88 protein-coding genes, 3 tRNA genes and 2 pseudogenes (1 of these 93 only partly in view) are annotated in these 115,343 nt (G+C 70.3%); 56 read left to right on the forward strand and 37 right to left on the reverse strand.

Annotated features, from left to right (window positions below):
• Positions 1–277: 277 nt before the first annotated feature.
• Positions 278–397 (forward strand): annotated as a pseudogene (locus AB0I10_RS05515) (hypothetical protein); the annotation flags it as partial.
• A gap of 429 nt (positions 398–826) precedes the next feature.
• On the forward strand, positions 827–1,105 hold the full coding sequence (locus AB0I10_RS05520; protein WP_363150999.1) for a hypothetical protein: 279 nt from the start codon (positions 827–829) through the stop codon (positions 1,103–1,105).
• A gap of 753 nt (positions 1,106–1,858) precedes the next feature.
• Here AB0I10_RS05520 and AB0I10_RS05525 read toward each other — a convergent pair.
• The 3 genes from AB0I10_RS05525 to AB0I10_RS05535 all read right to left on the reverse strand — a co-directional run bounded on the left by AB0I10_RS05525 (position 1,859) and on the right by AB0I10_RS05535 (position 3,221).
• Entirely contained in the window at positions 1,859–2,203 is a 345-nt protein-coding gene (locus AB0I10_RS05525) for a hypothetical protein (RefSeq protein WP_363151000.1), read from the reverse strand.
• Positions 2,204–2,333: 130 nt separating this feature from the next.
• Positions 2,334–2,633, reverse strand: coding sequence for a hypothetical protein (locus AB0I10_RS05530; RefSeq protein ID WP_363151001.1), 300 nt, complete (start codon positions 2,631–2,633; stop codon positions 2,334–2,336).
• A 348-nt stretch (positions 2,634–2,981) separates the two neighbouring features.
• Positions 2,982–3,221: a hypothetical protein gene (locus AB0I10_RS05535; RefSeq protein ID WP_363151002.1), complete on the reverse strand. Its 240-nt coding sequence runs from the start codon at positions 3,219–3,221 to the stop codon at positions 2,982–2,984.
• A gap of 1,172 nt (positions 3,222–4,393) precedes the next feature.
• On the opposite strand from AB0I10_RS05535, the pseudogene AB0I10_RS05540 reads away from it, so the two are divergent.
• From AB0I10_RS05540 to AB0I10_RS05550, 3 genes and pseudogenes are all read left to right on the forward strand, one after another.
• Positions 4,394–4,603, forward strand: a pseudogene (locus AB0I10_RS05540) (AraC family transcriptional regulator); the annotation flags it as partial.
• Positions 4,604–4,804: 201 nt separating this feature from the next.
• Positions 4,805–5,185 carry a hypothetical protein gene (locus AB0I10_RS05545; protein WP_363151003.1) on the forward strand — a complete coding sequence of 127 codons (381 nt, stop codon included), beginning with the start codon at positions 4,805–4,807 and terminating at the stop codon, positions 5,183–5,185.
• A gap of 262 nt (positions 5,186–5,447) precedes the next feature.
• Positions 5,448–5,897, forward strand: a complete 450-nt coding sequence (locus AB0I10_RS05550) for a hypothetical protein (RefSeq protein ID WP_363151004.1) — start codon at positions 5,448–5,450, stop codon at positions 5,895–5,897.
• A gap of 299 nt (positions 5,898–6,196) precedes the next feature.
• Here AB0I10_RS05550 and AB0I10_RS05555 read toward each other — a convergent pair.
• Positions 6,197–6,272, reverse strand: a tRNA-Arg gene (locus AB0I10_RS05555).
• Positions 6,273–6,584: 312 nt separating this feature from the next.
• Here AB0I10_RS05555 and AB0I10_RS05560 point away from each other — a divergent pair.
• From AB0I10_RS05560 to AB0I10_RS05590, 7 genes are all read left to right on the forward strand, one after another.
• The gene (locus tag AB0I10_RS05560) at positions 6,585–8,285 is read left to right on the forward strand and encodes a GTPase domain-containing protein (protein WP_363151005.1); all 1,701 of its coding nucleotides are present in this window, start codon (positions 6,585–6,587) and stop codon (positions 8,283–8,285) included.
• Positions 8,286–8,653: 368 nt separating this feature from the next.
• Complete coding sequence (locus AB0I10_RS05565) at positions 8,654–10,351, forward strand: GTPase (protein ID WP_363151091.1); 1,698 nt, start codon at positions 8,654–8,656, stop codon at positions 10,349–10,351.
• A 155-nt stretch (positions 10,352–10,506) separates the two neighbouring features.
• A complete protein-coding gene (locus AB0I10_RS05570; protein ID WP_363151006.1) occupies positions 10,507–11,067 on the forward strand; it encodes a single-stranded DNA-binding protein in 561 nt (186 codons plus the stop codon).
• A 264-nt stretch (positions 11,068–11,331) separates the two neighbouring features.
• Positions 11,332–12,726, forward strand: a complete 1,395-nt coding sequence (locus AB0I10_RS05575; protein WP_363151007.1) for an LAETG motif-containing sortase-dependent surface protein — start codon at positions 11,332–11,334, stop codon at positions 12,724–12,726.
• A 291-nt stretch (positions 12,727–13,017) separates the two neighbouring features.
• The gene (ettA, locus tag AB0I10_RS05580) at positions 13,018–14,682 is read left to right on the forward strand and encodes an energy-dependent translational throttle protein EttA (protein WP_363151008.1); all 1,665 of its coding nucleotides are present in this window, start codon (positions 13,018–13,020) and stop codon (positions 14,680–14,682) included.
• 5 nt (positions 14,683–14,687) lie between these two features.
• On the forward strand, positions 14,688–15,122 hold the full coding sequence (locus tag AB0I10_RS05585) for a thioesterase family protein (RefSeq protein WP_363151009.1): 435 nt from the start codon (positions 14,688–14,690) through the stop codon (positions 15,120–15,122).
• The gene (locus AB0I10_RS05590; RefSeq protein WP_363151010.1) at positions 15,119–15,841 is read left to right on the forward strand and encodes a hypothetical protein; all 723 of its coding nucleotides are present in this window, start codon (positions 15,119–15,121) and stop codon (positions 15,839–15,841) included. The genes AB0I10_RS05585 and AB0I10_RS05590 overlap by 4 nt, the downstream gene beginning before the upstream one ends.
• Before the next feature lie 194 nt (positions 15,842–16,035).
• On the opposite strand, the gene AB0I10_RS05595 is transcribed toward AB0I10_RS05590, so the two are convergent.
• The 8 genes from AB0I10_RS05595 to AB0I10_RS05630 all read right to left on the reverse strand — a co-directional run bounded on the left by AB0I10_RS05595 (position 16,036) and on the right by AB0I10_RS05630 (position 28,158).
• Positions 16,036–16,440 (reverse strand): globin, encoded by a 405-nt coding sequence (locus AB0I10_RS05595; RefSeq protein WP_363151011.1) that lies wholly within the window; start codon positions 16,438–16,440, stop codon positions 16,036–16,038.
• 166 nt (positions 16,441–16,606) lie between these two features.
• A complete protein-coding gene (locus AB0I10_RS05600) occupies positions 16,607–18,205 on the reverse strand; it encodes an FHA domain-containing protein (RefSeq protein WP_363151012.1) in 1,599 nt (532 codons plus the stop codon).
• 58 nt (positions 18,206–18,263) lie between these two features.
• On the reverse strand, positions 18,264–19,601 hold the full coding sequence (locus AB0I10_RS05605) for a VWA domain-containing protein (RefSeq protein ID WP_363151013.1): 1,338 nt from the start codon (positions 19,599–19,601) through the stop codon (positions 18,264–18,266).
• A gap of 219 nt (positions 19,602–19,820) precedes the next feature.
• Positions 19,821–21,392 (reverse strand): protein phosphatase 2C domain-containing protein, encoded by a 1,572-nt coding sequence (locus tag AB0I10_RS05610; RefSeq protein WP_363151014.1) that lies wholly within the window; start codon positions 21,390–21,392, stop codon positions 19,821–19,823.
• 1 nt (position 21,393) lies between these two features.
• Positions 21,394–24,069 (reverse strand): tetratricopeptide repeat protein, encoded by a 2,676-nt coding sequence (locus AB0I10_RS05615; RefSeq protein WP_363151015.1) that lies wholly within the window; start codon positions 24,067–24,069, stop codon positions 21,394–21,396.
• Entirely contained in the window at positions 24,066–25,391 is a 1,326-nt protein-coding gene (locus AB0I10_RS05620) for a hypothetical protein (protein WP_363151016.1), read from the reverse strand. Before AB0I10_RS05620 ends, AB0I10_RS05615 begins: the two co-directional genes overlap by 4 nt.
• Before the next feature lie 356 nt (positions 25,392–25,747).
• Positions 25,748–26,758 carry a glutamate ABC transporter substrate-binding protein gene (locus AB0I10_RS05625; RefSeq protein ID WP_363151092.1) on the reverse strand — a complete coding sequence of 337 codons (1,011 nt, stop codon included), beginning with the start codon at positions 26,756–26,758 and terminating at the stop codon, positions 25,748–25,750.
• A gap of 26 nt (positions 26,759–26,784) precedes the next feature.
• Entirely contained in the window at positions 26,785–28,158 is a 1,374-nt protein-coding gene (locus AB0I10_RS05630) for a hypothetical protein (protein ID WP_363151017.1), read from the reverse strand.
• A gap of 543 nt (positions 28,159–28,701) precedes the next feature.
• On the opposite strand from AB0I10_RS05630, the gene AB0I10_RS05635 reads away from it, so the two are divergent.
• Complete coding sequence (locus AB0I10_RS05635) at positions 28,702–29,115, forward strand: hypothetical protein (protein ID WP_363151018.1); 414 nt, start codon at positions 28,702–28,704, stop codon at positions 29,113–29,115.
• A gap of 132 nt (positions 29,116–29,247) precedes the next feature.
• Here AB0I10_RS05635 and AB0I10_RS05640 read toward each other — a convergent pair whose 3' ends face one another.
• The 9 genes from AB0I10_RS05640 to AB0I10_RS05680 all read right to left on the reverse strand — a co-directional run bounded on the left by AB0I10_RS05640 (position 29,248) and on the right by AB0I10_RS05680 (position 39,202).
• Positions 29,248–29,997 carry an SDR family oxidoreductase gene (locus AB0I10_RS05640; RefSeq protein WP_363151019.1) on the reverse strand — a complete coding sequence of 250 codons (750 nt, stop codon included), beginning with the start codon at positions 29,995–29,997 and terminating at the stop codon, positions 29,248–29,250.
• 320 nt (positions 29,998–30,317) lie between these two features.
• Entirely contained in the window at positions 30,318–31,313 is a 996-nt protein-coding gene (locus AB0I10_RS05645) for a BadF/BadG/BcrA/BcrD ATPase family protein (RefSeq protein ID WP_363151021.1), read from the reverse strand.
• A complete protein-coding gene (locus AB0I10_RS05650; protein ID WP_363151022.1) occupies positions 31,304–32,692 on the reverse strand; it encodes a 6-phospho-beta-glucosidase in 1,389 nt (462 codons plus the stop codon). Before AB0I10_RS05650 ends, AB0I10_RS05645 begins: the two co-directional genes overlap by 10 nt.
• A gap of 6 nt (positions 32,693–32,698) precedes the next feature.
• Complete coding sequence (locus AB0I10_RS05655; RefSeq protein WP_363151093.1) at positions 32,699–33,604, reverse strand: carbohydrate ABC transporter permease; 906 nt, start codon at positions 33,602–33,604, stop codon at positions 32,699–32,701.
• 29 nt (positions 33,605–33,633) lie between these two features.
• A complete protein-coding gene (locus AB0I10_RS05660) occupies positions 33,634–34,593 on the reverse strand; it encodes a sugar ABC transporter permease (protein WP_363151023.1) in 960 nt (319 codons plus the stop codon).
• A gap of 12 nt (positions 34,594–34,605) precedes the next feature.
• Positions 34,606–35,946, reverse strand: a complete 1,341-nt coding sequence (locus tag AB0I10_RS05665; protein ID WP_363151024.1) for an ABC transporter substrate-binding protein — start codon at positions 35,944–35,946, stop codon at positions 34,606–34,608.
• A gap of 60 nt (positions 35,947–36,006) precedes the next feature.
• A complete protein-coding gene (locus AB0I10_RS05670) occupies positions 36,007–37,143 on the reverse strand; it encodes an ROK family transcriptional regulator (RefSeq protein ID WP_363151025.1) in 1,137 nt (378 codons plus the stop codon).
• Positions 37,144–37,584: 441 nt separating this feature from the next.
• On the reverse strand, positions 37,585–37,956 hold the full coding sequence (locus AB0I10_RS05675) for a hypothetical protein (protein WP_363151026.1): 372 nt from the start codon (positions 37,954–37,956) through the stop codon (positions 37,585–37,587).
• A gap of 196 nt (positions 37,957–38,152) precedes the next feature.
• The gene (locus AB0I10_RS05680) at positions 38,153–39,202 is read right to left on the reverse strand and encodes a mechanosensitive ion channel family protein (RefSeq protein WP_363151094.1); all 1,050 of its coding nucleotides are present in this window, start codon (positions 39,200–39,202) and stop codon (positions 38,153–38,155) included.
• A gap of 365 nt (positions 39,203–39,567) precedes the next feature.
• Between AB0I10_RS05680 and AB0I10_RS05685 the strand changes: the two genes are divergently transcribed.
• Entirely contained in the window at positions 39,568–40,104 is a 537-nt protein-coding gene (locus AB0I10_RS05685) for an HNH endonuclease (protein WP_018088296.1), read from the forward strand.
• A 79-nt stretch (positions 40,105–40,183) separates the two neighbouring features.
• Here AB0I10_RS05685 and AB0I10_RS05690 read toward each other — a convergent pair whose 3' ends face one another.
• Positions 40,184–43,270 (reverse strand): beta-N-acetylglucosaminidase domain-containing protein, encoded by a 3,087-nt coding sequence (locus AB0I10_RS05690; RefSeq protein ID WP_363151027.1) that lies wholly within the window; start codon positions 43,268–43,270, stop codon positions 40,184–40,186.
• A gap of 627 nt (positions 43,271–43,897) precedes the next feature.
• On the opposite strand from AB0I10_RS05690, the gene AB0I10_RS05695 reads away from it, so the two are divergent.
• The 7 genes from AB0I10_RS05695 (at position 43,898) to alc (ending at position 52,798) form a co-directional block, all read left to right on the forward strand.
• Positions 43,898–44,167 carry a hypothetical protein gene (locus AB0I10_RS05695; protein ID WP_363151028.1) on the forward strand — a complete coding sequence of 90 codons (270 nt, stop codon included), beginning with the start codon at positions 43,898–43,900 and terminating at the stop codon, positions 44,165–44,167.
• A 6-nt stretch (positions 44,168–44,173) separates the two neighbouring features.
• Complete coding sequence (gene malQ, locus AB0I10_RS05700) at positions 44,174–46,378, forward strand: 4-alpha-glucanotransferase (protein WP_363151029.1); 2,205 nt, start codon at positions 44,174–44,176, stop codon at positions 46,376–46,378.
• A 153-nt stretch (positions 46,379–46,531) separates the two neighbouring features.
• Positions 46,532–48,244 (forward strand): alpha-L-fucosidase, encoded by a 1,713-nt coding sequence (locus AB0I10_RS05705; protein ID WP_363151030.1) that lies wholly within the window; start codon positions 46,532–46,534, stop codon positions 48,242–48,244.
• Positions 48,245–48,292: 48 nt separating this feature from the next.
• The gene (locus AB0I10_RS05710; RefSeq protein WP_363151031.1) at positions 48,293–48,541 is read left to right on the forward strand and encodes a hypothetical protein; all 249 of its coding nucleotides are present in this window, start codon (positions 48,293–48,295) and stop codon (positions 48,539–48,541) included.
• Positions 48,542–48,796: 255 nt separating this feature from the next.
• Positions 48,797–49,774, forward strand: coding sequence for an acyl-ACP desaturase (locus AB0I10_RS05715; protein WP_363151032.1), 978 nt, complete (start codon positions 48,797–48,799; stop codon positions 49,772–49,774).
• An 802-nt stretch (positions 49,775–50,576) separates the two neighbouring features.
• The gene (locus tag AB0I10_RS05720) at positions 50,577–51,527 is read left to right on the forward strand and encodes a LysR family transcriptional regulator (RefSeq protein ID WP_363151033.1); all 951 of its coding nucleotides are present in this window, start codon (positions 50,577–50,579) and stop codon (positions 51,525–51,527) included.
• A 125-nt stretch (positions 51,528–51,652) separates the two neighbouring features.
• Positions 51,653–52,798, forward strand: a complete 1,146-nt coding sequence (gene alc / locus AB0I10_RS05725; protein WP_363151034.1) for an allantoicase — start codon at positions 51,653–51,655, stop codon at positions 52,796–52,798.
• A 238-nt stretch (positions 52,799–53,036) separates the two neighbouring features.
• Here the strand turns inward: alc and pepN (AB0I10_RS05730) are convergent, their stop codons facing one another.
• Entirely contained in the window at positions 53,037–55,625 is a 2,589-nt protein-coding gene (gene pepN, locus AB0I10_RS05730) for an aminopeptidase N (protein WP_363151035.1), read from the reverse strand.
• A 123-nt stretch (positions 55,626–55,748) separates the two neighbouring features.
• Between pepN (AB0I10_RS05730) and AB0I10_RS05735 the strand changes: the two genes are divergently transcribed.
• Together AB0I10_RS05735 and AB0I10_RS05740 are read left to right on the forward strand one after the other, a co-directional pair.
• Positions 55,749–55,979, forward strand: a complete 231-nt coding sequence (locus AB0I10_RS05735) for a ribbon-helix-helix domain-containing protein (protein ID WP_363151036.1) — start codon at positions 55,749–55,751, stop codon at positions 55,977–55,979.
• Entirely contained in the window at positions 55,966–56,313 is a 348-nt protein-coding gene (locus tag AB0I10_RS05740) for a type II toxin-antitoxin system PemK/MazF family toxin (RefSeq protein WP_363151037.1), read from the forward strand. Before AB0I10_RS05735 ends, AB0I10_RS05740 begins: the two co-directional genes overlap by 14 nt.
• A 101-nt stretch (positions 56,314–56,414) precedes the next feature.
• On the opposite strand, the gene AB0I10_RS05745 is transcribed toward AB0I10_RS05740, so the two are convergent.
• Positions 56,415–57,446 (reverse strand): aspartate-semialdehyde dehydrogenase, encoded by a 1,032-nt coding sequence (locus AB0I10_RS05745; RefSeq protein ID WP_363151038.1) that lies wholly within the window; start codon positions 57,444–57,446, stop codon positions 56,415–56,417.
• A gap of 481 nt (positions 57,447–57,927) precedes the next feature.
• Here AB0I10_RS05745 and AB0I10_RS05750 point away from each other — a divergent pair, with 481 nt between their 5' ends.
• Positions 57,928–59,676, forward strand: a complete 1,749-nt coding sequence (locus AB0I10_RS05750) for a TIGR03767 family metallophosphoesterase (RefSeq protein ID WP_363151039.1) — start codon at positions 57,928–57,930, stop codon at positions 59,674–59,676.
• Positions 59,677–59,689: 13 nt separating this feature from the next.
• Here AB0I10_RS05750 and AB0I10_RS05755 read toward each other — a convergent pair whose 3' ends face one another.
• The gene (locus AB0I10_RS05755; protein WP_363151040.1) at positions 59,690–60,712 is read right to left on the reverse strand and encodes a hypothetical protein; all 1,023 of its coding nucleotides are present in this window, start codon (positions 60,710–60,712) and stop codon (positions 59,690–59,692) included.
• Positions 60,713–60,835: 123 nt separating this feature from the next.
• A complete protein-coding gene (pepN, locus tag AB0I10_RS05760) occupies positions 60,836–63,448 on the reverse strand; it encodes an aminopeptidase N (RefSeq protein WP_363151041.1) in 2,613 nt (870 codons plus the stop codon).
• A gap of 102 nt (positions 63,449–63,550) precedes the next feature.
• Between pepN (AB0I10_RS05760) and AB0I10_RS05765 the strand changes: the two genes are divergently transcribed.
• A complete protein-coding gene (locus AB0I10_RS05765; protein ID WP_363151042.1) occupies positions 63,551–64,195 on the forward strand; it encodes a DsbA family protein in 645 nt (214 codons plus the stop codon).
• A 200-nt stretch (positions 64,196–64,395) separates the two neighbouring features.
• Here the strand turns inward: AB0I10_RS05765 and AB0I10_RS05770 are convergent, their stop codons facing one another.
• The 3 genes from AB0I10_RS05770 to AB0I10_RS05780 form a co-directional block, all read right to left on the reverse strand.
• Positions 64,396–65,037, reverse strand: a complete 642-nt coding sequence (locus AB0I10_RS05770; RefSeq protein ID WP_363151043.1) for a superoxide dismutase — start codon at positions 65,035–65,037, stop codon at positions 64,396–64,398.
• Positions 65,038–65,224: 187 nt separating this feature from the next.
• Complete coding sequence (locus AB0I10_RS05775) at positions 65,225–66,667, reverse strand: amino acid permease (protein ID WP_363151044.1); 1,443 nt, start codon at positions 66,665–66,667, stop codon at positions 65,225–65,227.
• A gap of 315 nt (positions 66,668–66,982) precedes the next feature.
• Positions 66,983–68,413 carry an amino acid permease gene (locus AB0I10_RS05780; RefSeq protein ID WP_363151045.1) on the reverse strand — a complete coding sequence of 477 codons (1,431 nt, stop codon included), beginning with the start codon at positions 68,411–68,413 and terminating at the stop codon, positions 66,983–66,985.
• A 310-nt stretch (positions 68,414–68,723) separates the two neighbouring features.
• Between AB0I10_RS05780 and AB0I10_RS05785 the strand changes: the two genes are divergently transcribed.
• Positions 68,724–69,320 carry a biotin transporter BioY gene (locus AB0I10_RS05785; RefSeq protein ID WP_363151046.1) on the forward strand — a complete coding sequence of 199 codons (597 nt, stop codon included), beginning with the start codon at positions 68,724–68,726 and terminating at the stop codon, positions 69,318–69,320.
• Between the two features lie 127 nt (positions 69,321–69,447).
• On the opposite strand, the gene AB0I10_RS05790 is transcribed toward AB0I10_RS05785, so the two are convergent.
• The gene (locus AB0I10_RS05790) at positions 69,448–70,875 is read right to left on the reverse strand and encodes an amino acid permease (protein WP_363151047.1); all 1,428 of its coding nucleotides are present in this window, start codon (positions 70,873–70,875) and stop codon (positions 69,448–69,450) included.
• Positions 70,876–71,088: 213 nt separating this feature from the next.
• On the opposite strand from AB0I10_RS05790, the gene AB0I10_RS05795 reads away from it, so the two are divergent.
• From AB0I10_RS05795 to AB0I10_RS05810, 4 genes are all read left to right on the forward strand, one after another.
• Positions 71,089–71,574 carry a ribose-5-phosphate isomerase gene (locus AB0I10_RS05795; RefSeq protein ID WP_363151048.1) on the forward strand — a complete coding sequence of 162 codons (486 nt, stop codon included), beginning with the start codon at positions 71,089–71,091 and terminating at the stop codon, positions 71,572–71,574.
• A gap of 98 nt (positions 71,575–71,672) precedes the next feature.
• Positions 71,673–72,578, forward strand: coding sequence for a DNA-formamidopyrimidine glycosylase family protein (locus AB0I10_RS05800; protein ID WP_363151049.1), 906 nt, complete (start codon positions 71,673–71,675; stop codon positions 72,576–72,578).
• 305 nt (positions 72,579–72,883) lie between these two features.
• Entirely contained in the window at positions 72,884–73,990 is a 1,107-nt protein-coding gene (locus AB0I10_RS05805) for a PP2C family protein-serine/threonine phosphatase (RefSeq protein ID WP_363151050.1), read from the forward strand.
• Positions 73,991–74,157: 167 nt separating this feature from the next.
• A complete protein-coding gene (locus AB0I10_RS05810) occupies positions 74,158–74,970 on the forward strand; it encodes an ABC transporter ATP-binding protein (protein WP_363151051.1) in 813 nt (270 codons plus the stop codon).
• A 73-nt stretch (positions 74,971–75,043) separates the two neighbouring features.
• On the opposite strand, the gene AB0I10_RS05815 is transcribed toward AB0I10_RS05810, so the two are convergent.
• Positions 75,044–76,210, reverse strand: coding sequence for an acyltransferase family protein (locus AB0I10_RS05815; protein WP_363151052.1), 1,167 nt, complete (start codon positions 76,208–76,210; stop codon positions 75,044–75,046).
• A gap of 696 nt (positions 76,211–76,906) precedes the next feature.
• Here AB0I10_RS05815 and AB0I10_RS05820 point away from each other — a divergent pair.
• Positions 76,907–77,101 carry a hypothetical protein gene (locus AB0I10_RS05820; protein WP_136739628.1) on the forward strand — a complete coding sequence of 65 codons (195 nt, stop codon included), beginning with the start codon at positions 76,907–76,909 and terminating at the stop codon, positions 77,099–77,101.
• Here the strand turns inward: AB0I10_RS05820 and AB0I10_RS05825 are convergent.
• Positions 77,098–77,502: an arsenate reductase family protein gene (locus AB0I10_RS05825; protein ID WP_363151053.1), complete on the reverse strand. Its 405-nt coding sequence runs from the start codon at positions 77,500–77,502 to the stop codon at positions 77,098–77,100. The two genes, AB0I10_RS05820 and AB0I10_RS05825, sit on opposite strands and share 4 nt — an antisense overlap.
• Before the next feature lie 149 nt (positions 77,503–77,651).
• Between AB0I10_RS05825 and AB0I10_RS05830 the strand changes: the two genes are divergently transcribed.
• Entirely contained in the window at positions 77,652–78,017 is a 366-nt protein-coding gene (locus tag AB0I10_RS05830; protein ID WP_363151054.1) for a hypothetical protein, read from the forward strand.
• An 85-nt stretch (positions 78,018–78,102) separates the two neighbouring features.
• Here AB0I10_RS05830 and AB0I10_RS05835 read toward each other — a convergent pair.
• Positions 78,103–78,173: transfer RNA gene (locus AB0I10_RS05835), tRNA-Gly, on the reverse strand.
• Between the two features lie 150 nt (positions 78,174–78,323).
• Between AB0I10_RS05835 and AB0I10_RS05840 the strand changes: the two genes are divergently transcribed.
• From AB0I10_RS05840 to clpX, 5 genes are all read left to right on the forward strand, one after another.
• Positions 78,324–78,400, forward strand: a tRNA-Pro gene (locus tag AB0I10_RS05840).
• A gap of 217 nt (positions 78,401–78,617) precedes the next feature.
• On the forward strand, positions 78,618–80,036 hold the full coding sequence (tig, locus tag AB0I10_RS05845; RefSeq protein WP_363151055.1) for a trigger factor: 1,419 nt from the start codon (positions 78,618–78,620) through the stop codon (positions 80,034–80,036).
• 286 nt (positions 80,037–80,322) lie between these two features.
• The gene (locus AB0I10_RS05850) at positions 80,323–80,925 is read left to right on the forward strand and encodes an ATP-dependent Clp protease proteolytic subunit (RefSeq protein WP_363151095.1); all 603 of its coding nucleotides are present in this window, start codon (positions 80,323–80,325) and stop codon (positions 80,923–80,925) included.
• A gap of 66 nt (positions 80,926–80,991) precedes the next feature.
• Complete coding sequence (locus AB0I10_RS05855; RefSeq protein ID WP_363151096.1) at positions 80,992–81,669, forward strand: ATP-dependent Clp protease proteolytic subunit; 678 nt, start codon at positions 80,992–80,994, stop codon at positions 81,667–81,669.
• A gap of 185 nt (positions 81,670–81,854) precedes the next feature.
• Complete coding sequence (clpX, locus tag AB0I10_RS05860) at positions 81,855–83,138, forward strand: ATP-dependent Clp protease ATP-binding subunit ClpX (protein WP_363151056.1); 1,284 nt, start codon at positions 81,855–81,857, stop codon at positions 83,136–83,138.
• 227 nt (positions 83,139–83,365) lie between these two features.
• On the opposite strand, the gene AB0I10_RS05865 is transcribed toward clpX, so the two are convergent.
• Positions 83,366–84,313, reverse strand: coding sequence for a hypothetical protein (locus AB0I10_RS05865; RefSeq protein ID WP_363151057.1), 948 nt, complete (start codon positions 84,311–84,313; stop codon positions 83,366–83,368).
• A gap of 139 nt (positions 84,314–84,452) precedes the next feature.
• On the opposite strand from AB0I10_RS05865, the gene AB0I10_RS05870 reads away from it, so the two are divergent.
• On the forward strand, positions 84,453–87,101 hold the full coding sequence (locus AB0I10_RS05870; protein WP_363151058.1) for a valine--tRNA ligase: 2,649 nt from the start codon (positions 84,453–84,455) through the stop codon (positions 87,099–87,101).
• On the opposite strand, the gene AB0I10_RS05875 is transcribed toward AB0I10_RS05870, so the two are convergent.
• On the reverse strand, positions 87,067–88,266 hold the full coding sequence (locus tag AB0I10_RS05875; RefSeq protein WP_363151097.1) for a hypothetical protein: 1,200 nt from the start codon (positions 88,264–88,266) through the stop codon (positions 87,067–87,069). The genes AB0I10_RS05870 and AB0I10_RS05875 overlap by 35 nt on opposite strands.
• Before the next feature lie 255 nt (positions 88,267–88,521).
• Here AB0I10_RS05875 and AB0I10_RS05880 point away from each other — a divergent pair, with 255 nt between their 5' ends.
• The 9 genes from AB0I10_RS05880 to rodA all read left to right on the forward strand — a co-directional run bounded on the left by AB0I10_RS05880 (position 88,522) and on the right by rodA (position 99,412).
• A complete protein-coding gene (locus AB0I10_RS05880; protein ID WP_363151059.1) occupies positions 88,522–89,970 on the forward strand; it encodes a penicillin-binding transpeptidase domain-containing protein in 1,449 nt (482 codons plus the stop codon).
• Between the two features lie 89 nt (positions 89,971–90,059).
• On the forward strand, positions 90,060–91,604 hold the full coding sequence (locus AB0I10_RS05885) for a folylpolyglutamate synthase/dihydrofolate synthase family protein (RefSeq protein ID WP_363151060.1): 1,545 nt from the start codon (positions 90,060–90,062) through the stop codon (positions 91,602–91,604).
• A 2-nt stretch (positions 91,605–91,606) separates the two neighbouring features.
• Entirely contained in the window at positions 91,607–91,945 is a 339-nt protein-coding gene (locus tag AB0I10_RS05890; RefSeq protein WP_363151061.1) for a DUF4233 domain-containing protein, read from the forward strand.
• 137 nt (positions 91,946–92,082) lie between these two features.
• The gene (ndk, locus tag AB0I10_RS05895; RefSeq protein WP_363151062.1) at positions 92,083–92,496 is read left to right on the forward strand and encodes a nucleoside-diphosphate kinase; all 414 of its coding nucleotides are present in this window, start codon (positions 92,083–92,085) and stop codon (positions 92,494–92,496) included.
• 295 nt (positions 92,497–92,791) lie between these two features.
• Positions 92,792–93,811 (forward strand): rod shape-determining protein, encoded by a 1,020-nt coding sequence (locus AB0I10_RS05900; protein WP_030249658.1) that lies wholly within the window; start codon positions 92,792–92,794, stop codon positions 93,809–93,811.
• Positions 93,812–94,058: 247 nt separating this feature from the next.
• Entirely contained in the window at positions 94,059–94,991 is a 933-nt protein-coding gene (gene mreC, locus AB0I10_RS05905) for a rod shape-determining protein MreC (protein WP_363151063.1), read from the forward strand.
• A 3-nt stretch (positions 94,992–94,994) separates the two neighbouring features.
• The gene (gene mreD / locus AB0I10_RS05910; protein WP_363151064.1) at positions 94,995–95,723 is read left to right on the forward strand and encodes a rod shape-determining protein MreD; all 729 of its coding nucleotides are present in this window, start codon (positions 94,995–94,997) and stop codon (positions 95,721–95,723) included.
• A gap of 321 nt (positions 95,724–96,044) precedes the next feature.
• Positions 96,045–98,198, forward strand: coding sequence for a penicillin-binding protein 2 (mrdA, locus tag AB0I10_RS05915; RefSeq protein WP_363151065.1), 2,154 nt, complete (start codon positions 96,045–96,047; stop codon positions 98,196–98,198).
• Entirely contained in the window at positions 98,195–99,412 is a 1,218-nt protein-coding gene (gene rodA / locus AB0I10_RS05920) for a rod shape-determining protein RodA (RefSeq protein ID WP_363151066.1), read from the forward strand. The genes mrdA and rodA overlap by 4 nt, the downstream gene beginning before the upstream one ends.
• 27 nt (positions 99,413–99,439) lie before the next feature.
• On the opposite strand, the gene AB0I10_RS05925 is transcribed toward rodA, so the two are convergent.
• Positions 99,440–99,883, reverse strand: coding sequence for an ATP-binding protein (locus AB0I10_RS05925; RefSeq protein WP_363151067.1), 444 nt, complete (start codon positions 99,881–99,883; stop codon positions 99,440–99,442).
• A gap of 208 nt (positions 99,884–100,091) precedes the next feature.
• On the opposite strand from AB0I10_RS05925, the gene AB0I10_RS05930 reads away from it, so the two are divergent.
• From AB0I10_RS05930 to obgE, 9 genes are all read left to right on the forward strand, one after another.
• On the forward strand, positions 100,092–101,702 hold the full coding sequence (locus tag AB0I10_RS05930) for a CYTH and CHAD domain-containing protein (protein ID WP_363151068.1): 1,611 nt from the start codon (positions 100,092–100,094) through the stop codon (positions 101,700–101,702).
• A gap of 197 nt (positions 101,703–101,899) precedes the next feature.
• Positions 101,900–103,822 carry a TIGR03960 family B12-binding radical SAM protein gene (locus AB0I10_RS05935; protein ID WP_363151069.1) on the forward strand — a complete coding sequence of 641 codons (1,923 nt, stop codon included), beginning with the start codon at positions 101,900–101,902 and terminating at the stop codon, positions 103,820–103,822.
• 78 nt (positions 103,823–103,900) lie between these two features.
• Positions 103,901–104,458, forward strand: a complete 558-nt coding sequence (locus AB0I10_RS05940; RefSeq protein WP_363151070.1) for a GNAT family N-acetyltransferase — start codon at positions 103,901–103,903, stop codon at positions 104,456–104,458.
• Positions 104,459–104,485: 27 nt separating this feature from the next.
• Positions 104,486–105,844 (forward strand): hypothetical protein, encoded by a 1,359-nt coding sequence (locus tag AB0I10_RS05945; RefSeq protein ID WP_363151071.1) that lies wholly within the window; start codon positions 104,486–104,488, stop codon positions 105,842–105,844.
• Positions 105,845–105,892: 48 nt separating this feature from the next.
• On the forward strand, positions 105,893–106,696 hold the full coding sequence (locus tag AB0I10_RS05950) for a TIGR03936 family radical SAM-associated protein (RefSeq protein ID WP_363151072.1): 804 nt from the start codon (positions 105,893–105,895) through the stop codon (positions 106,694–106,696).
• Between the two features lie 219 nt (positions 106,697–106,915).
• Entirely contained in the window at positions 106,916–110,758 is a 3,843-nt protein-coding gene (locus AB0I10_RS05955; protein ID WP_363151073.1) for an Rne/Rng family ribonuclease, read from the forward strand.
• Between the two features lie 251 nt (positions 110,759–111,009).
• Positions 111,010–111,330 (forward strand): 50S ribosomal protein L21, encoded by a 321-nt coding sequence (rplU, locus tag AB0I10_RS05960; protein ID WP_363151074.1) that lies wholly within the window; start codon positions 111,010–111,012, stop codon positions 111,328–111,330.
• A gap of 14 nt (positions 111,331–111,344) precedes the next feature.
• Entirely contained in the window at positions 111,345–111,602 is a 258-nt protein-coding gene (gene rpmA / locus AB0I10_RS05965) for a 50S ribosomal protein L27 (RefSeq protein WP_363151075.1), read from the forward strand.
• 152 nt (positions 111,603–111,754) lie between these two features.
• Positions 111,755–113,191 (forward strand): GTPase ObgE, encoded by a 1,437-nt coding sequence (gene obgE, locus AB0I10_RS05970; RefSeq protein ID WP_363151076.1) that lies wholly within the window; start codon positions 111,755–111,757, stop codon positions 113,189–113,191.
• Positions 113,192–113,326: 135 nt separating this feature from the next.
• Here the strand turns inward: obgE and AB0I10_RS05975 are convergent, their stop codons facing one another.
• Positions 113,327–115,343, reverse strand: partial view of a hypothetical protein gene (locus AB0I10_RS05975; protein ID WP_363151077.1) — the 3' portion only. Its footprint extends 74 nt past the window's final position; 2,017 of the gene's 2,091 nt are visible here — the last part of the coding sequence; the start codon falls outside the window, past its right edge; it ends in the stop codon at positions 113,327–113,329.

The raw sequence follows: 115,343 nt of genomic DNA on the forward strand, positions 1-115,343 counted from the left end.
CGGCTCCCGTTCAGCAGCATGCCGCCCCCCACCACGCCACTGCGGTGGCCACTTCGCACGGCGCTGCGCACGCTTCCGCCTCGCCGGCTGATCACCAGCAGGCCGCTCCGCAGGCCGCTGCTCCGGCTCCCGCCCCGCAGCAGGCGGCCCCCGCAGCCGCCCCGCAGGTGGCCCCGCAGGCCGCCCCGACGGTCACCCCGCGCGTCGCCCCGGAGGTCGTCGTCCCGCAGATGGTCGCCCCGCAGTCCATCCCGCAGGCCGCCCCCCAGGTCAACCCGCAGGTCAACCCGCAGGTCAACCCGCTGATCAACCCGCTGATCAACCCCGGGGCCGGGGTCCCGCAGGTCTCCTCGCTTGGTGTCGGGCGGCTCGCGGCGTCTCCGGTGGGAGAGCTTGATCTGCCCCGACTCGCCTGACCGTTCAACGACGGTCTGGCATGGCCCCGCCCCTGGAGTGCGGCAACGGCGGAGGTGGGGCCACCTCTTGCCACCTCTGGCCGCCATCGAACGCCTGGCGGAGCCGGCGAGCTTCTCCAGCGGGCTCGCTGTAACCGCCCGGCCCCCGCAGGTCTTCCCGCGGGACCAGCACAACCTCTTCGGCCCGTACCAGGAGCGCAGTCCACAGACGGTGGTCGAGGCCACCGTCCCGATCGGATTGCTCGCCACCCCGAGACCCAGGGCGTCACCTGCACCCAGCCGCGGGGCGAACCGCCCGTTCCGGCCTGTCGATGCCGTGTCGAGCGGTGCGGGGCAATTCATTTTTCGCTCTCGTAACTGTAAGAAATCGATCTGTTGCAGATCGCTTCCGCTCAATCAACGGAGAAGAAATGCGCAAGCTTCAGAAGGCTGCCGTCGTGGGCGCCGCTCTCGGCAGCTTCGGCTCCCTCTGCGCCGGCACCGCCTACGCCCACGGGGAGTCGGGCGCCCACGACTTCGACGTCACGCAGGGCACCCACTGCCGGTCGCATGACATGAACATCGATGTCCTCGGGGGAGTTGGGCTTGTCAACGGCCTGGGGGGCAACCTGCTCAACGGCGAAGGCTCCCCCGGTGCGCAGCCCACCAACCTGGGCTCGAAGATGAGCTGTGACAACAACGCTGTCTGAGCGCAGGGCAGTTGCGTAGGTGATCGAAAGGGGTCCCGGCGCCGAGCCACAGGCCCGGCGCCGGGACCCCTTTTTGGCCTCCTTCAGGCCCGGTCCAGGAGCGGTGCACGTGCGGCGAGCTCGACGACCGCCTGCCTGCCCGTTCGTAGGGCGGCACCGATCCATCAACGAACGCTGCATGGTCGGCAGTTGGGTTGGTGCGCGAGGGCGGTCGCGTCGGGCCTTTGCGGCCGCGTCGCCACCAACAGCCCGAAGTCCGCACGGCGGCAACGGATGACCGCACATCGGCTTCCGTGCCCCCGGCCAGGGGACATCTCCATGCCCCTGGGAGAGAACAGCGAATTGGCCCGTGGGCCACAAGCCGGGAACGCTCCTCCCCGGTGCCGGGGGGGGCGGCCCGCAGCGACCACGCAGGCCCTGTCGCGGCGCTTGGTCAGCCTTGCGCCGAGGAACTGCCCGCGGACCATGCTGTCGACCGCGATGCCGCCAGTGGCCCGTAGACGCCGGTACGGCAGGAGCCGGGTGGCCGATGACTGGGAGGCTCATCGCGCCGAGCTGGTGCCCGCTGTACCGTCGTTGGTGATCACTGGTGAGTACGACATGCTCAGCGCGCCCGCCATGGGCCACGAGGTCGCCGTGCCCCGATTGTCCGGGCACGCAAATGGTGGATGGCTGGACCGGGATCAACCCGGTCCGGCCATCCACCATTTGAGAGGGTGTTCTGCTGAAGACTCGTGTAGCAGCCTCTGCGGCTCAGAGCCCAATGCTGGACGGATCGACGCTATTGGGCGCTGGCGCAGAGTTGGAGCAGGTCACGGAGGGGCCGATGTGCGTGAGCCCCTTGTTCAGTAGGCCGCTTGCGGGCACTGCCACGGGCTTCGACGCCATGCAGTCCTGCGACTGGTGGATGGCAACTCTGCCGTCGTCGCTCTTGTAGCCGGTGTTCTGCTGGGGGCAGGTGACGTTGCCCTGGATGTCGCGGGTGCAGCTGCCGTGGATTTCTGAGGCGTACGCCTGGCCGACGCCGACGCCGGCGCAAGTCACGGCGAGGCCGCTCAGGAGCCCCGAGATGGCTGCGATCTTCTTCCGACTGAACATGTGCTGCGTTCCTTTGTGATTGATGCCCGGGCGCCATGCACCGCGAACCGGCCCGCGCCCGGGCCCTGAAGTAGGTCGAAAAAGGGGCCCCGGCGCCGGCCCGTGGCCAGGAGTCCGGGACCCCTTTCCGTTACTTGCTGAGGGCGCTGTTGCTGCAGCCCATCTCCGAGCCGATCGGGGTGGACTGCGCACCCGGGGAGCCCTCGCCGTTGAGTGCGTTGCCCAGCAGGCCGTCGAGGATCCCGACCTCGCCGAGGACGTCGACGTTGAGGTCGTGCGACCGGCAGTGGGTGGCCTGACTGATGTCGAGCTGGCCGCCGCCCTTGCCCTTGCCCTGGCCGTGGCCGTCGGCGTTGGCGATGCCGGCGCCGAGGAAGCCGACGCTGCCGAGGACGGCGGCCACGACGGCGGCCTTGCGAAGCTTGCGCATTTCTTCTCCGGTGGATTGAGCGGATGCGATCTGTTATTGATCGACTTCGTACAGTTACGGAAGCTAATACGAAAGTTCCCGCAACCGCTCAGCGACGCGCCGGATTTTAAAGGTCACCGCGAACACGCGCCACCGGAAGCCGCCCCGTACCTGAGCAGGTCAGGGCGCCGACAGGCGAGCAGGGGCACGGGCGGGCCCGTGGCGAACCACCCGTTCGGCCGCACCGCACTCCACCCGTTCGGCGGCACCGCACGCGACCCGTTCGGCCGCACCGCACGCAAGCGAGCCCTTCGGGGGTGACCCCCAAAGGGCTCGCGGCGAGCGTCGAGTGTGGCTCCCTCGGCGGCCTTAGTTGAATGCGTGGTTGAACTGGCCGCAGGTGGTGCCATAGGTCTGGGGGACGGCGAGTACGCCGATCGGGACGTTGGTGTCGACCACCGTCTGCGGACTGCACTCCTGGTACGGACGGAAGAGGTCGTTCACCTGCTTGCCACCGCCGTGGGCGTAGGCGGTGCCGGCGCCGGCGGCGATGCCGGACAGACTGCCGGCCGCTGCGGCGATGATCGCGACCTGCTGAAGCTTGCGCATGGAACCCTTGGCCCTTCATTACCTGTGCATAGAGGCCTGATTGCCTACTGTGACCGTCCGCACACTAGCAGTAGTCAATCTGGGGGTTCCACATCGCTGAACTCCCCGTGTCGGACTGGGGTAAAAGCCTCCCTCGGGTATCAAACGCCGTTCGGTGCCCCGCCCGAAGTGGCCGCCGTCCTCAAGTGGGTTGAGCGCAACATCTGACTGTGGCGGCCCCGGGGGATCTGGCCGCGGTGGGCGAAGTCCCGCATGCCCTGGCCGCCGAGTTGAAGGGCGTCGCTGTCGCGGCATGCTCGGTCCGGCGATTCCGCAGGGTCCTGTGCGGGATCGTGGAGTGCGTGGTCAAGTGCCGGATCCTGTGCGCAAACCACGACCGAAGGGGAGGGGGCTGCACCGATGGCCTCGTCAACGGTGGGCAAGTGGTCCTTCTCAACCCGACCCGGCCGCAGGCCTATTCGCCTGGGTATCGCGCTCCCGTGGCGTAGAGCGGCGGCAAGCGTTCTTTGTCTGCGATCTGCCACGCCGGAGTCCGGTCCGACGAGGCCGTTGCCATGTACGTGCGGGATGTGCGCCTGCCCGACGCCGACGACGAAGGCTAGCGGGGCGAGTTGCTGTTCCAGGCCGCAAGCCCGGAAGTCGGGAAGCGGTGGGCCGATGTCGGGGGAGGCTGCGGTGGCTGGGAGGCAGGGCCGGAACAGCATATGAGACGAGACGATCCGTCTCTTCAAGGTGCTTCCTGACGCGTAAAGTGCTGCGCATGGGGTTCCCTGTTCCTGTGATCGCCAAGCGAGTGGCCGCGTCGAGCTGAGCTCCGCCGTCACTGCCGTTGATCTCGCCCTGGCCGACCTGCGTGACCTCGAAGCGCGGATGCGCCGGGCCGAGGTCGACCTGAGCCGCCGGGGGTACGACGACGTACGACGACGCACTGGGCTACCGGCCTCACACGCCGCGCCGGCCGCCGATCCCGCGTCACACCTGCCTGACCACCTGGCTCAACAACGGCGCCCCGCCCGCCCAGGCCGCCGAATGGGCCGACAACGGCGTCCTCTTCTTGCTCGCCACGTACGCCCGCTGCGCTGCATCACGAGCCAGCTCGCCGAGCTTCGGCAGCATCGAAAGCCTGCATCGAAGGCCCGCAGCAACTCCCGCTGGCCTTCCCGATACAGATGGGTGCCCTCCTGGCGCGGTTCCTGACCCAACTCACCGAGGAGACCACCCCATACCAGCCCACCGACGGGCCCCGGCTGGGCACGGTCCTGACCGATCTGGCCGCCGCGCACCACATCTCCACCAGCTATCTGCATCGCCTGTTCCAGGACGAGGACGCCACGGTCGCCGCCTGGATCCGCCGCCGAGGACTGGACGCGGCCCACCGCGACCGTACCGCCCACCGCGACTGCACCACACCCACCGACCACCCACACCAGGCCCTCCACAGCCACAAGTGAACTCACTGCCAACGCAGTTGTGCACTCATCCCTCACGACTCACCAGCCGCGTTCCGGGATTCTGGAGGACGTTCGCCGATCGGCAGCGCGTAACGGAGTGCAGACCAGCACGGGAAACGGGGAGAATTTCATATGAAGCGCCTCAGGGTGCGCACGGCACGGATGTCGGTCGTAGCAGGCGTGGCCGCCGCCGGGCTCGCGTTCGGGCTTGCCGGTGCGGGTGCCGCACACGCGGCGCCGGAGCCCGGCTTCAAGGGCGGCAAGGTGTACTGGAAGGCGAACGGTGACACGGTGACGATCACCGACACCAAGCGGGACGGTTACGCCTTCAACGTGGCCGTCTACATCTCCGACGCGAGTCACTCGCCCTTTAGGCAGTGCAAGACCAGCGGCGTGGGCCAGACCAAGACGTGCCGCTTCAATTACCCCGAAGGCAGGGTCCTCATCATCGAGGGCGCGCTGGACAGTGCGACCGACATTAAGTATTCGGGCGAGACTTGGGTCAGGGCCTGACCGACCCGCAACGGGCGTACAGGGCAGCCGGCCCTGCAGGCCCACCCTCCGCACCCTTCGCCGCCGACCGCGCCGCCTGGGGAGCCGTCCGTCCCTGAGCAGCCCTACGGGGCCTGGGCCTGCGCGTTTTCGCCCCCCTTCTCGCCCTGACGCGGGCGGGTTAAGGCTCGCGCGGGAGGCGTCAAGAGGGCCCACATTGTCGAGCCGGCGCAGGACGCGAGCAGCTCAACATCGCCGCTCCAGAACAGGATCAAGGAGAGAAATGCCGTTGAAGCGCAAGTGGAAGGCGACAGCCGCGGCGAGCGTGGCAGTCTTTGGCCTGGCCGTGGCCGGTGCCGGGTCCGCGCAGGCGGACGTGTCCGCTTCCGAGCAGGCTCCGTCGCAGCAAATCCAGGTGCACAAGCAGGTGCGGGCCGACGGGGGCGTGATACTCAATTACACCAAAGGTGACTCCTGGGTCGGTCAGGTGGCCTGGAGTCCGAGCGGCGACAAGGTGCGTGTCAGGGACACGACCTTCGACGGCTGGGGGTTCCAGGCGTACGTGTGGGGCGTCGGCGACGGCAACGTCAGTGTCTGCAAGACCAAGGGTGCGTCCGGCAACGGGACGTGGTGCGACTTCAACTTCCGCGAGGGTCACCAGGTCGGCATCGAGGGCATCCTCGTCAAGGGCAAGGACGTCGAGTCCGTAGGCACCCGGTACGTGGACAACTGACCGGAAGTACGGGCAGAACCAACCGGGCCTGGCCGCTCGGTTCTGCGGGTCGGCTTCGCCGACGGGCTGTAACACCCCGGGGGTGACTCGCCGCTCGGCAAACGGGTCTAACGACCTCCGGAACACCTGTCTCACGAACTGGCTCAAGGCTGGTGACGCAGCCACCCGCAGAAACCCGGTGACAGCCGGACAGCGCCGGACGCTCCCCGCGATCACCAGGGGAGGGTCCGGCGCTTCTACATGTGTGGCCACACATGCCCTGACCAGCAAAAAGACCCTCCCGAGGGGAGGGTCTGGTCTGGCGCCCCCGGCAGGACTCGAACCTGCGGCCAAGTGCTTAGAAGGCACCTGCTCTATCCACTGAGCTACGGGGGCCGGGCGGTGAACGTGGATCACGGACCGCGGACAAGGATAGAGGTCCGGGTGCCTCGTCCCGGTTGCTTCACCTGCGTGGCACGTTGTGGAGGTTCGGTGAAGCGGTCCCGATAATCGCAGGCAGGTACGAATCCTGCACCGCTTTTGGCGTCTCGCGCGCCGGGTGTTGTGCACTCGTTATGCCTGCGTCTCACTTGTCGCGAACGTCCCATGGGGCACTGATCCCGTTCTGTGGGGGTTTCTGCGGCGCGCACGAGGGGTTATACGCTTCAAAAACCCATCGAAATTGGGCATTCTGCACATGTGGCGACCTTGGACGTACGACCCCGGCTCATCGATGCACTGTCCGTATTGCGCGAACGTGTCGACGCCGCACGCTTTCCGCTGCCACTTCGGGGCGCCGCCCGCGCCCGGCGCAGCCGAGCCGAGCTGCTCGCCCAGCTTGATGACTATGTGATGCCCCGCCTGTGTGCACCTCAGGCCCCATTGCTCGCCGTCATCGGCGGATCCACCGGGGCGGGCAAGTCCACGCTGGTCAATTCGCTGGTGGGGCGCCGGGTCTCGGAGGCGGGGGTGCTGCGCCCTACGACCCGTACGCCGGTGCTTGTCTGCCATCCCGACGATCACCATTGGTTCGCCGGACCGCGGGTTTTGCCGCAGCTCACGCGGGTGTGGGTGCCTGAGCAGGACGGCGGGGACGGCACGTATCAAGGGAGTGGTGACTGGGGGGAGAGCGGGGGGCACGGGGATGGGTTCGGCGAGTTTGAGGGGCATGGGGGCGGGTGGACCGGTGAGCCCGGGATGCCCACGGTGCGGATCGAGACGGAGCCGGCACTGCCCAGCGGGCTGGCGCTGCTCGACGCCCCGGATATCGACTCGCTGGTCGCCGGCAACCGGGAGTTGGCCGCCGAGCTGATCTGCGCGGCGGATGTGTGGGTGCTGGTCACCACCGCCGCCCGGTACGCGGACGCGGTGCCCTGGCATCTGCTGCGGACGGCCAAGGAGTACGACGTCACGCTGGTGACCGTCCTGGACCGGGTGCCGCATCAGATCGTCACGGACATTTCAGGGCGTTATGCGGAACTGCTGCAGCGTGCCGGCCTCGGCCATGTCCCGCGGTTCACCATCCCCGAGCTGCCCGAATCGGCCGGCGGCGGCACCGGTCTGCTGCCCGCCACCGCCGTCGCCGAGCTGCGCGCCTGGCTGGAGCGTCACGCCCAGGACCCGGTCGCCCGCGCCGCCGCCGCGGACCGTACTGCCGCCGGCGTCATCGCCTCGCTGCGCAGCCGTCTGCCCGCGCTGGCCGGGGCGGTCGCCGCCCAGCACGCCGCGGCGCTGCGGCTGGCCGGACGGGTCGAGGAGGCGTACGAGGGGGCCGCGGAGCGGGTACGGCGGGAGGTCGCGGCGGGCGAGGTGCTCTCCGGCGACGCGCGCGCCCACTGGCGTGACCATGCCCTCGGCGGCCGGACGGACGAGCTCCTGGACGCGCTGACGCACGGGCTCACATCCCTGCTGGCCTGCGCGGTCGAGGAGGCCGACGAGCGGGCCGGCGATGCCTGGCGGCGTGATCCCGCCGCGGCGGACGTGTCGCTGACGGCGGCCGCCGGCGCCACCGGGGCAGCCGGGCGGCTCGGGGTGGTCGTCCGGCGCTGGCGGCGCTGTATGGAGGAACTGGCCGAGGAGGAGACCCGCGAGGCGCGCGGCGGGCGGGCAGCCGAACGCGCGGGCTGCGTAGCTCCTGAGGAGTCGGCGGCGCTGCTGGCCACCGCGCTGCTCGGTGGCCGCCGGGCCCGAACCGCGGGCGAGAACCTCGCCGACCTGTTGGGAGCCCAGAGCGCGCTGCGGTTGTGTGACCGGGGCAGCCGGTTGCTGGCGACGTACCTGGAACGCGCGCTGGACGGCGAGCGCGAGCGGCGGCTGGCCCCGCTGGACCGACTGTCCGTGCCACCGGATCAGCAGGCCGAGTTGATCGCCGCGCTGTCCGTACTGCAGAAGGAGAAGGTGCTGGGGTGACCGCTTCTACGGAGGACACGGAGAAGGCTGGGGGCGGTCGGGCGGATGGGGCGTGGGATGACGGGTTGATCGCGCGGCGGGCGTGGGACCGGGCTCCCCGGCCGGGTGCGCGGCGTGGGCCTGAGCCGCCCGTTGAGAGACCAGAGGCGTCACCCGTCGCCTCCCCTGATGCGTCACACATCGAGCCGATCATTCCGGCGGACCTTGAAGCGGACCTCCAAGAGGGGCGGCGGGGTGCAGGCGCCGGAGTGGACGTCGACGTTTCGGTACCCGTGGACGTCCAGGTGGGCAGGCATGAGGAGACCCCAGGCCGGGTTCCGGACGGGCTCGTCGCGTACGACCGCGCGCCCGGTAGGCAGCGGCGCGCCATGGGCGACGCGCTGCGCCCGCGGCTGGACGCGTTGCGTGAGCTGACCGCGCTGTCCCGGACCCGGCTGGACGGCGAGACGCTGGACGCGGCGGGCCGGGTGCTGGACGCGGCGGACGAGCGGTTCCGGCTCTCCGGCGAGCACACCGTCGTGGCCATCGCCGGCGCGACCGGCAGCGGCAAGTCGTCGCTGTTCAACGTGCTGGCGGGGGCGAGCCGTTCGCAGGTCGGCGCGCGGCGGCCGACGACCTGCGAACCGGTGGCCTGCGTGTGGTCGGACGACAGACCGGGTGCGGAGGGGCTGCTGAACCGGCTGGACGTACCGGCGCGCCGCCGTCACGCCCCGGTGGACGGCACCCCTGACCTGCGTGGACTCATTCTGCTCGACCTGCCAGACCATGACTCGGCGGCCACCGGTAACCGTGCGCAGGTGGACCGGATGCTGGCGCTGGTGGACGCGGTGATCTGGGTGGTCGACCCGGAGAAGTATGCGGACGCGGTGCTGCACGAGCGGTATCTGCGGCCGTTGGCGGGCTACGCGGAGGTCACGTTCGTGGTGCTCAATCAGGTGGACCGGCTGCCCGGGGACGCCGCGGACCAAGTGGTGGACGATCTGCGCCGGCTGCTGGACGAGGACGGGCTGGCGCTGGGCGAGCACGGTGAGCCGGGCGCGACGGTGCTCGCGCTGTCCGCCGCGACGGGGCAGGGTGTGGGGGAACTCCGCGAGACGCTCGGCCAGTTCGTCGCGGAACGGGGCGCGGCAGCGCGGCGACTGGCGGCGGATGTGGACGGGGCGGCCGAGCGGCTGAGGTCGGCGTATGTGGCGGCCGGCCGGGTGGGGCTGACGGAAGGAGCCCGCGCGGACTTCGACGCCCGGCTGGCCGAGGCGGTGGGCGCGGTGGCCACCGGGCGCGCGGCGGAACGCGACTGGCTACGGCACGCCGACTTGGGCTGCGGCTCCCTGTGGACGCGGCTGAGCGGGCGGCGCAGGGGGCGGCGGGTAGAAGATCGGCACGCCGGGGCAGGGAGTGGGCGTACGGGGGGCGGGGCCGCGGGGGTGGCCCGAACCAATGGTGGACGGGGCAATGGTGGACGGGGCAACGGTGGACAGCTCCACGGCGGACGGAACAACGGTGCGCCGACCGATGCAGCCGTGGATGCCCGGCCGGCGGCGCGGCCAGTAGTGGAGCAGGCCGTACGGGCCGTTGCGGGCGAGGCCGCGTGCGGGCTGCCGACGCCCTGGGCTCAGGCGGTGCGCGAGGCGGCGGGCCGGGGTGCGGAGGGGCTGGCGGAGGCACTGGACAAAGTGGCGGCCGATACCGAGGAGTCCCTACGGGGCGGACCGTCCGCGAAGCCGCGGTGGTGGACGGTGGCCGCCGCGCTGCAAGGGCTGCTGTTCGTGCTCCAAGTGGTCGGCGTGTTGTGGCTGCTGGGCGTGGTCACGGGGGTGGCCGACGGGACGGCATGGGTGTCCGCGCTGTTGCCGGCGGTCATCGGCTCGGTGGGCGGCCCGGTGCTGACGTGGATGTGCGGGGTGGCGGCGCGCGGCCCGGCCCGGCGGTACGGGCAGGAGGCCGAACGGCGGCTGCGGAGCGCGGCGGCGGACTGCGGACGGGCCCGGGTGCTGGAGCCGGTGGCCGCCGAGCTGCTGCGCTACCGCGAGGTGCGTGAGCGGTACGCGGTGGCGTCGGGTGCGTGATGTGAGGTGAGGCGGGTACGCGGGGCGCCCCGCGTACCCCTCCCGGGTGGCCGAGTTATCCACAGTCGGCCCGCCGTACACAGCCCGCCGCGGCCTTCGCCGAATCCGTGCAGCATGGGATCAGCGCACGGCGAGAGCGAACGGGGGCGGGTCCGATGAACGACACGATGGTGACGCTGGTGGGGAATGCCGCGACGGCGGTGGAGCACCGGCAGACGACGGCGGGTGTGCCGGTGGCGAGGTTCCGGATGGCGGCGACGTCCCGGCGCTTCGACCGGACGCGGGAGTGCTGGACCGACGCGGAGACGAGCTTCTATACGGTCCGGTCCTGGCGCGGGCTCGCGGACAACGTCGCCGCATCGGTGGCAGTGGGGGAACCCCTGGTGGTTCACGGGCGGTTGAGGGTACGAGAAGGGGAACAGTCTCCCGAGCGGGGCGGGCAGCGCTGGTTCGCGGCCGAAGTGGACGCCGTCGCGATCGGACACGATCTCTCGCGCGGCACCGCGGCGTTCCGCAGAGTCTCGTGGGCGCGTACGGATCTCGCCCCGCCACAACTGGCGGCAACAGCCGAGACGTCGACGGTTGTGGAAACAGAGACGACGGTTACAGAGGCAGAGGCAGAGGCAGAGGCAGAGGCAGAGGCGACATCACCTCCGACAACTGCTGAGACGTCCGAAGCTCCGGCCGCTGCCCCCGCTCACAAGCAATTCGCCTGAGAAGGTATCGGTGCCCGAAAAGTCCGCATTGATTTATCGATAATGCCAGGTCAGGGTGCCCGCGATCGGTAACGATTGCGATTCGGATCGCTTATGGAATGTCATTACTGGGGACCCTGATGCGCCTGCTCCATAGGATTCCGACGAGTAGCCACGGGGGCTGACGAGCACTCACGGGGGCTGACCAGTTCGGCTGTTGAGTTCTTTGGGATCTTCCGGCGAGGCATCCTCCCCATTCGACCGCCTCGCCCAGAGGGGAATTTCATGCTTTCGATGAAGAGGCGGGGCGCAGCCCGCCTTGCCGCCGCGGTCGTGGCCTCGGGCCTGGTCGCGGCGGGTGCGATAGCCACCGCGGGGACCGCGGCGGCCGATGACACGACCCCCGCGCACGGAGGCGCCACCGCCACGCTCGGCGGTCTGAAGACCTTCGATCAGGCGATCGTGCACGCCGACGGGCAGAACCAGCGCATCGGCGCCGGTCTCTTCGAGATGGCGGTCGACAACGGCGGCACGCTCCAGACGTACTGCATCGACATCCACAACCCGACGCAGCAGCAGGCGAAGTACCAGGAGGTTCCCTGGAGCGCCTCGTCGCTGCACAACAACGGTGACGCGGGCAAGATCCGCTGGATTCTGCAGAACTCCTACCCGCAGGTGAACGACCTGGCCGCGCTCGCCTCCAAGGCCGGCGCCGGGAACCTCACCGAGCGGACCGCCGCGGCCGGCACCCAGGTCGCGATCTGGCGCTTCTCCGACCACGTCAAGGTGGACGCGGCCGACCCCGCGGCCGAGAAGCTCGCCGACTACCTGGAGAAGAGCGCGCAGAACGTCGCCGAGCCCAAGGCGTCGCTGACGCTGGACCCGCCGGCCGTCTCCGGTAAGTCCGGCAGCCGTCTCGGCCCGGTCACCGTGCACACCAACGCCGACAGCGTCACGGTCTCCCCGGCCGCCGACGTGCCGGCCGGTGTCAAGGTCGTCGGCAAGGACGGCAAGCCCCTCACCAGCGCCGCCGACGGCACCCAGCTGTTCTTCGACGTGCCCAAGGGCGCCGCCGACGGCAGCACCTCGCTGACCGCCCAGGCCGCCACCAAGGTTCCGGTCGGCCGTGCCTTCACCGGCATCGGTGTGCACGCCAAGAGCCAGACGCAGATCCTGGCCGGCTCCAGCGAGTCCACGGTCTCCGCGGCCGCCACGGTCTCCTGGAAGAAGCAGGGCGCCATCCCGGCGATCACCGCCGAGAAGAACTGCTCCAAGGGCGGCGTGGACGTCACGGCGAGCAACAAGGGCGATGAGGCGTTCCGCTTCCAGCTCTCCGGCAAGGACTACGAGATTGCTCCCGGTGCGTCGCAGACCGTGACCGTGCCGGTGGCCGAGGACCAGCCGTACGAGATCACCATCAAGGGTGCGGGCGGCTTCAAGAAGACCTTCTCCGGGGTCCTGGACTGCAAGACCGCCGGCAGCGGCGGCGGCAAGCCCTCCCCGCAGCCCAGCCCGGCCTCGGTCGGCGGCACCACCGGCGGTAACGGCGGCGACCTCGCCGAGACCGGCTCCAGCAATGCCACGCCGATGATCGCGGGCGTCGCGGTCGTCCTCGTCCTGGTCGGCGGCGGCGCGGTGTTCTTCCTCCGTAAGAAGAAGACCGGCCCCACCGCACAGTGATCGAGCGGTAACAGATCGGCTGCCGGCCGGTTCGCCGGCCGGCAGCCGGTGCAGCACCCCGTGGGCCCCGGGCGCAGCATTCGCTCCGGGGCCACGGGCATCCGCCCACCCGCCGCAACACCGCTCCGTCGCTGCCCGTCGGCCGTCCGCCCAGCGATACCCGTTTCCGTCGGGGGATGGACGTACGGCAAGATGGGGTGTATCTGCCCTCGCGCGGCCACGCCGCACCATGGCCCAGGCGGCGGAGCCGCACACAGACCTGATAGATCCAAAACTGCCGGACGGTTTCTCTTGGCTGAGTACATCTACACGATGCGCAAGACGCGCAAGGCGCACGGCGACAAGGTCATCCTCGATGACGTGACGCTGAGCTTCCTGCCGGGCGCGAAGATCGGTGTCGTGGGTCCCAACGGCGCCGGTAAGTCCACGGTGCTGAAGATCATGGCCGGTCTTGAGCAGCCGTCGAACGGTGACGCGTTCCTCTCCCCGGGCTACACGGTCGGCATGCTCCTCCAGGAGCCGCCGCTGGACGAGTCCAAGACGGTGCTGCAGAACGTGCAGGACGGCGCCGCCGAGATCATGGGCAAGCTCCATCGCTTCAACGAGGTCGCCGAGCTGATGGCGACCGACTACTCCGACGCGCTGATGGAGGAGATGGGCAAGCTCCAGGAGGACCTCGACCACGCCAACGCGTGGGACCTGGACACCCAGCTTGAGCAGGCCATGGACGCGCTCGGCTGCCCGCCCGGCGACTGGGCGGTCACCAACCTCTCCGGTGGTGAGCGCCGCCGCGTCGCGCTGTGCAAGCTGCTGCTGGAGGCCCCCGACCTGCTGCTGCTCGACGAGCCCACCAACCACCTGGACGCCGAGTCCGTGCAGTGGCTGGAGCAGCACCTCGCGAAGTACCCCGGCACCGTCGTCGCCGTCACCCACGACCGGTACTTCCTCGACAACGTCGCCGGCTGGATCCTGGAGCTCGACCGCGGCCGTGCGCACGGCTACGAGGGCAACTACTCCAAGTACCTGGAGACCAAGCAGACCCGCCTCAAGGTCGAGGGCCAGAAGGACGCCAAGCGTGCGAAGCGTCTGAAGGAAGAGCTGGAGTGGGTGCGCTCCAACGCCAAGGGGCGCCAGGTCAAGTCCAAGGCCCGTCTGGCGCGTTACGAGGAAATGGCCGCCGAGGCCGACAAGATGCGGAAGCTGGACTTCGAGGAGATCCAGATCCCGCCGGGCCCGCGCCTGGGCAATGTCGTCGTCGAGGTCGAGAAGCTCAACAAGGCCTTCGGCGAGAAGGTCCTGATCGACGACCTGAGCTTCACCCTGCCGCGCAACGGCATCGTCGGCATCATCGGCCCGAACGGCGCCGGCAAGACCACGCTGTTCAAGATGCTCCAGGGCCTGGAGACCCCGGACGCCGGCGACATCAAGGTCGGCGAGACCGTCAAGATCTCCTACGTCGACCAGAGCCGCGAGAACATCGACCCCAAGAAGACCCTGTGGGCCGTGGTCTCCGACGAGCTGGACTACATCAACGTCGGCCACGTCGAGATGCCCTCGCGGGCGTATGTCTCCGCGTTCGGCTTCAAGGGCCCGGACCAGCAGAAGCCGGCCGGTGTGCTCTCCGGTGGTGAGCGCAACCGTCTGAACCTCGCGCTCACCCTCAAGCAGGGCGGCAACCTGCTGCTCCTCGACGAGCCGACCAACGACCTCGACGTCGAGACCCTCTCCTCGCTGGAGAACGCTCTGCTGGAGTTCCCGGGCTGCGCCGTGGTCGTCTCCCACGACCGCTGGTTCCTGGACCGAGTAGCCACGCACATCCTGGCGTACGAGGGCGAATCCAAGTGGTTCTGGTTCGAGGGCAACTTCGAGTCGTACGAGAAGAACAAGATCGAGCGCCTCGGAGCGGACGCGGCCCGTCCGCACCGCGCCACCTACAAGAAGCTGACCCGGGGCTGACCGTCGTGCGACACCTCTACTCCTGCCCCCTGCGCTGGTCGGACATGGACGCATTCGGCCATGTCAACAACGCGGTGTTCGTCCGCTACCTCGAAGAGGCGCGGATCGACTTCATGCGCCGGCTGGCGCCGGGGGGCGGCAGCCCGTCGTTCACGGGCGGCTCGGTCGTCGCCCGGCATGAGATCGACTATGTGCGGCCGCTGGTGCACCGGCACTCCCCGGTGACCATCGAGTTGTGGGTGACGAAGGTCAGCGCCGCGTCGATGACCGTCGCGTACGAGGTCAAGGACGAGGCCATGCTCTACCTCCGGGCCTCGACCGTCGTCGTCCCGTACAACTTCGCCGAGGAGCGCCCCCGCCGCATCACCGCGGAGGAGAAGGCCATCCTCAAGGAGTTCATGGACGACGCCTCGCATCAGGAGGGGGCCGTCGCCGTATGACGGCGCTGCGCCTGGCCGATGCCGGGGAGGCGGCGGATCTCGCCGCCTTCCTGGCCCGGCTGATCCATTACGACCGCGCCGCCGCGGTACGGCTCCAGGCCGGCGACGGCGTACTGGCCGTCTTCGGCCGCCCGCCGTCCTTCGAGGTACTGGCGATCCGTACCGCCCGGCTCGCCGACGACCGCACCCTGGACGTCACCGTCTCCGCCGGTGAACTCCTCGAAGGCATCCGGGAGTCGGCGGATGCGCTGACCGTGCCCGCCGCGGTCACCGGCCCGCCCTGGGCCGGACTGCTGCCCCCGCGTGGCGGCTGGCGACGGGTGCCAGGACTGCCCGCGCCCGACGCGCTGATACGTGCGGTGGCCGCCGCGGTCGCCGAATTCCGCGCCCGCGACGAGGCGCTGCCGCCGCAGCACCGCACCCGCGCCGAACGGGACCACATCGGCCGGGAGATCTGGTCGCGCACCCTCGGCGACACCCATCTCCCGCTGCGCGCCGTGCACGCCGCCCAGTCGCTGGGCTTCCTGCGCCCCGCCCGTGCGGGCGCCCTGGCCGGCAGCGGTATGCCAGCCGACACCGCCCACGACCCGCAACCGCCGACGCTCCTCGAAGCGGGCGGCTGGCTGCGCCTGAGCACCGCCTACGGCTCGACCGCGGTACGGACGGGCGGACCGGCGGGGCTGAAGGGGCTGTCGGGGCTGACGGTCACACCGACCTGACCGGTCGCACCGGCCTGACTGGTCGCGCCGGCCTGATCGGTCGCACGGCCTTGAGCGGTCACGTCGCCCCTCGCCGTCACGCGACCCGAGCGGTCACGTCGGCCTGAGCGGCGGGTGTGGTGCGAGTGGGGTGGTGAGCCCGGTGAGCCCTCTGCGTCCTGCCGACCCGCTGATCCTGCCTGCGCCCCGGTTCGTCAGTCCGCGGTGTTGATCATCGAGGCGGCCGCGTAGGTGAGGTAGTTCCACAGCTGCGTCTCGTGTTCCTCGGACAGTTCGAGGGAGTCCACGGCGTCCCGCATGTGCCGCAGCCACGCATCGTGCGCGGCGCGGTCGACGGTGAAGGGGGCGTGCCGCATCCGCAGCCGGGGATGGCCGCGGCCGTCGCTGTACGTACGGGGGCCGCCCCAGTACTGCATGAGGAAGAGCGCGAGCCGCTCCTCGGCCGGGCCCAGATCCTCCTCCGGGTACATCGGCCGCAGCAGCGGGTCCTCGGCGACTCCCTGGTAGAAGCGGTGCACCAGACGACGGAAGGTCGGTTCGCCACCGACCTGTTCGTAGAAGGTCTGCTCCTGAAGCGTGCCGCGCGGAATCTTGTTCACGCGTCCATGGTGTCAGACGCGGCGACCGAGGACTTTGGACGTAGGACGGGGAGGGCGAAGGGGAGAGGGGGAGGCAGGAGCAGCGGGACGGAGAGCGGCCCGGGGAGCGATCGGTTGGATCGCTTCCCGGGCCGCTCTCTGCCGGCTTGCCGGTCAGTCCCGCGGATCAGCCCCGCCGGATGGTCAGCGTCGTCCAGGCGCCGACGTGTACCCGGTCGCCCTCATGGAGCGGCACCGGCACATACGGCTGGATGGGATCCTCGCCGAGGTTGATCGTCGTGCCGTTGGTCGAGTTCTGGTCGACCACCGCCCAGCTGCCGTCCTGCTGTTGCACCAGCAGCGCGTGCTGGTGCGAGACGCCCGGGTCCTCCGGCGGGCGGCCCAGGTCGACGTCCGGGGCCTCGCCGGTGCTGTGCCGGCGCCGGCCGACCGCGATCTGGCCGTTGGCGAGCGGGAGCACCTGCTCGGGGGAGTAGGCGGGGAGGTTGAGCCCCGCCGCTTCCGGGCCGCTGCGGCCCATCATCGCCATGAAGTACTCGCGGTCCGGCGCGATGGCCACCACCCACCCGGCGCCGACGACCGGTGCCGGACCCTGCGGCGGCGCGGCGGGACCCTGGCCGGGACCGGGGCCGCCGTTCCACTGCTGCTGATCAGGCTGCTGCTGTTGCTGCGGGGGCGCCTGGTGCTGCTGGGGCGGCGCCTGCTGCTCGTACGGAGCCTGCAGTTGTTCGTACGGAGCCTGCGGCTGCTGTTCGTACGGAGCTTGCGGTTGCTCGTACGGAGCCTGCGGCTGCTGCTCGAAGGGTCCGGGCTGCGGTGGCTGCTGCTCATACGGGCCCGGCTGCTGCGGTGGGAACGGCGCGGGCTGCTGCTGCTCGAACGGCGCCTGCGGGCCCGGCTGCTGCGGTGGCGCGGGCGCCATCGGCGGGGCCGCGGTCTGCGCGCTCGGCGGGTTCAGCGTCCAGTCGTCGCCCTGCTGCGGAGGCGGGCCGGGCTGACCGGCGGGGCCGGGGCCGGGCATGCCGGGGCCGGGCATACCGGGCGGCGGGCCGGGCTGGCCGGGGTAACCGCCGGGGCCGGGCATGCCGGGCGGTGGGCCCTGCTGAGGCGGGAAGCCGTATCCGTCCTGACCCCCGTGAGTGCCGGGGCCGGGCGCCGGCGGCGGGAAGCCGTAACCGTCCTGGCCGCCCTGAGTGCCGGGGCCGGGGGCAGGCGGCGGGAATCCGTAACCGCCCTGCCCGCCCTGGGGTCCGGGGCCGCCCGGCGGCGGGCCGGGCTGACCGGTCGGCGGGGCGTAGGACGTCGCGGAGTTGGTGAGGAAGTTGTAGCGGCAGCCCTCGCAGAACGGCGCCATCGCCTCGCGCGGCGTACCGCACTGCGGACACAGCTCCGGCGGCGCGGACCGATCGGGACCAGGCACGGGCGGCGGGAAGCCGTAACCGTCCTGGCCACCCTGAGGGCCGGGGCCGGGGCCAGGGGCAGGCGCGGCGGGGCCAGGACCGGGGCCGGGCGCGGGCGGCGGGAAGCCGTATCCGTCCTGGCCACCCTGGGTACCGGGGCCGGGAAATGGCCCGGGGCCGGGTGCGGGCGGCGGGCCGGGATGGCCCTGCGGCGGACCCGGCTGGGCGGCCGGCTGGCTGGGCGGCGTGTTCAGGAATCCCGCGGGCAGGGAGGGCGGCGGGGGGACAGCGCCCGCCATCCGGTGGCCGCACACCTCGCACCAGTCTTCGGCCACCGACTGGTGGCCGTTCGGGCAGGTCGGCATGTCGGTTCTTCCCCCTCCGTACCGTTGGATCCGGTGGTACTGATCGGTTTGATCGTCGTTATTTCTTTACGCGAACGGTCTTCGTCGAGCGCGTTTCGAGGGTCATCTCGTCCGCCTCTGCGACCTTCGCCTTCAGTCGCACAGTACCCGTCGCCGCATCGACGACGTCCACCACCTTCGCAAGCAGTTTCGCAGTGTCCTCGTTTCCGGAGGCGGAAGCCAACTGCACCGCCCGGCCCAGTTTCGCGGTGGCGCCATCCCTATCGCCCGACTTGCGGGCATCCAGACCGTGTTGGATGGCTTGCGCCAGTTCCGCCTGCCCTGTGTAGTGCGCCACTTGTGGGTTGATTGAGGTCGAAGCGGCCATATCGTCCGTCCACACGGCCCGTACGAGACCCTGCGACAGGGTTTGCGGAAGGGAGTCGTCCGCGGAGGAAATGATCAACGAGACCCGGGCGGCCAGCATTTCGTTGCCGACACCGGCATCCGGGACGCGTACGCAGATGTGGTAGTCGCGGGACTCGTCGCCCCAGGAGCCGGTCGGATAGTCCCCCGACCGGGGGCCGGACTCGGCGCGTCGGCCGGTCAAGTCCTCGACGGTGGGCGCGACCTGCTTGACGAAGACGATCTCGGCGCCGAGCGGTGTCCACAGCCGCAGACCGACATCGGCGACCTCCTTGCCCATCGCCTTCTCCATCATCTGCGTGAAGTCGGCGGTCAACTCGCCCGGATCTGCGACGATATCGGCGCTGCCGAGCAGTGCGGAGGCGATGCCGGTGACCTCTTTGACCTCCCAGTCCGTGCCGACGCCACGGGCATCGCAGGTGAAGCTCCCGAAGCAGGCGTCCAGGGCGGCCCGCAGGTCCTGCGGCGACTCGTGTTCATTGCGGCCGTCGGTGAGCAGGATGCCGTGCCGGATGGCGAGGTCGGCGGAGGACAGCAGCCGGTCGGTCAGCCGCAGCCAGGTGCCGATGGCCGTGCCGCCGCCCGCGCTCAGTCCGCGCAGCGCGTCCCTGGCCTGGGCGCGGGTGGTCGGGTCGGCGACGGCCAGCCGCCCGCCGCCCGGGTAGACCTCGACGGCCTGGTGCGTGCCGGCCACCACCGCGAAGGCGACGCCGTCCCGCACGGTGTCGATGGCGGCGGCCGTCGCCTCGCGGGCGCCCCGCATCTTCGTCGGCGGATAGTCCATCGACCCGGAACAGTCGACCATGATCACCACGCCGGCGTCCGGGCCGCCCCGCCCTCCGATGAAGAGCGGCCGGCCGCCGGTCGTGCCGCCGCCGGTCGCGGTGACCGTGACGATCGCGTTCACCTCGCGCCCGCCCTCGGGGAGGTAGGCGTTCTGGTACACCTCGGCGGAAAACCGCGGCACATTCGACTTGGAGAAGTTGGCCATCAGTTCCGCTCCTTGGGTCTCCGTGCCGTCACATCGGTAAATGGGCGGGCGGAAGTCCCGGTGTCCTTCCCCCCGTCGGCGCGTTCCACGCCGTACTCATCGCTCTCTGCTGTGTCCTGGCCGTGCCGTGGCGCGAACGCCGACCTGCGTCCGACTCATCCCGTTCGGTGAATTCGCTGAATTCGTTGTGTTCGTTCCGGTTTCGGCCGCTGAGGCCGATCATGCCCGTCCCGACGGCGCGGGGAACGGCACCAGCGCCACCGTTACGTTGTCGTGGCCGCCGCCGTCGAGGGCGTGGGCGACCAGCGTCCGGGCGGCGTCCAGCGGCCGGGCCGGCGCGTCGAACGGCAGCACCGCGCCCATCTGCTCCGCGGACTCGGCGTAGTTCCACAGTCCGTCCGTGCACACCACCACGACGCCCGGTCCGTCCGGTTTGAAGGACGCGGTGTGCGGTTCGACCTCGTACGCGTCCGCGCCGAGCCAACCGGTGATGGCGTGCGCCCGCTCATCGGCGAGCGCCTCGGCCTCGGACATCAGGTTGTTGGCGACCATCTGGGCGGCCCATGAGTCGTCCTCGGTGAGCCGGGCGGGGGGCGCTGTGCGGTCGTTCGGGATCCAGTACGCGCGGCTGTCCCCGACCCAGCCGACGGTCAGCAGCCCGCCGCCGACCACCGCGCCGACGAACGTGCAGGCCGGGGCGTTCTGCTGGCGGTACTCGTCGGGCGCCGCGGCGGGGGCGCCGTCCAGCGCGTTGACGGCCGACGAGGCAGCCATGATCGCGTCGTACATGGCCTGCTGGGGATGCGTACCGCGCGGCAGCGACGCCCGCAGCGCCTCGCCCGCGGCCTCGGACGCCGCCTTGGACGCCTCGTCCGGACGGGTCGCCGAGGAGACGCCGTCGCAGACCACCGCGACGACCGCGGGCGTACCGTCCGGCAGGGGCGTCGCGGCGAGTGCGAAGAAGTCCTCGTTGCGGTGGTGGCGGTGGCCGCGGTCGCTGACCGCCGCGATGCCCGCCAACTCCCGCTCCATGTGGTCGCGTTCGCGCGGCTGGGCGTGGCCGCAGTGCCCGCAGTAGCCGTCGGTGCCGACGGCGCCCGTACGGCAGGCGGCGCAGACCTGGGTTCCGTGGGGTGGGGTGGCGGGTTGTGGTTCGGCGGCCTCGGATGCCCCTGCGGTCCCGGGGGCTTCGGGGGCTGCTGCTGCGATGGCCTCGTAGCCGGCGACGCGGGGGTCGGCGGGCCGGCCGTTGGGCGGGGCGACGGGCCCGGGTGCGGCCTGGGGTGAAGGAGCCGCGGGTGCGTCGGACCCCGCCGTCGGCGCATGGCCGGGTGCCGGCGGGGCGCTGACATCCGCGTACGGAAGGCGGGTCTGCGGATCCGGTGGGGGCGGGCTGCCCGGAGTGGGCGGTACGGCAGGTGCGGGCGGTATGTCTGGCGCGGGCGCCACGGCAGGTGTGGGCGCCGCGTCAGGTACCTGTGCAGGTACCGGCGGTTGACCCGGCGCCGCGGACTGCGGAAGCGCGGACTGCGGCGACATGCCCTGCGGCGACACGCCCTGCGGCGGCACCGACTGCGGCGCCGCGCCCGCGGGCGACGGCGCGTACGCAGGCCGCGGCGGCGGCCCGTACGCCGGGGGGCGGTGGCCCGCCCCGGTCAGGGCGATGGTCGGCTGCTCGTCCGGCTGTGCGGCGGATGCCGCGCGGTCGGCGCCGCACCGCCCGCAGAAGTTGTCCCCCGCGTCCAGCGGTTCGTCGCAGCTCGCACACCGGGACGGCCCAGTCACACTCATGTCACACCCACGTCCTGGGGCGGAAGCGGTTGGCCCGTTCCACCAGCTCGATCCTTTCCTCGCCACGCTGCGCCAGCCGCGCGAGCAGGCGGTACGAACGCTCCAGCCCGAACCGCAGGCCGCGTTCGTCCAGCGCGCTGCCGAGCAGCGCCGGGCGCCCCGGGGAGGCCTGTGCGCCGTCCGGCCGGGCACCGTGGCTACCGGAGAGTACCCAGTCCAGGGCACTGCCCAGTACCTCGGTGGCGAGTTGTTCGCGCCGCTCCGCGTCCAGCCCGAAGTCCGCGAGGGCCTCGACCTGCTCGGCGGCGGCCCGCAGCTCCGGCAGCAGCGGGTCGCGGGCGGAGCGCCGGCGCAGCCGGGCGCGGATCGCCGCGATCCGCGCCGCGGTGTAGTGGATGGACGATTCGGGGACGGACTCCAGCGCCTCGACGGCGCCCGTCCGGTCGCCCGCCGCCAGCTGCACCCGGGCCAGCCCGAACGCGGCGCTGACATAGCTGTGGTCGGTGGCCCACACCAGGCGGTAGTACTCGGCGGCGTTGTCCAACTGTCCCAGGAGCTCCGCGCAGACGGCCAGCGCCAGCTTCGGCGCGGCCTCCCCGGGGAACGCGTCGTAGACCGCGTCGAAGGACAGCGCGGCGCTCTCGTGGTCCCCGGCGGTCAGCGACACCAGGCCGTGGTTCCACACCACCCGCCAGTCGGCGCCCCACTCCTCGGCGAGCTCCGACTCGATGGCCTCCAGCGCCAGCAGTGCCGCCGCGGCGTCCCCCATCTCCAGGCGGGCGCGGAGTCCGCGCAGCCGGGTCTCCAGGGAGTCGGCGGGTGCGGAGCGCAGCGCGGCGATCAGCTCGGCGGGGGCGGCGGCCATCAGCCCGGCCAGGAAACCGGCGTTGGGGTCGGCCGGGTCCACCCGCGGCACCGGCAGCGCGAGGACGGCGGCACCGGTGTCCAAGGGGCGCAGCACAGGGCCGCCGGGGACGGTGGCGGCCGCCGGATCCGTGCCGTCCGGTCCGTCTCCAGAGCCCTGCCCGCCCGCTCCGGCCTCGTACGCGGTCTGCGCCGGAATCGCCGGCGCCGCCGTCTGCCCGGCCATCGCCCCGGCGCCCCGCTCGCCGCGCCTCGGCGCCACATTCCGGGCGCCCAGCAGCGAACTGTCACCCGTCGCCGCCGCAACCAACTCCGTGTCCACCACGCGCAGTTCCGGCCCGAACAGCTTGGACAGCGACGGCCGCTGCTCGCCCGTCTGGACCGCCACGACCTCCCGCAGCACCCCCGTCAGCTGCTCGGCCATCTCCTCCGCGGACGCGAACCTGCGGGCCCGGTCCGGGTCCGTGGCGCGCACCAGCAGCCGGTAGAAGGACTCGTACGTGCGGAAGACCTCGATGTTGTCCGGGTCCGGCAGGGAGTCCACGAAGACGTTCGTATAGCCCTGGAAGTCGAAGGTGAGGACGGCGAGGGTGCGCGCGACCGTATAGAGGTCGGAGGCGACCGACGGGCCCAGCTCGGCGACCTCGGGCGCCTGGTAGCCGATCGTGCCGTAGATCGCGCTCTCGTCGTCGTCCATCCGGCGCACCGCGCCCATGTCGATCAGCTTGAGCTGGTCGTGCTGCTGGATGGCGTTGTCGACCTTGAAGTCGCAGTACAGGAGGTTGCGGCTGTGCAGGTGGCCGAGCGCCTCCAGCGCCTCGATGCCGTACGCGCAGGCCTGCTCGACCGGCAGCGGATCGCGCCGCCCCTGGGGCGTGCGCCGCTCGTTGGCGATGTCCTTGAGCGATTTGCCGCCGACGTACTCCATGACGATGTAGCCGTCGAGGCTGCCCGTCGACTGGTCGAGATGCTCCACGAAGTTGTAGATCCGCACGATGTTGGAGTGCTCGATCTCGGCGAGGAACCGCCGCTCGGACACCGCGACCGCCAGCGCCTCTTCGTGGCCGGTGTCCAGCAGGCCCTTGAGCACCACCCACCGGTCGGACACCGCGCGGTCTATCGCGAGATAGATCCAGCCCAGCCCGCCGTGCGCCAGACAGCCCACGACCTCGTACTGGCCGTGCACGATGTCACCGGCCCGCAGCTTGGGCGCAAAGCTGTACGGATGGCCGCACTTGGTGCAGAACCCTTCGGTGCGGCCCGGGAGTTCACCGCGTGCCCGCCCCACCGGTGCCCCGCACTCGCCACGGCTGCAGAACCGCTTTCGCTCCGGGACCTCCGGCTTCTCCAGCACCGCCGTCCGCGGATCGGGCCGCGGCACCTCCGGCACCGTCACCAGGCCCGCGCCCAGCCGCCCACGGGCCGACCCCGCCCCCGAGCCGCTGCCCGCGCTGCGTACCGACACCGACACCGACGACATCCCGCGCGTCGGTTCGCCGCCGGACAGCGAACGCGACAGCCGCCCGGACACCGAACGCCGGGATGTCGAGGAACGGGACGACGCCGAGAGCGCCGTACGGGCCGAACCGGTGGAGTGGGTGCCGGCCGTGCGCGACGACCGCGCCGAGCCGCCGGGCATCGCGCCCGCCGGCGCCCGGCTCGTCAGCCCCGTGGGCGGTGCGGACAGCAGGCCGTCCGGCGAGACGACCGGCGCCAGACCGCAGGTGTCGCAGTAGAGCTCGCCCCCGCCCACGTCCTCATAGTTGCCCGCGCACTCCCGCCGCTGGCAGGTGGCACCCGCCCCTTCCGTCACGATTCCCCCCTGCGCTCCGCCTCCTGTGGAACAAACGCTTCCGCGGCCGCTTGCTGATAACGCCACACCGCCTGCTCGGCCGCCCGCAGATCACACGGCGCGCTCCACAGCATCCGGCGGGCCGCGTCGTACCGCTCCATCAGCAGCGGATCCTCGGCCAGGCCGTGCCGCGCGACCTTCGCCTTGTACGCGTCCAGCCGGCCGCGCAGCTCGGCACGCACCGCCAGCGGCGCCGTCACCGCGGTGAGCGACTCCCGGGCGCGGTGCAGCTCGTCCTCCGCCCGCTGCTCCAGGCTGTCCAGCAGCGGTGAAAGACGGTGCCACTGCGCGTGCCTGCGGTAGTCCGCGGCCGCCGCCAACTGCTCGTGCAGCGCCGTCGACGGGCCGCTGACCGCCGGCACCTCGGACGCGGCGATCTTGGCCAGCACCTCGCCGCGGGCCTGCCGTGCCTCGGTCAGCGTGCGGTCCGCCCGGGACAGGACGTCGCGCAGCTGCATCAGCCGCCGCTCCGCGTCCTGCCGGACGTCCAGCACCGCCTCGACCTCACGCCGGATGTCCTCCAGCCCGCGGGCCGCACGGTCGTACCGCGCGGTGTCCGGGCGCCCGCCGCCGGGCGCGGAACTCCCCGTCGACGACGACACCCAGAACGCCAGCGGATCCGAGATCACCTGGCTCCGCAGCCGCGTCAGCTCGTCCGTGATCCGTTCCAGGTCGTCGCCCGCCGGATGCTCCCCGGGGCGTACCCCCACCGAATGCGCCAGCGACCGCACCCGCTGCAACTCGGCGGACAGCAGGTCTATCCGGGCCGGCAGAGCCGACCAGACGGCGTCGGCGGCGACGATCACATCGAGCGACCGCGCGTACAGCCCGTTCATCCGCTCGACGAGCCCCTCCATGCTGAACTGCTCGCTCAGCCGCGGCGGTCCGCTCTCCGGGCCGCCGCCCTCCGCTGCCGCGCCCGGGACCGTCACACCGCTGCCGTGCAGCATGTCCGTCAGCTCCGCGAGGTCGTCGGGAGACGGCCAGCGCCGCCGCTCGCGCAGCTCACGCGTCGCCGTCAGCGCGGCCGTATAGGTCTCGAACAGCGACCAGAGGACGGTGATGGACCGCTCGGTGGCGGCCCACCGCTCCTTGGTGGTGCCGGACAGGTCGGCGCCCTCCAGCAGCCTGCGGCCCGCGTGGTCCTGCAACGCGAGCAGCGACGTCTCGATCGCCTCGTACTCGGCGCCGAGCCGCGCCAGGGCACGATCCACCTCCTCCCGGCCCAGCACCGGGGCATAGGGCCTCCCCGCGGAACCGGGGAAGGGTCCAGGGACCCCCATCGATCACCTCTCCAATACGCGTACGGTGCACGGCGGTTGGTGCGCCTGGGTCGCTGCTGCGGTGCTCTGTTCCCTCAATCCCCCATAGTGACGGCATCTGTCCGTTGCGACTGCTTCGGTATCGAGTGAACTGCCTCGGTATCGACTGACTTCTCGGGTAGCGGGTGACTGCTTCGGTACCGACGAGCGTGACGCTTTCGCCGCGTGCCCGTCCCGCCCGCTTCCCTTCCCCTTCCTCCCCTCCCATAGTGACGGTATCGACCACTCTGTGGGGCGATCGGTCACTGTCGGTCGCCGTTAGCTACAAGAAGCCGCTGTTGGCTGCAAGAAGCCGTCGTCAACTGCTATAAGCCGCCTCAGTCGCGGTACTCCGGCGACGGCGGCCCCGATATCTTCGGCAGATCGGCCTGGAGCCAGGTGCGGTACGCCCGCATCCACGGGCTGTCGGCGCCCCCGCCGCCCCGGAAGTCGTCCAGGACCCTGTTGACCCGCCGCACCAGATCCGTGTCGTTCTGGTTCATCGCCACGCCGTACGGCTCGTTGGTGAACGGCTCGCCCTTCAGCTCGACCGTCGGATCCTGCGCCGCCTGCGCCGCGCCCAGCGCATTGTCCGTCACCACCGCATCCGCCTCACCGAGCTGCAGCCTTACCAGACAGTCGAGTTGGTTGGGCACCGTCAGCACCTTCGCGCCGTGCGACCCTGCCGCCAGCTCCGACTCGCCCGTCGAACCGGCTGCCGTGCACACCCGCTTCCCCCGCAACGAATCGTCGAACGCCTTGATCTTCGACTTCCTCGGCGCCAACACCTGCTGCCCCGCCTGGAAATACGCGGTGGAGAACGCCACCTGCTCCTTACGCGCACAGTTGATCGTCATCGTCCGCACCACCATGTCGACCGTGCGCTTCTGGAGCGCCGGCACCCGCTGATTGGTCGGCACGGCCTGGAAGACGACCTTGGCGTCCGGACCCAGGATGTCCTTGGCGATCACCCGGGCCAGATCGATGTCAAAGCCCTCCAGCTTGCCGGTGTTGGGGTTGCGATACCCCCACCGATACGTGTTCTGGTCGACACCGACGACCAGTTGGCCCTTCTCCTTGATCCGCTTCACCGCCGCACCGTCGTCCGAGGACGGCCGCAGACTCTCCGCCGCGTTCTGCGACGTGCACTTCGCCGCGGCGGGCGCCGCATGCGCCGTCCCCGGACCGTACGTACGAGGCGCCGCCGGCCCGGACGAGCCGCGCCCGCCCTCCGGGACATCACCGCCCAACGTGGGCACCAGCACGGCCGCGGCCGCCGCCATCACACACATGCCCGCCGCGACCGGCGCCAGGGCGGCACGCAGATTCATCAAGCCCCGCGCGCGCATCCTCATGTCCCCATCACCAGGCCCCATCACCGGTACTCCGACAGCCTGCGCCCGATGCCCAGCACCGCACCCGCCGCCGCCACTACGGCCAGCACCGCGGCACCCACCGCCAGCCCGCCGAGCGCCCCGCGCCCGCCGTCCGCCGCCGACCGGAACTCGTCCTGCTCGTGCACCAGCGCCTTCTCCAATTCGGCGTCCACCCGGTCGAAGGACTCACGGGTGGGCCGGTCCGAGCCGATCACCTTGGCCAGCGCCTGCTCGTAATCGCCCTTGTCATCCGCCGCCCGCGCCTCGGCATGCCGCGTCTGCCACTGCCGTACGTGTGTCAGCGCGTCCCGCACGGGACGCCGCCCCGCCTCGTCATCCGCCAATGCCAGCGCCGCCCCCAGCCTGCCGCCTGCCGCCGAGGTACCGCGCCCGTCCTCGGCCGCCAGATGCTCCATCTCCGAACGGAAGCCGACCTCGTAGAAATCCTTCTGGTCCTTGGTCAGTACCGCCCCGCGCGCCACCAGCGTCAGATTCTCGTCCCCGCGCGCCTGCAGCGAATGGATCCGTGCCTCATTGAGCACCCGCAACGACCGGGCACCGTGATCGTACGAGTCACTCAGCCCCGAACGCGCCACCGCATGCCCCACCACCAGCCACAACAGGACGGCGACGGACGCGGCCGTGGCGGCCAACAGCCCTTGATTGAACACCCGGTTGGTACGCCGGTAGTGACGGCGCTGCGCCCACCCCAGCGCGCCGATGGCCATCACCCCGGCCGCCAGCGCCCACCACGGCCACGCTTTCGCCGAGTCGTAGTCCTCAGCCAGCCGGTCCGTCTCCGCGTCATACAACGCACGTGCCGCCGGGAGGAGTTCCTTCCGCATCTGGTCATTGGCATACCGCAGATACGCGCCACCCAGCGGCAGCCCCTGCCGGTTGTTCGTACGCGCCGTCTCGACCAGACCCGTATACCGCGGAAGCAGGCCGTTGAGCTTCGCTATCTGCCGGCCCGCCGCATCCGAACCCCGGGAGTTCGCGGACGCCTTGACCAGCAGCTGGGACGCCGTTGCGATATCGGCGGCATAGCGGTCGCGAGTGGCCCTGCTCTCCTCGCCGCCGGCCAGAAACCCCCCGGCGGCCGTCGTATCGGCGTCCGCCAGCGAACGGTAGATGCTCGCCGCGTCCGCGCTCAGCGGCTGGCTGCGCCCCACGACATCGTCCGCGGCCGCCGCACGATCCGCCACCTGCCAGGCCGTGGCCGCGCCGAAGACCAGTACCAGCAGGGCGAGTACCGCACCGATCACCCGCAGCCTGCCGGGCTCGGTCGTCGCCGCGGCGCGCAACTCGTCCAGCCCGTCGGCCCATGCGGTACGGCGCCCCTCCGCGGACGTTGACTCGCTGCTGGTCAACACGGACGACACTGAACCTCCCCCTCGGTCGCTGACGGTGGGCCCGGCTCCCGCGCGGCGCCCTCACCGAGAGCGCTCACGAGAACAGGTGCACGAGCAGCAGTATGTCCGCACCCACTGACAACCACACGGCTCTTGACCCGATCTTGTTCGGATCGCGATCCATGCCGCCTCCCCCTTCCTACGGACACGCCTGCCCGCGGCGTGCGGTTCCGCGCGGCCCGGATGCCCGTTCGTCTGCCTGCACCATGTCACCTATCGCGCTGCCTGCGGAGGACTGGGCGGGGGAGGGGGCGGGACGGGCCGGGCTGGGCGCCGGCGGACGGCTGCCTTCTGCGGCCGTTCGACCCTTTTCCTGCGACCGGCGCGGAGGACGCATCCGACCGGCGCTGACAACACATCTCGCACCCCCCATTTCACTTCCGCGCGCCGCTACCCGGCACAACCATCTTTGACTACTCTGAGTGACGAAAGTCGATGGGGAGTCAGTGAAGGCGTGAACGACGCGGGGTCTTCCCCGCGGCGCCGGCGTATCGGAGGACGACAGTGCGACGCATAACCCAACTCTTCAGGCCGCTGGCCGCCGCCATGACAGTCGGCGGCGCCGCCCCGTTCTGCACCCCGCCGGCCAGTGGTTTCCTCACCATCGGCAGCACCACATACGTCGACCCCGCGGGCAGTTACCCCATCGACCGCTCGCCGGACGGCGCCGCCATTCTGGTCATCAACGACACCGACCGCCATATCGCCATCGTCACGGAAAGCGACCACGGCATCGATATCAGCATCGATGTCACCACCGATGTCACCACCGATATCAGCACGGATGTCACAGGCGACAGCACCACCGACATCACCGCCGACATCGTGCTGGCCCCGGGCGCCCGCACGGAGACGCGACGGGGGCAGACGGTACAGGTGGGGTGGGGGCGGGTGATGGGGGTGGAGAGGGGCGGATGAGGGGTCCGGGTGAGGGGTGGGGAGGGGGAGGGGGGCTGCCCAGTCGTCGCCGATGACGCCTGGCCGCTCAGTCTTCGGCAGGCTGCCCTGTCCGGCTAAGGCAGGCGTGGGCCTTGATTGCCACGGCGAGGCCTACGCCAGATAGCCGCCGTCGATCGTGAGGACGCTGCCGGTGACGAAGGACGCGTCCGGGCTGGCGAGGAAGACGATGCCCGCCGCGATTTCCTCCGGGCGTCCGTACCGCCCCATCGCGTTGACCGACCGCTGGAGGTCCGCGGTCTCTCCCTCTGGTGAGTTCATGTCGGTGGCGACGGATCCCACCTGGAGGACATTGACCGTGATGCCGCGGGGCCCCAGGTCGCGTGCCGCCCCCTTGGTGTAGCCGATGATGGCGGATTTGGCTGCCGAGTAGTCGGCTATGCCTTGGAAGATGGCGTGCTCCGCCAGGGCCGATCCGACAGTGATGATCCGGCCGCCGTCGCCCATGACGGGGCCCGCGGCCCGGATCGCGGCCACCACGCCGCCGACGTTGATGTCGAACTGGCGGTCAAGGGCCGGAGTGTCGCTGTCGGGGTCATCGACGCGACCGGTGACGAAGACCCCGGCGTTGTTCACGAGGATGTCCAGGGGGCCGAAGCTCTCGACGACCTCGGCGATGAGTCCGGCGACTTGGCCGGCGTCGGCCTGGTCGGCTTTGAACGCGGCGGCGCGGACCCCGGCGGCTTCGAGGTCGGCGACGACGGCCCGGGCCTTGTCGTGGGCGGTGGTGTAGCCGATCGCCACATCGGCTCCTTCCGCGGCCAGCGCACGGGCAGTTGCCGCTCCGATACCGCGCGAACCACCGGTTACCAGGGCCACCTTGCCGCTGAGCTTCTTGGGCATGGGGATTCAGCTCCATCCAGAGTTCCGTGTCGAACAGCGAGCTATGTACCGACCGAGTCATGTACCGGCCAGGTCATGCACCGGCCAGGTCATGCACCGACCAGGTCATGCGCCGGCCAGGTCATGCGCCGACCAAGTTATGTACTGAACGATTCAAAACCATACATGAGTCGGCCCGGGGCCCTCCATGGTTCGGACGGAGGCGCTCTGTGTCCTCGTCGCTCAGTGCCCTAGTCGCCGCGCTGCCTCACTCCGGATGCGCCGTTTCCCGCAGGACGTTGCTCAGGCTCCCCGCAACTGCGGCGATGGCCTCAAGTGCGTCACAGATGCGTCAGATGCGTCAGATGCGTCCGCGCCCGCTCGTAAGCCCCCGGGCCGGCCCCCGCCCGGTCCAGTGCGTGCAGTGCCGCGCCCAGCACCGGCGGTGCCGTCACGACATGCGGTACGGCCTTTGGGGCGCGTTCGGCGAGGAGTTGGGTCACCCGGTCGTGGAGGAGGGGATGGCGGGCGGCCAGGACGCCGCCGCCGAGGATGACCGGGGCCTGCTCGGAGAGGAGGTCCAGGCGTTCCAGGGCGATGGTGGCCAGCAGGACGACTTCCTCCGCCTGGCGGGCCACGATCGCGCGGGCGACCGCATCGCCGGCCGCCGCGACGTCGAAGAGCACCGGCGCCAGCTCGTGGCGGCGGCGGTCGGGGATGCCCCGTAGATGGAGCGCCTCGATCAGCTCCAGCATGGTGGTCAGGCCGAAGTGGGCGGGCAGAGCGCGGGCCAGCTCGGTCGGACCACCGCGGCCGTCCTCGGCGCGCGCCGCGAACCACAGTGCCTCGTCGGCAAGGTACGAACCGCCGCCCCAGTCACCGGAGATCCGGCCGATGGCGGGGAAGCGGGCGGTGCTCCCGTTGCGGCCGAGACCCGCGCAGTTGATGCCCGCGCCGCACACCACGGCGACCCCCACCGGCTCCCCGGCGTCCGGCAGCCCGGCCCGCAGCAGCGCGAAGGTGTCATTGCCGACGGTCACTGTCCGGGCCCACCCCCGGCTCGTGATCTCGGCCGTCAGACCGGCCTCTTCGGCGGGCAGATCGGCGTTCGCCAGAAACGCCGAAACATGATCGACCGGGCCCGCTGCCCCGGCCTGGGCCAGGACGGACGCCACCAGCGGAGCCAGGACGTCCACCGCGCGCCCGGCGCCCACCAGCGGCGGCTGGAACCCGCCGCCGCGGGCGGTACCGAGCACCGTTCCGTCCGCGCCCACCAGGGCCACGTCTGTCTTGCTGTTGCCCGCGTCGATGGCGAGCGCCGTGCCGGTCAGGCCCACGTGAGGTGCTCCCGGTTGTGCGCGATCAGTTCGTCGGTGAGCCGGTCCGCGTAGTCGGTCTGGCCGATGAGGGGGTGGGAAAGAAGAGCGGCGAAGACGGCGTTTCTCCCGCCCTCCCGCGCGGCCCTGCTCCCGCCCTCCCGCGCTGTGTCTCTCCCACCCTCCCGCCCGGCGTTTCTCCCACCCTCCCGCCCGGCATACCGTCCCCCCACCAACGCGGCCTCCAGAGCCAGGTGTTCATACGCCGTGACGTTGGCGACCAGCCCCGCGAACAACGGCTCCAGCGGACGTACGGGCAGTGGCACGGCACCCGCGGCCCCCACCGTCGCAGGGACCTCGATCACCGCGTCGTCGGGGAGGAAAGGCAGGGTGCCGTTGTTGAAGGCGTTGACGATCTGGATGTCCCCGGTGTCGGCGAGCAACGACGAGGTCAGCGCCACAGCCGCCTCCGAGTAGAACGCCCCGCCGCGTTTGCCCAGCAGCTCCGGCTTCTCGTCCAGCGCCGGATCGCCGTAGAGGTCGAGCAGCTGCTTCTCGATGGCGGCGACCTCCGCCGCCCGGGACGGCTTGCTGCGCAACTCCCTTACGACTTCGTCGTGTTGGTAGTAGTAGCGCAGGTAGTAGGAGGGGACGACACCGAGGCGGTCCACCAGCCGGCGCGGCATGTGCAGGTCGTCGGCGATGGCGTCGCCGTGTTCGGCCAGCAGCTTGGGCAGCATGTCCTCACCGTTGACGCGGACAGCCCGCTCCCAGGTGAGGTGGTTGAGGCCGACGTGCTCCAGCTCGACCTGGTCCGGTGCCACCCCCAGCAGCCTGGCGAATTTGCGCTGGAATCCGATGGCCACATTGCACAGTCCGACGGCCTTGTGGCCGTGTGTGAGCAGCGCCCGCGTCACGATGCCGACCGGGTTGGTGAAGTCGACGAGCCAGGCGTCGGGGTTGCGGCGGCGGACCCGCTCCGCGATGTCGAGGACGACGGGGACGGTGCGCAGCGCCTTCGCCAGGCCACCCGCACCGGTGGTCTCCTGCCCGACGCAGCCGCATTCCAGCGGCCAGGTCTCGTCCTGGTTGCGCGCGGCCTGCCCGCCGACGCGCAGCTGGAGGAGGACCGCGTCGGCGCCGTCGACACCGGCGTCCAGGTCGTCGGTCCAGGTGACCCGCCCGGGGTGGCCCTGCTTGGCGAAGATCCGCCGGGCGAGCCGGCCGATCAGTTCCAGCCGGTCGGTGGCCGGGTCGATGAGGACGAGTTCCTCCAGCGGCAGGACATCACGCAACCGTGCAAAGCCGTCGATGAGTTCGGGGGTGTAGGTCGAGCCTCCGCCGACCACGGCGAGTTTGATCCGGGGGGACGGGGGCCGTCCCCCGGGGGACTGCGGCATGGTTGATCAGCCCTTCACTCCGGTGAGCGTGACGCCTTCGACGAAGGCCTTCTGTGCAAAGAAGAAAACGATGATGACCGGGGCCATGACCAGCAGCGTCGCGGCCATCGTCAGGTTCCAGTTGACGCTGTGCGCGGTCTTGAAGGACTCCAGCCCGTAGGAGAGCGTCCAGGACGCGGGGTTCTGCGCGGCGTAGATCTGCGGGCCGAAGTAGTCGTTCCAGCAGTAGAAGAACTGGAAGAGGGCGACGGCCGCGACGCCGGGCTTGGCCATCGGCACAATGATCTTGAGCAGCGTCCGCAGCTCACCGCAGCCGTCCACCTTCGCCGCTTCGATGTACTCCTGCGGGATGGTCAGCAGGAACTGCCGCAGTAGGAAGATCGAGTACGCGTCCCCGAACGCCATCGGGATGATCAGCGGCCACAGCGAGCCGGACAGATGCAGCTGCTGCGCCCAGACCAGGTACATCGGGACGACGATGACCTGAGGCGGCAGCATCATCGTGGAGATGACCAGGATCATCGCCGTACGGCGGCCGCGGAAGCGGAACTTGGCGAGGGCGTAGGCGACCGGGATCGCCGAACAGACGGTGAACAGGGTGCCCAGGCCCGCGTACAGCAGTGAGTTCTTCCACCAGTCCAGGAAGCCGGGGGTTTGGAAGACGGTGACGTAGTTGGACCAGTTCCATTCGTGCGGCCACAGCTCGCTGCTCATCGCCTGGTCGTCGCTCATGACGGAGGTCAGGAAGACGAAGACGAAGGGGAGGAGGAAGAAGAGCGCAGCGGCGATGGCCAGGGCGTGTACGGCGATCCAGTGCAGCAGGCGCTTGCGGCGGGCGCGCGCCGCCGGGCCGCCGCCGGTGGTGCCCGTACGGGCCGGCGCGCTCGGCGCTCTCAGAGTCGTAGAGGTCACGCCGGACGGAGTCGTTGTGGTCATACGGATCAGTCCTCCGCCGGGAGCAGGCCGGCGCGCTTGCGCATCAGCAGGGTGGTGACGGCCATGGCGATGACGAAGAGCACGAGCGAGAGCACACACGCCGCGCCGGTGTTGAAGTTCTGGAAGCCCAGGGAGTAGACGAGCTGCGGGACGGTGAGGGTGGAGTGGTCCGGGTAGCCGGGCTGGATGACCGAGCCGGGGCCGATGGAGACACCGGACGCGAGCTTTCCGGCGACCAGGGCCTGTGTGTAGTACTGCATGGTCTGCACGACGCCGGTGACCACCGCGAACATCACGATCGGGGTGATGGTCGGCCAGGTGACGTAACGGAACTTCCCCCAGGCGCCCGCCCCGTCCAGCTCGGCGGCCTCGTACTGCTCCTTCGGTACGTCCAGCAGCGACGCCATGAAGATCACCATCAGGTCGCCGATGCCCCAGAGGGACAGCATGACCAGTGAGGGCTTGGCCCATTCGGGATCGTTGAACCAGGAAGGGGCCGGGATGCCGATGGCGCCGAGGATTTCGTTGACCGGTCCGGTCCCGGGGCTGAGCAGAAAGACGAAGGCGACGGTCGCGGCCACCGGGGGTGCCAGATATGGCAGATAGAACGCGGTACGGAAGAAGCCGGCGCCCGATTTGATCTTGGTGACGAGCATGCCGATGCCCAGCCCGAACACGACCCGCAGCGCGACCATCACCACGACCAGCCACAGCGTGTTCCACAGGGCGGGCCCGAACAGCGGCATCTGCGTCAGCACGTATTTCCAGTTCCGCAGCCCCACGAAATCGGGCTCTTCGATCTGGTTGTAGTGCATGAAAGAGAAATAGACGGTGGCGATCAGCGGGTAGGCGAAGAAGACCGAGAAGCCGATCAGCCAGGGGGAGAGAAAACCGAAGGTCCGCAGTCGCGCGCGGTTGCGTTTACGCCGCAGCGCAGGTGGGGCTATGGGGGTGGTGGATGCCATGTCGGGTCTCCGTCAGCTCTCGGACTGAAGGTTGTCGGCGTCGATCTGCGCGTCGAGCCCTCGCAGCCCCTTGTCCAGATCGGGGACCTTTCCGGCCTCCACGTCGTACGAGAAGTCCTGCAGCGTGACGATGTACTGCCCGCCGTTGACGGACGGCGGAATCGCGGTGCTGTGCGGATTCCGTGCGATGTCGAGGAAGGTGCGGAACGTCGGATCGGCGTCCAGCTTCGGGGACTTCAGCGCCGCTTTCGTCGACGGCACGTTGTGGATGTCGTTCGCGAACCGGACCACCTGATCCGTGTTCACGGTCAGGAACTTCACCAGTGCCCAGGCCGTGTTCTGATGCCGGCTGCTGTGGGCGATCCCCGCGATGGTGCCGGTCAGATATCCGCGTCCGTACGTATCCGCCTGGTCGTCCGGTACCGGCATCGGTGCCGTGCCCCAACCGAACTTCGCCTTCTTGTCCTTGAGCATCAGCCCGCGCCATTCGCCGTCCATGTGCATCGCCACCTTCTGCGTCAGAAAGGCGTTCTGCGAGGACATCTCATCACCGAAGGTCGTACGGAACTTCTCCAGAGCCGCATAGCCGCCCTGCGCCCGGATCAGGTCGCGCTGGGTGGCGAAGAACTCCTTCGTCCGCGGCTCCTTGGCCAGCCGCGCCTTGCCCTGGCTGTCGAAGTACGCCGGCCCCCACTGCGCGAACATCCGGTCCGGACTGTTCTGGTAGAGCCGGAAGTTGGGCATGATCCCGACCCGTTCGTACGATCTGTCCTCGGCGCGCTCGGTGAGCTTCACGGCATCCCGCTTCAGCTCCGACATGGTCCGCGGCGGCCGCGTGATCCCGGCCTCTCTGAAGGCGTCCTTGTTGTAGTAGAGCCCGTATGAATCGGCGAGCAGCGGCAGCGCGCACTGCTTTCCCGCGTAACTCGTGTAATCGAGAAAGGTCTTCGGGAAGACCTTCTCCTTGTCCACCCCGGTCTTCTTCATGAACGGATCGAGATCCGCCCACATTCCGGAAGAGCAGTACTGCCCCACATTGTTGGTGGTGAACGAGGACACCACGTCAGGCGCCTCGTCACCACCCGCCCGCAGCGCCTGGTTCATGGTCGCGTCGGTGACGTTCCCGATCACCTTCACCTTGATATTGGGGTGCAGCTTCTCGAAGCGGGCGACGCTGTCACCGATGGCCTTCACCTCCCCCGCGTTGGACCAGCCGTGCCAGAACTTGAGCGTGACCGGCTTCGTCGGATCGTCACGGTCATTGCCGACGCTCGGATTGGCACAGCCCGAAACGAGCAGCACGGTGCCGGCCAACGCCGTGGACAGACAGCTGCGCATGCGCGAAAACGGCATGGCGGACTTCCTTTACGGCAGGGGAAGTTGAGGAGTGGCGCTGAGTTCGTACGGAAACAATCAGGCGGTGTCGAACACGGCATCGCGCGCCTCGGCCAGCGCCGTTCGGAGTGCGCCGATGAGAATCGGGTTCCCGTCGATATCGCTGATACGCAGTTCCGGCCGCGGCAGTGCGAGCCCGGTGAATTCCTCCTCGACCAGGACCCGCAGCGCCTCCCCGCCGGCCTGGGCGACCTCGCCCGACATCACCACCAGCCGAGGGTCGACGACGGCGACCACGGCCGCGAGGCCCATGGCCATCCGCCGTGCCACTTCCGCCCGCACCTCGTCGCGCTCCAGCGCCTCGTCGACCGTACGGACCTCCGGAGCGCCGTACTCCTGCGCCAGCTCGACCACGCTCGGCGACCCGACGAGACGCTGGAAGCCGCCCCCGGCATCCGGCCGCGCCGCGCTCCGGTCGCCGCCCCGGGACAACGGGGCGCCGGGCAGCGGCATATAGCCGATCTCGCCCGCGCCGCCGGTCGCTCCGCGCAACAACTGCCCGCCCAGCACGATCGCGGCGCCGACCCCCTCGTCGGCCCACACCAGCACAAAGTCATCAAAATCCTGCGCGGCTCCGTCATGCTGCTCGGCAACGGCCGCCAGATTCACGTCATTCTCGATAACGATCGGCGTGCCCAGCACCTCCGCCAGCTCTTCCTTCAGCCTCCGCGAGTGCCAGCCCGGCAGATGCGGCGCGTACCGCAGGGCGCCGGTCTGCGGGTCTAGCGCGCCGGGGGTACCGATCACCGCCCCGTGCAGCTGCTCGCGCTCCAGCCCGGCCTTGGCCAATGCCCCGTCCACGGCCGTCGCCACCAGCCGCGCCGTCCGGTTCGGCACCGCCTCGTCGACCGCGTCCGTCCCGACCCGTTCCTCTCCGAGCACCTGCCCGGTGATGTCGGCGACGGCGGCGGTGATCCCCAGCTGGTCCACGGCCAGCGCGGCGACATGCGCTGCGACCGGGTTGACCTCGTACAACTGCGCGTTCGGCCCCGGCCGCCCGGTCACGTTCCCGGTCGTCCGCACCAGCCCCGCGGCCTCCAGCCGGGCCAGCAGCTGCGAGGCGGTCGGCTTCGACAGCCCGGTCAGCTCCCCGATCTGCGTACGGGTCAACGGCCCCTGCGACACGAGCAGATCGAGCGCCGCCCGGTCGTTCATGGCCCGCAACACCCGTGGCGTCCCGGGGGTCCCCTGCGTACCGTGCCCACCGGCCATGACTGCCACCCCGTTCCGTCGGTCGACTGCCGCGCCGCCATCTCGTCGACCGTCTGTTAGGAAACCTTCCAATCGATGAACAGGAAGGTAGGTCGCGGGTCAGGGCTCCGTCAATGGTTCCAACGGGGTGACTTTGCGAGAGCCAGGACCTCGGCCACGTGGGTCATGGCCCCCAAACCGCCCTGAGATCGGCGCAGATGACGGTGAGGGTCGCCCCGGCGAGTTCGATCTCATGGCGGCAGCCGGGCGCGTGTACTTCATGCGCGCATCGTTGCTGAACGCAGCGAAGGGGCGTACCGGCGAACTGCCGGTACGCCCCTCCCGGGTGCCGCCTCAGGCCACCTGGCTCTCAGTCAGGTGCCGCAGTCGGATCTGCCGGGCCGCTCAGCCCTCTTCCCAGCCGACGCTGCCGACGCCGGTGCCGTGCTCGCACGTGGCCGCGGAGTTGTCGTGGGCGCCGGGGTTGAGGGTCTTCCAGGGGCCGGTCTGGTCCCACCATTCGCCGCAGACCACGGTCGCACGGAAGGCGATGGTGCGGCTGGTGTTGTTGGTGCAGTCCGCGGTGCCCGTACGGCCGTCAGATGTGGTGGTGCAGCTGAGGTCGTTGTTGATACGGGCGTCCGCGTGCCGGGTCGTCGCGGCGGACGGCGCGGACGGTGCGGCGGAAGCGGGTGCGGCGGCGGTCAGGGCCGCCGCGCTGCCGATCATCAGAACCGATGCGACGGCCCCCGTGGCCACGCGCTTGCGGATCTCCATGGTGAAGCTCCTTCTCCGTCGTACGTGTCGTTGGTACTGACACCCGGGACACGAAGCGGGGGAGAGGGATGTATGACACGGAGGTGTGTGATCTGGGCCACACGGTCACACGACGCACGGCCACATGGTCGCGTGATCATGCGCTCGCGTGCCCGCACGTCCACACGCCCCCGGGCGGCGGCAACCTCCCTGCGGCCTACTTCCCCAGGTTCGGCCGCGAGATCGGATCCGACGCCACCGACTGCGGGGAGAGCGGGTTGCTGAGGGCCGAGGGGGCGGCCATGGCGGCGGAGGGGTCGGTGGGCTCCTCCTCCGCTTCCTCCGGGACGGGGCGCGGGGCCAGCCGGATGTCGGCGGCGTCCAGGGCCCGCTTGATGCGCCAGCGCAGCTCGCGTTCGATGCCCAGGGCCTTGCCGGGCATGGTCTTGGCGGAGACGCTGATGGTCACCGTGTCGAGGTGCACCTCGCTCAGGCCGAGGACCTCCACCGGCTCCCACAGCTGCTCGTTCCAGGGCTCGGCCTTGGCCATCTCCTCGCCGGCGGCGGTGATGGTGTCGCGGGCCCGCTCCAGATCCTGGTTGGCGGCGATCAGCACGTCGACCTGGGCCGTCGCCCAGCCCTGGCTGAGGTTGCCGATCCGCTTGACCTCGCCGTTGCGGATGTACCAGATGGCGCCGTTGGGGCCGCGCAGCTTGGTGACGCGCAGGCCGACCTCGATGACCGTGCCGGTGGCCACGCCCGCGTCGATCTCGTCGCCGACGCCGTACTGGTCCTCAAGGATCATGAAGACGCCGGAGAGGAAGTCGGTGACGAGGTTCCGGGCGCCGAAACCGATCGCGACGCCGGCCACCCCCGCGCTGGCGAGCAGCGGCGCCAGGTTGATCTTGAGGACGGAGAGCACCGTCAGGGCCGCCGTACCCATGATCACGAAGGAGGCGACGCTGCGCAGCACCGAGCCGATGGCCTCGGAGCGCTGGCGGCGGCGCTCGGCGTTGACCAGGAGGCCGCCGAGCGCGGTGCCCTGGGCGGCGGCCGCGGTGCGGTTCATCCGCTCGATGAGCTTGGTGATCGTGCGGCGTATCACATGCCGCAGCACGACCGCGATCACGATGATCAGCAGGATCTGGAGGCCGGACTCGACCCACGTCCCCCAGTTCTCCTCCACCCAGCCGGCGGCGTTGGTGGCCTTCTCCGTGGCCTCGTCGAGCGAGGTCGGGCCGGTGGAGCCGGACGATGCGGCGCCCAGTGGCGCGGCGGCCGCAGGAGCGGACCAGTGCACAGCAGAACCTTCCGTGTGGGACAGCAGACCCGGACCGCGGTGCCTCCCTGAAGGACCGCGGTGTCCCCCCGAAGTCGGGCGGACGAACCGGGTAGACCAACCACACTAACGGGGCAACCGGGGCGGTCCGCGCCCGTGTTCGAGCCGGGAGAGCCATCCAGGTCGCGAAGACGGCCGGAAAGAGGCGGTGTGCGGGGACGCGATGCGCTGTGGTGGAAAACACCTCCGACCCGTTACTCGGTCATGGTGGCGCTCCGACCAGGCACCGGGGGACACTGTGGGGAGATCGTCCCGGCGCGAGCCACGCGCCGCCGGCGTACAAGGAGGCACCCGTGCCGCATGTCCTGGTCCTCAACGCGTCGTACGAGCCGCTCGGCGTCGTACCGCTCCGCCGCGCGCTCATCCTCGTACTCAATGAGAAAGCTGTGAGTCTTGAGGAGTCCGGCGCCCTGATGCACAGTGCGACCCGCGTCATACCCGCTCCGAGTGTGGTCCGCTTGAAGCGGTTTGTGCGGGTGCCCTTTCGCGGCCCTGTTCCACTGACCCGCCGGGCGCTGTTCGCCCGTGACGGCGGGCGCTGTATGTACTGCGGTGGCGTCGCAACCAGCGTCGACCACGTCATCCCGCGCAGTCGCGGTGGTCAGCACACCTGGGAGAACGTCGTCGCCGCCTGCCGGCGCTGCAATCACGTCAAGGCCGACCGCCATGTCGCCGAGATCGGCTGGCGGCTGCGCCATCAGCCCGCCCCGCCGTCCGGACTCGCCTGGCGGATCATCGGCACGGGGCATAGGGACCCGCGCTGGCTGCCGTACTTGCAGCCGTACGGCGCGGATGACGCCCTGGCCCGGATCGACGCCGTATCGGCGTAGATCCGGGTCTTCTGCGTCCGGGGACGGGCGGGAGCCGTCGTGTGCGTACGCGCGGCTCCCGCCCGCCCCCGGACGGTTCTCACTCGCCTCCGCGCTCGCCCTTGGGGCCCTTCCCGTCGCGTCCGTCCGGTGCCGCGCCCTCCCCGGACGCCCCGGACGCCCCGCTCTCCCCCCTCGCCCCGCTCACGGCGTATGCCTCCACCGACCAGAGCGAGTACCCGAACCGGGTGGCCCGCTTGTCGCCCTGTATGCGGACGAAGCGGGCGTCCTTGGCGTCCATCCGGACCGACTCGCGGCCGCCCTTGCCATCCCGCACGGTGGCCGCGGTGCGCCAGCTGCGGCCGTCCGAGGAGACCTGGACGCGGTAGCCGGTCGCGTAGGCGTCCTGCCAGTTCAGGACGACCAGGCCGAGGCGGGTCGGGCGGGGGAGCGGGAACTGCAGCCAGGCGCCGTCCTCGGCACGCGAGGACCAGCGGGTCTTCGCGCTGCCGTCGGTGGCCGCGGACGCCGGGAACGTGTCGGCCTCGTCACCGGACGAGGTGGCCGCGGCGCCCCGCGCCAGGTCCTTGCCGCCGGTCCGCGGATAGGCCCGTACCGTCAGCGTCTGCTCCTGGTCCCCGAAGACGACCGGAATCTCGTACGCCCCGGAGCGTGCGCCCTCGGGGACGTCGACCGAGATACGGACCGTGGCGGTGCCCCCGCGCGGTGCGGTGATCCGCTCCGGAGCGTGCACGGTGAAGCCCTTGGGCGCCTTGACCGCCAGCTTCTCCCGGACGTCTCCGGGACGGCGGGAGAAGATCCGGGCGTCCACCGTCGCGCTGCCGCCGGTCTCGGCGTCCGTCTCCTTGCGGGACAGCTCCAGACCGGCCGGCGGGGTGTCGTCGAACCAGGGGGTGAGCGCGTGGACGGACGGGGCCGCCGCGCCCTTCGCCCACGACAGCCGGACCGCGTCGGCGCGCAGGCCCGGAGTGCGGGACTCGGTCCAGCCGGTCGCGGAGAGACGGCCGAGGCGCCGCCACCCCTCGCCGGGGACCCGGGCCTCCAGGGAGACGGCGTCCGCTTCGGAGCCCGGCTCGGTGAGGGCGGTGATCGCGGTCAGCGGGCGGGCCCGCTCGAAGGGGACGGTCAGGGACGTGGGATCGGCGCCCTCGGTGGGTTGTGGCCCGACGTGGCCGCCGCGGCGGGCGCCCGTCCAGGCGTCGGCCTCGGTCATCGACCGCTCCAGGAACGGTGCGAGCACCCCCTTGCCGACCGTCGCCGGGCTCCGCTTGATCTCCTGGCGCAGGCCCTGCGCGGTGCGCTGCGCGGACCAGGCGGTGTCGCCGTCGCCGTGGGCCTGCGCCAGCAGCGTGTCGACGGCGCGCTCGCCGGCCCTGCCGTAGCGGGCCAACTGCTCGGCCCATGGCCGCACTTCGGCCGCCAGGTCCGAGTTCAGGTCCTTCGGTGCGGTGCTCATGGTGCGGAACGCGGACCGCAGTGCCTTCGCCGCCTTCGCGAAATCCGCGTCCTGGCCGGGCCTGCCGCGGTTGGTCGCGGCCTCGCGGGTCTTCCAGAAGCGGTCGATCAGCGGCCGCAGATACGCCGACTCGTCCCAGGCCAGCACGGATGACGCAGCATTGCCGGCGAGGGCGCGCAGTGCGGCACGGGCCCGCGGATCGTCGCCCGCCAGATCGTCGATGGCGGCGTCCCAGGACTCCGACGGGTCGTAGGCGCGCGGATTCCAAGCGAAGTCCGCGGCCGTGAACAGCGGGATACGGGAGGCCACCGGCTGCTCCATGGCGTTGGCGAGCAGCACCGCGGAGCCGGTGGCGACGGCCGGCTCGCGCCCCGTGTAAGGACCGAGGAAGATCCGGTCCTGCGCGTAGTCGTTGACCGGGTAGTTGTCCATGGTGACCAGCGGATGACGGAACACCGCGCGGGTGGCGGACAGTTCACCGCCGGTGATGGTCCGCGGCACCACGCCGATGCCGGTCCAGGCCACCTCGACCCGGTCGTCGAGCACGTCGGACAGCGCATCGCGGTACGCCGTCGAGCCGTCCTGGTAGTACTCGGTCGGCATCAGCGACAGCGGAGCCGACCCCGGATGCCGCTCCCTGAGGTGCCCGGCGAGCGCGTTGGCGACCTTGGCCTGCGCCGCGGCCGCGGCCTGCGGGCCCGAGCCGAAGGTCTCCTCGTCGGCGCCGCAGTGCCACTCGCTGTAGCTGACGTCCTGGAACTGCAGCTGGAAGGAGCGCACGCCCAGCGCCCACATCGCATCCACCTTGCGCCGCAGCGCCCGCATGTCCTCCTCGGACGACAGGCACATCGCCTGGCCGGGGGCGATCGCCCAGCCCAGCGTGACGTGATTGGCGCGGGCCCGCTCGGCCAGCGCCCGGAAGTCGGCGCGCTGCTCGGCCGGGTAGGGCTCGCGCCACTGGGCCTGCCGGTACGGGTCGTCGCCCGGGGCGTACAGATAGCGGTTCTGCTTGGTGCGCCCCATGAAGTCCAGCTGGGCGAGCCGCTGCGCCCGGCTCCACGGCCGGCCGAAGAACCCCTCGGTGGTGCCGCGCACCCCGGTGCCGGGCCAGTCCCGGACGGCCACCGAGGCCAGCTGCCGGCCGACGGGCCCGCTGCCGTCCTTCTGGCCGCCGGCGTCCATGACGAGCTGCCGCAGCGTCTGCGTGGCGTGGAAGAGCCCGTCCGGGCCGACGCCGTCCAGGGCGACCGTGTCGCGGCCCGCGACCTGGCCGACGGCGAGCCGGTAGCCGCCGGCCGGCAGATCTCCGCGGGCGGGCGCGCGGAGCGCCCGCAGGGCGTCGTCGGCCTGCATCCCGCCGACCAGGAACACCGGCCCGGCCGTGGGCACCGGCTCGCCCGGAGCCACCTGCCGGACCGTGCGCACCCCGGCGTCCCGCAGCAGCCCGCGCAGCACGTCCAGGGCGTACGGATCGGTGTCCGGCGCGGCCACCAGCGCCGCCTCGCCGCCGAGCGGCACGGCGGCACCGAGCTCCTTCATCGACTGGGGGCGCGGCCAGACGGCGGGCGACTGCGCCGCACCGGCCGGCCGGTCGGGCCGGTCGGGGGTGCCGATGGAGGGGTCCGCGGGATGGCCAGGCGCCGCCTGCGCGGGCGCACCGCCCAGCAGGCTCCCGATGACCGCGGCGGCCAGCGCGGTGGTTCCCGCCACCCGCGCCCGCGTGCCCCGTTTCCTGGTCTCGCCGGTCCTGCTGCCCCTACCGGTTCTTCCGACGCTCCACACGCCCCGGACTCGCACGGCCGCTCCTCGTCCCCACTGTGCACGCCGGCTCTCGCCGGCTCCCCGTAACCCCTCGCGCGGACGCCTCGCGCCCGCGCGCCCGAAGAATTCCTGCCGACGGATATCTGCCGCGGTGGAAGCCGTGTGTCGTGCACGCGGCGTGGCACCGGTGGTGTCGTACCGCCCGCCCGTCACCCGACCTCCGCCCCCAGAAGACAGCGCTACGCGCTGGCCGCCTTTCGGACAGACCTTCGGCTGTGAGCCCACCATTGTGGCGGTGAGGGTGTCAACCGCCCGATGGGGGGTGCCCCGGTGGGCCATCGGAGTGCCGGTTCAGGCCCGGCCGGCCGGTGGCGCCGCCGGGTCCCGGCAGCCCGGAGAACTTCCTTCCCGATGCCCCTTTCGTCCACACTCTCTGCGTCTGCGGGTCTCCCCCGCCGCGAAATCGCCTGCCACGGTACGATGTGACCTGGCTCACGTTTGCTGTGTGGTTACGTCTGCAATCGTGTCCAGTGGGTAGGGCAGACGTGTCCCACTACCGATGAACGGGAGGCCCTGGTGGCCGCATCCGCTCAGCTGCTCCTCGATGCCCTGTCCTCCAAACCGGGAGGTGCGCAGATGGAGCCCGATCTGTTCGACGGAGTCTCCGACCCCGATTCCGGCCTCGACGGCTCCGGATCCCTCAGCTTCGCCGAGCCGCCGCTGACCAGCGAGCCGCCGCTCTCCGACGCCGCCCCGCTGACCAGCGAGGTCCCGATCGCCGCGGAACTGCCGCTGACCAGCGAGCCGACAGCCGCCGGTCTGGGCACGGAGTCCATGGAGGTCTGAGGACGCATGGGCCGCACGCGGCTCGCCCAGTTGCACGGCATCGCCACGTCCTACGAACCTTCGCCGGGCACCACCGTCCACACCGGTGACGACACCCTCGTCGCCGTGCTCGCCGCACTCGGCGTCGACGCCTCGACGCCGGACGCCGTACGCGCCGCTCTCGACGTACACCGGGACGGTGGGGGCACCTCCTGTGCCGGTGAGGTCATGGGGGAGGGCCGCAGCCGCACCCTCGTTCTTCCCCGCACCGTCGTCGCGCGCCCGCATCGGCCGCCCGACCTCGCCGGGCTCCCCGAAGGCACCGTCCTCCGGGTGGAGACCGAGGACGGGGAGAGCCGGGAGCTGGAGCCGCGGAAACGGGAGCCCGGGGCCCGGGGCGGCCCGGCCCGGCAGGCTCTCGCCCAGTTGCCCCTGGGCGTCCACGCACTCCACGCGCACACCCCCGACGGCCGCGCCGCCCGCGCCCACCTCATCGTCGCGCCCGACCGGGTGCCCGCGCCGCCCGCCCGCAGCCACGGCTTCCTGGTGCAGCTCTACTCGCTGCTGTCCGGGCACTCCTGGGGCATGGGCGACCTCGGGGACCTCGCCGACCTCGCCGCCTGGTCCGGCCGCGCCCTGGGCACCGGCTTCGTCCAGCTCAACCCGCTGCACGCGGCCGTCCCCGGCCCGCCCACCGACCCCTCCCCGTACCGCCCTTCCTCGCGCCGCTTCCCCGATCCCGTCCATCTGCGGATCGAGCACATCCCGGAGTACGCCCAACTGGCCGGCCAGGCCCGCTTACGCGCCGCCGAGCTGGCCGCCCGCGCCGGGGAGCTGCGCGCCGACGTCCTCGAACGGGGCGCGCTGATCGACCGGGACGCGGTCTGGGAGCTGAAGAAGGAAGCCCTGGAGCTGCTGTGGACGGTCCCGCTGACACCGGGCCGGCGTGCCACCTACTGCGACTTCCTCGCCGAACAGGGCCAGGCCCTGGACGACCACGCCACCTGGTGCGCCTTCGCCGAGCGGCACGGCGCCGACTGGCGCGCCTGGCCCGCCGAGCTGCGCGACCCCCGGTCCACGGGGACGGCCCGGCTGCGTGCCCGGCTGCTGGACCGGATCGACTTCCACTGCCGCCTCGCCTGGCTCACCGACGAGCAGCTCGGCGCCGCACAGCGGGCCGCGCGGGACGCCGGGATGGGCATCGGGCTGGTGCACGACCTGGCCGTCGGCGTCCATCCCTCCGGCGCCGACACCTGGGCGCAGCAGGCCGCCTTCGCCACCGGAATGTCCATCGGGGCGCCGCCCGACGCCTTCAACTCCCGCGGCCAGGACTGGGGCCTGCCGCCCTGGCGCCCGGACGCGCTGGCCGCCGCGGGCTACGCCCCGTACCGGGAGCTGCTGCGCGGGCTGCTGCGGCATGCCGGCGCGCTCCGTATCGACCATGTGATGGGGCTGTTCCGGCTGTGGTGGGTCCCGGAGGGCCGGCCGCCGACGGAGGGCGCATACGTCCGCTACGACGGCGAGGCGATGCTGTCGGTGCTGGCGCTGGAGGCACACCGGGCCGGAGCGGCGGTGATCGGCGAGGACTTGGGGACCGTGGAGCCCGGCGTACGGGGCGCGCTTGCCGAGCGGGGGGTGTTGGGGACGTCGGTGCTGTGGTTCGAGCGGGACTACGGGAGCGGGGCGGACCGGGCCGCGGACGTCGGGGATTCCCCGCCCGCCGAAGATCCCGCAGACGCCCCGCCCGCCGCCGAGGCCCGGATTCTGGCCCCGGACGAGTGGCGCACCGACTGTCTGGCCACCGTCACCACCCACGATCTGCCGACCACCGCCGCCCGGCTGTCCGGCGAGGACGTCGCGCTGCGTGAGCGGCTCGGGCTGCTGGCCGGCCCGCCGCAGCGGGAGCGGTCCCGTGCGAAGTATGAACTCGCCGAGTGGCTGGGCGAGTTGGCGTTCCGCGGCCTGCTGCCCGAGGGCGCGGGTGACGAGGAGGCGGCGGTCCGGGCCGTGCACCGGTTTCTGCTGCGTACCCCGGCGCGGATGGTCGGGGTGTGGCTGCCGGACGCGGTGGGGGACCGTCGGCCGCAGAATCTCCCCGGTACATGGGATGAATACCCGAACTGGCGGCTGCCGATCGCCGGTCCCGACGGGCGCCCGCAGACCCTTGAAGAGCTCGCGGCATCGCCCCGATTGCATGCGCTGATGCGGGAATTGTCCAACGGGCAGCGTTAGGGTCTGTCCGATATCAGGGTCGGAAAGGCCCTAGCACCAGTCGCTGCGCAGACCCTTCCGGTACGTCGTGCCGTCCGGCACCATGCCCTGGACACCATCCAGACATCCGACCATTCATCATCCACCCCCCATGGTCGGCGAGTTGGAGGGAACATGGCACTCCGAGGGAACACGGCACTCCGCAGCACCCGCCGGACACTCTGCGCGCTCGCGCTCACCGCGGCCGCCGCGCTCGTCGCCGTCCAGAGCTCCCTGGCCCAGTCGCCGCCGACCGCCGCCGGCCCCTGCGACAAGCCCGTACGCCCCGCTTCCCAGATGGAGATCGAGCACTGCGACACCCCGGACCGCGTCATCGAGAAGGCCGCCAACACCGTCCCCACCAAGGGTCAACTCGCCTGGCAGCAAAGGGAAGTCACCGCCTTCACGCACTTCGGCATGAACACCTTCACCAACCGTGAATGGGGCTCCGGTACCGAGGACGAGAAGCTGTTCGACGTTTCTGGGCCCTCCCGTATTGACGTCGACCAGTGGATGCGGGCCTACAAGGCGGCCGGCGCCGAGCAGGTCATGCTCACCGCCAAGCACCACGACGGGTTTGTGCTCTATCCCAGCCGCTACACCCCGCACTCGGTGCTGGCCAGCCCCGGCCGCCCCGATGTCGTCGGCGCATATGTGAAAGCTGCCCGTAAGGCCGGGCTGAAGGTCGGTATCTACCTCTCGCCCTCCGACGGCGCCGAACTCCCGCACGCCTGGCACGCCCAGTGGGTCGAGGAGATCCGCAAGAAGCAGCAGGAGGGCAAGCCGCTCAGCCTGCCCGAGCGGGTCGCGCTGGAGGACGGCGACCAGGCGCCGCGCGGGCTGGGTCGCTTCGGCAACGGCAGCGCGGTCACCGAGCGCACCATCCCCACCCTCGTCCCCGGCGACGACCGCACCGCCGCGGTCCGCAGCGGCCGGCTGCCCACCTTCCGTGTCCAGGCGGACGACTATGACGCGTACTACCTCAACCAGGTCTACGAGTTGTTCACCCAGTACGGCCCCATCGACGAGCTGTGGCTGGACGGTGCGAACCCCTGGACGGACTCCGGCATCACCCAGAAATACAACGTCGCCCAGTGGTTCAGGGTGATCCACCGGCTCTCCCCGGACACCGTGGTCTTCGCCGGCCCGCAGGGCGCCCGCTGGGTCGGCAACGAGAACGGCATCGCACGGGAGTCGGAGTGGAGCGTCACCCCCTCCACCGCCGACCCGTGGACCGTGATGGCCGGCGGCCTGCCCAACGACTCCACCGACCCCGACATCGGCTCCCGCGCCAAGCTCCTCGCGCCGTCCACCGAATACCTCCAGTGGTACCCGGCGGAGGCCGATGTCTCGTTGCGCCCCGGCTGGTTCCATCACCCCGGCGAACGCCCCAAGACGCCGGCGCAGTTGATGGACCGGTACGAGAAGAGCGTGGGGCGCAACGCCTCGCTGCTGCTGAACGTCCCGCCGGCCAAGGACGGCCGGATCGCCGCCGAGGACGTCGCCTCGCTCACCGCCTTCGGGACGGCCGTACGCGAGACCTACGGCAAGGACCTGCGGGCGGCCGGCCCCGGGCCCTGGACCTTCGACCGGATCGGGCTCGCCGAGGACATCCGGCACGGGCAGCGTGTCGAGCGCTTCGCCGTGCAGGCGCGGATCGCCGGGGTCTGGACCGAGATCGCCCGGGGCACCACCATCGGGCACCGGCGGATCCTCGCCCTGCCGGGGCCGGGGCCGGTGACGGCGGACGCCGTACGGGTCACGGTGCGGGAGGCCCGCGGCCGGACGTACACCCAGCCGGTGACGCTGCACCTCGGCGGGCCGTCGCCGGGACGGGGCGGGCGCTGACGCCACCCCGGACGCGCGGGGCGCAGGGCCGTCCGATACGTTGACTTCGTGAGCAACAAGGTCAATAAGAATGTCCTGCGCGCCGGAACCATCACGGCCGGCACCGCGCTGATGCTGCTGATGTCGTCCCCCGCGTTTGCGCTCACCCGCGACGATGGTGACGACCCGGGTCCGGGCCTGAGCGTGATCGAGACGCTCGGCCTCTATGTCGCCTTGCCCATCGTCATCTTCCTGGTGATCGCCGGACTGGTCATGGTGGGCGACAAGTCCCGCAAGCAGGCCGGGGCCAAGGGCTGACGCCAAGCACGTGTGACGCCTTCAAGGGCGCCCACCGGTTCATACGAACCGGTGGGCGCCCTTTTGTATGCACCGCGACATTGGGAGACGTTTCCGCAGATGAAAAAGGGGTTGCGGGGCGGCTATCGGGCGGTTTTCTCCCGGTTTGGGAGGGGGGAGGGGTTTAACCGGACCCAACCTACGATGACGTAACCTACGGCCCCGTAGGTCCCCGCCTGCGGTCCCGTAGGTTTCGTCGTCCCCCGGAGTCCCCCCGTGACCATCGCCCCCGCCCGCCACAACGGAGAGCGCGGCCAGGCCGCCTGGACCGACGCGCAGCTGCTCTACGCACTCGAAGAGGTCGTTGAGAAGGAGCTCAACCGGCATCTGAAGGTCGCCAAGGAGTGGATGCCCCACGAGTACGTGCCCTGGAGCGACGGGCGGAACTTCGACGGGGTGATGGGCGGCGAGGCCTGGGCCCCGGAGCAGTCCAAGGTCACCGACATCGGCCGGATCGCCCTGGTGGTCAACCTCCTCACCGAGGACAACCTCCCCAGCTACCACCACGAGATCGCCACCCTCTTCGGCCGGGACGGCGCCTGGGGTACCTGGGTGCACCGCTGGACGGCCGAAGAGGGCCGGCACGGCATCGTGATGCGCGACTACCTGCTCACCAGCCGTGCCGTCGACCCGGTCGAGCTGGAGCGGTTCCGTATGGCGCACATGTCGGAGGGCTTCGAGTCCGACAACTCGCACAGCATGCTGCACTCCGTGGCGTATGTCGCCTTCCAGGAGCTGGCCACCCGGATCTCGCACCGCAACACCGGCCACCACTCCGGCGACCCCGTCTGCGACCGGATGCTGGCCAGGATCGCCACCGACGAGAACCTCCACATGGTCTTCTACCGCAACCTGCTCGGCGCGGCCTTCGAGATGGCGCCCGACCAGACCATGTGTGCCGTACGCGATGTCGTCACCGGCTTCCGGATGCCCGGCCACGGCATGCCCGGCTTCGAGCGGTCCGCCGCCCGGATGGCCATCGGCGGGATCTACAACCTGCGCATCCACCACGACGATGTGCTGCAGCCCGTGCTGCGCTTCCTGAAGGTGCTGGACATCAGCGGCCTGGGCCCGGCCGGCCTGGCGGCACAGGAGGAGCTGGGGCTGTTCCTGGGCGGCCTCGATGCCCAGGCGCGGAAGTTCGACGAGCGCCAGGCGGCCATCCTGGCCCGCCGTGCCGCCCGCAGCGCGTAAGGCCGTTCATGCATCGCTCCATTCTTTAAGTTCTTCTGAAAGAATCAGGCGAAATTATTCGATAGACCTGATGTTTGTTGGACTGCCACGGTGGACGTGCACCCACCACCGAGGGAGAGGAAACCGTGGCAGTTCTGGAGAGGGTCCGCGCACACCGCACGCCGTCCGCCGGTCCGCTGCGCTTTGCCTGAGCTGCGTTTCCGGCTGTCCCGCCGTGGGGGTTTGTCGCCGTGGCGCCTGCGGCGGGCCGTCCGCTGCGCTTTGCCTGGGCCGCGTTTTTGGCTGTCCCGCCGTTGTGCCTTGCGGCGGGGTTGTTGCCGCTGCGCGGGGCTGTCGGGTGCGGTTCCGGACCTCCGGACTCCGTCCTGCGGTCCGGCCCCTCCCGTTGAGTGTGGGAAAAGGCGGTGGGGGTGCACGTAGTCGATCACGCTTGCCCAGTGGACGAGTCGCCCAGTGGACGAGTCATGGGGAACTGGACACTCAACGTTCGCCCCCACTCGGTTTTCCACCCATCCACGGGAGGGGACAGCCCGCAGGACGGAGTCCGGAGGGCTGTCACCGCACCCGACAAAACCACGCCCGCCGCAGGCGCAACGGCGACAAACCACCACGGCGGGATAGCCAGGAAACGGCCTGGGTAAAGCGCAGCGGACCCGCAACGGCGAGAAACCCCAACGCCGGGACAGCCAAAAACGCGGCCCAGGCAAAGCGCAGCGACCCGCCGCAGGCGCAACGGCGAACAACCACCACGGCGGGAAAGCCGAAAACGTGGGGAGAAGCCGCAGCGTCTACGCTGCCCCGCATGGCCGACTGGGACATCAAGAAGCTGCGTATCCTGCGCACCCTCCACGAGCTGGGTACGGTCACCGCGACAGCCGAGGCGTTGCACATGACGCCCTCGGCGGTCTCGCAGCAGTTGTCCGGGCTGGCCAGACAGCTCGGCGTCACGCTCCTGGAGGCCCACGGGCGGCGGGTGCGGCTGACGGATGCCGCACATCTGGTGCTGCGGCACGCCGAGGCGGTCTTCGCCCAGTTGGAGCGCGCGGACGCCGAACTCCTCGGCTACCTCCAGGGCGAGGCCGGCGAGGTGCGGGTCGGCGCGTTCTCCACGGCCATCCCCGCGCTGGTCGTGCCCGCCGTGGAGGAGCTGCGCCGTACGCATCCGGGCCTGGCCGTGGCCGTACGGGAAGCGGAGGCGGAGGCCGCGTACGAACTGCTGGCGGAGGGCAGCGTCGATCTCGCGCTGTCGCTCGCCGCGCATGCGCCGACCCCGCGCGACCCCAAGTTCAGCCGGGTCTCGCTGCTCGCCGACCCGCTGGACGTGGCGCTGCCGGCCGGCCATCCGCTGGCCGCCGAGCCGGGGCTGCGGCTGGCCGACCTGGCGGGCGAGCCATGGATCTTCGGCAGCAGCGGCCCCTGGTCGCAGATCACCACCACCGCCTGTGAGAGCGCCGGGTTCGTGCCGGAGCAGGCGCACGCCGCCGCCGACTGGAGCGCGATCTGGGCGATGGTCGCGGCGGGGATGGGCGTGGCGCTGGTGCCCCGGATGGCGATGGCGGGCGGCATCGGGGCGCTCGGCCGCGAGCAGGGCGGCGTCGGGGTCGCGCTGCGGGTGCTGCACGCCGACCAGCCGCGCCGCCATGTGGTGGCGGCCGCCCGGCGCGGCTCCGAAGGGGCGCCGGGCCTGTCCCGGGTGCTGGCCGCGCTTCAGCAGGCGGCCGCCGACGCCCCCGGGGACGGCAGCCGTCACTGACCGGCCGGCCCTCCGGATCGTTCAGTTCTGCTGAACATAACCTCCAAGAACTTTCGGTGGACCTGAGGGGTGGTCCACTGCGACCGTGGAGCGGTCCACAGCACCGGCCACTCCGAAGGGCAGAGATGACCACCACCCCAGCCGCCCACTCCACTGATCCGCACGCCAACGACGCCAACCCGTACGGTGGCGGCGACCCCTACGCCGACTACCGCGGCGGGGACTTCCCCTTCACCTCGCTCGTCGATCTCGCCGACCGCCGCTTCGGCGCCGGTGTCATCGCCGCGAACGACGAGTTCTTCGCCGAGCGCGAGAACCTGCTGAAGCCCGGCCCGGCGGTCTTCGACCCCGAGCACTTCGGCCACAAGGGCAAGATCATGGACGGCTGGGAGACCCGGCGCCGCCGCGGCGCCGACGGCGACCACCCCTTCCCGACCGACGACGAGCACGACTGGGCGCTGATCCGCCTCGCCGCCCCCGGCGTGATCCGCGGCGTCATCGTCGACACCGCCCACTTCCGCGGCAACTATCCGCAGCAGATCACCGTCGAGGCCGCCTCGCTGCCCGGCAGCCCCAGCCCCGAGGACCTGCTCGCCGCCGACGTGAAGTGGGAGGAGCTGGTCCCGCGCACCCCCGTCCGCGGCCACGCCGCCAACGGCTTCGAGGTCACCGCCGAGCGCCGCTTCACCCACCTGCGCCTCAAGCAGCACCCCGACGGCGGCATAGCCCGCCTCCGGGTCTACGGCGAGGTCGTGCCGGACCCGGAGTGGCTGGACGTGCTCGGCACCCTCGACCTGGCCTCCGTGATGCACGGCGGCACTGTCGAGGACGCCTCCGACCGCTTCTACTCCTCGCCGACCCAGATCATCCAGCCGGACCTGTCCCGCAAGATGGACGACGGCTGGGAGAACCGCCGCCGCCGGGTCAAGGGCACCAACGACTGGGTCCGCTTCCGTCTCGCCGCGCAGGGCGAGATCCGCGCCGTCGAGATCGACACCGCCTACCTCAAGGGCAACTCCGCTGGCTGGGCGGCGCTGTCCGGGTGCGACGGCGATCCGGCCGATGCGGCTTCCTGGTTCGAGATCCTGCCGAAGACGAAGCTGCAGCCCGACACCCCGCACCGCTTCAAGCTGCCCCGGACCGTCACCGCCACCCACGTACGGCTGGACGTCTTCCCGGACGGCGGCCTCGCGCGGATGCGGGTGCACGGCGATCTCACCGAGGCCGGACGGGCCGCCCTCGTCCGCCGCTTCGACGAGCTCAACGACTGAGCTGCTCCTGCTGTGCGCCGGGCCCTGTAGGAGGGGGATGGGGCCCGGCGGAGTCCCCCGAAGCTGTTAAGGAGCAGGGGGACCCCCATCTCGTCCGGCGGACGGCAGCGCCTGTCCGCGCCGCCGCCGGGCGGCTCCACTTCCCGCTCGCCCGCCCTGAACCGGGTGGGCGGGAAGAGAAAGAGGGCGCCGGGACCGCACGGTCCCGGCGCCCGCCCTCATCCGCGCGGAGCGGCCGTCAGCCGGCCGCCGCCGCATCCGCCGCCTGCGCCTTCAGGGCCCGCTCGATGCCCGCCCGCGACTCCGTCACCAGCCGGCGCAGCGCCGCGCTCGGCTCGGCCGAGGCCAGCCAGGCGTCCGTCGCGTCCAGGGTCTCCTGCGAGACCTGGAGCGCCGGGTAGAGGCCGACCGCGATCTGCTGCGCCATCTCATGGCTGCGGGACTCCCAGACACCCTTGACCGCGTCGAAGTACTTCGCGGTGTACGACGCCAGCAGCTCACGCTGGTCGGTCTGCACAAAGCCGCCGATCACGGCCTCCTGCACGGCGTTGGGGAGCCCGGCTTCTGCATCAGACGCAGCGGACTCCACGACGGACGCCCAGGCCTCCGCCTTCGCCTCGGCCGTGGGCCGCGCCGCGCGCGCCGTCGCCGCGTGCCGCTCGCCCGCCGAGGTCTTGTCGCGCTCCAGCTCCGCCGCGACGGCCTTCTCGTCGGCCCGCCCGATGGCGGCCAGCCGCTGGAGCAGCGACCAGCGCAGCTCGGTGTCCACGGCCAGCCCTTCCAGCGCCTCCGTACCGTCCAACAGGCCCTGCAGCAGGTCCAGTTGCTCGTCCGTACGGGCCGAGGCGGCGAACGCGCGGGCCCACGCCAGCTGGTGGTCACTGCCCGGCGCGGCGGCCCGCAGCTGCTCCAGCGCCGCGTCCGTCCACGTCGCCAGGCCCGTCTCGCGCCACTCCGGGGCCGCGTACAGATCCAGCGCCAGCTTCACCTGACGGTGCAGCGACTGGACGACGCCGATGTCCGACTCCTTGCCGATGCCGGACAGCACCAGCGACAGATAGTCGCGGGTGGCCAGTTCGGCGTCCCGCGTCATGTCCCATGCCGACGCCCACGACAGGGCGCGCGGCAGCGACTCGGAGAAGTCACCGAGGTGCGCGGTGACGGCCTTCAGCGACTCCTCGTCCAGGCGCACCTTCGCGTACGACAGATCGTCGTCGTTGAGCAGGATCACGGCCGGGCGCAGCTTGCGGGCCAGCTGCGGGACCTCGGTCAGCTCGCCGTCGACGTCCAGCTCGATCCGCTCCTTGCGGACCAGCTTGCCGTCCTCGTGCTCGTACAGGCCGATCGCGATCCGGTGCGGGCGCAGCACCGGCTGGCCCTTGGCGCCGGCGGGCAGCGCGGGGGCCTCCTGCCGGACCGCGAAGGAGGTGATGGTGCCGTCGTCGGCGGTGGCGATCTCCGGCCGCAGGATGTTGATCCCCGCGGTCTCCAGCCACTTCTTCGACCAGGTCTTCAGATCGCGCCCGCTGGTCTCCTCCAGCGCGCCGAGCAGGTCCGACAGCCGGGTGTTCCCGTAGGCATGCACCTTGAAGTAGGCCTGCACACCCTTGAAGAACTCATCCATGCCGACATACGCCACGAGCTGCTTGAGCACACTCGCGCCCTTGGCGTACGTGATCCCGTCGAAGTTGACCAGCACATCGTCCAGGTCGCGGATCTCCGCCATGATCGGATGCGTCGACGGCAGCTGGTCCTGCCGGTAGGCCCAGGTCTTCATGGAGTTGGCGAACGTGGTCCACGAGTGCGGCCACTTGCTGCCGGGCGCGTACGCCTGGCAGGCGATCGACGTGTACGTGGCGAACGACTCGTTCAGCCACAGGTCGTTCCACCACTCCATGGTGACCAGGTCGCCGAACCACATGTGCGCCAGCTCGTGCAGGATCGTCTCGGCGCGCACCTCGTACGCCGCATCCGTCACCTTCGACCGGAACACGTACTGGTCGCGGATGGTCACCGCACCCGCGTTCTCCATCGCGCCCGCATTGAACTCCGGCACGAAGAGCTGGTCGTACTTCGCGAACGGATACGCGTAGTCGAACTTCTCCTGGAACCAGTCGAAGCCCTGCCGGGTGACCGCGAAGATCTCGTCCGCGTCGAGGTGCTCGGCGAGCGAGGGCCGGCAGTAGATCCCCAGCGGCACGGACCGTCCGTCGCCCTCCCAGCTGCTGTGCACGCTGTGGTACGGGCCCACGATCAGTGCCGTGATGTACGTCGAGATCCGCGGCGTCGGCTCGAAGCGCCACACGTTCCCGCTCGGCTCCGGCGTCGGCGAATTCGAGATGACGGTCCAGCCCTCGGGCGCCTTCACGGTGAACCGGAAGGTCGCCTTGAGGTCCGGCTGCTCGAAGGACGCGAACACCCGGCGGGCGTCCGGCACCTCGAACTGCGTGTACAGGTAGGCCTGTTGGTCCACGGGATCGATGAACCGGTGCAAGCCCTCACCGGTGTTCGTGTACGCGCAGTCCGCGACCACCGTCAGCTCGTTACGGCCGGCCAGCAGCCCCGGCAGCGCGATCCGCGAGTCCTTGAACACCTCGGCCGGGTCCAGCGCCTCGCCGTTGAGCACGACTTCGTGCACGGCCGGCGCGACCAGGTCGATGAACGAGTCCGCGCCAGCCTCGGCCGCGTCGAAACGCACCGTGGTCGCGGACCGGTAGGTGCCCCCCTCCTGCGCGCCGGAGAGGTCGAGATCGATCTCGTACGCGTCCACGGTCAGCAGCCGCGCCCGCTGCTGCGCCTCGTCGCGGGTCAGATTCGTGCCAGGCACCCGGTCATCTCCTTCGCATCCTTCATGGGGTCGGATCTTCGGCCATCCTTCCACGGGAACCCGGGCGAGTGAGGGGTGGTATTTGAGGTAGCACCATGATGGCTACCTGGGTAGCATCAAGGTATGAAGATTAGTGTGAGCCTGCCCCAGGAGGATCTCGCCTTCGTCGACGAGTACGCATCGAGAACAGAGGCCGAGTCGCGGTCCGCCGTGATACACGCCGCCATCGAGCTGCTGCGTGCCGCGGAGCTCGAAGCGGAGTACTCAGAGGCCTTCGAGGAGTGGGACGCGAGCGAGGATGCGGCGCTGTGGGACCGCACGAGCGGGGACGGAATCACCGATGAGGCGTGGTGACATCTACATGGTCGACATGGAGCCGGCGCGCGGTAGCGAGGCCAACAAGATTCGCCCGGCCGTGATCGTGTCCAACGACGGCGCCAATCGGGCGGTCGAACGCGACCGTCGGGGAGTGATCACCGTGGTTCCCCTGACGTCGAACACGTCGCGTGTCCTTACGTTCCAGGTCTTCCTCCCCGCTGACGACTGTCGTCTGCCCAAGGACTCCAAGGCCCAGTGCGAACAGGTCCGTGCCGTCGCACGGGAGCGCGTACTCCAAAGGGTCGGCTCGGTGCCGCGACAGCGCATGGGAGAAATCGACGTTGCGCTCCGGCGGCATCTGGCGCTCTGACCGAAGGACTACCACGGCGGCCGGACGCGGCCGGGCGTCCCCTGAAACGGCGAGTGCCCGCACGGCGACGCCGTACGGGCACTCGGTGCGGTGTGGTGCGGTCAGCCGCGCAGCTCCGCCGCGACCAGCTCCGCGATCTGGACGGCGTTCAGCGCCGCGCCCTTGCGGAGGTTGTCGTTGGAGACGAACAGCGCCAGGCCGTTCTCGGCCGTCTCGTCCTCGCGGATACGGCCCACGAAGGAGGCGTCCTGGCCCGCGGCTTGGAGCGGGGTCGGGACGTCGGAGAGGGTGACGCCGGGGGCGCCGGCCAGCAGCTCCTGGGCGCGGGCGGCGCTGATCGGGCGCGCGAAACGGGCGTTGACCTGCAGGGAGTGCCCGGTGAAGACCGGCACGCGGACGCAGGTGCCGGAGACCTTGAGGTCCGGGATCTCCAGGATCTTGCGGCTCTCGTTGCGGAGCTTCTGCTCCTCGTCGGTCTCGTGCAGACCGTCGTCGACGATCGAGCCGGCCAGCGGCAGCACATTGAACGCGATCGGGCGGACGTAGGTGCCCGGCTCCGGGAACTCCACCGCAGAGCCGTCGTGCACCAGCTTGGTGGCGTCCTGCTCGATGACCTTACGGGCCTGCCCGTCCAGCTCCGCCACACCGGAGAGCCCGCTGCCGGACACCGCCTGGTAGGTGGAGACGACCAGCGAGACCAGGCCGGCCTCGTCGTGCAGCGGACGCAGCACCGGCATCGCGGCCATGGTCGTGCAGTTCGGGTTGGCGATGATGCCCTTGGGCCGGTCCGTGATCGCCTGCGGGTTGACCTCGGAGACGACCAGCGGGACCTGGGGGTCACGACGCCAGGCCGAGGAGTTGTCGATCACGACGGGACCGGCGGCGGCGACCTTCTCCGCCAGCGCCTTGGACGTCGCGCCACCGGCCGAGAACAGCACGATGTCCAGCCCGGAGTAGTCCGCGGTGGCCGCGTCCTCGACGGTGATCTCGGTGTCCAGCCAGGGCAGCGTGCGGCCGGCGGACCGGGCCGAAGCGAACAGCCGCAGCTGTTCCACCGGGAAGTTCCGCTCGGCGAGAATGCCCCGCATCACGCCGCCGACCTGTCCGGTGGCTCCGACGATTCCGATCCTCATGGGACTCCTTCTTTCTGACCTGACTGAGGCGTCTGCACGGAACACCTGCTCAGTAGTGGCTCCATCATGTGTGTGACACCCGTCGCCTTGTCCAATCAGTTCCATTCCGTGGCGGGTATGCGGACCTGACGGCGACGGATTGTGGTGAACAAATTACGCCCCGTGCGTCCTGGGTGTGGCGTTTCGCTGGGCCGGTGGGGCTTCGCGGGGGCGGCCGGGAGTGGTGCGGATACCCCGCCGAATGAACACCCGGTGACCGTCATGCGCCCCCGGACACAGAAACCGGTGACCGGCCGATTACGCGGAGATCCCTGTGCGGTGATGGGCAATCGGCGTTGCGGTGGCGTTCACTCACAGGTCAATTCCGATGCCAACGATCCCAGGTGACAGGGCAGTTGTGCGGCTGGAGGGCGACGAGGGGTCCCACTCCCGCAGCCACCGGCCCCGGCCGCTTTCGCGTTCGCACTCGGGGAGTTCGCGCATGTCCCGCATTCGGTCCACCACCGCCGCTCTCGACCGCCGTACCTTCCTCGCCGCCACGGGTGCCGTCGGTGCCGCCACGGGACTCGGGCTCACCCTCGGGATCGGCGGGGACCGGCCCGCCGCGGCCGCCACCGTCACCCCGGGCCCGGCGCCCGTCTCGCCCGGACCGGTCCAGGCCCCCGCCGTCCCGGGCGTGCCGTACGAGCGGGGCACCACCCTCGCCGGCGTCGCCACCCCGCGCGGCACCTCCGGCTACCGCCGGCTCGCCGACGGCCCCGCCTGGGACCGGGTCGTCCGCGCCGAGCTCGGCACCGCCCACCGCGGGCGCGATCAGCGGCGTACCGCCCTGGCGTCGTTCGTCCAGTTCACCGATCTGCACCTGGTCGATGTGCAGAGCCCGCTGCGCTACGAGTACCTGCGCGCCGAGACCGCGAGCGCCTGGCGGCCGCAGGAGGCGCTTTCCGTCGCCGGGGTGATCTCGCTGATCGAGCGGGTCAACGCGCTGCCGGGCGGTCCCGCCACCGGCGCCCCGCTGTCCTTCGTGATGACCACCGGCGACAACACCGACAACAACTCCCGGCTCGAACTGGACTGGTTCCTGACCGCGATGAGCGGCGGCCGGATCACCCCCAACTCCGGTGCTCCGCACCGCTACGAAGGCGTCCAGGACAGCGGGCTGACGCTGTACTGGCAGCCGGACAGCGCCCTGCGCGACGCCGACAAGAAGCTCGGGTTCCCGCAGCTGGACGGGTTCCTGGACGCGGCGATCCGCACCGTCAACAGTCCTGGGCTGCGGCTTCCCTGGTACTCGACGGTCGGCAACCATGACTCGCTGCCCGGCGGCTGCTACGCCCCGGGCGACCCGTACTTCACCGACTACGCCACCGGCGGCCGCAAGCTGGAGACGCTGCCCGCCGCCGAGGCCGCGAAGGTGTGGAAGGCGGTCAAGAAGGGCCTCGACCCCAAGGGGGAGGACTTCAAGCGGCTGCTGAAGGCGCACGCCAAGCAGGCGCGGACGATCACCCCCGACGAGCGGCGCGCGCCCTTCACCCGCGCCGAGTACCTCAAGGCCCACCTGGACCCGGCGCGCACCGGCCCCGGCCCGCACGGCCACGGGTACACCGCGGACCACCTCGCCGAGGACCGGCTCTACTACACCTTCAAGATCTCCGACGACGTCCTCGGCATCAGCCTGGACACCACCGACCCCGGCGGCCACTACACCGGCTCCATCGGCGACGGCCAGCTGAACTGGCTCAAGCGGGTGCTGAAGGAGAACGAGAAGGGCGAGCAGGCGCATGTCCTGGTCTTCAGCCACCACACCAGCAAGAGCATGAACAACACCCGGCCCGACCCGGCCCGCCCCGACGAGCGGCGGCACGGCGGCGCCGAACTGGTCGAGCTGCTGTCCGCCCACCCCGGCGTCGTGGGCTGGATCAACGGCCACAGCCACAAGAACGACATCACCCCGCACGGCACCTTCTGGGAGGTCTCCACCGCCTCGCACATCGACTTCCCGCAGCTCGCCCGGGTCATCGAGCTGGTGGACAACCACGACGGCACGCTGTCGCTGTTCACCACCCTGGTGGAGTCCGCCGCCCCGCACCGCACGGACTTCACCGATCTGTCCCAGACCGGCCTGGCCGCGCTCTACCGCGAGCTGTCCTTCAACGCACCCGAGGCCCGCTCGGACCTCTCGGGCACGGCACAGGACCGCAATGTCGAACTCCTGCTGAAGCGCCGCTGACCAGGCCCGGCGGCTACCGCGGCAGCGCCACCACATACGAGCTCGGCGGCCGGTCCGTCGACGCCATCAGCGCCGTACGGACCACCGTGGCCTGCTGCTCCGGCGCCTCACGCAGGGTGCGCGGAAGGCAGCGGACCACGGTGACGCCCAGCCGCTCCAGGTGCTCGCGTTTGCGGTCGTACGGCGAACGCAGGGGGTCCTCCTCCGGGCGCGGCGCCCTGGTGTCGATCTCCAGGGCCACCGAGTGCTCCGGCCAGAACGCGTCCACCCCACCCAGGTGCGGCCCGCCCGGCAGCCGCAGATCGACGTTCCACAGCGGGTCGGGCAGGCCGCACTGACGCACCATCGCGTACAGCTGCTGCTCGGCCAGCGCCCGGCCCTCGGCCAGCAGGGTGTCCACCGCGTCCACCACATGCGGCCGGGTCAGCAGCCGGGCCCGGCTCAGCTCACCTACCACCGAGGTCGCTTCGCAGTGCCCGCCGCGGACCGCCTCGGTCAGCAGCCGGCGCACCGACGACGCATCGGTGAGCCGGGCCACCGCGTCCGCCAGCGCCCGGGCGACCGGCGCCGTGGGCACCCCGGTGATCTGCTGCGGGACCGGCAGCTCCGGCGCCCGGACGATCTGCGCGAAACCGGTCGACCGCAGCCGGCGGGTGCGGGCGACCAGCACCTCGATCCGGTCCAGGGAGAGCAGCGGGGGAGCGGCGGAGAAGCCGTACAGGGCGAGCGCCGCCAGACCGGTGATCATCGCCTCCGGCGTGGTGCGCTGCTCGCCGGCCTGGCAGGGCACGCCCGTCCCGCGGTGGGTGGCGTACAGCAGGACGGCATGCAGCCGTTCCTCGCTGGTGGGCGGACCCGGGTGCAGCAGGTACACGCCGGGCAGCACCTGCTGCCAGGGGCCGCCGGGCCGGCACCGTTCGGTGGTCTCCGCCGCCGGGACGCCGTGATCACGCAACTGTCGCGTGGTCAGCACCCGGCACCGGGCGTGGGAGAGGTGGCGGAGGGGGAGGGGGGAGAGCGGGGCGTCGTGGTTCATGACCCGGCCATTCCACCCCCGCTCCGCCCCCTAACCGCTGTTACACGCCCGTACCACAAACCGGACAATCCTGTCCTAAAGTACGGGCGTTCGACTGCCGAAATGGGCTGGTCGGGACGGGGGTTACGGCCTCGGCGCGGCGGCCTCGTCACAAGCCTGTGCCCGCAGCGCCCGGGCGAGATCGTCCCGCTGCTCCGACACCAGCCGGCGCAGCGCGGGCGCCGCCCCGGCGTGCTCCGTCAGCCAGGCGTCCGCGGCGTCCAGTGTCCGCTGCTCCACCTGCCAGGACGGGAACAGCCCGCGCACCACCGCCATGCCGATCTCGATGGACCGCTCCTGCCACACCCGCTCGATCATCTCGAAGTAGCGCGGCGCGTACGGGGCCAGCAGCTCCCGGTGTCCGAGCTGCGCGAACCCGGCGATCGTCGCCTCCACCAGCGCGTTCGACAGCGCATCGGACTCGACCACCTCCGCCCACCCCTGCGCCTTGACCTCCGCGGACGGGCGGGCCGCGAGGCAGCGCACCTGGTAGCGCTTGCCGGACGCGGTGTCGTCACGGGCCAGTTCCGCGGCGATGGCGGACTCGTCCAGCACGCCGTGCGAAACCAGCGGCTCCAGGAACGTCCAGCGCAGCTCCTGGTCCACCTCCAGCCCGTCGATCTTCGCGGTGCCCTCCAGCAGGCCGCGCAGCAGCTGAAGGTCGGCGGCGGTCGAGGCGACCGGGGCGAAGTGCCGGGCCCAGGCGAGCTGGTGGCCGCTGCCCGGCTCGGCCAGCCGCAGCTCGCGCAGTGCGCCCTCGGCCAGCTCGCGGGCGGCGGCCTCGCGGCGGTCCGGCGCGGAGTAGTGCTCCAGCGCCGTACGGGCCTGGCCGTGCAGCGACTGCAGCACCCCGATGTCGGTCTCCCGGCCGGCGAACCGCAGCACCAGGTCCAGATAGTCGCGGGCCGGCATCAGCCCGTCGCGGGTCAGCCCCCACAGCGCGGCCCAGCACAGCGCACGCGCCAGCGGGTCGGCGATCTCCCCGAGCCGGGCCCGCAAGGTCGCCAGCGACCCCTCGTCGAACCGGATCTTGCAGTACGTCAGGTCCTCGTCGTTGACCAGGACCAGCTCCGGCCGCTCGACACCGGCCAGCTCCGTCACGACCGTACGCGGCCCGGCGACGTCCACCTCCGCGCCGGCGTAGCGCACCAGAGCGTTATCCGCATCCTGCCGCCGGTAGAGCCCCACCGCGACCCGGTGCGGCCGCAGTTCCGGGTGCGAGGGCGCGGCCTCCTGGAGGATGCTCAGCTCCGTGACCCGGTCCTGGGCGTCATAAGTCAGCTGCGGTGTAAGGGAGTTGACCCCGGCGGTCTCCAGCCACGCGCGCGACCAGGCCGCCATGTCCCGCCCGGACGTCTCCTCCAGCACCGACAGCAGATCCGTCAGCCGCGTATTGCCGTACGCATGCCGCTTGAAATAGCGTCGCGCGCCCTCCAGGAACGCGTCCTGCCCGGCATACGCCACCAACTGCTTGAGCACCGACGCGCCCTTGGCGTACGTGATGCCGTCGAAGTTGAGCTTGGCGTCCTCCAGGTCACGGATATCGGCGGTGACCGGATGGGTGGACGGCAGCTGATCCGCGCGATAGGCCCACGACTTGCGCCGGTTGGCGAAGGTGATCCAGCCATCGCGGAAACGCGTCGACTCCACCAGCGAAAACGCCCCCATGAAGTCCGCGAACGACTCCTTGAGCCACAGGTCGTCCCACCACTGCATGGTGACCAGATCCCCGAACCACATATGCGCCATCTCATGCAGAATGACGTTGGCCCGGCCCTCGTACGACGCCTCGGTCACCTTCCCCCGGAAGACGAACTCCTCGCGGAAGGTGACACACCCCGGGTTCTCCATCGCGCCGAGGTTGTACTCCGGCACAAACGCCTGGTCGTACTTCCCGAACGGGTACGGATAGTCGAAGTGGTCATGGAAGAAATCCAGACCCTGCTTGGTGACCGTGAAGATGTCATCCGCGTCGAAGTACTTCGCCAGCCCCTTGCGGCACAGCGCCCCCAGCGGGATCTCCAGCTCGCTCCCGTCCTCGAAGGTGCGCCGATAGCTGTCGGAGACATAGTGGTACGGACCGGCGACCACGGCCGTGATGTACGTGGAGATCGGCCGCGTGGTCGCGAACCGGTGCCGCCCGCCCTCGACCTCCCCCTCCTGCGCCCCGTTGCTGAGCACCCGCCACCCCTCGGGCGCGGTCACCTCGAAGCTGAACGGGGCCTTCAGATCCGGCTGTTCGAAGTTGGCGAAGACCCGGCGGGCATCGGCCGGTTCGTACTGCGTGTAGAGATAGACCTCGCCGTCCTCCGGGTCCACGAACCGGTGCAGGCCCTCGCCGGTACGGCTGTAGGCGCACTGCGCGTCGACGACCAGGGTGTTCTCCGCGGCCAGCCCGTCCAGCGCGATCCGGGTGCCGTCGAAGACCGCGGCCGGGTCCAGCGCACGGCCGTTGAGGGTGACCGAGGTCACCGATGGCGCGAGCAGATCGGCGAAGGTCGAGGTGCCCGGCTCGGCGCAGCGGAAGCGGATCGTCGTCAGAGAGCGGAAAGTCTGGGCGGGCGGGCGGGAGAGCGCGGCGGCCGCCCCGTCGTGCCGCACCGCTGAGCGGACATCGAGCGCCACGTCGTACCGGTCAACGCTCAGCAGCCGGCCCCGCTCACGGGCCTCGTCCCGGGACAGATTCTCACCTGGCACGCCGTGACTCCCTCGTCCTCGTCTCGAATATCGAACACTGGGAATCATGGCACGGGGACTGTCTGTTGAACCGTCGACGAGCAGCTCTCACGAGGAGACCACGTGTCCGAAAGCATCAAGACGCCGGCAGACTTCTGGTTCGACCCGCTGTGCCCCTGGGCCTGGATGACCTCCCGCTGGATGCTGGAGGTGGAGAAGGTCCGCCCGGTGGAGGTGCGCTGGCACGTCATGAGCCTGGCGGTCCTCAACGAGAACAAGCTGGACCAGCTCCCGGAGGAGTACCGCGAGGCGATGCTCCCCGGCGGCAGCGCCTGGGGCCCGGTGCGGGTGTGCATCGCCGCGGAGCAGCAGCACGGGAACGCCGCGCTGGGCCCGCTCTACACCGCGCTCGGCACCCGCCTGCACAACCAGGGCCTCGGCCGGGGCCGCGAAACGATCCTGGGCGCCCTCGCGGAGGCCGGCCTGCCCGCCGAACTGGCCGACGCCGCGGACTCCGACGCCTACGACAAGCAGCTGCGCGCGTCCCACAAGGAGGGCATCGACCTGGTCGGCCAGGAGGTCGGCACGCCCGTCATCGCCGTCCCCGGCTCCGACGGCGACCAGATAGCGTTCTTCGGCCCGGTCGTCACACCGGCCCCCAAGGGCGAGGAAGCGGCCAAGCTCTGGGACGGCACGCTCATGGTCGCGTCCATCCCTGGTTTCTACGAGATCAAGCGGACGCGGACACAGGGACCCAGTTTTGAATGATCTCCGCGTGCGCGGAGTCGATGAAATCAACCGCACTCGCACCCAGGGCCCGATCGGATCATCCCCGCTAAGGCGGGGCAGGTTCCCTGTCTAACGTCGAACGGCCCCCGCGAGTCACGTCCTCGCGGGGGCCATTCCTCTTTCCGCCTGCCAGGCGAAGGTTGAGAAGACGATCACGAGGCAGGACGTCTGTAACGGCGTTACGGGGCCAGCAGCAGGTTGTTCGCGCGCTCCTTGGCGGACGCGTACCGCTTCGCCACGTCCTGCCAGTTGACGACCCGCCACATGGCCTCGATGAAGTCGACCTTCTGGTTCTTGTACTGCAGGTAGAACGCGTGCTCCCAGGCGTCGAAGACCAGGATCGGCACCGAGCCCTGACCGACATTGCCCTGGTGGTCATAGATCTGCTCGACGACCAGACGGCCGCTGACCGGCTCGTACGCCAGCACGCCCCAGCCGGACCCCTGGGTCGTGGCCGAGGCCTTGGTCAGCTGGGCCTTGAACTTCCCGAAGGAGCCGAAGCTCTCCGCGATCGCGTCGGCCAGCTCACCCACGCCGTCCTTCTCCAGCGGCTCGCCGCCACCGTCACCGGTCATGTTGTGCCAGTAGATGCTGTGCAGGATGTGGCCGGAGAGGTGGAACGCAAGGTTCTTCTCCAGCCCGTTGATGCTGCCCCACTGGTCCTTGTCGCGCGCCTCGGCCAGCTGCTCCAGCGTGTCGTTCGCGCCCTTCACATAGGCCGCGTGGTGCTTGTCGTGGTGCAGCTCGATGATTTCGGGGCTGATGACCGGTGCCAGCGCCGAGTAGTCGTAGGGGAGTTCCGGAAGTGTGTAGGTCGCCATGCCGATCCCGCCTCCAAGCTGCATACATGCAGTAGTTGCAAACAATGTGCAAGAGCACGCTATCAGCAGGCTTGATCATCGGCCGGTTGCGGGGACCTGCCTGGTCCCAAAGACGGAGGCGGGGCGGGACCTCGGTAGGAGGTCCCGCCCCGCCTTGTGCCGGGAGGCGTTGTGGTGCGCGTGCGCGCTACTTCTCGGGCGCGTCCGCGCCCTTGGGCAGCGCCCGCTGCCGTACCAGCGCGATCGCGATCAGCACCACCGCGAAGCCGGCGGTGAACAGCAGCTGCATGCGCTGGTTCTCATCGCGCAGCATCAGCAGCAGCACCGCGGCGACACCGGCCAGCGCCACCCACGTCAGGAACGGGAAGGCCCACATCTTCACGACGAGCCGCTCGGGCGCCTCGCGCTCCAGCTGCCGCCGCATCCGCAGCTGGGCCACGGCGATGAAGCCCCACACCACCAGGACGGCCGCGCCGACCATGTTGAGCAGCCACTGGAAGACCGTCGTGGGCCACCAGAAGCTGAAGAGCACCGCGAGGAAGCCGAACGAGGAGCAGAGGATCACCGCACGGCGCGGCACCCCGCCGCTCACCTTGGCGAGGAACTTCGGACCCTGCCCACGGGACGTCAGCGAGAACGCCATCCGGGACGCGCCGTAGATGTTGGCGTTCATCGCGGACAGCAGGGCGACCAGGATGACGACGTTCATGATCTGGCCGGCCGCCGGGATGTGCAGGTAGTCCAGCACCGCGACGTACGGGCCGTTCTCGGCGATCGAGGAGTTGTTCCACGGGATGACGGTGACGATGATCGCCATCGAGCCGACGTAGAAGAGGGCGATCCGCCACATCGCGGTGCGCACCGCGCGGGCGACGCCGCGGACCGGGTCCTTGGACTCGGCGGCCGCGATGGTCACCGTCTCCAGCCCGCCGTAGGCGAACACCGAGGCCAGCAGGCCGATCATCAGGCCGTCGACGCCCTTGGGCAGGAAGCCGCCGTCACCGGTGAGGTGCGTGGTGCCCGGCGCGTCGGTGCCGGGGAGCACGCCGAAGATCGCGAGCAGGCCCAGGACCAGGAAGATGGCGATCGCCGCGACCTTCAGCGCGGCGAACCAGAACTCGAACTCGCCGAAGTTGCTGACCGCCGCCAGGTTCGTACCGGTGAAGATCACCATGAACAGCAGGACCCACATCCAGGGCTCGGTGTCCGGGAACCAGTTGGTCATGATGTCCGCGGCGCCGAGCGCTTCGGCGGCGACCGCCACACACAGCAGCGCGCTGAACATCCAGCCGACGGTGAAGCCGGCCCAGGGGCCGATTGAGCGCTCGGCGTGCACGGAGAAGGAGCCGGAGGCCGGATTGGCCGCGGCCATCTCGCCGAGCATCCGCATCACGAGCATGACCAGGCCGCCGGATATCGCGTAGGCCAGCACGATCGAGGGACCGGCGGCCGCGATGCCCTCGCGGGAGCCGACGAACAGGCCCGCGCCGATCACCCCGCCCAGGGCGATCATCGAGAGATGGCGCTGCTTGAGGCCGTTGGACAGCGCGGAGCCGCCGTCCTGGCCGGAGCCCGGGACCGCGTCGGTCTGCTCGCGCGCGGGCGCGGCGGACGAGGGTGTCCGATTCATGTCGTACCTGTCCCAGTAGGTAGGCGGAGCGGAGCGATACTGCGTTCTCCCGGGGCCGCGGCCGGCGCGACGGTGGCGGCCTGGCCCCCGGACCCCCGCCGGGACAGCGGCTCGCGCAGGGTCTGCCGACGGCTCAACTCCGGGGTCCTTGGTAAAACGCGCTCAGTCTGGGTGCCGGTGTCCGCTCAGGGCAACAGTCATGCAGCGAATGTTCGGTATTCAGACGCGATCGTTACCGTGCGTGCCTGATGCCTCGTCGATTTCGGGCCGGTGTGACGTCCGCCTCGGCTGGGTCGCCGGGAGGCCGGCGCGGCGTCAGTTCGGAGGCGCCGCCGGGCGGCCGGCGCGCCGCGCCCGCAGTTCGCGTACGCCCGCGACGGCCAGCACCGCGGCGGTCGCCCCGGCCGACCACACCAGCTGCGGCCGGGCCGCGTCGTCGGTCAGCATCAGCACCAGGACGCCGGCCATCGCCAGCAGCGCCAGCCAGGTCAGATAGGGGAAGGCCCACATGCGCAGAGTCAGCGTCCCCGGCGCCTCGCGTTCGATACGCGGACGCAGCCGCAGCTGGGAGACGGCGATCAGCCCCCAGACGAACAGCAGCACCGCGCCAACCGCGTTGAGCATGTAGAGGAAGACCGAATCCGGCCACTTCAGATTCAGCAGCACGGAGACGAACCCGAAGGCCACCGAGGCCAGCACGGCCCGGCGCGGCACCCCGCCGCCCGACACCTTCAGCAGCGCGCGCGGCGCCTCGCCCCGTTCGGCCAGTGAGAACACCATCCGCGAGGAGCCGTAGAGATTGGCGTTCAGCGCCGAGAGCAGCGCCACGAAGACCACGATGTTCATGATCTGGCCGGCGCCCGGCACACCGACGCTGTCGAGCACCGCCACGTACGGGCTCTTGCCCGGCTGCATCGACGACCAGGGCAGCAGCGTCACGATGACCAGCATCGAGCCGACGTAGAAGAAGAGGATGCGCCAGACCGCGCTGCGCACCGCCCGGCCGACCGCACGCGCCGGATCGTCCGACTCGGCGGCGGCGATGGTGACGACCTCCAGGCCGCCGAAGGCGAACACCACCGCGAGGACACCGGAGACCACCCCGGCCCAGCCGTGCGGCAGGAGGCCGCCCTGCCCGGTGAGATTCGTCAGACCCACCGGGTCGGTGTCGGGCAGCACCCCGAAGACCGCCAGCAGGCTCAGCACGAGGAACAGCACGATCGCGGTGACCTTGAGCGCCGCGAACCAGAACTCGAACTCGCCGAAGTTCTTCACCGCGGCCAGGTTGGCCACCGTAAAGACGATCATGAAGACCAGTACCCAGGCCCACTGCGGGACGGAAGGCACCCACCCGTTCGCGATCTGCGCCGCGCCGGTCGCCTCCACCGCCAGCACCACGACCAGCAGGAACCAGTACAGCCAGCCGACGCTGAACCCGGCCCAGCGCCCCAGCGCCCGCTCCGCGTGCACCGAGAACGCGCCGGAGGCCGGCATCGCCGCGGACATCTCGCCGAGCATCCGCATGACCAGCATGGCCAGCGTGCCCGCGATCAGATACGACAGCACGATCCCGGGCCCGGCCACCGCGATCCCCGCGCCGGAGCCCACGAACAGGCCCGCGCCGATCACCCCGCCCAGCCCGAGCATGGTCAGATGGCGCTGCTTGAGCCCTGCGGACAGCGGCTCTCGCTCGCCGGCGCCCTCACCGACAGAGGTCTTCCCGGCGGTGGTCGGTGCGTCGTGCATGGGCTCGTACTCTCGCAAGCTGTTTGGGGGAACTCCACAGGCATCCCCGGGGCGCCCCCAGTTTCACCGCAAGCCGCGCGCTACCACAAAACGCGCGCTCTGACGGGGCATCGGCCGTGACGAGCATCACGTGACCTGCGAAGACATGGCCGACGCCAACGTGGCCCGGCATTCTGGCGGTTGTTCGGAACTCTCCAAGCGGGCCGGTGCGGCTTTGTGGCTGCCTCACGATGATCGCCGGTGACCCGCTGCACTAACGTCAACACGTCCCGTCCTGTCCCGGATCCCTCTCACACCTCGCGGAGTCCCGATGAGCACTGCTGCTCTCCACCGCCCCGGTGCGGTCCTCGCCGATCTGCTGCCGGCCGCCACCGCCTCCCGTGCCCGCGTCCGTGACGCGGCGCTGGTGCTCGGCGGCGCCGCGCTCACCGGCGTCGCGGCCCAGATCGCCGTCCCGGTCCCCGGCTCCCCGGTCCCGGTCACCGGCCAGACCTTCGCCGCCCTGCTGGTCGGCGCCTCGCTCGGCACCCGCCGCGGTCTGCTCTCCCTCGCGCTGTACGCGCTGGTGGGCATGGCGGGCATGCCGTGGTTCGCGGGCGGCACCTCGGGCGTGGGCGGCGCCACGTTCGGCTACATCGTGGGCATGCTCCTCGCCGCCACCGCCGTGGGTGCGCTGGCCCGCCGCGGCGGCGACCGCGGCGTGCTCCGCACGGCCGCCACGATGGCCGCCGGCACGGCGATCATCTACGCCGTCGGGGTTCCGTACCTGGCACTGAGCACGGGCATGCCGTTCGGCCAGGCGGTCGCCGTCGGCCTGGTCCCGTTCCTGATCGGCGACGCGCTCAAGGCGGCGCTGGCGATGGGGGCGTTGCCGACGGCCTGGAAGCTGGCGGGCCGCCGGGGCTGAGGGCCCTCTTTGCGGCTAAGCCGCCGCCGCTCTCGCGGAGGTGGTTGATCGCCGTGGGAGTTGCTCAATTGATGGCTGATGTGCCTGATAGGAGAAGGGCCCGCACCTGTTGGTGCGGGCCCTTTTCTCACTTCTGCGCTCGCCGCCGCTCCAGCGCCAGCCCGATCGCCAGCACCACCACAGCCGCGACCACCGACAGCACCATCTGCTCCCGCCCGTCCGGGTCGTAGAACATATAGCCGATGACGAAGACGATCAGCCCGATCGTCGCGTACGTCAGCCACGGGTACAGCCACATCCGCACCGTCAGCCGCTCCGGCGCCTCCCGTTCGATCACCCGGCGCAACCGCAGCTGCGAGAAGCAGATGACCAGCCACACGAACAACGCCACCGCTCCCGACGAATTCAGCAGGAACTGGAAGACGGTGTCCTTCGACGTATAGCTGAAGATCGTCGCGACGAAGCCGAAGGCGACCGAGGCCCAGATCGCGACCGACGGCACACCGCCCTTGTTGACCTTCTTGAACGCCTTGGGCGCATCGCCGCGCTCACCGAGCGAGAACGCCATCCGGGAGGCCGTGTAGAGCCCGGAATTCAGACAGGACAGCACCGCGGTCAGCACCACGATGTCCATCACCGTGCCCGCGTACGGAATGTCCAGCGACTTCAGCACCGCCACGTACGGGCTCTTGAGCACCGCCGGGTCGTTCCACGGCAGCAGTGTCACGATCACCGCGATAGAGCCGATGTAGAAGATCGCGATCCGCCAGATGACGCTGTTGACGGCCTTGCGGACGGCCTGCACCGGATTCGGCGACTCGCTGGCCGCGAGCGTGACGATCTCGCTGCCCATAAAGGAGAAAACAACCAGCAGCATGCCGGAGAGGATCGCCCCGGGACCATTCGGCAGAAAGCCGCCGTGCCCGGTCAGATTCGACATACCCACCGCATGATCGCCCGGCGGCAGCCCGAATATCGCCAGCGCACCGACCGCGATGAAAACAACGATCGCGACAACCTTGATCCCGGCGAACCAGAACTCGAACTCACCGAACGAGCCCACCGAGACAAGGTTCGTGCCGGTCAGCACGATCATCACGATCAGCGCCCAGGCCCACTGCGGGACGGCCGGGACCCAGCCGGTGAGGATCGCGGCGGCGGCCGTGGCCTCGACGGCCAGCACCACCGACCAGAAGAACCAGTACAGCCAGCCGATCGTGAAGCCCGCCCAGCGGCCCAGTGCCCGGTCCGCGTACGCGGAGAACGACCCGGACGTGGGGGAGGCCGCGGCCATCTCGCCCAGCATCCGCATCACCAGCACGACCAGCAGGCCGGTCAGCGCGTACGACAGCAGAATGCCGGGCCCGGCGGCCGCGATTCCGGCCCCGGATCCCACGAAGAGACCGGCGCCGATGACACCGCCGATGGCGATCATCGACAGATGGCGGTTCTTGAGTCCTGCCTGCAGCCCGTCCTGCGACTGCCCCCCGGTGGGCCCGGCACCGGGTTCTCCGGTGGTGGGGACCTCTTTGGTGGTAGGCAAGTGCGCGCCCATGTGCACCGTCCTTGAGTGGTTCACGGATTGGAACCCAAGTATTAGATCTTCGTTAAGCCATAGATTGGAAGGCCTAGCGCCGGATCGTTGCGTGAAACACTGGAATGCTGCGTGTCACGCATACATACGCAAGGTCCAATTGCGATTCCGTGCGCAGAACCGCAAGCGGACCCGGCGGCGCCTACCCGGGACGGGCCATGTCACACTCATCGCATGCGCGTGTACCTCGGCTCCGACCATGCAGGTTTCGACCTCAAGAACCACCTTGTCGAGTGGCTCAAGGCCAATGGCCACGAGCCCGTCGACTGCGGCCCGCACATCTACGACGCCCAGGACGACTACCCGCCGTTCTGCCTGCGCGCCGCGGAGAAGACCGCCGCCGACCCGGACAGCCTCGGCATCGTGATCGGCGGCTCCGGCAACGGCGAGCAGATCGCCGCCAACAAGGTCAAGGGCGTACGGGCCGCGCTGGCCTGGAGCGAGGAGACCGCCAAGCTCGGCCGCGAGCACAACAACGCCAACGTCATCTCGGTCGGCGGCCGGATGCACACCCAGGACGAGGCGACCAAGTTCATCGAGGTCTTCCTGGCGACCCCGTACTCCGACGAGGAGCGCCACACCCGCCGCATCGACATGCTCTCGGCGTACGAGACCACCGGCGACCTCCCGGCCATCCCGGCCCACCACCCGCAGCCGTAACACGGCGCGAGCCGCCCAGTTCTTCCCACATCCACCACGGGAGGTGGCGGGCCGGAGGACGAAGTCCGCAGGCCCGCCCCCGCACCCGAAGGACCCGCATGCCCGAGGGCCACACGATCCACCGCCTCGCCGCGGACTACAGCGAACGCTTCCTGGGGCGGAAGGTCTGGACCACCAGCCCCCAGGGCAAGTTCTCCGACGGCGCGGCCCTCGTCGACAACCAGGCGCTGGCAGGCACAGAGGCCCACGGCAAGCACCTCTTCCTCGGCTTCGGCCCTCCCCCAAGGACCTCCGACGATCCCCCAGTCTCAACTCCGTTCGACCGGGGGGACCCCCATCAGTCCAGGGAGAACCCCCATCGCTGGATCCACATCCACCTCGGCCTCTTCGGCAAACTCGGCTTCGGCGACGCGCCCGCCCCGCCCCCCACCGACACGGTGCGCCTGCGCATCGCGAGCCCGTCCGCGTACGCCGACCTCCGCGGCCCCACCACCTGCGCCCTGATCACCGACGCCGAGAAACAGGCGATACACGACCGGCTCGGCCCCGATCCGCTGCGCCCCGCGGACGACGGCGAGCGCGCCTGGCAGCGGATCGTGCGCAGCCGTACGACCATCGCGGCGCTGCTGATGGACCAGAAGGTCATCGCGGGCGTCGGCAACGTCTACCGCGCCGAGGTCCTCTTCCGGCACGGCATCGACCCCTACCTCCCGGGCCGCGACCTCACCCGCGCCGAATGGGACGCCATCTGGGCCGACTTGGTGTTCCTGATGCGCGAGGGCGTCCGGCACAACCGGATCGACACCGTCCGCCCCGAGCACATGCCCGAGGCCATGGGCCGCCCGCCGCGGGTCGACGACCACGGCGGCGAGGTGTACGTCTACCGCCGCGCCAACGGGCGCTGCCACATCTGTGGCGGCGAGATCCGCACCGCCGGTCTCGCCGCCCGCAACCTTTTCTGGTGCCCGGGCTGTCAGCCGGCGACGGGCGGCGGCCGGGGCTGACCGGCCCGGCGGCCACCGGGCGGAGAACCATCCGACACATCCACCGGATCCGACACATTCCGTACGTCCAACTCGCCGTACCACGCGCCCCATTCGGCACCGTGCGGCACCGACAAAGCACGAGTAATTCTGACGTCCTCCGCCACTCCCGGCAGGATGATCTCCGGCAGTGCGACCGCATGTCGAACGCGATTTCCCGGCAATTCAACGGAGCGACGTGCGGCGAATCGACGCACCGCCGAACGGGTGGATAAGGTCCCAGAGCAATGGCAAGCGGCCCGGGAACGGAACCTCTGACGGCACGGATGCACAAAGGTCTGCACCGGGCCCGCATCGGCGTGCGCAAGGCCGGGGTCGACTACTTCCGCGGCAACGGCTCCGACTGGCCGGCGCTGGTGGCGCTGCTCATCGCCATCCCCGCGATCGCCGCCGGCACCCTGTGGCACTCCGACTGGATCGCACCGACCGCCCTGGTCCTTCCGGTGGTCGCCGGCGGGCTGCTGCTGCGGCCCGCCAACCTCCTGGTGCTGTACGGCGCCTCCGCGGGCGCGCTGATCGTCGAGGCCGCGCTGTTCGGCCCGTACGACCAAGGACCGGACCGGATCACCCCCGGCACGGTCCTGGTAGTCGCCGCGGTCGGGCTCTTCGGGCTGCTGATCGCGCAGTTCCGCAGCCGGGTCGGCGTCCCCTGGCGACGCGGCGGCACCATGCTCTTCGACCTGCGTGAGCGGATCCGGGTACAGAGCAAACTGCCCAAACTGCCGCAGGGCTGGCATCGCGAGATGGCGCTGCGCCCGGCCGGCGGCCAGTCCTTCTCCGGCGACTTCGTCGTGGCCTCCCGCACCCAGGGCGGCAACATCCTCGAAGTCGTACTGACCGACGTCTCCGGCAAGGGCATGGACGCGGCCTCCCGCGCCCTGCTGCTGTCCGGCGCGTTCGGCGGCCTGCTCGGCTCGCTGCCGCCGCACGGCTTCCTCCCCGCCGCCAACGGCTATCTGCTGCGCCAGGACTGGCACGAGGGGTTCGCGACCTCCATCCATCTCGTCCTCGACCTGGAATCCGGCGACTACGAACTCCTCTCGGCGGGCCATCTGCCGGCCCTCCAGCTGAGCGCGGGCACCGGCCGCTGGGAGGAGAAGTCGGGGGAGGGCCCGCTCCTCGGGGTCTACGACGGGGCCCAGTTCGACCCGGTCAAGGGCACGCTGCGGCCGGGCGACGTCCTGATGATGTTCACCGACGGCCTGGTCGAGGCCGCCGACCGCGATATCGCGGAGGGCATGGACCGGCTGACCGGCGAGGCCGAACGCTATGTCCACGGCGGTTTCGCGGGCGCTGCCTGGCATCTGATCGAGGCCGTCGCCAAGGACGTCAACGACGACCGGGCGCTGCTGCTGATCTGCCGCGACGCATAACCGCCAGCCGCGCCCCGTAGCTGCACGGCGCCGTACGCGGCCGTCCTGGGGTTTTCCCCACCCCCGATCCACCAGCGGCCGTCATGGTCACGAGCCACCCCGCATCCGTACGTTGAGTCGGGTGTCCGGCCGTATCAGGGGCCGGTCGGAGGAGACGAGGGGGACACATGGGCCTGCGCGGCAAAAGCCGGGACGCACAGCAGCCGGAGCGGGGGGTCGACGCCGTCGAACTGCGGGGCGTACGCCGCCAGTACGGGCGCGGCAGCGGCGCCGTCCACGCCCTGCGCGGTATCGATCTGGCGCTGCCGCACGGCTCGTTCACCGCCGTCATGGGCCCTTCGGGCTCCGGCAAATCCACGTTCCTGCAGTGCGCGGCGGGCCTGGACCGCCCGACCGCCGGCTCCGTGCGCCTGGGGGGCACGGAAATCACCCGAATGAGTGAGAACCGTCTCACCACCCTGCGCCGCAGCCGCCTCGGCTTCGTCTTCCAGGCGTTCAATCTGCTGCCCGCGCTCACCGTCGAGCAGAATGTGGCGCTGCCGATGCGGCTGGCCGGGCAGCGCCCGGACCGCCGCCGGGTGGCCGAAGTGCTGCACCGGGTCGGTCTGCACGAGCACGCGCGGCGCCGTCCCGGCCAGCTCTCCGGCGGTCAGCAGCAGCGGGTGGCCATCGCCCGAGCGCTGGTCACCGAACCCGACGTGATCTTCGCCGACGAGCCGACCGGCGCCCTCGACACCGGCACCGCGGCCGAGGTCCTCGGCCTGCTGCGGCACGCCGTCGACGGCCTCGGCGCGACCCTGGTGATGGTCACCCACGACCCGGTGGCCGCGGCCTGGGCCGACCAGGTCCTCTTCCTCGCCGAGGGGGCCCTCGCCGACCGCCTGGTGGGCGCCGCGCCGGAGGGGATAGCGGCCCGGATGACGAGCCTCACGGCTCATTCCCGGCCGATATCACCGGCGTCCGCGCTCGCGCCGGCTTAGCCCGGACACGGCCCGCCGGGGACGCCCACCAGCTCCCGCGATCCTGCGATCAGACCGTCCCGCGATCATGCCGTCAGGCGCTGGCGTGCTCCCGCGACCGCGCCGTGTCCGCCGGGTCCTTCCGGAAGGCCCACGCCATCGTCGGCTCCATCGCGAAGCGGAACACCTTGCGGACCGGCGGTGTGCACAGGGCCGTCACGACGACCGCCGCGATCAGCGTGACCGCGATCTCGCCGAGCGGTGTGTGCAGCCATGCGTAGTCGTCGAACCAGCCCCAGAACCGCGAGCCCTTGGCCAGGAAGCCGTGCAGCAGATAGCCGTAGAGCGTCCCTGCGCCGAGCGCGGTGAACCACATCTGCCGCCTGGGCACCCAGGAGAAGAAGCAGGCCACCAGCACGAGCGAGCAGCCGAAGAGGGCCGGCGTCATCACCGCGCCGATCCACCAGGTGGTGCCCAACTCCTGTGCGCTGTCCCGGTGGTAGAACCACGCCGAGCTCATCCGGGGCGCCGCCCAGTACGCCATGACCAGCGCGGCGGCGAAGATCGGCAGCGATGCGATCCGCACCGCGCGCCGCTGCACCATCTTGAAGTGCTCCGGCCGCATGAACAGCCCCAGCACGAAGAACGGCAGGAACTGCAGCACTCGTTGGAGGTCCAGATCGTCCCCGATGTCCGGTGACACGGACGCGAGTACGGCGATGGCCAGCGCGAGCGGAATCGGCCACCGCACGATCTTCCACAGCGGGGTGGTCAGCCGCCAGACGAACAGGGCCACCAGGAACCAGGTCAGGAACCACGGATCGAGCAGGCTGATCGGATGCCCGGGATCGTCGTCCGCCCAGCGCTTGAAGAACGAGTACGCCGTCTCAAAGAGGATGTACGGGACCGCGACGCCGGTGACCAGCCGCTGCAGCCGGTCCTTCCGCATGTCGAAACTGCGCGAGAAATAGCCGGAGATGATGATGAATGCCGGCATATGGAGGGTGTAGACGGCCATGTAGAGCGCCTCGGCGGCGCGGCTGCCGTCGGTAAGCGGCTCCCAGGCGTGCCCCATCGCGACCAGGACGATGGCCAGATACTTCGCGTTGTCGAAGAACGCATCCCGGCCGCCTTTCGGCGCGGGGGCCGACGCCTGCTCCGGCACCCCCGGTTGCTGCGCGGCACGCGCCGTCCGGTCGGCGTCCGCCGCCTCCCTGGCGGGAGGGAGCTCTCGTCGAGGTGTCGGGGCAGCGTGAAACATCTGAGGCACGATAGCGGCGCGCGGCGAATGCGTAAAACCGCTCCGGTGACATTTCCTATTTCCCCAGGTGCCGCCGCTCACGCCGCGCACATAAATCTCGCAATCGACGGGGAGGGATCCCCCGCACGGGCTCCGCGTACCCGTGTATGACATCACGGATGCCCTACCCAGCTGCCCGGTCTTATCCCCTTTAATCCCCCTGAGTCGGGTGGTATCCCCTGCGGACGGCCCGACAGGAATGTCCGCTTCCTTAATGCTATGTCCGAATGAATCCCTGAGGCATCGGCCGCCTCCGTATGCCGTGACGGACGCCACGGAAAAGAAATTCACCGGTGCGCGATACTCGTTGTACGAATATTCGAGCCGCATCACTTGCCGGTCGCCGGCAGCGACCCGACGGAGCTAATGATCAGGCCGGAATATTCATGTGACGTCGGTCTCGGAATTCCCCCGGCCGGAGCGCGCGTCTGCCGTCCACCGCAGTCGTTCGCCCCGGCGCCCTCTCGTCTCATGGCCGCCACCGGCTGAGGGCGCCCCCGCTCGGAGGCCGGGGGAGAGAATCGGGCAAAGCGTTGGCCGATGATTCGTCACCCGCCTGCAATGGGAAGAAGGTTGGTGGCACGATGGGGTCAAGGGGGTGTGAGCGGCATGCCCCCATGGGCCGGTGAGGCGTTCCGACCGAGGGTGTGATCAGTTGTGGCTCTATCGCTGTCCGTGGTGCTGCTGTTGGGGATCGTGCTGGTCGTACTGATCCGAGGGAAGTCGATCAAGCCTGGCCCGGCGATCGTGGCCGTCCTCTTCGGCTTCTTCCTCGCCTCCACGGGCATGGCGCCGTCGATCAACCGGTTCTTCAACTCCCTGGCGGACACGATCAATCACATCACCTTCTAGGCACCCGCTCCACGGCTCTGTCCGGAGCCGCCACCGGGCCCGGTCCGCGTCAGCGCGTGCCGGACGGCGTCCTCGCTACGGCCCACCAGCGCTGATCCGTCGTCCGCGGTGATGATCGGCCGCTGGATCAGCCGGGGATGCGCCGCCAGCGCCGCAATCCACCGCTCGCGCCCGGCCTCCGTGCGCTCCCACGCCCCGAGCCCCAGCTCCTTCGCCTCGGCCTCCTGGGTCCGTGTGATGTCCCATGGCTCCAGGCCCAGCCGCTCCAGCACACCGCGCAGTTCGTCCGCGGTCGGCGGCTCCTCCAGGTACTTGCGCACGGTGTACGCAGCGCCCTCCTCGTCGAGGATCTGCACGGCGGAACGGCACTTGGAACACGCGGGATTGAGCCAGATCTCCATGCCGGCCACCTTATTGACTCCCGCCACGCGAGCGAAGGGCGCGGTCCCTCCTCGCGCGCCTGGTGTGTGTCGCATGTCACCAGGGTCCGGGCCAGACTGGAAGAGGCGGCGCTGCCGAGCCCCGGCAGCGGCCCGGCCGTGGAGGAGCCATGACGGCAACGGCGTGGACCGACACTCCGGTCGCGATCGAAGGCGAGAGCGTGGACGTACGCGTCCAGGAAGTCGGGGGAGGGATGTCCGCCTCCTTCGTGCGACTTGCCAAGGGCACGGACTTGGGGCCGGTGCTCAAGGGCCTTCCGGACGACCGATGCCAGTGCCCCCACTGGGGGTACCTGTTCAAGGGGCGGCTCAAGATGCGGACGGAGGGCGGGGAGGAGATCTACCAGGCGCGGCAGGCCTTCTACTGGCCGCCCGGTCATGTCCCGGAGGCGCTGGAGGACTGCGAGTACCTGGACTTCTCGCCGACGAAGGAGTTCAACGCGGTGATCGAGCACGTCAAGTCGCAGCTGGCGTGACCCTGGACCGTCCGTGCCGCCTACCGCCGCAACAACAAGGGCCAGACCGAGGAAACATCCTCTGACCTGGCCCTTTGTCATACGGAGCGGGCGACGGGAATCGAACCCGCGTAGCCAGTTTGGAAGACTGGGGCTCTACCATTGAGCTACGCCCGCGAGCGCCGCACAGGTCACAGGACCTCGGCACGCAGTGCATCCTAGCGGGTCGCGGCGGCGCGCCGCACATCCCCATGCCCCGTGGAACGGGGACCCCGGATAACTGGCAGCCGTCCTGTCTGCGGCCATGTACCCTACGTGTCGCACCGACGGGGTGTGGCGCAGCTTGGTAGCGCGTCCGCTTTGGGAGCGGAAGGTCGTCGGTTCGAATCCGGCCACCCCGACCAGCGTTTTCACGCCAGAACCACAGACTTACCCTGAGCCGCGGCAGTCAGGCCGGTGGATGCTCGAGATCGCGTTATCGGCGTCATCCTCCTTGCGGTTACTATGCAAGTTGCGTGCCCGTGTGCCTCTATCCCGGGCGCGATCGGCCGGGGCCCACATCACCGGGTGCCGGAAGATCTCAGGCAAAACCCCAGAAGTCAGCCCCAAGGAGACCGAACCGTGAAGAGCGCCGTGGAGACCCTGAACCCGACCCGGGTTCGGCTCACTGTCGAGGTGCCCTTCGAGGAGCTCAAGGCCAGCCTCGACGCGGCGTACAAGAAGATCAACCAGCAGGTCACGGTGAAGGGCTTCCGCCAGGGCAAGATCCCGGCCCGCGTCATCGACCAGCGGTTCGGCCGTGGTGCCGTGCTGGAGGAGGCCGTCAACGACGCGCTCCCGAAGTTCTACACCGAAGCGGTCAACGAGGGTGAGCTCAACGTCCTCGGCCAGCCCGACGTCGACATCACCGAGCTGAAGGACGGCGAGCTGCTGGCCTTCACCGCCGAGGTCGACATCCGCCCCACCCTGGAGATCCCGGACTACTCCGGCATCGAGGTCGAGGTCGACGCCGTGGAGGTGTCGGACGACGACATCGACAAGTCCGTCGAGCAGCTCCGTGAGCGCTTCGCCTCGACCACCCCGGTCGAGCGTGCCGCCGCCGAGGGCGACGTGCTGACCATCGACCTGGAGGCCAAGGTCGACGGCGAGGTCCTGGAGGACGGCGTCGCCCAGGGCGTCACCTACACCATCGGCTCCGGTGAGCTCCTCGACGGCATCGACGAGGCCGTCAAGGGCCTGGAGGCCGGCGGCAGCGCCACCTTCACTTCCGAGCTCAAGGGCGGCTCCGCCGAGGGCAAGGAGGCCGAGGTCAAGGTCGACGTCACCGAGGTCAAGGCCCGCGAACTGCCGGAGCTGGACGACGACTTCGCGCAGCTGGCGAGCGAGTTCGACACCCTCGAAGAGCTCAAGGCCGACAGCGCCAAGCGCCTCGCCCAGATGAAGAAGTACGACCAGGCCACCCAGGCCCAGGAGAAGGTCCTGGACGAGCTGCTCAAGCTCGTCGAGGTGCCGATGCCCGAGAAGCTGCTCGCGGACGAGATCCAGACCCGCAAGCACAACCTGGTCAACCACCAGCTCGGCCAGATGGGTCTCGACCTCGCGAAGTACCTGGAGATCCAGGGCAAGACCGAAGAAGAGTTCGACGCCGAGACCAAGGAGCAGGCGGAGAAGGGCATCAAGACCCAGTTCATCCTGGATGAGCTGGTCAACAAGGAGAAGCTGAACGTCAGCCAGGAGGAGCTCACCGAGCACCTCATGCGCCGCGCGCAGTCCTCCGGTATGTCCCCCGACCAGTTCGCCCAGGCCGTCGTCGAGGGCGGCCAGGTGCCGATGCTCGTCGGCGAGGTCGCCCGCGGCAAGGCGCTCGCGGTGGTCGTCGAGGCCGCCACGGTCAAGGACAGCAACGGCGAGGTCGTCGACCTCGACGAGGAGGACGAGACCGGCGAGACCGTCGAGGCCATCGCCGAGGACGTCGTCGCCGCCGCCGAGGGCACGGACACCGAGGAGGCCGCCCCGGCCGAGGAGAAGCCCGAGGCCTGAGCCTCAGCGGCCGCATCCGTTTCCTGAGTACGGGCCCGAACACGCACGTCCGCGTGTTCGGGCCCGTATGTCATACCGGACCGGTGAGCCTGCGCTCACAGCGAACAGTTCTCAATGCGGGATGGCGTTGTCCGACCTGCGCGTTAGGGTCCGTAGATACGAGGGCAGGGGAGTCCCTGAAACCGCGCCGGCGCACCACCCGGCGCAGGTCCCCGCGCCCCAGAAGACGACGCTGAGACGGCCCGGAGCCGTCCGACAACGAGCAGGTGGACACGTGACGATCCCGATGCCTTCCGCCGCCACTGAGCCGACCATCGGTGGCCTCGGCGACCAGGTCTACAACCGGCTGCTCGGCGAGCGGATCATCTTCCTCGGCCAGCCGGTCGACGACGACATCGCCAACAAGATCACCGCGCAGCTGCTTCTCCTCGCCGCGGACCCGGACAAGGACATCTTCCTCTACATCAACTCTCCGGGCGGCTCGATCTCGGCCGGCTTGGCGATCTACGACACGATGCAGTACATCAAGAACGACATCGTGACGATCGCCATGGGCCTCGCCGCCTCGATGGGGCAGTTCCTGCTGAGCGCCGGCACCCCGGGCAAGCGCTTCGCGCTGCCGAACGCCGAGATCCTCATCCACCAGCCCTCCGCTGGTCTGGCCGGCTCCGCGTCGGACATCAAGATCCACGCCGAGCGGCTGCTGCACACCAAGAAGCGGATGGCGGAGCTGACCTCCTTCCACACCGGCCAGACCGTCGAGCGGATCACGCACGACTCGGACCGCGACCGCTGGTTCTCCGCCGACGAGGCCAAGGAGTACGGCCTCATCGACGATGTGATGACCTCTGCCGCCGGCGTTCCGGGCGGGGGCGGCACCGGGGCCTGAGCCCTGTACCACTCGCCCCAAAGCCAGCCCAGCCCCTTGATCGCCACCAGGACGGTGAACACCACGATGAACAACTTCCCCGGCAGCGGCCTCTACCAGGGCGCGGAGTCCGAGTTTTCCGGTGCTCGGGCCGAGTCCCGCTACATCGTTCCGCGCTTCGTCGAGCGCACCTCGCAGGGCGTGCGCGAGTACGACCCGTACGCGAAGCTCTTCGAGGAGCGCGTGATCTTCCTCGGCGTGCAGATCGACGACGCCTCCGCCAACGACGTCATGGCGCAGCTGCTGTGCCTGGAGTCGATGGACCCGGACCGGGACATCTCGATCTACATCAACAGCCCCGGCGGCTCCTTCACCGCGCTCACGGCCATCTACGACACGATGCAGTTCGTGAAGCCCGACATCCAGACGGTCTGCATGGGCCAGGCGGCCTCCGCCGCAGCCGTGCTGCTCGCCGCCGGCACCCCCGGCAAGCGGATGGCGCTGCCCAACGCCCGGGTGCTGATCCACCAGCCCTACAGCGAGACCGGCCGCGGCCAGGTCTCCGACCTGGAGATCGCCGCCAACGAGATCCTGCGGATGCGGGCCCAGCTGGAGGACCTGCTGGCCAAGCACTCCTCGACGCCGATCGAGAAGATCCGTGACGATATCGAGCGTGACAAGATCCTGACCGCCGAGGAGTCCCTGGCGTACGGCCTCGTCGACCAGATCGTCTCGACCCGGAAGTCGTCCGTCTCCATCGGATAGCGATTCGCTCGAACAGCGATCTTCGCGAAGTGAGCCGGAGCGTCGCCCCCTTGGATCGACCACGGATCGACTGAACCGAGTCGGTCCAAGGGGGGCCCGTACGGGGGGCCCGGCAAGGTACCGTCGATAGGCAAGCACCCGGGTCCGCGGAGCAATGCGGATCCCAGGCGAAGGGGAAGCACCTCGTGGCACGCATCGGTGACGGCGGCGACCTGCTCAAGTGCTCATTCTGCGGGAAGAGCCAGAAGCAGGTGAAGAAGCTCATCGCGGGACCTGGTGTGTATATCTGCGACGAGTGCATCGACCTCTGCAACGAAATCATCGAGGAGGAGCTCGCCGAGACCTCCGAGGTGCGGTGGGAGGAACTCCCCAAACCGCGGGAGATCTACGAGTTCCTGAACGGCTATGTCGTCGGCCAGGAGCCCGCGAAGAAGGCGCTCTCGGTCGCCGTCTACAACCACTACAAGCGGGTGCAGGCGGGCGAGAACGCCCCGGGCCGCGGCGACGAGGGCATCGAGCTCGCCAAGTCCAACATCCTGCTGCTCGGCCCGACCGGCTCCGGCAAGACCCTGCTCGCGCAGACGCTCGCCCGGATGCTGAACGTCCCCTTCGCGTTCGCCGACGCCACCGCCCTGACGGAGGCCGGCTACGTGGGCGAGGACGTGGAGAACATCCTCCTCAAGCTGATCCAGGCCGCGGACTTCGACATCAAGAAGGCCGAGACCGGCATCATCTACATCGACGAGATCGACAAGGTCGCCCGCAAGAGCGAGAACCCGTCGATCACCCGTGACGTCTCCGGCGAGGGCGTCCAGCAGGCCCTGCTCAAGATCCTGGAAGGCACCACCGCCTCCGTCCCGCCCCAGGGCGGCCGCAAGCACCCCCACCAGGAATTCATCCAGATCGACACCACGAACGTCCTCTTCATCGTGGGTGGCGCGTTCGCCGGCCTGGAGAAGATCATCGAGGCCCGGTCCGGCGCCAAGGGCATCGGCTTCGGCGCCACGATCCGCTCCAAGCGCGAGATCGAGTCCAAGGACCAGCTCCAGGAGGTCATGCCGGAGGACCTGGTGAAGTTCGGGATGATCCCGGAGTTCATCGGCCGCCTCCCGGTCCTCACCTCGGTCCACAACCTCGACCGCGAGGCGCTCCTCCAGATCCTCGTCGAGCCGCGCAACGCCCTCGTCAAGCAGTACCAGCGCCTCTTCGAACTCGACGGCGTGGAGCTGGACTTCGACCGCCCGGCCCTGGAGGCCATCGCCGACCAGGCCATCCTGCGCGGCACCGGCGCCCGAGGCCTGCGCGCCATCATGGAAGAAGTCCTGATGTCGGTGATGTACGAGGTCCCGTCCCGCAAGGACGTCGCCCGCGTCGTCATCACGGAAGACGTCGTTCACTCGAATGTGAACCCGACGTTGGTGCCGCGGAGTCGGGGGGACTCGGGGGAGCCGCAGGAGAAGAGCGCGTAGGCGCGCCCTGACAGATACGGAGCCGCCCGGCAGCGAGATCGCTGCCGGGCGGCTCCGTTGTTGGTATCGCTGATGTCAGTCAGTGGTTCAGGCGGCGCGGTGGCAGGCGCCGTTGGCAACTCCCGGATTAACGCCTGGATGTCCGTTCGCGGCCGCGGAACAAGCGAAAGGCGCTCGGCGAGGGGATTCTCGTCGAGCGCCTCGGCTTCAGGGCTGGTGCGGTGCCGCTACTTCTCCTTGCGGACCTCGTCGCGGATCTTGGCGGTCTTCTCCGCCAGGTCCTCGGCGCTGGGCGCGTGTGCGGTGATGGTGCCGTCAGTCGGCGACATGGCATCTGCCATCGAGACGGCGCCGATCGCACTGCTGTCGCCCCAGATGCAGGTCGAGACATTGACGGAGATGGTCACGCCACCTCCGCCGAACGAGGCCTTCTGCGTCTTGCACTTCAGCACCGCACCATCGAACCCGCTTGGCGAGTACTCGGTCGGTCCTGTGACCGTCTCGACCTTCATGTTTTCCTCGCCAGGCTGCTTCTGGCCCTTCTGGTTCTCCTCCAGCTTGGCGAACATCTGGTCCACGGCGGACTCTGGGTCGTTGACCTTGCCGTAGACACCGCCCACGCTGACTTTCAGTTTGTTGCTGTTCGAGTAGGAGCCGTTGACGGTCTTGCCCCCCGTGATTCCCATCGCCTTGGCTTCCTTGTCGTTGGCAAGGCTCTTGCCACCGCCGGAACCGCTCGCCTTCTGGAACTCCCCGCTCAGCAGGCTCTCCGGCATGACGATCGTGTACGGCTTCACATCCCCGCCCGACCCGAACGCGAAGTAAGCCCCCACGCCGATGGCCGCGACCACGACCACCGCGCCGATGATGAGGCCGATCTTCTTGCCGCCGCCGCTGCTCTCCGGCGGGCCCTGCGGGATCGTGCCGTAGGGGGTCTGCTGGCCGCCCTGCTGGGGGAATCCGTAGCCCTGCTGCGGCTGCTGGCCGTACGGGCCGGGCTGCTGCGGCTGCTGCGGCTGCTGGGGGTAGCCGTAGCCCTGCTGCGGGGGCACCGGGCCGCCCTGCTGCGGGTAGCCGTACCCGGGCTGCGGAGCCGGCTGCTGCGGCTGGCCGTACGGGCCGGGCTGCTGCGGCTGCTGGCCGTACGGGCCTGGCGGCGGCTGGTTGTAGCTCATTGAGCGGTTCCCCTCGTGACAACTGACGGCAGCTGATGTTTATGCGTTGCCGACATCTTCTCCGACGTGACTGACAACCGGTGCCCCGGGGGCGAAACCGATTCGAAGCTGCTACATCCGCGCCCGTACACTGTGCGTCGTGACCGAGAACACTCAGCAGAGCAACCACAGCGTCCCCGAACTGCCGACTCAGTACACGCCGGCCGATGTAGAGGGGCCGCTGTACGAGCGCTGGGTAGAGCGGGGCTACTTCGAGGCGGACGAGAAGAGCCAGAAGCCGCCGTTCACGATCGTCATCCCGCCGCCGAACGTCACCGGCTCCCTGCACCTGGGCCACGCCTTCGAGCACACGCTGATCGATGCGGTGACGCGCCGCAAGCGGATGCAGGGCTACGAGACGCTCTGGCAGCCGGGCATGGACCACGCCGGTATCGCCACCCAGAACGTTGTGGAGAGGGAACTCGCCAAGGAGGGCGTTTCGCGCCACGACCTGGGGCGGGAGGCGTTCGTCGAGCGGGTCTGGCAGTGGAAGGCCGAGTCGGGCGGGCAGATCTCCGGGCAGATGCGGCGGCTCGGTGACGGCGTCGCGTGGTCGCGTGAGCGGTTCACGATGGACGAGGGCCTGTCCAAGGCCGTCCAGACCATCTTCAAGCGGCTCTACGACGACGAGCTGATCTACCGCGCCGAGCGCATCATCAACTGGTGCCCGCGCTGTCTGACCGCCATCTCGGACATCGAGGTGGAGTACCAGGACGACGAGGGCGAGCTTGTCTCCATCCGGTACGGGGAGGGCGATGCGTCGATCGTTGTTGCCACGACCCGCGCCGAGACGATGCTGGGTGACACCGCGGTCGCGGTCCACCCGGAGGACGAGCGCTACGCCCATCTCGTCGGCACCGAGATCGAGTTGCCGTTGACGGGGCGCCGGATCCCGGTCGTCGCCGATGAGCATGTCGACCCGGAGTTCGGTACGGGTGCGGTCAAGGTCACCCCGGCGCACGACCCGAACGACTTCGAGATCGGGCGTCGGCACGGCCTGCCGAACCTCGCCGTCCTCGACGAGCGTGGTGTGATCACCGCGCACGGCCCCTTCCAGGGCCTGGACCGTTTCGAGGCCCGTTCGGCGATCGTCGGTGCGCTGCGCGCCGACGGCCGGATCGTCGCCGAGAAGCGCCCGTACACGCACTCCGTCGGGCACTGCTCGCGCTGCAAGACCACCATCGAGCCGCGGCTGTCGATGCAGTGGTGGGTCAAGGTCGGCCCGCTGGCGAAGGCCGCGGGTGACGCGGTGCGCGAGGGGAAGGTCGCGATCCATCCCAAGGAGATGGAGTCGCGCTACTTCGGTTGGGTCGACAATCTCCACGACTGGTGCATTTCGCGGCAGTTGTGGTGGGGGCACCGGATTCCGGTCTGGTACGGGCCGGAGGGTGAGGTCGTCTGCGTCGGGCCGGATGACGAGGCGCCGAGCGGCGAGGGCTGGCACCAGGACACCGACGTTCTGGACACCTGGTTCTCGTCCGGGCTCTGGCCGTTCTCCACGCTCGGCTGGCCCGAGCAGACCCCGAGCGTCGAGAAGTTCTATCCGAACTCCGTCCTGGTCACCGGGTACGACATCCTGTTCTTCTGGGTCGCCCGGATGATGATGTTCGGCCTCTACGCGATGGACGGCACCCCGCCGTTCCACACCATCGCGCTGCACGGCATGGTCCGCGACCAGTTCGGCAAGAAGATGTCGAAGTCGTTCGGTAACGCGGTCAATCCGCTGGACTGGATGGACGCCTACGGGTCGGACGCCGTCCGGTTCACGCTCGCCCGTGGTGCGAACCCGGGTGTCGACGTGCCGATCGGCGAGGACTGGGTCCAGGGGTCCCGCAACTTCGCCAACAAGATCTGGAACGCCACGCGGTTCGCGCTGATGAACGGTGCGACGGTGGAGGGCGAACTGCCGCCCGCCGAGCAGCTGTCGGCGACCGACCGGTGGATCCTCTCCCGGCTCAACGCGGTCATCGCCGAGGTCGACGGCTACTACGAGGACTACCAGTTCGCGAAGCTGTCCGACGCGCTCTTCCACTTCGCGTGGGACGAGGTCTTCGACTGGTACGTCGAGCTGTCGAAGACCACGTTCATGGCGGGCGGACCGGCCGCCGACGCCTCGCGCCGCGTCCTCGGCGAGGTCCTGGACGTCACGCTGCGGCTGCTGCACCCGGTCGTCCCGTTCGTCACCGAGACCCTGTGGACGACGCTGACCGGGCGTGAGTCGGTGGTCATCGCCGAGTGGCCCGCCGCTGTGTTCGTTCCTGGGGCCGACGCCCCGGGGGGCTTCCGGGACGCGGCGGCCGAGGCGGAGATCGGGCTGGTCCAGCAGGTCGTCACCGAGGTCCGCCGGTTCCGTTCCGACCAGGGGCTGCAGCCCGGCCAGAAGGTCCCCGCCCAGCTGGACCTGTCCGCCACGGCGCTGGCGGCGCACGAGGCCGCGATGCGTTCGCTGCTGCGGCTCCAGCCGGCCGGTGACGACTTCAGCGCCACCGCGTCGCTGCCGGTCGCGGGCGCCACGGTCGCTCTGGACCTGTCCGGTGCGATCGACGTCGAGGCGGAGCGGAAGCGGCTGGCGAAGGATCTGGCCGCGGCGGAGAAGGAGAAGGCGCAGGCCAACGGCAAGCTCGGCAACGAGGCGTTCCTCGCCAAGGCGCCGGAGAAGGTCGTGGACAAGATCCGCGGCCGGCTGGAGACCGCCGAGGCGGACATCGAGCGGATCAGCGCACAGCTGGCGGCTCTTCCCCAGGCGTAACTCCCGCCTTTTTCGCCGCCTCCGCCTTCCACGCGGCTTCCGCGGGCCCCACCTCCGAAGGGATGTGGGGCCCGCCCCGTTTCCGGTCGCGCCCGCGTTCCCGTACGGGCCACAGCAGGACGTATGCCGTCGACACCGCCACGAACGCCAGGCGGATCAGGCCGCGCGCCGAGTCGTCGGGGACGACGAAGACGGTGCCGTACAGCATGATCAGGGCGATCCAGCTCCACCACGGGACCAGGCGGCGCTGCCCGATCACGTCCCACAGCAGCGTGCCGAGCAGCACGGACGCGGTGTAGTACGTGTAGACGCTGGGGTCCAGGACGATGCGGGCGTTGGCGCCGATCAGCACGACCGCGGCCCATCGGCCCCGCCACACGGCCAGACAGCCCAGCGCCAGGCCGAGGGCGGCCTGCGCGGGCCGGTCCCAGCCGGGCGTCTCAGGGTCGCCGACGCCCAGCCAGCGCAGTGCGGACGCCGGATGGTTGGGGATGGCGAACTTCGCCGCGGAGAACGACTGCGCGTCATGGATGAAGAACGGCAGCCAGGCGAGCGCGACCAGCCCCACGCACCAGGTGGCCGCGCGCAGCCAGTCCTTCCTCGGGAGCGCCAGCAGCAGCGGCAGGAAGGCCACCGCGGTCGGCTTGGAGTCCATGGCGAGGGCCAGGAAGACGCCGGTCAGGGCGGCGTTGCCGCGGGTGAGGGATCGCACCGCGAGGCCCGTGAAGAACAGCGCGAGGACATCGTCGAGATGCCCGAAGCGGACCGCGACCTCGATCCACATGGGAATGAAGGCCAGCCCGGCGATCAGTACGCGCTGCCGCAGCCGCTGGTGGTTGGTGCCGGTGCCGAGGAAGTGGTGCGCGGCGCTGCGGCCGGCCAGCACCACGATGACCAGGCCGAGCAGCGACATCAGGGCCGCGGCGAGGAACTGGCCGGTGGCTTCCGGGAACGGGTTGAACAGCCCGGCGACCAGAAAGCTGACCGGGCCCATCTGGAGCTCGGGGTGATGGGCGTAGAGATTGAGCCCTCCGGTGCCGTCGCCCGAGGGGCCCTGGTAGATCAGCTCGCCGCCGGTGCGCAGATAGTGCCAGGAGAAGCCGCCGTTCGGCTCGACGACGACGAACCACAGCACGGTCCACGCGGTGAGCAGCACCAAATGCATCCGCTGACTTATTGCCGGCACCCGTCTTCAGCTCCCGCTTTCCCGCGCGATGCGCGTGTGAATACCGGGGCATACAGAGCCCGCCGTCAAAGAGGGCGGAAAGCGGGGAAAAGTTGTCTCGAACGGCCGAATCGAGCGTCATTGATCGTTCTCATGGTGCTTTCACGGCGCTCTCATCAAGGCGGGGCACCGTGGAGCGGAATGCCGGAGTTCCGGCGGAATCCGCATGTCCAGCACGGAGGAGCCGCGCCCCCCATGAACAAGCCAGTGCGACGGGTCGCGGTCTTCTGTCTGGTGCTGATACTCGCACTGATGGGCTGGGCGACCTGGATACAGGGCGCCAAGGCCGGTACGTACCAGGACGACCCGAAGAATCCACGGGTGGCGATCGGTACGTATTCGGCGCCGCTGGGCAACATCCTCGTCGACGGGGAGCCGGTCACCGGCTCCGCCGCCACCTCGTCCACGCTGAAGTACAAGCGCACCTACAAGGACGGCCCGCTGTACGCGCCGGTCACCGGCTTCTCTTCGCAGATCTTCGGCAGCAACCAGCTGGAGAGCCTCTACCGCGACCTCCTCGACGGCTCCGACAGCCGGCTGCAGAGCCCCGCCGGCGTCCTGACCCGCCAGCGGGCCAAGGGCGGCGATGTGGCCACCACCATCGACGCCGCGGTGCAGAAGGCCGGTTACGAGGCGCTCGGTGACAAGACCGGCGCGGCGGTCGCCCTGGACCCGTCGACCGGCCGGATCCTGGGGATGGTCAGTACGCCGTCGTACGACCCGGGGAAGTTCGCCGGGTCCACCGCCGCCGACCAGAAGGCGTGGCAGGCCCTGTCGGACAGCGACGCCGAGCCGCAGCTGAACCGTGCGCTGCGCCAGCCACTGCCGCCCGGCTCCACCTTCAAACTGGTGGTTGCCGCGGCCGCGCTGGAGAACGGCCTGTACGCCTCGGTGGACGAGCCCACCGTCAGCCCCGACCCGTACACCCTGCCGCACACCAGCACCGGGCTCACCAATGAGAGCGCCACCGCGCCCTGCAAGAACGCGACCATCCGCACCGCGCTCCAGTACTCCTGCAACACCGTCTTCGGGAAGATGGCCGTCGACCTGGGGCAGGACAAGGTGGCCGCGCAGGCCGAGAAGTTCGGCTTCAACGACGGCGAGGTGGACACCCCGGTGCGGGCCGCGAAGAGCGTCTACCCCACCGACATGGACGCGGCGCAGACCGCGCTGTCCGGAATCGGCCAGTTCGACGATCAGGCGACCCCGATGCAGATGGCGATGGTCGCCTCGGCCATCGCCAACGGCGGCGAGCTGAAGACCCCGCAGCTGGTCGACAAGCTGACCGACGGCGGCGGCAACACCGTCCTGGAGAACGGCCCGAAGACGTACGCCAAGACGATGTCGGCACGGACGGCCGCCCAGCTGCGGTCGGCGATGCAGACGGTCGTGGACAAGGGCACGGGATCGAACGCGAAGATCGGCGGACTGACCGTCGGCGGCAAGACCGGTACCGCTCAGCACGGCGTGGACAACAGTGGTACGCCCTATGCCTGGTTCGTCTCGTACGCCGAGGACGGCCAGGGCCGCCAGGTGGCGGTGGCCGTGATGGTCGAGGACGGCCGCGCGGCCCGGAACGAGGTCTCCGGCAACGGTCTGGCCGCCCCGATCGCCCGGGCCATGATGCAGGCCGCGCTGGCGTAGCGGAAGCCCGGCACGACACAGCACGGCGCGGGAGGCCGGAAGGCGGCGCAGCGCGCTCGCTGTCGTAGGGGCCTCGTAGACTTGTCCTCGTGAGCGAGCGCCCCCAGAACAACGACGACCCCGACCCGACCGACGCCTTTGAGGAGCTGGTCGAGGCCGAGACGAACCGGGACCCCGACCTCGCGGTGATCGAGGCCGGCAGCCGGACCTTGCGCGCGCAGGCCGGACCGCCGCAGGGGGACAGTGTTCCCACCCGGCCCAGCGACCCCGAGGTCGACCGTGCGCTGCGCGCGGTCGAGGAGGAGCTGGGCGGCCGCTGGGGCGAGACCAAGCTCGACCCGTCGGTCCAGCGCATCGTGGCGCTGATGGACATCCTGGGCTCGCCGCAGCGCGCCTACCCGTCCATCCACATCACCGGCACCAACGGCAAGACCAGCACGGCCCGGATGATCGAGGCCCTGCTGACCGCCTTCGACCTGCGCACCGGCCGCTATACGAGCCCGCACGTCCAGTCCGTCACCGAGCGGATCAGCCTGGACGGCAGCCCGATCTCCGCCGAGCGCTTCATCGAGACCTACCGCGACATCGCTCCGTATGTGGAGATGGTCGACGCCCAGCAGCAGTACCGCCTGTCGTTCTTCGAGGTGCTGACCGCGATGGCGTTCGCCGCATTCGCCGACGCGCCGGTGGACATCGCCGTGGTCGAGGTCGGCATGGGCGGCACCTGGGACGCGACGAACGTCATCGACGCGAACGTCGCCGTGATCACGCCAATCGCGCTGGACCATACCGACCGCCTGGGGGAGACCCCCGAGCAGATCGCCGTCGAGAAGTCCGGAATCATCAAGAAGGCTGCTACGACAGCGGCTGGCGCCGCGGGCACGGTCGTGATCATGGCCCAGCAGCCGGTGGACGCGGCGTCCGTGATGCTCAAGCGCGCCGTGGAGGTGGACGCCACGGTCGCCCGTGAGGGTATGGAGTTCGGCGTGCTCTCCCGTGAGGTCGCGGTCGGCGGGCAGATGCTGACGCTGCGCGGCCTGGGCGGCGAGTACCCGGAGATCTTCCTGCCGCTGTACGGCGCCCATCAGGCGCACAACGCCGCGGTGGCGCTCGCCGCGGTCGAGGCGTTCTTCGGCGTCGGCTCGGACCACGCCCGTCCGCTGGACATCGAGACCATCCGCGGCGCGTTCGCCTCGGTGGCCTCGCCGGGCCGGATGGAGGTCGTCCGGCGCAGCCCGACCGTCGTGCTGGACGCCGCGCACAACCCGGCGGGCGCGCAGGCCGCGGCCGAGGCGGTGACCGAGGCGTTCGGGTTCAGCCGACTGGTGGGTGTCGTCGGCGCAAGTGCGGACAAGGACGTCCGGGGCTTCCTGGAGGCGTTCGAGCCGATCTTCGCCGAGGTCGTGGTGACGCGTAATTCCAGCCATCGCGCGATGGACCCCGATGAGCTGGCGGCCGTCGCCGTCGAGGTGTTCGGCGCCGAGCGGGTGCAGGTCGAGCCGCGGCTGGACGACGCCTTGGAGGCGGCGATCACCCTCGCCGAGGAAGAGGGCGAGTTCTCCGGAGCGGGTGTGCTGGTGACCGGCTCCGTGATCACGGTCGGCGAGGCCCGGCTGCTGTTGGGGAGGAACTGACCATGCGCACCCTGTGTGCGAGCACGCTGATAGGCGAGTTCTTTGTGATCGGCTTCGCCGGGCTGGTCGCGATGCAGCTCAGCGATCTGCCGACGGCCACGGTCTGGGCGGTCAGCGGTACCGCGATGCTGCTGACCATCCTGCTGTGCGGGCTGCTGACCCGCCCCGGTGGCGTCCAGCTCGGCTGGGCGCTGCAGATCGCCCTGATCGTCAGCGGGTTCGTCGTGCCGGCGATGTTCTTCCTGGGCGCGGTGTTCGCGGCGCTGTGGTGGGCTTCGGTGCACTACGGGCGCAAGATCGACGCTGCGAGGGCGCAGGTGCAGGTGCCTACGGCGGGTTGATCCCCACGTCGCCGGGTGCGGCGCCGTTTCGCCCGCGACGGGCGTGGCGGCCCGTACCACCCGGCAGGTACGGGCCGGAGCCACCCCTGTAACCTCAGTGCACCCGCTGACCGTGTTCGTATCCAGGGAGTTCCTTCGTGAGCCAGCGCACGCTCGTCCTGCTCAAGCCCGACGCCGTTCGCCGCGGCCTGATCGGCGAGATTCTCGGCCGTATCGAGAAGAAGGCCGGCTGGACGATCAGCGCGCTGGAACTGCGCACCTTGGACCGCGGGCTGCTGGAACAGCACTACGCCGAGCATGTCGGCAAGCCGTTCTACGAGCCGTTGGTGGAGTTCATGTCCTCCGGTCCGGTGGTTTCGCTGGTCGTCGAGGGCGAGCGGGTGATCGAGGGCGTACGGGCGCTGGCCGGTCCGACTGACCCGATTGCCGCACCGAGTGGGTCCATTCGTGGGGACTTCGGCACGATCACCCGGGAGAATCTGATCCACGCCTCGGATTCCGAAGAGTCCGCCGAGCGCGAGATCAAGATTTTCTTCCCGGGGATTTCCTGACTATTCATCAGCTGTATACCCCTTGTGACCAGGGGCGACCGACAAAAACATCGGTCGCCCTTTGGCATATGAGCCACGATCGGGGGAACGCATCTTCACGACACGTCGTCACCATTAAGGGTGGCGGGTGCGTGTACGGCTGACAATGGCGGAACAGCCTCCCACCGTGTTCGAGTGGACGAGACTACGAACTACGATGGAGGCTTCCGCGCCTCACAGCGCATCACCTCCTGCCGACCTCCAGTAAGCATTCGCTCCAGTTGGGAAGGCCAGACGTATCCTCATGGGGAACAACATGTCGTTCATCGGCCGTGACATGGCTGTCGACCTCGGGACCGCCAACACGCTGGTGTACGTCAGGGGTCGCGGAATCGTCCTCAACGAGCCGTCGGTCGTGGCCATCAACACCAACACCGGCGGGATCCTGGCGGTGGGCGCCGAGGCGAAGAAGATGATCGGGCGCACGCCCGGCAACATCGTCGCCGTACGGCCCCTGAAGGACGGCGTGATCGCCGACTTCGAGATCACCGAGCGGATGCTCCGCTACTTCATCCTGAAGATCCACAAGCGGCGCTATCTGGCCCGCCCGCGGGTGGTCGTCTGCGTCCCCTCCGGTATCACCGGAGTTGAGCGCCGCGCCGTCATCGAGGCCTCGACCCAGGCCGGCGCGCGCCAGGTCCACATCATCGAGGAACCGATGGCCGCCGCGATCGGGTCCGGTCTGCCGGTCCACGAGGCCACCGGCAACATGGTCGTGGACATCGGCGGCGGTACCACCGAGGTCGCGGTCATCTCGCTCGGCGGGATCGTCACCGCCCAGTCCATCCGGGTGGCCGGCGATGAACTGGACAACGCGATCATCCAGCACATCAAGAAGGAGTACAGCCTTCTGCTGGGCGAGCGCACCGCCGAGAGCATCAAGATCACCATCGGCTCGGCGTACGACCTCGACCAGGACGAGCACACCGAGATCCGCGGCCGCGACCTGGTCTCCGGCCTGCCGAAGACCGTCGTCATCTCGGCCGCCGAGGTCCGCAAGGCCATCGAGGAACCCGTCAACTCCATCGTCGACGCGGTCAAGACGACCCTCGACAAGTGCCCGCCGGAGCTGTCAGGTGACGTCATGGACCGCGGCATCGTGCTCACCGGAGGCGGCGCCCTGCTCCGCGGCCTCGACGAGCGGCTGCGCCGCGAGACCGGAATGCCCATCCACATCGCCGAGGACCCGCTCGACTCCGTCGCGCTCGGTTCCGGTAAGTGCGTGGAGGAGTTCGAGGCCCTCCAGCAGGTCCTCGACTCCCAGCCGCGCAGGTAGCAAGACCTCGGTCCCGGCACCCTGTGGGCGCCATACGGCGTCCGCCGGGGCCGGGAACCGCAGACGGACAGCGGTCGATTCGTACCCCGTGATCGGCTGATATACAGGCACAACACAGCGACAAACACGGTGCACTGACGCTTCACCACCGGGCACCGCGCATAGAGGCACAACGCTCAACTCCCGAACGAGACCGGCGCGGGCCCGCAGCCGGCCGGTCCTACGAGGAAGGACACGGCCGCCGCACGTGAGGGACACACGAGAGAGCCGGCTGCTGCTGGTGCTGCTGGTCGCGATCGCGTTCGCGCTGATCACGGTCGATATCCGCGGCGGTGAACAGTCCCCGCTCGACGGTGCCCGGCAAGCCGCCGCCTCCGCCTTCGGCCCGGTCGAGAACGGCGTCGCCCGTATCGTCGACCCGGTGGGCAACGCCGTCGGTGCGGTACGGGACTCCGGCGAGCGGCACACCCGGATCAGCGGGCTGGAGCACGAGAACGCCGCCCTCAAGGCCAAGCTCGGATCCTCCGACCGCAACCGCAGCCGCGCCGCCCAGCTCGACAAGATGCTCAAGAGCGCCGGCACCGGCCAGTACGGCATCAAGGGCGCCCAGGTCATCGCCATCGGCGCGGCCCAGGGCTTTTCCTGGACCGTCACCATCGACGCCGGCACCCGCGACGGCATCGCCCGCGATATGACCGTCCTCAACGGTGACGGGCTGGTCGGCCGGGTCACCACCGTCAGCGCCAACACCGCCACCGTGCTGCTGGCCAACGACCCGGACTTCACCGTCGGCACCCGCATGGAGAAGTCCAACGAGATCGGCTTCGGCAACGGACAGGGCGGCCGCTCGCTGCGCGTCGAGCTCCTCAACGGCAGGGCTCCGATCAAGCGGGGCGACCGTCTGGTCACCTTCGGCTCCAGCGCCGACAAGCCGTTCGTGCCCGGCGTGCCGGTCGGCGAGGTCGTCAAGGTCGAGCCGTCCAACGGCGATCTGACCCGCACCCTCCAGGTCCGGCCGTTCGTCGCCTTCTCCCAGCTCGACATCGTCGGTGTCGTCGTCCTGCCGCCCCGCCAGGACCCGCGCGACACCGTCCTGCCGCCCAAACCGGCCAAGCCCAAGCCGACGCCGACGGTCACCGTCACGGCCACCCCCACCGCGAGCGTCCCTCCCAGGAGCTGACCGATGCGCATCAACCGGATCCTGCTCGCCACCCCGCTGGTGGTCATCGCCCTGGTCGCCCAGGTCAGCATCCTCGCCCGCCTCCAACTGCCCGGCGCCGTCCCCGACCTGATGCTGCTCGTCGTGGTCGGCCTGGCGCTGGTCTACGGCCATGTCGGCGGCGCCCTGACCGGCTTCGGCGCCGGCCTGCTCGCCGACCTCGCACCGCCCTCCGACCACGCCATCGGCAGCTACGCCCTGGTGCTCTGCGTCATCGGCTACGCCGCCGGCCTGACCCGGCCCGAGTCCGGCCGGCACCGCTCGGCGACGATCCCCCTCGTGGTCGTCGTCGGCGCCGCCGTCGGCTCGACCCTGCTCTACGCGGCTGTCGGCTCCCTCGTCGGTGACTCCGCCGCCCGGCACGTCGGCATCGGCGGACTGCTGCTCAGCGCCACCATCTACGACCTGCTGCTCGCCCCCTTCACCGTCCCGCTGGTGATGGCGCTGGCCCGCAGGACCGAGAACGACGCACTGACCGGCGACGGCAGCCAGAGCGGCTCGGCCAACAGCCGCGAGCCCGCGTACGGCTGGCTCAGCTCCGGCACCGGCCTCAAGGGCAGCCGCGGCCTCCTGAAGGCCGGGCGCGTGGGCCGGACGACCAAGGTGCCGCGGATCGGCAGCCAACGCGGCGGACTGCTCGGCAGGTCGGCCCGCAGCAAGGCGACCCGCATCAAGGGGGTCAAGCGGCTGTGAGTGAGCGGAGCGAGGGAACCGTCAAAAGGTGCGCGTCGCGCTGGGGGCGCGGGGCCGAGCGCAGCGAGGTACCGGCTGTGAGTGAGCGGAGCGAGGGAGCCATTAGAAGGTGCGCGCCCCGCGAATGCGGGGCCGAGCGCAGCGAGGTACCGGCTGTGAGTGAGCGGAGCGAGGGAGCCATCAGAAGGTGCGCGCCCCGCGAATGCGGGGCCGAGCGCAGCGAGGTACCGGCATGAGCGGCGCACTCTCCGCGGGGGCGGCGCGGTCGACGACCGCGGACCGAGCCGGGCACCGGGCCATCGGACATTCAGTGGGGGCGCTGTGAGCAACATTCCCGAGACCGGCCGGACCTCCCGGGTCACCGTCCGCCTCATCGCGATCCAGATCCTCGTCTTCTCCCTTCTGCTCACCCTCGGCGGGCGGCTCTGGTATCTGCAGATCCGCAACGGCGAGGAGTACGCCAACGAGGCCAAGAACAACCACGTCCAGCAGGTCATCGAGCCCGCCACCCGCGGCTCCATCCTCGACGCGCGCGGGGTGCCGCTGGCCGACAACCAGACCCGTCTGGTCGTCTCCGCCAGCCGTACCGAGCTGCTGAAGATGAAGGACGACGGCAAGGCCGTGCTCGGCCGGCTCTCCAAGGTGCTGGGCATGTCCGAGCAGGAGATCCGCAACAAGGTCCGGCTCTGCGACTCCAAGACCCCGCAGCCCTGCTGGAACGGCTCCCCCTTCCAGCCGATCCCGATCACGGACGAGGCCACCACCCAGCAGGCCCTCCAGATCCGCGAGCGCTCCGAGGACTTCCCCGGCATCAGCGCCGAGCCCACCGCCGTCCGCCGTTACGGCGCCCCCGGCAGCGCCAACACCGCCCAGGTCCTCGGCTATCTCTCGCCGGTCACCGACGAAGAGATCAACAAGGCCAAGGACAGCAGCTCGCCGCTGCTGCGCTCCGACCAGATCGGCCGGTCCGGGCTGGAGCGGACGTACGACAGCGAGCTGCGCGGCAAGGCTCATGTGAACCGCTACGAGGTCGACAACCTCGGCCGGGTCATCGGCGAGTCCAAGAGCGAGAAGGGCGAGTCCGGCGCCAGCGTCGTCACCAGCATCGACGCCCGCGTGCAGGGGGTGGCGGAAAAGGAGCTGGAGCAGGCCATGAAGGACGCCCGCAAGGAGCGGGACAGGAACACCGGCACCAATTACAAGGCCGACGCGGGCGCCGTGGTCGTCATGGAGGCGAAGACCGGCCGGGTGGTGGCGATGGCCTCCAACCCCACGTACGACCCCAACGCCTGGGTCGGCGGGATCTCCGGCAAGGACTACGCCAAGCTCACCGGCAAGAACTCCAACTATCCGCTGCTGAACCGCGCCATCCAGGGCCAGGCGGCCCCCGGCTCGATCTTCAAGGTCATCTCGACCGCCGCCGCGGTCAACGCCGGCTACAAGTTCAACGGCAACTACCCCTGCGGCAGCTCTTACACCGCCGATGGCCAGACGTACAAGAACTTCGAGTCGCAGAGCCATGGCTCGATCAACCTGGGCCGGGCGCTGGAGGTCTCCTGCGACACCGTCTTCTACAAGCTCTCGCACGACGAGTGGAGGCGGGACGGCGGGGACAAGCCGAAGACGGACGCCAAGAACTGGTTCTACAAGACCGCCCACCAGTTCGGCCTCGGTGACAAGACCGGCGTCGACCTCCCCAACGAGGTCACCGGCCGGGTCCCCGACCGCCAGTGGAAGAAGGACTTCTGGAAGGCCAACAAGGTCGGCTGGTGCGAGCAGGCCAAGGCCTGGCCGAAGAAGAAGGACTTCGGTACGAAGCTCGCCCGTGAGAACTGCCTTGAGGGCATGAAGCTGCACGCCTACGACTCGATCAACTACGCCATCGGGCAGGGCGACACCCTCGTCACCCCGATCCAGATGGCGACCATCTACGCCGCGATCAGCAACGGTGGCACGCTCTACAACCCGAGCGTCGGCAAGGCCGTCATCAGCCCCGACGGCAAGCACATCCGGCGCATCCAGCCCCAGGCGCACGGCAAGCTGCCGGTGACCAAGCAGACCCTCGCGCAGATGGACGGCGCCCTCGCCGGTGTCGCCACCCGGGGCACCGCCGCCTGGCGGTTCGGCGGCTGGCCCCAGGACAAGATCCCGATGCACGCCAAGACCGGTACGGCCGAGGTCTACGGCAAGCAGACGACGTCGTGGTTCGCGACGTACACCAAGGACTACACGATCGTGATGACCATCTCCCAGGGTGGTACCGGCTCCGGTGCCTCCGGTCCGGCCGTGCGCAAGATCTACAACGCGATCTACGGGCTCAACGACAAGGGTGACCTCGACCCGAAGGCCGCCCTGCTCCCGAAGCCGCAGGCCACGCTGCCCAAGATCGAGGACGACGGCACGATCGTGGCCCAGCCCATCAAGCCCTATGTCGCGCCGAAGCCGTCGCCGTCTGCCTCGGGGAGCCCGGAATGACGACCAGCCGCATTGTTCCCCGGGCGTTCGCCGTCCGCCGCTACAGCCCCGAACTCAACACCTGGGGCAAGCTCACCGCGCGCGACTCGGTCCTCCGCAAGCTGGACTGGATACTGCTGCTGTGCTGCGTCGCCCTGTCCCTCATCGGCTCGCTGCTGGTCTTCTCCGCCACCCGCAACCGCATCGAGCTCAACCACGGCGACCAGTACCAGTTCTTCCTGCACCACCTGCTGAACACCGGTATCGGTCTGGCGCTGGCCGCCTGCACGATCTGGCTGGGCCATCGCACGCTGCGCGGTGCGATTCCGGTCCTCTACGGCGTGTCGGTCGCGCTCGCGCTGCTCGTGCTGACCCCGCTGGGCGCCACCATCAACGGTTCGCGTTCCTGGCTGGCGATCCCGGGCGGCTTCTCCCTCCAGCCCGCCGAGTTCGCGAAGATCACCATCACGCTCGGTATGGCGATGCTCCTGGCATCCAGGGTCGACGCGGGCGACCGGTCGCACCCCGGCCACTACACCGTCGTCCAGGCCCTCGGCCTGGCCGCCGTCCCCGTGGCCGTCATCATGCTCATGCCCGACCTGGGCTCGGTCATGGTGCTGGGCGCCATCATCCTCGGCGTGTTGCTCGCCTCCGGCGCCTCCAACCGCTGGATCCTCGGCCTCCTGGGCACCGGCGTCATCGGCTGCCTGACCGTCTGGCAGCTCGGTCTGCTCGACGACTACCAGATCGCCCGGTTCGCGGCGTTCGCCAACCCGAGCCTCGACCCGGCCGGCGTCGGCTACAACACCAACCAGGCGCGCATCGCGATCGGCGGCGGCGGGCTGACTGGCTCCGGCCTGTTCAAGGGCAGCCAGACCACCGGCCAGTTCGTCCCCGAGCAGCAGACGGACTTCATCTTCACCGTCGCCGGCGAGGAACTCGGCTTCCTCGGCGCGGGCCTGATCATCATCCTGCTCGGCGTGGTGCTGTGGCGCGCCTGCCGCATCGCACGTGAGACGTCCGAGCTCTACGGGACGATCGTCGCCGCCGGCATCATCGCCTGGTTCGCCTTCCAGGCCTTCGAGAACATCGGCATGACCCTCGGCATCATGCCCGTCACCGGCCTCCCGCTCCCGTTCGTCTCCTACGGCGGCACCTCGATGTTCGCCGTCTGGATCGCGATCGGGCTGCTTCAGTCGATCAGGGTGCAGCGGCCGGTATCGGCTTCGCGCTGAGGGCCGCTGAGGAACGAGGGTCGAGGGCTACGCCGGGCCGCCGTCGGTCGCGTAGAGCTCGAACCACAGGGACGTCGAACGGGCCGGCCCCTCGAAGGGGGTGGTGCCCCAGCGGTCGGCGAGGTGGGCGAGGAGCAGCAGGCAGTGGCCCAGCTCCTGCGCGGGTGCCGGGACCCGGCCCGAGGCCTCGTCGTGGACGCTGATCCGGAGGGCGTCGTCGGTGGTCAGGATGCGCAGCAGGATGTCCGTGCGGCCCGGGGCGCGGAGGTGGGAGTGGGTGACCGCTTCCGAGGTGAGCAGTACCGCGGTGTCCAGGAGGGGCGAAAGGTTCGTGCGGCTCAGGACGGCCCGTACGAAGTCGCGGGCGGCTTTCGGGGCGGTGGGCTGGTTCGGTGCCGTCAGGAGGTACGGGCGGGCACCCGCCGAGACACGGATGGGTGTCCGGGCGACTGCTGCGGTGTAAGGGTGCACGGGTTTCTCCCTCCCCGAAGGGGTCGAGTGAGCGCCGGAGTGAATGTCACCCTGTGTGGATGACGTGTGACACACCGTAATTCACCTCATGTCCTCAGGGCTACTCGCCCTCATGGGTGTCAGGGCCTCCCGTGTTGACGGTCGTCCACTGCGCAGGCGGCCGGTCGGATGGGTGGTCGTCGGTGAGGCAGATGACTAGATTCGACTCATGGCGGACACCGTGCGCGAAGTCGAGCGGAAGTACGAGACCACCGACGACACCCGGCTGCCCGACCTGACCGAGGTGGACCGGGTCGCGGCCGTGGTGGAACACGGCGTCTCGACCCTGGACGCCACGTACTACGACACCGCCGACCAGCGCCTGGCCGCCGACGGCATCACGCTGCGGCGCCGCACCGGCGGTCATGACGCGGGCTGGCATCTGAAGCTGCCGGTCGAGCCCGGGGTGCGGGACGAGGTGCGGGCCCCACTGTCCGACGCGCCGCCCCGGGAACTGACCGCGCTCGTGCGGTCACGGGTGCTCGGCCAGGAGCTGGCGCCCGTCGTACGGCTGCGGACCCGGCGCACGATCCGGGTCCTCCAAGACGCCGCGGGCACGCCGCTGGCCGAGGTGGCGGAGGACGCGGTGTGGGCGCGCCGGGCCGGCCCGCCGGGCGAGAAGACGGGTCCGCCGGACGCGGCTGACGAGGCCGGGGAGGCCCGGGAGGCCCGCTGGCACGAGATCGAGGTGGAGCTGGCCGAGGGCCGCGAGGGCGCTGGGGGAGACGACGGCACCGGGCTGCTGGACGAGGTCGGGCGGCTGCTGGTCGCCGCAGGGGCGCGCCCAGCCAAGGCGCCGTCGAAGCTGGCGCGGGCGCTGGACGAGACCGGGCAGGGTGAACCGGCCGGGCGTCGCGCCGCTTCCGGCAGGCCCCGCGCCAAAGGGGCCGCGAAGAAGGCCGGAAAATCGGCCCCCACCGCCGGTGACATCGTCCTGCGGTACGTCCGTGAGCAGGTCCGGGTGATCGTCGAACTGGATCCGGCGGTACGGCGCGATATGCCCGACTCCGTACACCGGATGCGGGTCGCCACCCGCCGTCTGCGCAGTGCCTTCCGCTCCTATGCGAAGGTGCTCGACCGCGCCGTCACCGAACCCATCGGCATCGAACTCCAGTGGCTGGCAGCCGAGTTGGGCGTGGACCGGGACCGTGAGGTGCTGACCGAGCGGCTGCGCGCCGGACTGGCCGAACTGCCCCGGTCGCTGCACCTCGGGCCGGTGGCCGCCCGGCTGCGGATCTGGTCGGAGCGGAGCCGTCACGGGTCGCGACGGACCCTGCTCGCCGTACTGGACGGGGAGCGCTATCTCGCGCTGCTGGAGACGCTGCATGCCTTCCTGGAGGAGCCGCCGCTGCGGAAGGCCGCCCGGCGGCCCGCGCCGGAGGTGATGTCGGCGGCCGTACTGAAGGACTACGGGCGCCTCGCCGGCCGTATGGAGACCGCGCTGGGCGCGCCGCCCGGGACGGCGCGGGATGTGGCGCTGCACAACGCCCGCAAGGCGGCCAAACGGACCCGGTACGCGGCGGAGGCGGCCACCCCGGCGCTCGGCAAACCGGCGAAGAAGTTCACCAAGCGAACAAAGCGGGTGCAGCAGCTGCTGGGCGACCACCAGGACAGCGTGGTGGCGCGCGGGACGCTGCGCGACCTGGCGGTCCAGGCGCAGCACGCCGGCGAGGGCGGCTTCACGTTCGGGTTGCTGTACGGCCGGGAGGAGGCCCGCGCGGCCGACCGCGAGCGCGAGCTGCCGGGGGTGTGGGAGAAGGTCTCACGCCTGCGGTTGTGACCATATGAGTGGTTTCGTTGTACAGATGCACGGCTGCTCCGCCGACGCGGAGGTGATCCGGTCTCGCGCCGCAAGCAGCGGGACGCGCTGCGGTGCTCCCCGCCACTGCGGGGGTTCTTCAAGATCGCCGTGCCGAGGGGCGACTCCGAGCGGGTTACGCTTGTGAGTCGCCCCCCGTCAGCCCACGAAGGTTCGAGATGTCCGAGTCGGTTTTCCCGCAGCTCGAAGCTCTGCTCCCGCATGTGCAGAAGCCCATCCAGTACGTCGGCGGAGAGCTCAACTCCACCGTCAAGCCCTGGGATGAGTGCGACGTGCGCTGGGCGCTCATGTACCCCGACGCGTACGAGGTCGGTCTGCCCAACCAGGGCGTCATGATCCTTTACGAGGTCCTCAACGAGCAGGAGGGGGTCCTGGCCGAGCGCACGTACAGCGTGTGGCCGGACCTCGAAGCGCTGATGCGCGAGCACGACGTGCCACAGTTCACCGTCGACGCGCACCGCCCGGTCAGCGCCTTCGACGTGCTCGGCGTCTCGTTCTCCACCGAGCTCGGCTACACCAACCTGCTCACCGCCCTGGACCTGTCCGGCATCCCGATCGAGGCCAAGGACCGCACGGAGGACCACCCGCTGATCCTCGCGGGCGGCCACGCGGCCTTCAACCCGGAGCCGATCGCGGACTTCCTGGACTGCGCGGTCGTCGGCGACGGCGAGCAGGCGGTGCTGGAGATCACCGGCATCATCCGCGCCTGGAAGGCCGAGGGCCGGCCCGGCGGCCGCGATGAGCTGCTGTTCCGCCTCGCGAAGACCGGCAGCGTCTACGTGCCCAAGTTCTACGACGTCGAGTACCTGCCCGACGGACGCATCGCCCGCGTCGTCCCGAACCGCTCCGGCGTCCCGTGGCGGGTCTCCAAGCACACCGTCATGGACCTGGACGAGTGGCCCTACCCCAAGCAGCCGCTCGTCCCCCTCGCCGAGACCGTCCATGAGCGGATGTCGGTCGAGATCTTCCGTGGCTGCACCCGCGGCTGCCGTTTCTGCCAGGCCGGCATGATCACGCGTCCCGTACGGGAGCGAAGCATCACCGGCATCGGCGACATGGTGGAGAAGGGGCTGAAGGCCACGGGATTCGAGGAGGTCGGCCTGCTGTCGCTGTCCTCCGCGGACCACACCGAGATCGGCGATATCGCCAAGGGCCTCGCCGACCGGTACGAGGAAGACAAGATCGGTCTGTCGCTGCCGTCGACCCGCGTCGACGCCTTCAACATCGATCTTGCCAACGAGCTGACCCGTAACGGCCGTCGCTCGGGTCTGACCTTCGCGCCCGAGGGCGGCTCGGAGCGCATCCGCAAGGTCATCAACAAGATGGTCTCCGAAGAGGACCTGATCAGGACCGTCTCCACGGCCTACGGCAACGGCTGGCGGCAGGTGAAGCTCTACTTCATGTGCGGTCTGCCGACCGAGACCGACGAGGACGTGCTGCAGATCGGCGACATGGCGGTCAACGTCATCGCCGAGGGCCGCAAGGTCTCCGGGCAGAACGACATCCGCTGCACGGTCTCCATCGGCGGCTTCGTGCCCAAGCCGCACACCCCCTTCCAGTGGGCGCCGCAGCTCTCCGCCGAGGAGACCGACGCACGCCTGACGAAGCTGCGCGACAAGATCCGCGGCGACAAGAAGTACGGCCGCTCCATCGGCTTCCGCTACCACGACGGCAAGCCCGGCATCGTCGAGGGCCTGCTCTCGCGCGGCGACCGCCGCATCGGCTCGGTCATCCGCGCCGTCTACGAGAGCGGCGGCCGCTTCGACGGCTGGCGCGAGCACTTCTCGTACGACCGCTGGATGCAGGCCGCGGAGAAGGCCCTCCCGGACTTCGGCGTGGACGTCGCCTGGTACACCACGCGTGAGCGCACGTACGAGGAGGTCCTGCCCTGGGACCACCTGGACTCCGGTCTCGACAAGGACTGGCTCTGGGAGGACTGGCAGGACGCCCTCGACGAGACCGAGGTCGAGGACTGCCGCTGGACCCCGTGCTTCGACTGCGGCGTCTGCCCGCAGATGGACACGGAGATCCAGATCGGCCCGACCGGCAAGAAGCTGCTGCCGCTCTCGGTCGTCAAGTAGCCCTGGAGTTACGGCAGTTCGGCCCGGCCACCGGAACGTCGGTGGCCGGGCCGACGCATACCCGCCCACACTGGGGCGATGCCCCAGCTCATCGCACCCGACGTACATGTCCACGCCTCCTTCCTGGCGGCCATGAAAGAGTTCCAGGCCGAGGGGAGGGGGGAGGGCGGCTCGGCGATCGACCGGGAGATACGCCAGTACGGCGCCGACTGGCACGCCCCGGACGTCTTCGCCGAATACACCGCGTGGCTACGGTCCTTCGCCGACGAAGAGATCGTGCGCCCCATGGACTACGTCCCTTGCAGCAACCTCTGGTATGCCGAAGAAGGCACTTACCTCGGCCGCCTCGCCATCCGCCACCGCCTCAACGACTTCCTGCACGAGTACGGCGGCCACATCGGCTACGACATACGCCCCACCGCCCGCCGCCGCGGCCATGCCACCGCGATGCTGCGCGAGGCGCTGCCGATGGCCCGTGCGCGCGGCCTTGACTCCGTGCTGGTCACCTGCGACACCACCAACACGGCCTCCCGTAAGGTCATTGAGGGTTGCGGCGGCGTCTTCGAGGACCAGCGCGGTGAGAAGCTGCGCTATTGGATCGACACCCAACAGCAGTCGGCGTACGAGCACATCTGAGGTACCGGAGTTCAAGGGGGACGCCGCATGGAACGGGGCCGACACGAGCACTACGAGCCGGGCGAGGGCTGTCTGACGCGGTTGGTCCGCATCCCCGTCCGTATCGTGGTGCTGGTCATCGTCCTGCCGCTGCGCATGATCTGGGACGTGCTGGCGGTCTGCGGGCGGGCACTGAACCGCACGGTGCTGACGCCGGTCGGGCGGGCGATCGCCTGGCTGGCCGAGCGGGTGACCGAGGCCGCGGTATGGCTGGGCAAGGCGCTGTTCGTCTGGCCATGGGTGGCGTTGTGGCAGTACGTCCTGGCGCCGGCCGGACGGGGGATCGCGGTGGCCGCGGTGTTCCTGGCCCGCTACCTCGTGATCGTCCCGGGGGTCTTCCTGGTGCGCTATCTGGTGGTCGTCCCCGTGACGTTCCTGGTGCGGTATCTCATCGTCGTCCCGGCGGTGTGGCTGTACGCCTACGCACTGACCCCTCTCGGGCACGGGCTCACCTGGCTGGTGCGGGCGCTGGGCGATGCCGTGGTGTTCCTCGTCCGCTATCTGGTGGTCGTCCCCGTGACGTTCCTGGTGCGGTATCTCATCGTCGACCCGGCGGTGTGGCTGTACGCCTACGCACTGACCCCCCTCGGGCACGGGCTCACCTGGCTGGCGCGGGCGCTGGGCGATGCCGTGGTGTTCCTCGTCCGGTATCTGCTGGTGGTGCCGGTGACGTTCCTGGTGCGGTACCTCCTGGTCGTCCCGGCGAAGTGGCTGTACGCGTATGTGCTGACGCCCATCGGGCGGGGGATCGCCTGGCTGGTGCGGGGCATCGGTACGGCCGTCGCCTGGTTGGCCCGGGGCATCGGAACAGCCGTCGCCTGGTTGGCCCGGGGCATCGCCACCGTCATCGCCACGCTCGTTCGGTGGATCCTCGTCGTGCCGGCCGTCGCGCTGTGGCGCCATGTGCTGCTCCCGGCCGGACGGGCGCTGGCCGCCGCGGTGACCGTGGTCGCCCGTGAGGTCGCCGACGCGCTCGGGCACTGCTGGCGGGCCGCCGGCTTCATCTCCCGCGCCGTCGGGCGGTTCCTCGGCCGGCTCCTGCGGTGGATCGTCGTCGAACCGTGCCGCTGGGCGTACCGGACCGTGCTCACCCCGCTCGGGCACGGCATCCGCGACGGCATCTGGCGGCCGGTCCGGCATGTGCTGCGGGAGACCGGCAGGGCCACCCGGCGGGCGCTGACCGCCGCCCGCGAGTCCGCCCGGCAGACCCGCAAGGAGCTCCGGCGCGCCCTGTTCGGAGCCCCCAAGGAGCCGGTGCGAGCCGAGGCTGTACTGCCCCGCCGGGAACCGCGGGACTCCGCGGCACGTACTCTAGGTAGCAGTACGACCGCACTCACGAAGGACTGAACGACACTGGGCAAGCGACAGCCCGAAGGCCCGCCGCCCGCCCCGGCGGTGCAGCGCATCCGACTGCGCTACACCAAGCGCGGCCGCCTCCGGTTCACCAGCCACCGCGACTTCCAGCGCGCTTTCGAGCGGGCGCTGCGCCGCGCCGAGGTCCCCATGGCCTATTCGGCGGGCTTCACCCCGCACCCCAAGGTGTCGTACGCCAACGCCGCACCGACGGGCACCGGCAGCGAGGCCGAGTACCTGGAGATCCAGCTCACCCAGCACCGCGATCCGGAGACGCTCCGCGAGCTGCTGGACGAGTCGCTGCCGACGGGGCTCGATGTGATCGACGCCGTCGAGGCGCGCACCAGCGGTCTCGCCGACCGGCTGCAGGCTTCCGTGTGGGAGATCCGGCTCGACGGTGTCGAGCCGGAGGCCGCCGGGCGCGCCGTCGAGGCGTTCCTCGCCGCCGAGGAGGTGCAGGTCGAGCGCCGTACCAAAAACGGCATGCGGGCCTTTGACGCACGGGCCGCGGTGGCCCGCCTGGAAGCCGCCGGGCACGAGGGCGATAGGCCCGACGGCAAAGCCTGTGCGATACTGCGGCTGGTTGTTCGGCATCTGACACCTGCCGTACGACCCGACGACGTCCTGTCCGGCCTCCGAGCTACGGCCGACCTGGCGCCGCCGGTCCCCGCTGCGGTGACCAGGCTGGCGCAGGGGCTGCTCGATGAGGAGACCGGCGCGGTGACTGACCCGCTAGCGCCCGACCGCGACGCTGCCACGGCCGCCCCACCCACGGCCGCCGGGCTGAGTGCCGCGAAGGCGCCGAGTGGGGTCTCCCCGGCAGTATCCGGGGAAGGTACTGCGTAGGACCGCCGTCGATGTGTCGCCGATCAGCCAGGGAGCCACCCCGGTCCGGCAGACGCACTGACCAGGAGACTTTCGCCGGTACCCGACCTACGGGCCCGGCGAGCGAGACGACAGCTCCCGTGCGGCGCCCACGCCCCGGACGGCGGAACCGCGCACATCACGCGGACCGCGGCCGGAATCAGGCGCGGCGCCCGGGAGCGTGACGGGAGAACCGCCCGCATGCTCGAACCTATTGAGCCCACCGAATCCACGCAGTCCGCGGACCGTGGTTTCGACGACAATCACTCGCCCGGCGACACGCTGCCGCCGCGCCGCAGGCGCCGTGCGGCCTCCCGGCCGGCCGGTCCGCCGGTGGCCGGTGGCGACGCGCCGACCGTGGTGAGCACCGAGGCCGCCGCACCCGCGGACCCTGCCCCGAGCTCTGGAGGAGCGGGGGAGGCCCCGTCCGTCGAGGAGAGTCCCGCGCCCGCGGTCACCTCGGGGGACGACGCCAAGCCCGCCCGTACGCGCCGCCGCGCGACCCGTAAGGTCAGCGCCCCCACGGGGGCCCCGCAGGCGAGCGAGACCGAGCCGGTCGAGCCTCCGGCCGCGACGCAGGCTCCGGCTGTCGCCGAGGCACCGGCTGAGGCTGTGCCGGTTGATGAAGAAGTGGCGCCGCGTGCCCGTACCCGCCGCCGGGCGACCCGCAAGGCGACCGCCCCTGCCGGGGCCCCGCAGGTGAGCGACGTCGAGGCGCCGCAGCCCGTCGCGCAGCCCGCCGTGGCCGCCGAGAGCGCAGCCCCGGCTGCCGCCCAGGAAGAGGACGCCCGGCCCGCCCGTAGCCGCCGTCGCGCCACCCGTAAGGCCACCGCTCCGGCCGGTGCTCCGCAGACCGCCGACGAGGCGCCCGCCGCTGTGACGGCCGAGGCCGCTACCCCGGCTGCCCCGGTTGCCGACGAGGCGCCCGCCGCGCCCGTGGAGCCCGCAGAGGGTGTCAAGCCCGCCCGCAGCCGCCGCCGTGCCACCCGCAAGGTGACTGCCGCCGCCGGTGCGCCGCAGGCCGCCGAGGAAGCCGCGGAGGCACCGACCGCCGAGGCCCCTGCCGAGGCCGAAGCCGTCGAGACCCCCAAGCGCCGTGCGCGCCGCCGTACCGAGCGAGCCGCGGAGCCCACCGCGCCGGTCGCCGAGGCGCCGCGCGCCGAGGAGGAGCCCGCGCAGGAGGCGCCGGCCCGTGGCCGCCGCCGGGCGCAGCGTCCGCCGACCGCCGTCTTCCAGGCGCCGGTATTCACCGAGCCGATGTTCCAGACCCCGGAGAGCGCGGCCGCCGCTGCCGCCGCCGCGGCCCATCGGGACGAGGAGGCCGCGCCGGAGCAGGTCCAGGAGGAGCAGCCCGCGGTCGCCCCGCGCCGTCGCCGCCGCCGTGGTGAGCGGGTCGCCGAGCCGGTGGCCGCCGCGCCGGCCGAGCCGGAGCTCGACGAGACGGCCGAGGCCGAGGAAGAAGCCGAGGAAGAGGCCGAGACCGGGCACGGCGAGGACGAGTCCGGTGAGCGCCCCTCGCGCCGTCGCCGTCGTGGTGGCCGTCGCCGCCGTCGCGGTGAGTCCGCCGAGGGCGCCGACGAGCTGCCCGCCGAGGGCCGGGAAGCCGCCGCAGCAGCGGAAGCCGAGCCCGAGGAGGGCGAAGAGCAGGCCGCGGAGCAGCGCGAGGAGGCCGAGGAGGCCGACGAGCACGCCGGTGGCGGCACCAGCAGCAGCCGTCGTCGCCGTCGCCGCCGCCGTCGCAGCGGTGACGCCGGTGAGGCCGAGACCACCAGCGACGACCCGGAGCGCACGGTCGTCAAGGTCCGCGAGCCCCGCAAGAAGGAAGAAGCCGGGACCAGCTCCGACGAGGTGCAGTCGATCAAGGGGTCGACGCGCCTGGAGGCCAAGAAGCAGCGCCGCCGTGAGGGCCGTGAGCAGGGCCGGCGCCGGGTGCCGATCATCACCGAGGCGGAGTTCCTCGCACGCCGCGAGGCCGTCGAGCGGGTGATGGTCGTGCGCCAGAGCGGCGAGCGCACCCAGATCGGCGTCCTTGAGGACAACGTGCTCGTGGAGCACTTCGTCAACAAGGAGCAGTCGACGTCGTACGTCGGCAATGTCTACCTCGGCAAGGTGCAGAACGTCCTGCCGTCGATGGAGGCCGCCTTCGTCGACATCGGCAAGGGCCGCAACGCCGTGCTGTACGCCGGTGAGGTCAACTTCGAGGCGCTGGGCATGTCCAACGGCCCGCGGCGCATCGAGACCGCGCTGAAGTCCGGCCAGTCCGTGCTGGTGCAGGTCACCAAGGACCCGATCGGCCACAAGGGCGCCAGGCTCACCAGCCAGGTCTCGCTCCCCGGCCGCTACCTGGTCTACGTGCCCGAGGGCTCGATGACCGGTATCAGCCGCAAGCTCCCGGACACCGAGCGGGCCCGGCTCAAGCAGATCCTCAAGAAGATCGTCCCCGAGGACGCCGGCGTCATCGTGCGCACCGCGGCCGAGGGCGCGAGCGAGGACGAGCTGCGCCGTGACGTCGAGCGGCTGCAGGCGCAGTGGGAGGACATCCAGAAGAAGTCGAAGGCGGCGTCCACCAGCTCGCCGAGCCTGCTCTACGGCGAGCCGGACATGACCGTCCGGGTCGTCCGCGACATCTTCAACGAGGACTTCTCCAAGGTCATCGTCAGCGGTGACGGCGCCTGGGAGACCATCCACGGCTATGTCGCGCATGTCGCGCCGGACCTCACCGACCGTCTGCAGAAGTGGACTTCGGAGGTCGATGTCTTCGCGACGTACCGCATCGACGAGCAGCTGATGAAGGCGCTGGACCGCAAGGTCTGGCTGCCCAGCGGCGGTTCGCTGGTGATCGACAAGACCGAAGCCATGGTCGTGATCGACGTCAACACCGGGAAGTTCACCGGTCAGGGCGGCAACCTCGAAGAGACGGTCACCAGGAACAACCTGGAGGCGGCCGAGGAGATTGTGCGCCAGCTGCGGCTGCGCGACCTGGGCGGCATCGTCGTCATCGACTTCATCGACATGGTGCTGGAGTCCAACCGGGACCTGGTGCTGCGGCGGATGCTGGAGTGCCTGGGCCGGGACCGTACGAAGCACCAGGTGGCCGAGGTCACCTCGCTGGGCCTGGTCCAGATGACCCGTAAGCGGGTCGGGCAGGGCCTGCTGGAGTCCTTCTCCGAGTCGTGTGTGCACTGCAACGGCCGCGGCGTCATCGTCCACATGGACCAGCCGACGGCGGTCGGCGGTGGCGGCAAGCGCAAGAAGAAGGTCAAGGAAGGTAAGGCAGCCAACGGCGAGCGGCCCGAGCCGCAGGTCGAGGCCGAGCCCATCGAGGCCGTCGAGCCCGCCGCGGTCGAGGCCGCGCCGGAGCTGGAGCCCGCCCCGGTGACGGAGGCCGAGCTGCAGCCCGTGGTGGCCGGTGCCGACGAATGGTTCAGCAGTCCGGCGGAGGCCGAGGCCGCCGCCGGACGCCGTGGCCGCCGTCGGGCGAGCCGGAAGGTGTCCGCCCCGGCGGGCGCCCCCAAGGCCGCGGCGGAGGCCGCCGCGATCGTGGTGCCGGCCGAGCCGGTGCAGGCGCCGGCCCCTGAGCCGGAGCCGGTCGAGGTGCCGGTGGCGGAGCCCGCGCCGGCCCGTCCGCGCCGTCGGGCGACCCGTAAGGCGACCGCTCCGGCGGGCTCGCCCCAGGGGGCCGAGGAGGCCGCGACGATCGTCACGGCGGCCGAACCGGCTGTCGAGCCGGTCGCCGAGGTGCCGGAGCCGGTCGAGGCCCCGGAGGAGGCCGCCGAGGAGGCGCCGGCGAAGAAGACGGCGAAGAAGGCGACCCGTAAGACGGCCGCCAAGAAGACCGCCGCCAAGACGACCGCAGCCAAGACGACGGCGGCCAAGAAGACGGCGGCGAAGAAGACCGTCGCGAAGAAGAGTGCCGCCAAGACGACGGCCGCGGCCAAGAAGGCCACCACGAAGAAGGCCGCCGCGAAGAAGAGCGCCGCCAAGAAGACCGCCGCCGCCGAGCAGCCCGCGCTGCCGTCGGTGTCGGCCTCCACGGAGGACTGAGCACCATCCGGCAGCAAGGCCGGTCACCCGGGCCGTCGGCGGAAGCGTCCGTCGGCGGCCCGGGGCCGGTTTGACCCTCTGGTCAAGGCCCCGTAACCTTGACCGTCGGTGTCTGTGACACCAAACCCCTGAGCAAACACCTCTCGGTCCGCCGAGGGAGGCCGCTCGTCCACTCGGATTCCACGGGCTTTTCCCTACCCGTGTGAGCGGCTGGCATCAGAGGATCGAAACCTAGCGAAAGAGAGTTCCGCGTGTACGCGATCGTGCGCACCGGCGGACGCCAGCAGAAGGTTGCTGTTGGCGACGTCATCGAGGTTGACCGCATTTCCACCAGCAAGGTCGGCGACACCGTCGAGCTCTCGACGCTGCTCGTCGTCGACGGCGACTCGGTCACCAGCGACCCGTGGGTCCTGGCCGGCGTGAAGGTCCAGTCCGAGGTTGTGGACCACCACAAGGGCGACAAGATCCGGATCCAGAAGTACAAGAACAAGACCGGCTACAAGAAGCGGATCGGCCACCGCCAGCTCCACACGGCGCTGAAGATCACCGGCATCGACGCTCCGGCGAAGTAAGGGACTGAGGAGACATGGCACACAAGAAGGGCGCATCGTCCACCCGGAACGGTCGCGATTCCAATGCTCAGCGGCTCGGTGTGAAGCGCTTCGGCGGTCAGACCGTCCTCGCCGGTGAGATCCTGGTCCGCCAGCGCGGCACCCACTTCCACCCGGGCACGGGCGTCGGCCGCGGCGGCGACGACACCCTGTTCGCCCTGGCTGAGGGCGCGGTGCAGTTCGGCACCCACCGTGGTCGCAAGGTCGTGAACATCGTTCCGGTCGCCGAGTAATTCCGGCCCGACCGAGCGATAACCCAGTACCACTCCGAGGGCGGACCGCCTTTTCTCGCGAGAGCGGGAAGGCCGGTCCGCCTTTGGCGTGTTACCACAGAGACATTCGCGGAGTACCGCGACATTCCCGCATTACCTGGAGGCACCCCACCATGACCACCTTCGTGGACCGCGTCGAGCTGCACGTCGCCGCGGGTAACGGAGGCCACGGCGTGGCCTCCGTCATGCGGGAGAAGTTCAAACCGCTCGGCGGCCCCGACGGCGGCAACGGCGGCCGCGGCGGCGATGTGATCCTGGTCGTCGACCAGGCCGTCACCACGCTGCTGGAATACCACCACCACCCACACCGCAAGGCCACCAACGGTGCGCCGGGCGCGGGCGACAACCGTTCCGGCAAGAACGGCCAGGACCTGGTGCTGCCGGTCCCCGACGGCACCGTGGTCCTGGACGGCAAGGGCGAGGTGCTGGCCGACCTCGTCGGCCAGGGCACCACCTTCATCGCCGGCCAGGGCGGTCGCGGCGGCCTCGGCAACGCCGCGCTGGCCTCGGCCCGCCGCAAGGCCCCCGGCTTCGCGCTGCTCGGCGAGCCCGGCGAGGCCCGCGACATCGTCCTGGAGCTGAAGACCGTCGCGGACGTGGCCCTCGTCGGCTACCCCAGCGCCGGAAAGTCCTCCCTCATCTCGGTTCTCTCGGCCGCCAAGCCGAAGATCGCGGACTACCCCTTCACGACCCTGGTGCCCAACCTCGGTGTGGTGACGGCCGGTTCGACGGTCTACACCATCGCGGACGTCCCCGGTCTGATCCCCGGCGCCAGCCAGGGCAAGGGCCTGGGCCTGGAGTTCCTGCGGCACGTCGAGCGCTGCGAGGTGCTCGTCCACGTCCTGGACACCGCGACCCTGGAGTCCGAACGCGACCCGGTCTCCGACCTCGACACCATCGAGGAGGAGCTCGCCCAGTACGGCGGTCTCGACAACCGTCCCCGGGTGGTCGTCCTCAACAAGATCGATGTGCCGGACGGCAAGGACCTCGCCGACATGATCCGCCCCGATCTGGAGGAGCGCGGCTACCGCGTCTTCGAGGTCTCGGCGGTCGCTCACATGGGCCTCAAGGAGCTGTCGTACGCGCTGGCCGGAATCGTCGCCGAGGCCCGCGCGGCCAAGCCCGTACAGGAAGCCACCCGTATCGTCATCCGGCCCAAGGCCGTGGACGACGCGGGCTTCACGGTCACGGCCGAAGGCGAGAACTTCTTCCGCGTACGGGGTGAGAAGCCCGAGCGCTGGATCCGCCAGACCGACTTCAACAACGACGAGGCCGTCGGCTACCTCGCCGACCGTCTCAACCGCCTGGGCGTGGAGGACGCGCTGCGCAAGGCGGGCGCCCACGCGGGCGACGGCATCGCCATTGGTGCCGAGGACAACGCCGTCGTGTTCGACTGGGAGCCGATGATGGCGGCCGGGGCGGAGATGCTGGGCCGCCGTGGCGAGGACCACCGCCTGGAAGCGCCCCGGCCGGCCACGCAGCGCCGTAGGGACCGGGACGCGCAGCGGGACGAGGCCGACCAGGAGTACGACGGCTTCCAGCCCTTCTAGGGTCTGTCCGGCGGATCATGGCCGGGTGCGCGGCCGGACACGCGGCAACGGGGAAGGCCCCCGGGAGGAGATCTCCCGGGGGCCTTCCCCGTTGTGTGATGCCGGTGTTCGGAGCGCCAGACGCCCCGCTGCGGGCTAGACGGCCGCCGGTGCGTCCGGGGCGCCGTTGGACTCGCGTTCGGCCGTCTCCGCGGCGTCCACGTCCTCCTGGGAGCGCTGCCCGGGGATACCGGCCAGCCTGCTCTCCATGCGGAGGCGGCGCTCATCCGCCTTGGCGCACAGGTTCAGCGCGGCCTGGTTGAAGCGCACCGGGGACGGCGGGTCCGAGGGGCCGAGCAGGTGCTCCTTGAGCTCCGCGCGCTCCGCGGCGAGGACGTCCAGCTCCGGGTTGCGGACCGCGTCGAGGAGACCGGCCACGCCGTCCGCCTCGGGCGTGAGGATCGTCGCCGCCCGTACGGTCGGGAAGTTCGCCCGGAAATCGGCCTCGCTCATACCGGAGGTGTTGGCGACCGCGTAGGGCTTCTCGCTGGTCAGGTAGTCGGAGACGACGCTGGACACATCGCTGATCAGCACGTCCGCCTGGTTGAAGCAGGAGAAGATGCCGGGGCGGGCGGTGGTGACGATGCGGTGCTCCCACTCCGGGAACGAGTTCCAGTACGCCTCCTCCCAGGCGTCCACGGCGGCCGACACGGCGGCGGCGCGGCCCTCGGCCGGGGTGCCCTGCAGTCGCATCCGCTCCAGCTCGTCCGCGCTGGTGCGGAACGCGGACGTGGTCAGCGCGTCCAGTTCCTCGGTGCGGCGGGCCAGCTCGGTGGCGGCCTCGGGGCCGGGCAGCGCGCCGCTGCGCCGGTCGTTGGCCTCCGTGATCATCGCCTGGATCCGGGCATTGGCGGCGCCCGCCCGCGGGTCGACGGAGCCGGTCATCGGGTGCGGCTTGTACAGCAGCCGCACGTTGTCGTCGGCGAGCAGCTCGCGGACGATGTTCTCGCCCGCCAGGATCACCGAGGTGTTGCCGGGGTTGCCGTCCCAGCCCTCCCAGGTCGGGGCGTACAGCACCGTCGTGAGGCGGTCGGCAGGCGCGCTGCCGTCGTGCGGCCGGATCGGCGCCAGCTGCGGGCGGCCGACCTCGACGACGTCCTTGTCCTCGACGCCGATGTCGGCGAGCTGGTAGCGGTCACGGGCCGCCGGGCCCGCCACCCACACCTCGTCGTACGCCTTCGCGTACGGGTTGCAGGAGGACAGCTTGTCGCTCTCGCCGTGGTTGATGAAGGCGTGCTTGATCGAGGGGATGCGCAGGATCTGCGAGGTCTTGCCGGAGTTCGCCGGATGCAGCAGCACCTTGAGGGCGGAGTGCTCCAGACGCATCAGGTGGGCGACCTTGGGGATGCAGATGATCGGGATGTCCGTGGCCTCGATCTTCCGCACCATGAAGCGCTCGCGGAGCACGATGATCGGGTTGCCGTCCAGGTCGGCGAGGGTGCTCAGCCACATGTTGGCCTGGTAGGCGGAGGAGGAGCCGCCGGAGAAGTACATGCCGACGGTCGGCCGGTACTCGGCCAGCCAGTTGTCCAGCCACTCCAGCGCGTGCTTCTCGCCGAGCACCCGCTTCTTGGGCAGCAGCCAGGTGGCCAGGTAGACCGTGCCGCCGGCGGAGAGGACCAGGGAGACGGCCAGGCCGATGCCGCCCCAGTACGCGTCCGTGGTGATCGCGGTGAGCATCATGCCCGTGGTGGTCGGCACCGAGAAGCGCAGCAGCCGTCGGCCGGTCTGGCGGGAGAGGAGCCGCGGCGGGGCGTCGGACAGGCGCAGCGCCGAGGCGTCGATGTTCCGCGTCACGAACGGCAGGCTGCGGGTCCTGCGCACCAGCACCGCGACCGCCTGGCACACGAAGTGCGTGCCGTAGAAGAGCAGCAGGGTGATGGTCAGCGGCGCCTGCTCGTTGAGCGGGTTGATGCCGTCGATGTGCAGCAGGCCGACCAGTATCAGCATGTCGCGCAACAGCTGGCGCACGGTGACGTCGAAGCGGATCCGGCCGAGCACGGAGAGCAAGCCGGGCTGCTTGTGCTGGAGGATCAGGTCGAGACCAAGGTTCACCACCGATGCGGCGATGAACAGCGGAATGACGGGAAGCAGCGCACCGAGTAGCTGGGCG

Origin of the sequence: Streptomyces sp. NPDC050636, assembly GCF_040654775.1 — a bacterium.
GTDB lineage: Bacteria > Actinomycetota > Actinomycetes > Streptomycetales > Streptomycetaceae > Streptomyces.

Excerpts from the sequence above, each read along its gene's own strand:
- AB0I10_RS05520 (WP_363150999.1), top strand. The coding sequence starts at position 827 with ATGCGCAAGCTTCAGAAGGCTGCCGTCGTGGGCGCCGCTCTCGGCAGC.
- AB0I10_RS05525 (WP_363151000.1), bottom strand. The coding sequence starts at position 2,203 with ATGTTCAGTCGGAAGAAGATCGCAGCCATCTCGGGGCTCCTGAGCGGC.
- AB0I10_RS05530 (WP_363151001.1), bottom strand. The coding sequence starts at position 2,633 with ATGCGCAAGCTTCGCAAGGCCGCCGTCGTGGCCGCCGTCCTCGGCAGC.
- AB0I10_RS05535 (WP_363151002.1), bottom strand. The coding sequence starts at position 3,221 with ATGCGCAAGCTTCAGCAGGTCGCGATCATCGCCGCAGCGGCCGGCAGT.
- AB0I10_RS05545 (WP_363151003.1), top strand. The coding sequence starts at position 4,805 with ATGAAGCGCCTCAGGGTGCGCACGGCACGGATGTCGGTCGTAGCAGGC.
- AB0I10_RS05550 (WP_363151004.1), top strand. The coding sequence starts at position 5,448 with ATGCCGTTGAAGCGCAAGTGGAAGGCGACAGCCGCGGCGAGCGTGGCA.
- AB0I10_RS05565 (WP_363151091.1), top strand. The coding sequence starts at position 8,654 with ATGGGCGACGCGCTGCGCCCGCGGCTGGACGCGTTGCGTGAGCTGACC.
- AB0I10_RS05570 (WP_363151006.1), top strand. The coding sequence starts at position 10,507 with ATGAACGACACGATGGTGACGCTGGTGGGGAATGCCGCGACGGCGGTG.
- AB0I10_RS05575 (WP_363151007.1), top strand. The coding sequence starts at position 11,332 with ATGCTTTCGATGAAGAGGCGGGGCGCAGCCCGCCTTGCCGCCGCGGTC.
- AB0I10_RS05590 (WP_363151010.1), top strand. The coding sequence starts at position 15,119 with ATGACGGCGCTGCGCCTGGCCGATGCCGGGGAGGCGGCGGATCTCGCC.
- AB0I10_RS05600 (WP_363151012.1), bottom strand. The coding sequence starts at position 18,205 with ATGCCGACCTGCCCGAACGGCCACCAGTCGGTGGCCGAAGACTGGTGC.
- AB0I10_RS05605 (WP_363151013.1), bottom strand. The coding sequence starts at position 19,601 with ATGGCCAACTTCTCCAAGTCGAATGTGCCGCGGTTTTCCGCCGAGGTG.
- AB0I10_RS05610 (WP_363151014.1), bottom strand. The coding sequence starts at position 21,392 with ATGAGTGTGACTGGGCCGTCCCGGTGTGCGAGCTGCGACGAACCGCTG.
- AB0I10_RS05620 (WP_363151016.1), bottom strand. The coding sequence starts at position 25,391 with ATGGGGGTCCCTGGACCCTTCCCCGGTTCCGCGGGGAGGCCCTATGCC.
- AB0I10_RS05625 (WP_363151092.1), bottom strand. The coding sequence starts at position 26,758 with ATGCGCGCGCGGGGCTTGATGAATCTGCGTGCCGCCCTGGCGCCGGTC.
- AB0I10_RS05640 (WP_363151019.1), bottom strand. The coding sequence starts at position 29,997 with ATGCCCAAGAAGCTCAGCGGCAAGGTGGCCCTGGTAACCGGTGGTTCG.
- AB0I10_RS05650 (WP_363151022.1), bottom strand. The coding sequence starts at position 32,692 with ATGCCGCAGTCCCCCGGGGGACGGCCCCCGTCCCCCCGGATCAAACTC.
- AB0I10_RS05660 (WP_363151023.1), bottom strand. The coding sequence starts at position 34,593 with ATGGCATCCACCACCCCCATAGCCCCACCTGCGCTGCGGCGTAAACGC.
- AB0I10_RS05665 (WP_363151024.1), bottom strand. The coding sequence starts at position 35,946 with ATGCCGTTTTCGCGCATGCGCAGCTGTCTGTCCACGGCGTTGGCCGGC.
- AB0I10_RS05670 (WP_363151025.1), bottom strand. The coding sequence starts at position 37,143 with ATGAACGACCGGGCGGCGCTCGATCTGCTCGTGTCGCAGGGGCCGTTG.
- AB0I10_RS05675 (WP_363151026.1), bottom strand. The coding sequence starts at position 37,956 with ATGGAGATCCGCAAGCGCGTGGCCACGGGGGCCGTCGCATCGGTTCTG.
- malQ (WP_363151029.1), top strand. The coding sequence starts at position 44,174 with ATGGGCCGCACGCGGCTCGCCCAGTTGCACGGCATCGCCACGTCCTAC.
- AB0I10_RS05705 (WP_363151030.1), top strand. The coding sequence starts at position 46,532 with ATGGCACTCCGAGGGAACACGGCACTCCGCAGCACCCGCCGGACACTC.
- AB0I10_RS05720 (WP_363151033.1), top strand. The coding sequence starts at position 50,577 with ATGGCCGACTGGGACATCAAGAAGCTGCGTATCCTGCGCACCCTCCAC.
- alc (WP_363151034.1), top strand. The coding sequence starts at position 51,653 with ATGACCACCACCCCAGCCGCCCACTCCACTGATCCGCACGCCAACGAC.
- AB0I10_RS05735 (WP_363151036.1), top strand. The coding sequence starts at position 55,749 with ATGAAGATTAGTGTGAGCCTGCCCCAGGAGGATCTCGCCTTCGTCGAC.
- AB0I10_RS05740 (WP_363151037.1), top strand. The coding sequence starts at position 55,966 with ATGAGGCGTGGTGACATCTACATGGTCGACATGGAGCCGGCGCGCGGT.
- AB0I10_RS05745 (WP_363151038.1), bottom strand. The coding sequence starts at position 57,446 with ATGAGGATCGGAATCGTCGGAGCCACCGGACAGGTCGGCGGCGTGATG.
- AB0I10_RS05750 (WP_363151039.1), top strand. The coding sequence starts at position 57,928 with ATGTCCCGCATTCGGTCCACCACCGCCGCTCTCGACCGCCGTACCTTC.
- AB0I10_RS05755 (WP_363151040.1), bottom strand. The coding sequence starts at position 60,712 with ATGAACCACGACGCCCCGCTCTCCCCCCTCCCCCTCCGCCACCTCTCC.
- AB0I10_RS05770 (WP_363151043.1), bottom strand. The coding sequence starts at position 65,037 with ATGGCGACCTACACACTTCCGGAACTCCCCTACGACTACTCGGCGCTG.
- AB0I10_RS05775 (WP_363151044.1), bottom strand. The coding sequence starts at position 66,667 with ATGAATCGGACACCCTCGTCCGCCGCGCCCGCGCGCGAGCAGACCGAC.
- AB0I10_RS05780 (WP_363151045.1), bottom strand. The coding sequence starts at position 68,413 with ATGCACGACGCACCGACCACCGCCGGGAAGACCTCTGTCGGTGAGGGC.
- AB0I10_RS05785 (WP_363151046.1), top strand. The coding sequence starts at position 68,724 with ATGAGCACTGCTGCTCTCCACCGCCCCGGTGCGGTCCTCGCCGATCTG.
- AB0I10_RS05790 (WP_363151047.1), bottom strand. The coding sequence starts at position 70,875 with ATGGGCGCGCACTTGCCTACCACCAAAGAGGTCCCCACCACCGGAGAA.
- AB0I10_RS05795 (WP_363151048.1), top strand. The coding sequence starts at position 71,089 with ATGCGCGTGTACCTCGGCTCCGACCATGCAGGTTTCGACCTCAAGAAC.
- AB0I10_RS05800 (WP_363151049.1), top strand. The coding sequence starts at position 71,673 with ATGCCCGAGGGCCACACGATCCACCGCCTCGCCGCGGACTACAGCGAA.
- AB0I10_RS05805 (WP_363151050.1), top strand. The coding sequence starts at position 72,884 with ATGCACAAAGGTCTGCACCGGGCCCGCATCGGCGTGCGCAAGGCCGGG.
- AB0I10_RS05810 (WP_363151051.1), top strand. The coding sequence starts at position 74,158 with ATGGGCCTGCGCGGCAAAAGCCGGGACGCACAGCAGCCGGAGCGGGGG.
- AB0I10_RS05815 (WP_363151052.1), bottom strand. The coding sequence starts at position 76,210 with ATGTTTCACGCTGCCCCGACACCTCGACGAGAGCTCCCTCCCGCCAGG.
- AB0I10_RS05825 (WP_363151053.1), bottom strand. The coding sequence starts at position 77,502 with ATGGAGATCTGGCTCAATCCCGCGTGTTCCAAGTGCCGTTCCGCCGTG.
- AB0I10_RS05830 (WP_363151054.1), top strand. The coding sequence starts at position 77,652 with ATGACGGCAACGGCGTGGACCGACACTCCGGTCGCGATCGAAGGCGAG.
- AB0I10_RS05850 (WP_363151095.1), top strand. The coding sequence starts at position 80,323 with ATGCCTTCCGCCGCCACTGAGCCGACCATCGGTGGCCTCGGCGACCAG.
- AB0I10_RS05855 (WP_363151096.1), top strand. The coding sequence starts at position 80,992 with ATGAACAACTTCCCCGGCAGCGGCCTCTACCAGGGCGCGGAGTCCGAG.
- AB0I10_RS05865 (WP_363151057.1), bottom strand. The coding sequence starts at position 84,313 with ATGAGCTACAACCAGCCGCCGCCAGGCCCGTACGGCCAGCAGCCGCAG.
- AB0I10_RS05875 (WP_363151097.1), bottom strand. The coding sequence starts at position 88,266 with ATGCATTTGGTGCTGCTCACCGCGTGGACCGTGCTGTGGTTCGTCGTC.
- AB0I10_RS05880 (WP_363151059.1), top strand. The coding sequence starts at position 88,522 with ATGAACAAGCCAGTGCGACGGGTCGCGGTCTTCTGTCTGGTGCTGATA.
- AB0I10_RS05890 (WP_363151061.1), top strand. The coding sequence starts at position 91,607 with ATGCGCACCCTGTGTGCGAGCACGCTGATAGGCGAGTTCTTTGTGATC.
- AB0I10_RS05900 (WP_030249658.1), top strand. The coding sequence starts at position 92,792 with ATGTCGTTCATCGGCCGTGACATGGCTGTCGACCTCGGGACCGCCAAC.
- mreD (WP_363151064.1), top strand. The coding sequence starts at position 94,995 with ATGCGCATCAACCGGATCCTGCTCGCCACCCCGCTGGTGGTCATCGCC.
- rodA (WP_363151066.1), top strand. The coding sequence starts at position 98,195 with ATGACGACCAGCCGCATTGTTCCCCGGGCGTTCGCCGTCCGCCGCTAC.
- AB0I10_RS05930 (WP_363151068.1), top strand. The coding sequence starts at position 100,092 with ATGGCGGACACCGTGCGCGAAGTCGAGCGGAAGTACGAGACCACCGAC.
- AB0I10_RS05935 (WP_363151069.1), top strand. The coding sequence starts at position 101,900 with ATGTCCGAGTCGGTTTTCCCGCAGCTCGAAGCTCTGCTCCCGCATGTG.
- AB0I10_RS05940 (WP_363151070.1), top strand. The coding sequence starts at position 103,901 with ATGCCCCAGCTCATCGCACCCGACGTACATGTCCACGCCTCCTTCCTG.
- AB0I10_RS05945 (WP_363151071.1), top strand. The coding sequence starts at position 104,486 with ATGGAACGGGGCCGACACGAGCACTACGAGCCGGGCGAGGGCTGTCTG.
- AB0I10_RS05955 (WP_363151073.1), top strand. The coding sequence starts at position 106,916 with ATGCTCGAACCTATTGAGCCCACCGAATCCACGCAGTCCGCGGACCGT.
- rpmA (WP_363151075.1), top strand. The coding sequence starts at position 111,345 with ATGGCACACAAGAAGGGCGCATCGTCCACCCGGAACGGTCGCGATTCC.
- obgE (WP_363151076.1), top strand. The coding sequence starts at position 111,755 with ATGACCACCTTCGTGGACCGCGTCGAGCTGCACGTCGCCGCGGGTAAC.